The organism is Streptomyces peucetius, from assembly GCF_025854275.1.
Lineage (GTDB): Bacteria > Actinomycetota > Actinomycetes > Streptomycetales > Streptomycetaceae > Streptomyces > Streptomyces peucetius_A.
On record NZ_CP107567.1, the window covers coordinates 6,906,225 to 7,020,253 of the forward strand.

At 71.4% G+C, this 114,029-nt stretch carries 98 protein-coding genes, 1 tRNA gene, 2 pseudogenes and 1 riboswitch (2 of these 102 cut by a window edge); of the genes and pseudogenes, 60 read left to right on the top strand and 41 right to left on the bottom strand.

Annotated elements, in window-relative coordinates; genetic code table 11:
* The 10 genes from OGH68_RS31190 to OGH68_RS31235 form a co-directional block, all read left to right on the top strand.
* A protein-coding gene (locus tag OGH68_RS31190) for a hypothetical protein (RefSeq protein WP_264248701.1) crosses the window boundary here: on the top strand, positions 1 to 522 show its 3' portion. 276 nt of this gene lie to the left of the window's left edge; the window shows 522 of its 798 coding nt (coding positions 277-798); its start codon lies beyond the left edge, outside the window; the stop codon is at positions 520 to 522.
* Positions 523 to 598: 76 nt separating this feature from the next.
* The gene (locus tag OGH68_RS31195; RefSeq protein ID WP_264248702.1) at positions 599 to 1,099 is read left to right on the top strand and encodes an Lrp/AsnC family transcriptional regulator; all 501 of its coding nucleotides are present in this window, start codon (positions 599 to 601) and stop codon (positions 1,097 to 1,099) included.
* A 202-nt stretch (positions 1,100 to 1,301) separates the two neighbouring features.
* Complete coding sequence (locus OGH68_RS31200) at positions 1,302 to 1,952, top strand: maleylpyruvate isomerase N-terminal domain-containing protein (protein WP_264248703.1); 651 nt, start codon at positions 1,302 to 1,304, stop codon at positions 1,950 to 1,952.
* 203 nt (positions 1,953 to 2,155) lie between these two features.
* Positions 2,156 to 2,986, top strand: a complete 831-nt coding sequence (ddaH, locus tag OGH68_RS31205) for a dimethylargininase (RefSeq protein ID WP_264248704.1) — start codon at positions 2,156 to 2,158, stop codon at positions 2,984 to 2,986.
* Positions 2,983 to 4,206, top strand: a complete 1,224-nt coding sequence (rocD, locus tag OGH68_RS31210; protein ID WP_264248705.1) for an ornithine--oxo-acid transaminase — start codon at positions 2,983 to 2,985, stop codon at positions 4,204 to 4,206. The genes ddaH and rocD overlap by 4 nt, the downstream gene beginning before the upstream one ends.
* Positions 4,207 to 4,317: 111 nt before the next feature.
* Positions 4,318 to 5,154, top strand: coding sequence for a M55 family metallopeptidase (locus OGH68_RS31215; protein WP_264248707.1), 837 nt, complete (start codon positions 4,318 to 4,320; stop codon positions 5,152 to 5,154).
* The gene (locus OGH68_RS31220; RefSeq protein WP_264248709.1) at positions 5,147 to 6,496 is read left to right on the top strand and encodes a M20/M25/M40 family metallo-hydrolase; all 1,350 of its coding nucleotides are present in this window, start codon (positions 5,147 to 5,149) and stop codon (positions 6,494 to 6,496) included. The genes OGH68_RS31215 and OGH68_RS31220 overlap by 8 nt, the downstream gene beginning before the upstream one ends.
* A gap of 11 nt (positions 6,497 to 6,507) precedes the next feature.
* Complete coding sequence (locus OGH68_RS31225) at positions 6,508 to 8,505, top strand: prolyl oligopeptidase family serine peptidase (RefSeq protein WP_264248710.1); 1,998 nt, start codon at positions 6,508 to 6,510, stop codon at positions 8,503 to 8,505.
* A complete protein-coding gene (locus tag OGH68_RS31230) occupies positions 8,502 to 9,431 on the top strand; it encodes a S66 peptidase family protein (RefSeq protein WP_264248711.1) in 930 nt (309 codons plus the stop codon). Before OGH68_RS31225 ends, OGH68_RS31230 begins: the two co-directional genes overlap by 4 nt.
* 83 nt (positions 9,432 to 9,514) lie before the next feature.
* Positions 9,515 to 11,356 carry a CocE/NonD family hydrolase gene (locus OGH68_RS31235; RefSeq protein ID WP_413471053.1) on the top strand — a complete coding sequence of 614 codons (1,842 nt, stop codon included), beginning with the start codon at positions 9,515 to 9,517 and terminating at the stop codon, positions 11,354 to 11,356.
* Positions 11,357 to 11,363: 7 nt separating this feature from the next.
* Here the strand turns inward: OGH68_RS31235 and OGH68_RS31240 are convergent, their stop codons facing one another.
* Both OGH68_RS31240 and OGH68_RS31245 read right to left on the bottom strand, forming a co-directional pair.
* Positions 11,364 to 12,434: an adenosine deaminase gene (locus OGH68_RS31240; RefSeq protein ID WP_264248714.1), complete on the bottom strand. Its 1,071-nt coding sequence runs from the start codon at positions 12,432 to 12,434 to the stop codon at positions 11,364 to 11,366.
* A gap of 485 nt (positions 12,435 to 12,919) precedes the next feature.
* Positions 12,920 to 13,660 (bottom strand): GntR family transcriptional regulator, encoded by a 741-nt coding sequence (locus OGH68_RS31245; protein ID WP_264248715.1) that lies wholly within the window; start codon positions 13,658 to 13,660, stop codon positions 12,920 to 12,922.
* A 130-nt stretch (positions 13,661 to 13,790) separates the two neighbouring features.
* Here OGH68_RS31245 and OGH68_RS31250 point away from each other — a divergent pair, with 130 nt between their 5' ends.
* Positions 13,791 to 14,384 carry a GNAT family N-acetyltransferase gene (locus tag OGH68_RS31250; RefSeq protein WP_264248717.1) on the top strand — a complete coding sequence of 198 codons (594 nt, stop codon included), beginning with the start codon at positions 13,791 to 13,793 and terminating at the stop codon, positions 14,382 to 14,384.
* A 27-nt stretch (positions 14,385 to 14,411) separates the two neighbouring features.
* On the opposite strand, the gene OGH68_RS31255 is transcribed toward OGH68_RS31250, so the two are convergent.
* The 3 genes from OGH68_RS31255 to OGH68_RS31265 form a co-directional block, all read right to left on the bottom strand.
* Positions 14,412 to 14,768 carry a VOC family protein gene (locus OGH68_RS31255; RefSeq protein ID WP_264248718.1) on the bottom strand — a complete coding sequence of 119 codons (357 nt, stop codon included), beginning with the start codon at positions 14,766 to 14,768 and terminating at the stop codon, positions 14,412 to 14,414.
* 136 nt (positions 14,769 to 14,904) lie between these two features.
* Entirely contained in the window at positions 14,905 to 15,714 is an 810-nt protein-coding gene (locus OGH68_RS31260) for a class I SAM-dependent methyltransferase (RefSeq protein WP_264248719.1), read from the bottom strand.
* A gap of 107 nt (positions 15,715 to 15,821) precedes the next feature.
* Positions 15,822 to 17,324, bottom strand: a complete 1,503-nt coding sequence (locus tag OGH68_RS31265; protein ID WP_264248721.1) for a bifunctional phosphatase PAP2/diacylglycerol kinase family protein — start codon at positions 17,322 to 17,324, stop codon at positions 15,822 to 15,824.
* 180 nt (positions 17,325 to 17,504) lie between these two features.
* Here OGH68_RS31265 and OGH68_RS31270 point away from each other — a divergent pair, with 180 nt between their 5' ends.
* Together OGH68_RS31270 and OGH68_RS31275 are read left to right on the top strand one after the other, a co-directional pair.
* Entirely contained in the window at positions 17,505 to 18,722 is a 1,218-nt protein-coding gene (locus tag OGH68_RS31270) for an aminotransferase class I/II-fold pyridoxal phosphate-dependent enzyme (RefSeq protein WP_264248722.1), read from the top strand.
* Positions 18,723 to 18,804: 82 nt separating this feature from the next.
* On the top strand, positions 18,805 to 19,854 hold the full coding sequence (locus tag OGH68_RS31275) for an MBL fold metallo-hydrolase (protein WP_264248723.1): 1,050 nt from the start codon (positions 18,805 to 18,807) through the stop codon (positions 19,852 to 19,854).
* On the opposite strand, the gene OGH68_RS31280 is transcribed toward OGH68_RS31275, so the two are convergent.
* Positions 19,834 to 20,499: a DedA family protein gene (locus OGH68_RS31280; protein WP_413471054.1), complete on the bottom strand. Its 666-nt coding sequence runs from the start codon at positions 20,497 to 20,499 to the stop codon at positions 19,834 to 19,836. The genes OGH68_RS31275 and OGH68_RS31280 overlap by 21 nt on opposite strands.
* Entirely contained in the window at positions 20,496 to 21,278 is a 783-nt protein-coding gene (locus OGH68_RS31285) for an MBL fold metallo-hydrolase (protein WP_264248724.1), read from the bottom strand. Before OGH68_RS31285 ends, OGH68_RS31280 begins: the two co-directional genes overlap by 4 nt.
* A 114-nt stretch (positions 21,279 to 21,392) precedes the next feature.
* Between OGH68_RS31285 and OGH68_RS31290 the strand changes: the two genes are divergently transcribed.
* The 4 genes from OGH68_RS31290 (at position 21,393) to OGH68_RS31305 (ending at position 26,544) form a co-directional block, all read left to right on the top strand.
* Positions 21,393 to 23,513, top strand: coding sequence for a phage holin family protein (locus tag OGH68_RS31290; RefSeq protein WP_264248725.1), 2,121 nt, complete (start codon positions 21,393 to 21,395; stop codon positions 23,511 to 23,513).
* Between the two features lie 84 nt (positions 23,514 to 23,597).
* Positions 23,598 to 24,935, top strand: coding sequence for an amino acid permease (locus tag OGH68_RS31295; protein ID WP_264248726.1), 1,338 nt, complete (start codon positions 23,598 to 23,600; stop codon positions 24,933 to 24,935).
* An 11-nt stretch (positions 24,936 to 24,946) separates the two neighbouring features.
* Complete coding sequence (locus OGH68_RS31300; protein WP_264248727.1) at positions 24,947 to 25,987, top strand: zinc-dependent alcohol dehydrogenase family protein; 1,041 nt, start codon at positions 24,947 to 24,949, stop codon at positions 25,985 to 25,987.
* A gap of 137 nt (positions 25,988 to 26,124) precedes the next feature.
* Positions 26,125 to 26,544, top strand: coding sequence for a hypothetical protein (locus OGH68_RS31305; RefSeq protein WP_264248728.1), 420 nt, complete (start codon positions 26,125 to 26,127; stop codon positions 26,542 to 26,544).
* Here OGH68_RS31305 and OGH68_RS31310 read toward each other — a convergent pair.
* The 3 genes from OGH68_RS31310 to OGH68_RS31320 all read right to left on the bottom strand — a co-directional run bounded on the left by OGH68_RS31310 (position 26,534) and on the right by OGH68_RS31320 (position 29,367).
* Positions 26,534 to 27,346: a helix-turn-helix domain-containing protein gene (locus tag OGH68_RS31310; protein WP_264248730.1), complete on the bottom strand. Its 813-nt coding sequence runs from the start codon at positions 27,344 to 27,346 to the stop codon at positions 26,534 to 26,536. The two genes, OGH68_RS31305 and OGH68_RS31310, sit on opposite strands and share 11 nt — an antisense overlap.
* 35 nt (positions 27,347 to 27,381) lie before the next feature.
* Entirely contained in the window at positions 27,382 to 27,801 is a 420-nt protein-coding gene (locus OGH68_RS31315) for an SsgA family sporulation/cell division regulator (RefSeq protein WP_264248731.1), read from the bottom strand.
* Positions 27,802 to 28,308: 507 nt separating this feature from the next.
* A complete protein-coding gene (locus OGH68_RS31320; RefSeq protein ID WP_264248733.1) occupies positions 28,309 to 29,367 on the bottom strand; it encodes a phosphatidylinositol-specific phospholipase C domain-containing protein in 1,059 nt (352 codons plus the stop codon).
* 227 nt (positions 29,368 to 29,594) lie between these two features.
* Between OGH68_RS31320 and OGH68_RS31325 the strand changes: the two genes are divergently transcribed.
* Both OGH68_RS31325 and OGH68_RS31330 read left to right on the top strand, forming a co-directional pair.
* Positions 29,595 to 31,133, top strand: coding sequence for an ATP-dependent DNA ligase (locus OGH68_RS31325; RefSeq protein ID WP_264248734.1), 1,539 nt, complete (start codon positions 29,595 to 29,597; stop codon positions 31,131 to 31,133).
* A 93-nt stretch (positions 31,134 to 31,226) separates the two neighbouring features.
* On the top strand, positions 31,227 to 32,105 hold the full coding sequence (locus tag OGH68_RS31330; protein WP_264248735.1) for an RICIN domain-containing protein: 879 nt from the start codon (positions 31,227 to 31,229) through the stop codon (positions 32,103 to 32,105).
* Positions 32,106 to 32,389: 284 nt separating this feature from the next.
* Here OGH68_RS31330 and OGH68_RS31335 read toward each other — a convergent pair whose 3' ends face one another.
* Complete coding sequence (locus OGH68_RS31335) at positions 32,390 to 32,896, bottom strand: FBP domain-containing protein (protein WP_264248736.1); 507 nt, start codon at positions 32,894 to 32,896, stop codon at positions 32,390 to 32,392.
* Positions 32,897 to 32,999: 103 nt separating this feature from the next.
* Here OGH68_RS31335 and OGH68_RS31340 point away from each other — a divergent pair, with 103 nt between their 5' ends.
* The 5 genes from OGH68_RS31340 (at position 33,000) to OGH68_RS31360 (ending at position 36,778) form a co-directional block, all read left to right on the top strand.
* Positions 33,000 to 33,302: a 4a-hydroxytetrahydrobiopterin dehydratase gene (locus OGH68_RS31340; RefSeq protein ID WP_264248737.1), complete on the top strand. Its 303-nt coding sequence runs from the start codon at positions 33,000 to 33,002 to the stop codon at positions 33,300 to 33,302.
* 326 nt (positions 33,303 to 33,628) lie between these two features.
* Entirely contained in the window at positions 33,629 to 33,736 is a 108-nt protein-coding gene (locus OGH68_RS36230; protein WP_319020254.1) for a hypothetical protein, read from the top strand.
* Positions 33,737 to 33,958: 222 nt separating this feature from the next.
* Positions 33,959 to 34,753, top strand: a complete 795-nt coding sequence (locus OGH68_RS31350) for an SDR family oxidoreductase (protein WP_264250374.1) — start codon at positions 33,959 to 33,961, stop codon at positions 34,751 to 34,753.
* Between the two features lie 41 nt (positions 34,754 to 34,794).
* Positions 34,795 to 34,950: a hypothetical protein gene (locus tag OGH68_RS31355; RefSeq protein ID WP_264248738.1), complete on the top strand. Its 156-nt coding sequence runs from the start codon at positions 34,795 to 34,797 to the stop codon at positions 34,948 to 34,950.
* Between the two features lie 46 nt (positions 34,951 to 34,996).
* Positions 34,997 to 36,778, top strand: a complete 1,782-nt coding sequence (locus OGH68_RS31360) for a cation:proton antiporter (RefSeq protein WP_264248739.1) — start codon at positions 34,997 to 34,999, stop codon at positions 36,776 to 36,778.
* Positions 36,779 to 36,804: 26 nt separating this feature from the next.
* Here OGH68_RS31360 and OGH68_RS31365 read toward each other — a convergent pair whose 3' ends face one another.
* Together OGH68_RS31365 and OGH68_RS31370 are read right to left on the bottom strand one after the other, a co-directional pair.
* On the bottom strand, positions 36,805 to 38,658 hold the full coding sequence (locus OGH68_RS31365) for a glycoside hydrolase family 15 protein (RefSeq protein WP_264248740.1): 1,854 nt from the start codon (positions 38,656 to 38,658) through the stop codon (positions 36,805 to 36,807).
* Positions 38,659 to 38,802: 144 nt separating this feature from the next.
* On the bottom strand, positions 38,803 to 39,114 hold the full coding sequence (locus OGH68_RS31370; protein WP_264248741.1) for a hypothetical protein: 312 nt from the start codon (positions 39,112 to 39,114) through the stop codon (positions 38,803 to 38,805).
* 29 nt (positions 39,115 to 39,143) lie between these two features.
* Between OGH68_RS31370 and OGH68_RS31375 the strand changes: the two genes are divergently transcribed.
* Complete coding sequence (locus OGH68_RS31375; RefSeq protein WP_264248742.1) at positions 39,144 to 40,007, top strand: class I SAM-dependent methyltransferase; 864 nt, start codon at positions 39,144 to 39,146, stop codon at positions 40,005 to 40,007.
* Between the two features lie 107 nt (positions 40,008 to 40,114).
* On the opposite strand, the gene OGH68_RS31380 is transcribed toward OGH68_RS31375, so the two are convergent.
* From OGH68_RS31380 to OGH68_RS31405, 6 genes are all read right to left on the bottom strand, one after another.
* Positions 40,115 to 40,588, bottom strand: a complete 474-nt coding sequence (locus OGH68_RS31380) for an RICIN domain-containing protein (protein ID WP_264248743.1) — start codon at positions 40,586 to 40,588, stop codon at positions 40,115 to 40,117.
* Between the two features lie 199 nt (positions 40,589 to 40,787).
* Positions 40,788 to 41,618 carry an aldo/keto reductase gene (locus tag OGH68_RS31385; RefSeq protein WP_264248745.1) on the bottom strand — a complete coding sequence of 277 codons (831 nt, stop codon included), beginning with the start codon at positions 41,616 to 41,618 and terminating at the stop codon, positions 40,788 to 40,790.
* Between the two features lie 90 nt (positions 41,619 to 41,708).
* Positions 41,709 to 43,508: an AMP-dependent synthetase/ligase gene (locus OGH68_RS31390; protein WP_264248746.1), complete on the bottom strand. Its 1,800-nt coding sequence runs from the start codon at positions 43,506 to 43,508 to the stop codon at positions 41,709 to 41,711.
* A gap of 317 nt (positions 43,509 to 43,825) precedes the next feature.
* Positions 43,826 to 44,707, bottom strand: coding sequence for a LysR family transcriptional regulator (locus tag OGH68_RS31395; protein WP_264250375.1), 882 nt, complete (start codon positions 44,705 to 44,707; stop codon positions 43,826 to 43,828).
* Positions 44,708 to 44,835: 128 nt separating this feature from the next.
* Positions 44,836 to 45,711: an ABC transporter permease gene (locus tag OGH68_RS31400; protein ID WP_264248747.1), complete on the bottom strand. Its 876-nt coding sequence runs from the start codon at positions 45,709 to 45,711 to the stop codon at positions 44,836 to 44,838.
* Positions 45,708 to 46,619 (bottom strand): ABC transporter ATP-binding protein, encoded by a 912-nt coding sequence (locus tag OGH68_RS31405; RefSeq protein WP_264248748.1) that lies wholly within the window; start codon positions 46,617 to 46,619, stop codon positions 45,708 to 45,710. The genes OGH68_RS31400 and OGH68_RS31405 overlap by 4 nt, the downstream gene beginning before the upstream one ends.
* Before the next feature lie 131 nt (positions 46,620 to 46,750).
* On the opposite strand from OGH68_RS31405, the gene OGH68_RS31410 reads away from it, so the two are divergent.
* The 4 genes and pseudogenes from OGH68_RS31410 (at position 46,751) to OGH68_RS36525 (ending at position 50,254) form a co-directional block, all read left to right on the top strand.
* Positions 46,751 to 47,980 (top strand): sensor histidine kinase, encoded by a 1,230-nt coding sequence (locus tag OGH68_RS31410; protein WP_264248749.1) that lies wholly within the window; start codon positions 46,751 to 46,753, stop codon positions 47,978 to 47,980.
* Positions 47,977 to 48,627: pseudogene (locus OGH68_RS31415) on the top strand (response regulator); the annotation flags it as partial. The gene OGH68_RS31410 and the pseudogene OGH68_RS31415, both read left to right, overlap by 4 nt.
* Before the next feature lie 155 nt (positions 48,628 to 48,782).
* The gene (locus OGH68_RS31420; RefSeq protein WP_264248750.1) at positions 48,783 to 49,814 is read left to right on the top strand and encodes a bile acid:sodium symporter family protein; all 1,032 of its coding nucleotides are present in this window, start codon (positions 48,783 to 48,785) and stop codon (positions 49,812 to 49,814) included.
* A 68-nt stretch (positions 49,815 to 49,882) separates the two neighbouring features.
* Positions 49,883 to 50,254 carry a transposase gene (locus OGH68_RS36525; RefSeq protein WP_413471055.1) on the top strand — a complete coding sequence of 124 codons (372 nt, stop codon included), beginning with the start codon at positions 49,883 to 49,885 and terminating at the stop codon, positions 50,252 to 50,254.
* A 293-nt stretch (positions 50,255 to 50,547) separates the two neighbouring features.
* Here OGH68_RS36525 and OGH68_RS31425 read toward each other — a convergent pair whose 3' ends face one another.
* Positions 50,548 to 51,159 (bottom strand): hypothetical protein, encoded by a 612-nt coding sequence (locus tag OGH68_RS31425; protein ID WP_264248751.1) that lies wholly within the window; start codon positions 51,157 to 51,159, stop codon positions 50,548 to 50,550.
* Between the two features lie 243 nt (positions 51,160 to 51,402).
* Positions 51,403 to 52,284: an MBL fold metallo-hydrolase gene (locus OGH68_RS31430; RefSeq protein ID WP_264248752.1), complete on the bottom strand. Its 882-nt coding sequence runs from the start codon at positions 52,282 to 52,284 to the stop codon at positions 51,403 to 51,405.
* Between the two features lie 11 nt (positions 52,285 to 52,295).
* Positions 52,296 to 52,363, bottom strand: a riboswitch (guanidine-III (ykkC-III) riboswitch).
* A 256-nt stretch (positions 52,364 to 52,619) separates the two neighbouring features.
* Here OGH68_RS31430 and OGH68_RS31435 point away from each other — a divergent pair.
* The 3 genes from OGH68_RS31435 (at position 52,620) to OGH68_RS31445 (ending at position 55,686) form a co-directional block, all read left to right on the top strand.
* Positions 52,620 to 53,612, top strand: a complete 993-nt coding sequence (locus tag OGH68_RS31435; RefSeq protein ID WP_264248754.1) for a phosphotransferase family protein — start codon at positions 52,620 to 52,622, stop codon at positions 53,610 to 53,612.
* 725 nt (positions 53,613 to 54,337) lie between these two features.
* Positions 54,338 to 54,775, top strand: a complete 438-nt coding sequence (locus OGH68_RS31440; protein WP_264248756.1) for a hypothetical protein — start codon at positions 54,338 to 54,340, stop codon at positions 54,773 to 54,775.
* 227 nt (positions 54,776 to 55,002) lie between these two features.
* Entirely contained in the window at positions 55,003 to 55,686 is a 684-nt protein-coding gene (locus OGH68_RS31445; RefSeq protein WP_264248757.1) for a hypothetical protein, read from the top strand.
* Between the two features lie 846 nt (positions 55,687 to 56,532).
* Here OGH68_RS31445 and OGH68_RS31455 read toward each other — a convergent pair.
* A complete protein-coding gene (locus tag OGH68_RS31455; RefSeq protein ID WP_413471056.1) occupies positions 56,533 to 57,006 on the bottom strand; it encodes a TetR/AcrR family transcriptional regulator in 474 nt (157 codons plus the stop codon).
* Positions 57,007 to 57,404: 398 nt separating this feature from the next.
* On the opposite strand from OGH68_RS31455, the gene OGH68_RS31460 reads away from it, so the two are divergent.
* Positions 57,405 to 57,809 carry a (2Fe-2S) ferredoxin domain-containing protein gene (locus OGH68_RS31460; protein WP_264248760.1) on the top strand — a complete coding sequence of 135 codons (405 nt, stop codon included), beginning with the start codon at positions 57,405 to 57,407 and terminating at the stop codon, positions 57,807 to 57,809.
* Positions 57,810 to 57,871: 62 nt separating this feature from the next.
* On the opposite strand, the gene argG is transcribed toward OGH68_RS31460, so the two are convergent.
* From argG to OGH68_RS31490, 6 genes are all read right to left on the bottom strand, one after another.
* Positions 57,872 to 59,320, bottom strand: a complete 1,449-nt coding sequence (gene argG / locus OGH68_RS31465; protein WP_264248761.1) for an argininosuccinate synthase — start codon at positions 59,318 to 59,320, stop codon at positions 57,872 to 57,874.
* Positions 59,321 to 59,521: 201 nt separating this feature from the next.
* On the bottom strand, positions 59,522 to 60,361 hold the full coding sequence (fdhD, locus tag OGH68_RS31470) for a formate dehydrogenase accessory sulfurtransferase FdhD (protein ID WP_264248762.1): 840 nt from the start codon (positions 60,359 to 60,361) through the stop codon (positions 59,522 to 59,524).
* A gap of 4 nt (positions 60,362 to 60,365) precedes the next feature.
* Positions 60,366 to 61,226 (bottom strand): 2Fe-2S iron-sulfur cluster-binding protein, encoded by an 861-nt coding sequence (locus tag OGH68_RS31475; RefSeq protein ID WP_264248763.1) that lies wholly within the window; start codon positions 61,224 to 61,226, stop codon positions 60,366 to 60,368.
* Positions 61,223 to 63,259, bottom strand: coding sequence for an NADH-ubiquinone oxidoreductase-F iron-sulfur binding region domain-containing protein (locus tag OGH68_RS31480; protein ID WP_264248764.1), 2,037 nt, complete (start codon positions 63,257 to 63,259; stop codon positions 61,223 to 61,225). The genes OGH68_RS31475 and OGH68_RS31480 overlap by 4 nt, the downstream gene beginning before the upstream one ends.
* Positions 63,250 to 65,175, bottom strand: coding sequence for a molybdopterin oxidoreductase family protein (locus OGH68_RS31485; protein ID WP_264248766.1), 1,926 nt, complete (start codon positions 65,173 to 65,175; stop codon positions 63,250 to 63,252). The genes OGH68_RS31480 and OGH68_RS31485 overlap by 10 nt, the downstream gene beginning before the upstream one ends.
* Complete coding sequence (locus tag OGH68_RS31490) at positions 65,172 to 66,155, bottom strand: 2-dehydropantoate 2-reductase (protein ID WP_264248767.1); 984 nt, start codon at positions 66,153 to 66,155, stop codon at positions 65,172 to 65,174. Before OGH68_RS31490 ends, OGH68_RS31485 begins: the two co-directional genes overlap by 4 nt.
* 311 nt (positions 66,156 to 66,466) lie before the next feature.
* Between OGH68_RS31490 and OGH68_RS31495 the strand changes: the two genes are divergently transcribed.
* The 3 genes from OGH68_RS31495 (at position 66,467) to OGH68_RS31505 (ending at position 68,755) form a co-directional block, all read left to right on the top strand.
* Entirely contained in the window at positions 66,467 to 67,414 is a 948-nt protein-coding gene (locus OGH68_RS31495; RefSeq protein WP_264248768.1) for a beta-ketoacyl-ACP synthase III, read from the top strand.
* Between the two features lie 22 nt (positions 67,415 to 67,436).
* Positions 67,437 to 67,898: an NUDIX domain-containing protein gene (locus OGH68_RS31500; protein ID WP_264248769.1), complete on the top strand. Its 462-nt coding sequence runs from the start codon at positions 67,437 to 67,439 to the stop codon at positions 67,896 to 67,898.
* A 179-nt stretch (positions 67,899 to 68,077) separates the two neighbouring features.
* Positions 68,078 to 68,755, top strand: coding sequence for a GntR family transcriptional regulator (locus OGH68_RS31505; RefSeq protein ID WP_264248770.1), 678 nt, complete (start codon positions 68,078 to 68,080; stop codon positions 68,753 to 68,755).
* Between the two features lie 439 nt (positions 68,756 to 69,194).
* Here OGH68_RS31505 and OGH68_RS31510 read toward each other — a convergent pair whose 3' ends face one another.
* Both OGH68_RS31510 and OGH68_RS31515 read right to left on the bottom strand, forming a co-directional pair.
* Positions 69,195 to 69,686 (bottom strand): beta-class carbonic anhydrase, encoded by a 492-nt coding sequence (locus OGH68_RS31510; RefSeq protein ID WP_264248771.1) that lies wholly within the window; start codon positions 69,684 to 69,686, stop codon positions 69,195 to 69,197.
* A 177-nt stretch (positions 69,687 to 69,863) separates the two neighbouring features.
* Positions 69,864 to 71,006, bottom strand: a complete 1,143-nt coding sequence (locus tag OGH68_RS31515; RefSeq protein ID WP_413471057.1) for a hypothetical protein — start codon at positions 71,004 to 71,006, stop codon at positions 69,864 to 69,866.
* Between the two features lie 417 nt (positions 71,007 to 71,423).
* On the opposite strand from OGH68_RS31515, the gene OGH68_RS31520 reads away from it, so the two are divergent.
* A complete protein-coding gene (locus tag OGH68_RS31520) occupies positions 71,424 to 71,618 on the top strand; it encodes a hypothetical protein (protein ID WP_264248772.1) in 195 nt (64 codons plus the stop codon).
* Positions 71,619 to 71,708: 90 nt separating this feature from the next.
* On the opposite strand, the gene OGH68_RS31525 is transcribed toward OGH68_RS31520, so the two are convergent.
* On the bottom strand, positions 71,709 to 71,810 hold the full coding sequence (locus OGH68_RS31525; protein ID WP_319020281.1) for a DUF1963 domain-containing protein: 102 nt from the start codon (positions 71,808 to 71,810) through the stop codon (positions 71,709 to 71,711).
* A gap of 381 nt (positions 71,811 to 72,191) precedes the next feature.
* Here OGH68_RS31525 and OGH68_RS31530 point away from each other — a divergent pair, with 381 nt between their 5' ends.
* Entirely contained in the window at positions 72,192 to 74,510 is a 2,319-nt protein-coding gene (locus OGH68_RS31530; RefSeq protein WP_264248773.1) for an immune inhibitor A, read from the top strand.
* Between the two features lie 60 nt (positions 74,511 to 74,570).
* On the opposite strand, the gene OGH68_RS31535 is transcribed toward OGH68_RS31530, so the two are convergent.
* The gene (locus OGH68_RS31535) at positions 74,571 to 74,834 is read right to left on the bottom strand and encodes a hypothetical protein (RefSeq protein ID WP_264248774.1); all 264 of its coding nucleotides are present in this window, start codon (positions 74,832 to 74,834) and stop codon (positions 74,571 to 74,573) included.
* Positions 74,835 to 75,383: 549 nt separating this feature from the next.
* Between OGH68_RS31535 and OGH68_RS31540 the strand changes: the two genes are divergently transcribed.
* The 15 genes from OGH68_RS31540 to OGH68_RS31610 all read left to right on the top strand — a co-directional run bounded on the left by OGH68_RS31540 (position 75,384) and on the right by OGH68_RS31610 (position 95,466).
* Positions 75,384 to 76,565 (top strand): ROK family transcriptional regulator, encoded by a 1,182-nt coding sequence (locus OGH68_RS31540; RefSeq protein ID WP_264248775.1) that lies wholly within the window; start codon positions 75,384 to 75,386, stop codon positions 76,563 to 76,565.
* Between the two features lie 235 nt (positions 76,566 to 76,800).
* Positions 76,801 to 78,315, top strand: coding sequence for a sugar ABC transporter ATP-binding protein (locus OGH68_RS31545; RefSeq protein WP_264248776.1), 1,515 nt, complete (start codon positions 76,801 to 76,803; stop codon positions 78,313 to 78,315).
* Positions 78,316 to 78,321: 6 nt separating this feature from the next.
* Entirely contained in the window at positions 78,322 to 79,359 is a 1,038-nt protein-coding gene (locus OGH68_RS31550; RefSeq protein ID WP_264248778.1) for an ABC transporter permease, read from the top strand.
* Between the two features lie 81 nt (positions 79,360 to 79,440).
* Positions 79,441 to 80,478 carry a substrate-binding domain-containing protein gene (locus OGH68_RS31555; protein WP_264248779.1) on the top strand — a complete coding sequence of 346 codons (1,038 nt, stop codon included), beginning with the start codon at positions 79,441 to 79,443 and terminating at the stop codon, positions 80,476 to 80,478.
* 84 nt (positions 80,479 to 80,562) lie between these two features.
* Positions 80,563 to 81,780 carry a Gfo/Idh/MocA family protein gene (locus OGH68_RS31560; protein WP_264248780.1) on the top strand — a complete coding sequence of 406 codons (1,218 nt, stop codon included), beginning with the start codon at positions 80,563 to 80,565 and terminating at the stop codon, positions 81,778 to 81,780.
* 59 nt (positions 81,781 to 81,839) lie between these two features.
* On the top strand, positions 81,840 to 82,847 hold the full coding sequence (locus tag OGH68_RS31565) for a sugar phosphate isomerase/epimerase family protein (protein WP_264248781.1): 1,008 nt from the start codon (positions 81,840 to 81,842) through the stop codon (positions 82,845 to 82,847).
* Positions 82,848 to 83,087: 240 nt separating this feature from the next.
* Positions 83,088 to 86,783: a ThuA domain-containing protein gene (locus tag OGH68_RS31570; protein ID WP_264248782.1), complete on the top strand. Its 3,696-nt coding sequence runs from the start codon at positions 83,088 to 83,090 to the stop codon at positions 86,781 to 86,783.
* Positions 86,784 to 86,893: 110 nt separating this feature from the next.
* Positions 86,894 to 88,012 (top strand): inositol-3-phosphate synthase, encoded by a 1,119-nt coding sequence (locus OGH68_RS31575; RefSeq protein ID WP_264248783.1) that lies wholly within the window; start codon positions 86,894 to 86,896, stop codon positions 88,010 to 88,012.
* The gene (locus OGH68_RS31580) at positions 88,009 to 89,268 is read left to right on the top strand and encodes a UbiA family prenyltransferase (RefSeq protein ID WP_264248784.1); all 1,260 of its coding nucleotides are present in this window, start codon (positions 88,009 to 88,011) and stop codon (positions 89,266 to 89,268) included. The genes OGH68_RS31575 and OGH68_RS31580 overlap by 4 nt, the downstream gene beginning before the upstream one ends.
* Positions 89,265 to 90,173, top strand: coding sequence for a sugar phosphate isomerase/epimerase family protein (locus OGH68_RS31585; protein WP_264248785.1), 909 nt, complete (start codon positions 89,265 to 89,267; stop codon positions 90,171 to 90,173). Before OGH68_RS31580 ends, OGH68_RS31585 begins: the two co-directional genes overlap by 4 nt.
* Complete coding sequence (locus tag OGH68_RS31590; RefSeq protein ID WP_264248786.1) at positions 90,170 to 90,817, top strand: EboA domain-containing protein; 648 nt, start codon at positions 90,170 to 90,172, stop codon at positions 90,815 to 90,817. Before OGH68_RS31585 ends, OGH68_RS31590 begins: the two co-directional genes overlap by 4 nt.
* Entirely contained in the window at positions 90,817 to 91,665 is an 849-nt protein-coding gene (locus OGH68_RS31595) for a TatD family hydrolase (protein ID WP_264248787.1), read from the top strand. The genes OGH68_RS31590 and OGH68_RS31595 overlap by 1 nt, the downstream gene beginning before the upstream one ends.
* Before the next feature lie 12 nt (positions 91,666 to 91,677).
* Positions 91,678 to 92,847, top strand: coding sequence for a metabolite traffic protein EboE (gene eboE / locus OGH68_RS31600; RefSeq protein ID WP_264248788.1), 1,170 nt, complete (start codon positions 91,678 to 91,680; stop codon positions 92,845 to 92,847).
* A gap of 19 nt (positions 92,848 to 92,866) precedes the next feature.
* On the top strand, positions 92,867 to 94,252 hold the full coding sequence (locus tag OGH68_RS31605; protein WP_264248789.1) for a nucleotide pyrophosphatase/phosphodiesterase family protein: 1,386 nt from the start codon (positions 92,867 to 92,869) through the stop codon (positions 94,250 to 94,252).
* 50 nt (positions 94,253 to 94,302) lie between these two features.
* Positions 94,303 to 95,466 carry a sugar phosphate isomerase/epimerase family protein gene (locus OGH68_RS31610; RefSeq protein ID WP_264248790.1) on the top strand — a complete coding sequence of 388 codons (1,164 nt, stop codon included), beginning with the start codon at positions 94,303 to 94,305 and terminating at the stop codon, positions 95,464 to 95,466.
* A gap of 776 nt (positions 95,467 to 96,242) precedes the next feature.
* Here the strand turns inward: OGH68_RS31610 and OGH68_RS31615 are convergent.
* Both OGH68_RS31615 and OGH68_RS31620 read right to left on the bottom strand, forming a co-directional pair.
* Positions 96,243 to 96,365, bottom strand: a pseudogene (locus OGH68_RS31615) (IS5/IS1182 family transposase); the annotation flags it as partial.
* Positions 96,366 to 96,877: 512 nt separating this feature from the next.
* Entirely contained in the window at positions 96,878 to 97,159 is a 282-nt protein-coding gene (locus OGH68_RS31620) for a hypothetical protein (RefSeq protein WP_264248791.1), read from the bottom strand.
* A 527-nt stretch (positions 97,160 to 97,686) separates the two neighbouring features.
* On the opposite strand from OGH68_RS31620, the gene OGH68_RS31625 reads away from it, so the two are divergent.
* Positions 97,687 to 98,310: an HAD family acid phosphatase gene (locus tag OGH68_RS31625; protein ID WP_264248793.1), complete on the top strand. Its 624-nt coding sequence runs from the start codon at positions 97,687 to 97,689 to the stop codon at positions 98,308 to 98,310.
* A 39-nt stretch (positions 98,311 to 98,349) separates the two neighbouring features.
* Here OGH68_RS31625 and OGH68_RS31630 read toward each other — a convergent pair whose 3' ends face one another.
* The 4 genes from OGH68_RS31630 to OGH68_RS31645 all read right to left on the bottom strand — a co-directional run bounded on the left by OGH68_RS31630 (position 98,350) and on the right by OGH68_RS31645 (position 104,952).
* On the bottom strand, positions 98,350 to 99,738 hold the full coding sequence (locus OGH68_RS31630; protein ID WP_264248794.1) for an OFA family MFS transporter: 1,389 nt from the start codon (positions 99,736 to 99,738) through the stop codon (positions 98,350 to 98,352).
* Between the two features lie 118 nt (positions 99,739 to 99,856).
* Complete coding sequence (locus OGH68_RS31635; RefSeq protein WP_264248795.1) at positions 99,857 to 102,007, bottom strand: acetate--CoA ligase family protein; 2,151 nt, start codon at positions 102,005 to 102,007, stop codon at positions 99,857 to 99,859.
* Positions 102,007 to 103,254 (bottom strand): formyl-CoA transferase, encoded by a 1,248-nt coding sequence (gene frc / locus OGH68_RS31640; protein ID WP_264248796.1) that lies wholly within the window; start codon positions 103,252 to 103,254, stop codon positions 102,007 to 102,009. Before frc ends, OGH68_RS31635 begins: the two co-directional genes overlap by 1 nt.
* Positions 103,255 to 103,266: 12 nt before the next feature.
* A complete protein-coding gene (locus tag OGH68_RS31645) occupies positions 103,267 to 104,952 on the bottom strand; it encodes a thiamine pyrophosphate-binding protein (RefSeq protein ID WP_264248797.1) in 1,686 nt (561 codons plus the stop codon).
* 276 nt (positions 104,953 to 105,228) lie between these two features.
* On the opposite strand from OGH68_RS31645, the gene sucC reads away from it, so the two are divergent.
* The 5 genes from sucC to OGH68_RS31670 all read left to right on the top strand — a co-directional run bounded on the left by sucC (position 105,229) and on the right by OGH68_RS31670 (position 110,576).
* Positions 105,229 to 106,356, top strand: a complete 1,128-nt coding sequence (sucC, locus tag OGH68_RS31650; protein WP_264248798.1) for an ADP-forming succinate--CoA ligase subunit beta — start codon at positions 105,229 to 105,231, stop codon at positions 106,354 to 106,356.
* A gap of 69 nt (positions 106,357 to 106,425) precedes the next feature.
* Positions 106,426 to 107,328 (top strand): succinate--CoA ligase subunit alpha, encoded by a 903-nt coding sequence (sucD, locus tag OGH68_RS31655; protein WP_264248800.1) that lies wholly within the window; start codon positions 106,426 to 106,428, stop codon positions 107,326 to 107,328.
* A gap of 180 nt (positions 107,329 to 107,508) precedes the next feature.
* Positions 107,509 to 109,050 carry an aldehyde dehydrogenase family protein gene (locus tag OGH68_RS31660; RefSeq protein WP_264248801.1) on the top strand — a complete coding sequence of 514 codons (1,542 nt, stop codon included), beginning with the start codon at positions 107,509 to 107,511 and terminating at the stop codon, positions 109,048 to 109,050.
* 245 nt (positions 109,051 to 109,295) lie between these two features.
* Entirely contained in the window at positions 109,296 to 109,787 is a 492-nt protein-coding gene (locus OGH68_RS31665) for a sortase (RefSeq protein ID WP_264248802.1), read from the top strand.
* A 117-nt stretch (positions 109,788 to 109,904) separates the two neighbouring features.
* Positions 109,905 to 110,576, top strand: a complete 672-nt coding sequence (locus tag OGH68_RS31670; protein ID WP_264248803.1) for a class F sortase — start codon at positions 109,905 to 109,907, stop codon at positions 110,574 to 110,576.
* Positions 110,577 to 110,649: 73 nt separating this feature from the next.
* Here the strand turns inward: OGH68_RS31670 and OGH68_RS31675 are convergent, their stop codons facing one another.
* Positions 110,650 to 111,969 (bottom strand): DUF2254 domain-containing protein, encoded by a 1,320-nt coding sequence (locus OGH68_RS31675; protein WP_264248804.1) that lies wholly within the window; start codon positions 111,967 to 111,969, stop codon positions 110,650 to 110,652.
* Positions 111,970 to 112,133: 164 nt separating this feature from the next.
* On the opposite strand from OGH68_RS31675, the gene OGH68_RS31680 reads away from it, so the two are divergent.
* Positions 112,134 to 112,221, top strand: a tRNA-Leu gene (locus OGH68_RS31680).
* A 114-nt stretch (positions 112,222 to 112,335) separates the two neighbouring features.
* On the opposite strand, the gene OGH68_RS31685 is transcribed toward OGH68_RS31680, so the two are convergent.
* Together OGH68_RS31685 and OGH68_RS31690 are read right to left on the bottom strand one after the other, a co-directional pair.
* Positions 112,336 to 112,884, bottom strand: coding sequence for a hypothetical protein (locus OGH68_RS31685; protein WP_264248805.1), 549 nt, complete (start codon positions 112,882 to 112,884; stop codon positions 112,336 to 112,338).
* Positions 112,881 to 114,029, bottom strand: partial view of a hypothetical protein gene (locus OGH68_RS31690; RefSeq protein WP_264248806.1) — the 3' portion only. The gene runs 42 nt beyond the window's last position; the window shows 1,149 of its 1,191 coding nt (coding positions 43-1,191); its start codon lies beyond the right edge, outside the window; it ends in the stop codon at positions 112,881 to 112,883. Before OGH68_RS31690 ends, OGH68_RS31685 begins: the two co-directional genes overlap by 4 nt.

Below are 114,029 nucleotides of genomic sequence, written 5' to 3' on the forward strand. Positions count from 1 at the left end.
GAGTGGGGACGCAAGCCGGCGTCCTGGGCGAGCTATGTCGTGGAGGACGGCGACCCGGAGGAGAAGCCCCTCGTCGGCTTCTCCGCCCCGGCCGTCCTCAAGGAGAAGTGGTGCGTGTCCGACGTGGACGTCGACGGCTCGTCGGACGAGACCTGGCTCGCCGCCGCGGGCTCACGTACCGAACGCGGCGCGCGGACACCGCAGGAAGCGGCCCGCGACAACGCCTCCCTGTGGGTGTACGGCGGCTACGCCCAGCCGGATCGGGCCAAGGTGACCGAAGGCGCGGCCGAGCCGTACACCACCGCGTCGGGCATCCGGGGCAGTGTGGCCACCGCCTCCTCCGCGGGCGTGGAGCCCGAGGGCAAGTGCGACACCGACGGCACGGCGACCACCTTCGCGTTCAAGAACGACAAGGGCGACATCGTCTCCTGGACGTTCACCGGGGCCAAGGGGGTGGACGAGGAGGTACCGGACGCGACGGTGCGCAAGATCCTGAGCACCGTACGCCTGGCCGGCGGCTGACCGTGGCCCGCGTGCGGACGGGGGCCTTCTTCCGATAGGGTCCGCGCGCGACAAGGCCGTCCGAAGGAACACCGTAATGACCAGCAAATCCGCGCCGTTCGACGAACTGGACCGAAAGATCGTCGCCGCGCTGGTGGCGAACGCGCGGACGAGTTTCTCGGAGATCGGTACGGCCATCGGGCTCTCGGCCACCGCGGTCAAACGCCGCGTCGACCGGATGCGCGAGAACGACATCATCACCGGCTTCACCACGACGGTGCGCCCGGCCGCGCTGGGCTGGGCGACCGAGGCGTACGTGGAGGTGTACTGCGACAGCGCCGCCCCGCCCCGGCGCCTCGCCGAAGTCGTCCGCAACCACCCCGAGATCACCGCCGCGATGACGGTCACCGGCGGCGCCGACGCGCTGCTGCACGTACGGGCGACGGACGTCGAGCACTTCGAGGAGGTGCTCGAGCGCATCAGGGCCGAACCGTTCATCCGCAAGACGATCAGCTACATGGTCCTCTCCCACCTGCTGACCGGCAGCCCGGAGGCCGGCGCCGGCCGCGCCGCGACATCGGGCGACACCGCCGGCTGACGACGTCGGCCGGGCCGGCCCCGGCACGCGTGTTCCCGCGCGCCGAGCGGTGCGCGGCGGCGGTCAGCCGGAAGACGGCACACGCCCAACTCGATGCCACGCATGCGCAGTTGACGAGGCATCGTGCCTCCTTTCCAGGGCGGGGACGGCATCGGGGCCGGGCCTGGAGGGCGTGCTCGGCGCCCCGCGTACCCTTCCCGGCATGTCACCGAACGCCGCAGCAGAACGCGCGCCCGTCACCGCCGACGACCTCGACCTGGCGGTCCGCCTCGCCGTCACCGCCCTGCGCGAGGCGCCCCCCGCGGCCTGGGACGGCGCGGCCGGCGCCCTGGAGTGGACCTGCTGGGAGACGGCCGAACACCTCGCGGACGACCTCTTCGCCTACGCCGTTCAGCTCGGCCCCCGCACCCCGCCGCTCGACCGCGAGGTGCCCTTCGTCTACGAGAGCCGCCGGCCGGGCGGCCCCGCGAACTCCGTCCACGCCAACCGCGCCGCCGGCCCCGACGGCCTGCTCGAGGTGCTGGAGGCGAGCGGTGCGCTGCTGGTCGCCATGGTGCGCACGGCCTCGCCGGACGTCCGCTCGCACCATGTCTTCGGGGCGTCGGACCCGGAGGGCTTCGCGGCGATGGGCATCGTGGAGACGCTGGTGCACACCCATGACATCGCCGAGGGCCTCGGACTGTCCTGGGAGCCGCCCGCCGGCATCTGCTCGCGGGTGCTGGCCCGCCTGTTCCGGGACACACCCGACGGCGCCGCGCCCTGGCCCGCGCTGCTGTGGTCCACCGGCCGGGCCGACCTCCCCGGCCGGCCCCGCCCCGGCACCTGGCGGTGGTACGGAGCCCCGCTCGCGTAGCCCGAACGAGTGGTGTGCGGCGCGGGGCGACGCGAAACGCCGCCGAAGGGCCTAGGACGCAGCATTCCTGCGCGCACACGCAGCGCTTGTTCCTTGTCGCCGGAACCTCCCGATTCCTACCGTTGAGACGTCACCGGTCGTCACCGGTGGTCACCGTCGTCTCCGCCGTCCAGCGGTCACCTCAGGAATCGGGAGGAACCCGGGTGCCACCCAGCCGCATGCCGCGTCCCAGGCGTTATCTGGTCTGCGAACCCCGTTACTTCGACGTGAAGTACGCCATCAATCCGTGGATGAGCGAGAACACCGAGGTCGACCTCGACCTCGCCCGGTCCCAGTGGACCACTCTCACCGACACCTACCGTGCCCTCGGCCACACGGTCGAGTCCGTCGAGCCGCACGCCGAACTGCCCGACATGGTGTTCGCCGCGAACTCGGCGCTCGTCCTCGACGGCCTGGTCTTCGGCTCGCGCTTCCACGCACCGGAGCGCCGGCCGGAGGAGGAGGAGTACGCGGCCTGGTTCAAGGTCGCCGGATTCGACGTCCACCGGCCCGGGGCGGTCGTCGAGGGCGAGGGCGACCTCGTCCCCGTCGGCGGATACGTCCTGGCCGGCACCGGCTTCCGTACCACCGTCGAGGCTCACCGCGAGGTGCAGGAGTTCTTCGGCGTGCCGGTGATCGGCCTCCAGCTGGTCGACCCGTACTTCTACCACCTCGACACCGCACTCTTCGTGCTCGAGGACGGGCACGACGGACGCGCCGCGAACATCGCCTACTACCCGGAGGCGTTCTCGCCGGGCAGCCTCGCGGTGCTGCGCCGCCTCTTCCCCGACGCCCTGGTCGCGACCCGGGAGGACGCCATGGCGTTCGGCCTCAACTCCGTCTCCGACGGCCGGAACGTGCTCGTCGCCCCGCAGGCGCACGCCCTCGTCGAACAGCTCGCCGAGCACGGCTACGAACCCGTCCCCGTCGACATGTCCGAGTTCCACAAGGCCGGCGGCGGCATCAAGTGCTGCACTCAGGAGATCCGCGCATGACGCTCACCCCCGTACGCACCCGGCGCTCCTCCGAGGAGCTCATCCGGGCCGAGGAGACCACCCTCGCGCACAACTACCATCCGCTGCCCGTCGTCGTCGCCCGTGCCGAGGGCGTCTGGGTCGAGGACGTCGAGGGCCGCCGCTACCTGGACATGCTGGCCGGCTACTCGGCGCTCAACTTCGGCCACCGCCACCCCGGTCTGATCGCCGCCGCACACCGCCAGCTCGACGAGGTCACCCTCACCTCCCGCGCGTTCCACAACGACAGGCTCGCCGGCTTCGCCGAGGGCCTCGCCGAGCTCACCGGCCTCGAGATGACGCTGCCGATGAACACCGGCGCCGAGGCCGTCGAGAGCGCGATCAAGGTCGCCCGCAAATGGGCGTACGAGGTCAAGGGCGTCGCCCCCGACCGGGCCACGATCGTCGTGGCCGACGGCAACTTCCACGGCCGCACCACCACCATCGTCAGCTTCTCCACCGACGAGAGCGCACGCGCCGGCTTCGGCCCCTTCACCCCCGGCTTCCGCGTCGTCCCCTACAACGACCTCGCCGCCATCGAGAACGCCATCGACGAGACCACGGCCGCCGTGCTCATCGAGCCCATCCAGGGCGAGGCCGGCGTCCTCATCCCCGACGACGGCTACCTCGCCGGTGTGCGCGAGCTGACCCTCAAGGCCGGCTGCCTGTTCATCGCCGACGAGATCCAGTCCGGCCTCGGCCGCACCGGTACCACCCTCGCCGTCGACCACGAGTCCGTCGTCCCCGACATGCTGCTGCTCGGCAAGGCGCTCGGCGGCGGCATCGTCCCGGTCTCCGCGGTCGTCGCCCGCCGCGACGTCCTCGGTGTGCTGCGTCCGGGCGAGCACGGCTCCACGTTCGGCGGCAACCCGCTGTCCGCAGCGGTCGGTTCGGCCGTCGTCGACCTGCTCGCCACCGGCGAGTTCCAGCGCCGGGCGGCCGACCTGGGCGAGGTGCTGCGCGAAGGCCTCACCGGGCTCACCGGCAAGGGCGTCGTCGGCTTCCGCGCCCGGGGCCTGTGGGCGGGCGTCGACGTCGACCCGGCCGTCGGCACCGGTCGGGAGATCAGCGAACGTCTCATGGCGGAGGGCATCCTCGTCAAGGACACCCACGGCTCCACGATCCGCCTCGCACCGCCGCTGACGATCACCCGCGAGGAACTCGAGTCGGCCCTCGCCTCCTTGGAGAAGGTCCTGGGCTGACCCGGGCCGTCCCGGAAGCCCGGGACGCGGATGACCAGCCCTCCGCCATCCGGCCACGCTGTCGTAAGGTGCACTCCTGGCAGCGTGGCCGAGGCGGAACGGAGACAGCGCGTGAAGATCCTCATCAGCGCCGACATGGAGGGCGCCACGGGGGTGACATGGCCGGCCGACGTACTGCCGGGCACACCCCAGTGGGAACGCTGCCGGTCCCTGTTCACCTCCGACGTGAACGCCGCCGTCCTCGGCTTCTTCGACGGCGGGGCCGACGAGGTGCTGATCAACGAGGCGCACTGGACCATGCGCAACCTGCTCCTCGAGGAACTCGACGAGCGGGCCCAGATGCTCACCGGGCGCCACAAGTCCCTCTCCATGGTCGAGGGCGTCCAGCACGGTGACGTCGACGGCATCGCCTTCGTCGGCTATCACACCGGCGCCGGCACCGAAGGCGTCCTCGCCCACACCTACCTCGCCAACTCCATCACCGGCGTCTGGCTGAACGGCGTCCGCGCGAGCGAGGGCCACCTCAACGCCCATGTCGTCGCAGAGCACGGTGTCCCGGTCGTCCTCGTCACCGGCGACGACCTGACGTGCGAGGACGCCCTCGGCTACGCCCCCGGAGCGCTCAAGGTCGCGGTCAAGGACCACGTCTCGCGCTACGCCGCCGTCTGCCGCACCCCGGCCCGTACCGCGGCCGACATCCGTGCGGCGGCGAAGGAGGCCGCCGCACTCGCCGTACGCCACGAGCCGGTCGACGGCGGGCCGTTCACCGTGGAGATCGAGTTCGACGCCGAGCACCTCGCGGCGGCGGCCACCGTCGTCCCCGGCGTGGCCAGGGCGCGCGGCGAGCGGCGGGTGGTGTACACCAGCGGGACGATGTACGAGGGCATCCGGACATTCAAGGCGGTCACGACGATCGTCTCGGCCGCAGTGGAGGAGCAGTATGGCTGACGTGAACGACACCCCCATCGACGTCCGTGCCCTCGACGAAGTGGTGACGTTCACCTCCGAACTCATCCGCATCGACACCACCAACCGCGGCGGTGGCGACTGCCGGGAGCGGCCCGCGGCCGAATACGTCGCCGAACGCCTGGTGGGCGCCGGGCTCGATCCCGTACTGCTGGAGCGCACCCCCGGCCGCACCAATGTGGTGGCCCGCTACGAGGGCTGGGACCCGGGCGCGGACGCCCTCCTCGTCCACGGGCACCTGGACGTCGTCCCCGCGGAGCCCGCCGACTGGACCGTGCACCACCCCTTCTCCGGCGAGGTCCGCGACGGGGTGGTCTGGGGCCGCGGCGCCGTCGACATGAAGAACATGGACGCGATGGTCCTCGCGGTCGTACGGGCGTGGGCACGGCACGGCATCCGTCCCCGCCGCGACATCGTCATCGCCTACACCGCCGACGAGGAGGCCAGCGCGGCGGACGGCTCCGCCTTCCTGGCCGAGGAGCACGCCGGCCTCTTCGACGGCTGCACCGAAGGGATCAGCGAGTCCGGCGCCTACACCTTCCACGCCGGGCCGGGTCTCGCGCTCTACCCCGTCGCCGCCGGGGAGCGCGGCACGGCCTGGATGAGGCTCACCGCCGAGGGCAGGGCCGGACACGGCTCCAAGGTCAACCGGGAGAACGCCGTGACGCGGCTCGCCGCCGCCGTCGCCCGGATCGGCGAGCACCGCTGGCCGGTGCGGCTCACCCCGACCGTGAAGGCGGCGCTCGTCGAACTGGCCGCGCTGCACGGCATCTCGCTGACCGCGGCCGACCTGGAGGCCACCGGCTTCGACGTGGACGAACTGCTCGCCAAGCTCGGGCCGGCCGCCAAGCTCGTCGAGGCCACCGTGCGCAACAGCGCCAACCCGACCCTGCTGGAAGCCGGCTACAAGGTGAACGTCATCCCGGGGAACGCGACGGCCCTCGTCGACGGCCGCATCCTGCCCGGCACCGACGCCGAGTTCCACGCCACCATGGACGCGCTGACCGGCCCGGACGTCGCCTGGGAGTTCCACCACAACGAGATCGCCCTCCAGGCGCCCGTCGACTCCCCGACCTTCGCCAAACTGCGCGCCGCCATCGAGGCGTTCGACCCCGACGCCCATGTCGTCCCCTTCTGCATGTCGGGCGGCACCGACGCCAAGCAGTTCTCCCGGCTCGGCATCACCGGCTACGGCTTCTCGCCGCTGAAACTGCCACCGGGCTTCGACTACCAGGCCCTCTTCCACGGCGTCGACGAACGCGTCCCCGTGGACGCCCTCCACTTCGGCGTCCGGGTCCTCGACCACTACCTGCAGACGGCTTAGGGGGAACGGACATGGTGCCCACCGGGGCGTACGGAACCTGGCCGTCACCGATCGACGCGGCGCTGGCCGCCTCGCACGACGGCCGGCCCGAGTATCTCGGCGTCGTCGGCGACGAGGTGTGGTGGACCGAGCCGCGCCCCGCGGAGGGCGGCAGACGCGCCCTGGTGCGCCGGCGCGCCGACGGCACACAGGAGTCGGTCCTTGCCGCCCCGTGGAACGTGCGCAGCCGGGTCATCGAGTACGGCGGCATGCCGTGGGCCGGGACCGCGCGGGACGAGGACGGCCCGCTCGTCGTCTTCGTGCACTTCGCCGACCAGCGGCTGTACGCCTACGAGCCGGACCGGCCCGGCGCCGAGCCACGGCCGCTCACCCCGGTGTCCGCCGTCGGCGGCGGGCTGCGCTGGGTGGACCCGCGGCTGCGGCCGGAGCGCGGCGAAGTGTGGTGCGTCCTCGAGGAGTTCACCGGCCCTTCACCCACCGACGTACGCCGGGTGATCGCCGCCGTACCGCTGGACGGCTCGGCGGCCGGCGACCGGTCCGCGGTACGGGAACTCACCGACGACCGGTACCGCTTCGTCACCGGGCCGCGGCTGTCACCGGACGGCGGGCAGGTGGCCTGGATCGCCTGGGACCATCCGCGGATGCCCTGGGACGGCACGGTCGTGATGCTCGGCGAGGTGACGGACGACGGCCCGTTCGACTCGGTCCGGCCCGTGGCCGGCGCGGCCGACGAGTCGGTCGCCCAGGTCGAGTGGGCGCCGGACGGCTCCCTGCTGTTCACCGGCGACCGCGGCGGCTGGTGGGAACTGCAGCGCATCCGGCCCCGGGCCGTGGAGAGCGCGCCGCGCACCCCGTTGTGCCCGGGCCGGGGCGAGGAGTTCGGCGGCCCGCTGTGGAAGATCGGCTCCCAGTGGTTCCAACCGCTGGAGAGCGGGCTGATCGCCGTCATCCACGGCAAGGGCGCCACCGCGCTCGGAATACTGGACCCGGAGACCGGCGAACTCGTCGACGCCCCGGGCCCGTGGAGCGAATGGGCACCGACGCTCGCCGTGCACGGAGACCGCGTGTTCGGCGTCGCGGCCAGCCCGCGCAGCGCCTACGAGGTGGTGGAACTCGACACCTGTACCGGCCGCACCCGTGTCGTCGGCAGCCCGCACGACGACCCGGTGGACCCGGCGTACTACCCCGAGCCGCAGATCCGCACCTTCACCGGCCCCGACAGCCGTGACATCCACGCCCACATCTACCCGCCGCAGAGCCCCGACCGGGTAGCGCCCGACGGCGAACTGCCGCCGTACGTGGTGTGGGCGCACGGCGGCCCGACCGGGCGCGCCGGACTCGTACTCGACCTGGAGATCGCGTACTTCACCTCACGCGGCATCGGCGTGGCGGAGGTCAACTACGGCGGCTCCACCGGCTACGGCCGCGAGTACCGCGAGCGGCTGCGCGAGCAGTGGGGCGTGGTCGACGTCGAGGACTGCGCCGCCGTCGCCCAGGCGCTCGCCGACGAGGGCACCGCGGACCCCACCCGGCTCGCGATCCGCGGCGGCAGCGCGGGCGGCTGGACCGCGGCCGCCTCCCTCGCCACCACCGACGTGTACTCCTGCGGAACGGTCATCTACCCGATCCTGGACCTGCGTTCCTGGGCCACCGGCGAGACACACGACTTCGAGTCCCGGTACCTGGAGTCGCTGGTCGGACCGCTCGCCGAAGTGCCCGGGCGCTACGACGAACGCTCACCGGCAACGCACGTGGACCGCATCACCGCACCCTTCCTGCTGCTCCAGGGGCTGGACGACGTGATCTGCCCGCCCGTGCAGTGCGAGCGCTTCCTGGAGCAGATGGCCGGGCGTCAGGTCCCGCACGCGTACATCGCCTTCGAGGGCGAGGGCCACGGATTCCGCAGGGCCGAGACGCTGATCCGCGCCCTGGAGGCGGAACTGTCCCTGTACGCCCAGACGTTCGGGGTCGCCCGGACGGACGTTCCGCTGCTGGAGCTGAGGAAATGACCCCGCTGATCCGCCCGCCGCGCCTCCGACCGGGTGACCGGGTCGCCCTCGTCGCACCCAGCGGTCCCGTACCCGACGAGCGGCTGGACGCGGGTCTGGACATCCTGCGCGGCTGGGACCTCGACCCCGTCGTCATGCCCCACACCCGCGGGACCCACCCGGAGCTCGGCTATCTCTCGGGCACGGACGAGGCCCGCGCCCGCGACCTCACCGAGGCCTGGTGCGACCCGTCCGTCTCCGCCGTGATCTGTGCACGCGGCGGCTACGGCGTCCAGCGCATGGTCGATCTGACCGACTGGACCGCGATGCGCGCCGCCGGCCCCAAGATCTTTGTCGGCTACAGCGACATCACCGCCCTGCACGAGGCGTTCGCGGTACGGCTGGGAATCGCCACCCTGCACGGCCCGATGACCGGGGCCGTGACCTTCCTGAAGGACGCCCCCACCCAGGAGTCGCTGCGGGCCACGCTCTTCGAGCCGGAGTCGGTGCAGACCCTGCACGCCCTGGACGGCGCCCGGACGATGGTCCCGGGCCGGGCCCGCGGCACCACCCTCGGCGGCTGCCTCGCCCTGCTCGCCGCCGACCTGGGCACCCCGCACGCCCGTCCGTCGGCGCGGGGCGGGCTGCTGCTGATCGAGGACGTGGGGGAGGAGGACTACCGCCTGGACCGGATCCTCACCCAACTGCTGCGCGCCGAGTGGCTCGACGGCGTCGAGGGCGTGGTCCTCGGCTCCTGGGCGGAGTGCGGCCCCGGCGAGCAGGTCCGTGCCGTACTGGCCGACCGCCTCGGCGGGCTGGGGGTCCCGGTCGTCGAGGAGTTCGGCTTCGGACACGGTCCCACGAACCTGACGGTGCCGCTCGGTGTGCCGGCCGTACTGGACGCGGACGCCCGCACGCTGACGCTGGACGTCCCGGCGCTGGTCTGACCCGCCGGCCCGAACCCTCCGCTGAATTCGTGTCAAGAACGTCGTGTCCGGAGCGTTGACGTGCTTCTGACACGTGCCACACGATGGGCGCCGTCACCTACTTACTGGTCGGTACGGCGCCCTTGCCGTGGAGGTCCCCCGTGTCCCGTGCCCTGCCCGGAAGCCGCACGTCACTCGCCCTGGCCGCCGGCGCGGCGCTGCTCGCCCCGCTCGTGGCCGCCTCCCCGGCCGCGGCCGGCGAGGAGCCCGGCGAATACTCCGTGTCCGCGCTGCAGTTCACCGTCGAGGCGGGCGGGAGGACGTGCGTGGTCGACGCTGACCTCTACCGGCCGGCCGGGGTGGACGCGGCCCGGCCCGCACCCGCCGTGCTCACCACCAACGGTTTCGGCGGCAGCAAGGCCGACGGCTCGACGGACGCCACGGCGAAGGCGTTCGCCGCCCGTGGCTATGTCGCCCTGGCCTACTCCGGCCTCGGCTTCGGGAAGTCGGGCTGCCTCGTCTCCCTCGACGACCCGCGGATCGACGGCCGCGCGGCCTCCCGGCTGATCGACTTCCTGGCCGGCACGCGCGCCGCCGACGACGGCACCGTTGCCGACTACGTGACCCGGGACGGCGCCGGCGACCCGCGCGTCGGCATGATCGGCGGCTCGTACGGCGGCGCCGTCCAGATGGCCACCGCCGCCGTGGACCAGCGGGTCGACGCGCTCGTTCCGCTGATCACCTGGCACGACCTCAACCATTCGCTCGACCCGAACAACGCGGTGGGAACGACCGTCCCCGGCGCGTTCAAATGGCAGTGGACGAACGGCTTCTTCCTGATCGGAGAGGGCCAGCCGCTGATCAACCCCGGCCTCGACCCGTCCCGTCTCGGCTCGCCGGCCTGCCTGCACTTCGTCGCCCAGGCCTGCGAGACCCAGCGCCTGCTCGTCTCCGGCCGCTACCCGGCCGACGGCACCGAGGCGATGCGGCGCTTCGCGAGCAGCGTCTCCCCCGTCTCCTACCTGCCCCAGGTCAAGGCGCCGACCCTGCTCGTCCAGGGCCAGGCCGACAGCCTCTTCACCCTCAACGAGGCGCAGGACACCTACGAGACGCTCAAGGCCCAGGGCACCCGCACCAAGATGATCTGGCAGTCCTGGGGACACAGCGGCGGCCTGACCGACCCCGCCTCCGGTGAGCTCAACCTCGGCGAGGGAAACCTCGAGACCAGCTATGTCGGCAGGCGCATCCTCGCCTGGTTCGACCGGTACCTGCACAAGAACGCGAGCGCCGACACCGGCCCGGACTTCGCCTACTACCGCGACTGGCAGGCCGGTTACGGCGAGGCGGGCGCCGTTCCGTCCCTGTCCCGGAAGATGTACCTCTCCGGCGACGGCAGCCTCGTCGGCAGCCGAGCCGAGGTGGCCTCCGGCAGCCGGACGTACACCAACTGGCTCGTGCCGACGAGCCACTCCGAGTCGTCGCTGTCCGGACTGCTCGGCATCCCCGACCCCGAGCCGTACGACACACCGGGCACCTACCTGGGCTGGCGCAGCGAGCCGCTGACCGCGCCCCTCGACGTCGTCGGCGCCCCCGGGGCCCGGCTGAAGGTCGTCTCACCCGGCACGGAACGCGTCCAGGACTCCGGCGACGCGGCGGACAGACTGGTGCTCTTCGCCAAGCTGTACGACGTGGCGCCCGACGGCACCAAGACCCTGGTGAACCGCCTGGTCGCACCGGTGCGCGTGCCCGACGTGACGGAGCCGTTCACGGTGGAGCTGCCGGGCATCGTGCACCGCTACGAGACCGGGCACCGGCTCGAGTTCGTCATCGCGGCGAGCGACACCGCGTACTACGGCAACCGGGGCGTCAAGCGGGTGACCGTCGTCAGCGCCCCGCAGGACACCGGCGTCCTCGAACTCCCCGTGGTGCGCGGCTCCGTCTCCTGACCGGCCGCTACTCGGCGCCGAGCGCCGCGTAGCCCGGACGGATCACCGTCTCGATCAGCCGCTGCCGCTCCGGGAGCGACAGGAAGGCGGACTCGGCGGCGGCGACGGTGAACTCCTCGAACACCTCGGCGCCGTAGCCGAAGGCGTCCGCCACGTGCTGGAACTCCTGGCTCATGGTGGTGCCCGAGACCAGGCGGTTGTCGGTGTTGAGGGTAACGCGGAAGCCGAGGCGGCGCAGCAGGTCGAGCGGGTGCGTGTCGTACGACTTCGCCGCGCCGGTCTGGAGGTTGGACGTCGGGCAGACCTCGAGGGCGATGCGGTTGTCGCGTACGTACGACGCGAGGTGGCCGAGGGCGGCCGTGCCGTCGTCATGGACCTGGATGTCGTCGGTGATCCGTACGCCGTGGCCGATCCGCTCGGCGCCGCAGACCTGCACGGCCTCGTGGATCGACTCGGCGCCGACGGCCTCGCCCGCGTGGATCGTGAAGTGGCAGTTGTGCCGCTTCAGGTGCTGGAAGGCCGGGAGGTGGCGGGCGGGCGGGTTCCCGATCTCGCCGCCGGCGATGTCGAAGCCCGCGACGCCGCGGTCGCGGTGCGCGACCGTGAGCTCGGCGATCTCCAGCGACCGGTCGGTGTGGCGCATGCCCGTGAGCAGCGCGCGCACCGTTATCCGCCCGCCGGCGCGGCGCTCGCCCTCGCGCAGGCCCGCGTTGACCGCGTCCACGACCGCGTCGAGGCTCAGCCCGCGCTCCTGGTGCTGCTCGGGCGCGTACCGCACCTCCGCGTAGACGACCCCGTCCGCCGCGAGGTCCTCGGCGCACTCGGCCGCGATGCGCTCCAGGGCCTCGCGGGTCTGCATCACCGCGCACGTGTGCGCGAAGGTCTCCAGGTAACGCTCCAGGGAACCCGAGTCCGCGGCTTCACGGAACCACACGGCGAGCTCGGCGGCGTCCTGCGTGGGCAGACCCTGATAGCCGACCTCGCGCGCGAGCTCGATGATCGTGGCGGGGCGGAGGCCGCCGTCGAGGTGGTCGTGGAGGACGACCTTGGGGGCGCGGATGATGTCAGACAAGTGCATCCGGGGAGTGTACGGCACACCGCCCCGCGGCTGCGCGCGCCTTTCCCGGGGGCTCCTCGCATCAATCTCCCCGACGGCCTGGCGGCCGTGGGAGGTACCCCCAAGCGGGGCTGGGTGCGGCCGGTCTCGTCGGGTCTCCGCTCCGAAGCCTGCGCCTCAATCTCCCCGACGGCCTGGCGGCCGTGGGAGGTACCCCCAAGCGGGGCTGGATGCGGCGGGTTTGTCGGGGCTCCGCCCCTTGTGCCCCAGCGCCGCAAACTTGCCCTACGGCCTGGCGGGCGTGGGTGGTGCCCGGCGGGCTGGATGCCGCGCAGCGGGATTTCAGCCCGGCCGGCGATTGAGGCCACCGCGCGAAGCGCGGTACCGGGGCCGGGGCGGAGCCCCGCGCACCGCCCGGGGGCCCGGGCCGGGGTCCGGGGCTTGCCCCGGTTTCGGGAAGGGGCGGGGAGGGGACAGGCCCGCCGCAGGCGTTCCCGCCACCCCCGTCAGTGCGACAGCACCGGCAACCCCGGCGCCCCCGTCGGCAGCATGTGCTTCGCCGCCAGCACCGGCGTGCCGCCGGCCAGCACCACCTGCGTGACCAGCACCGCCGGCGTGTCCGCCGCCCGGCCCAGTTGTTCGCCGCGCCGGCGCCCCAGCAGCGTCGCGCTCATGCTGCTGCGCGCGGTCAGCGCGAGCCCGCGGGAGGCGGCCGTGAGCACGGAGAGCATGGACACGCCCGGCCCGGCGCCCCGCAGGCCCGCGGCGAAGGCCGGGTGCGCCGCGGCCAGCGTCTCCTCCGGCGCGGCCCATTCATGGCTGAGCGCCGCCGCCTGACCGTCCCCGGCCACCACCGACTCCCAGAACCGCAGCTCCGCGCCGGCGGGTGCGAGCAGATGCTGGGTGGTGAAGTCCGTCGGCTCCTCGACCGTCCGCACCAGGGGCCGCACGGCCAGCGGCGCCCCCTGGGACAGCACCTCCTCGAGCGGCTGGATGCGCTCGTAACCGCGTTTGCGCACCTGGTCGTTGACCGTCCGTCCGACGCCGCGCCGCACCGACAGCAGGCCGTCCTCCTGGAGCAGCAGCAGGGCCTCGCGCAGCGCGGGCCTGCTGACCCCGAGCTCGGTGGCGAGCCGCGGCTCGGACGGCAGGGTGGAGCCCGGCGGGTAGACGCCCTCGCGGATGGCGTCCGCGATCCGCTCGTACAGGACGACGACCGGTCTGCGCTGCTGCCGGCTGGCTGCCACGTGCCCTCCTCGGATCACCTGTCGGCAAGCTATGCGAGGGCGCACACCGCTGGCAAAAGACCCCTCGCCCGCGATCTTGTCTGACAAGCCCCACAGGGTCGGCCGTCGGTCCGTGTCGTAATCTGACGTCATGTCCGAGACAGCGCCTGCCGACGGCGCCGGCCGTTCCTATCCGGTCGCCGGTGAACGCGTCGGCCTGCGCCGTTGCACCTACGAGGACGCCGCCGAGTTCACGGCGTACGCCCGGCGGAGCACCGCGCACCACCGGCCCTGGCTCTTCCCGCCGCTCACCGAGGACGACTACGCGGCCTACGCGGAGCGCCTCATCGAGGACCCGGCGCGCGCCGGTTTCCTCGTCTGTGAGCGGCCCACCGGCAGGATCGCCGGGTACATCAACGTCAACAACATCGTCCACGGGGCGTTTCTCAGCGGTGCCGTCGGCTACGGGGCCTTCGCACACGCACTCGGCCGCGGCCTGATGGGCGAGGGCCTGCGGCTGCTGGTCGCCCATGCCTTCTCCGGCGGCGGCCTCGGCCTGCACCGGCTGGAGGCCAACATCCAGCCGGGCAACACGGCCTCGCTCGGGCTCGTGCGGTCCGTCGGGTTCCGTCTGGAGGGCTACTCGCCCGACTTCCTGTACATCGACGGCGCCTGGCGCGACCACGAGCGCTGGGCGATCACCCGGGAGATGACGGACCGCGCCCGACGGCGGCGGCCTGTGTAGTCGGCGTCCCTGGCCCGGGGGTACCGCTCAGGCCGCGGCGGGCTTGCGGTCGACGTACTCGAAGACCGACCCGTCGGGGTGGACGGCGATCAGATTCCGGCCGACAGGCGTCTCCAAGGGGCCCGCGAGCACCCGGGCGCCGACCTCGTTGAGTGTGGCGTACGCGTCGTCCACGTCCTTGACGGCGATCGTCGCCGACACCTTCCGCAGGATCTCCAGTTCGGACTCCGGCCCGCTCATCAGCAGGAAGCAGCCGACGGCCGCGACGGAGACCCCGCCGCGCTCGAAGCGCAGCGGCGGGGCGCCGGTGAGGCGTTCGTAGAAGGCCGCGGAGGCTTCCAGGTCGTCGACGCAGATGCGGAGTGTGGTTCCGAGGATCTCCATACGGACGAGGGTAGTTGGCGCCCCGGCCCGACGGCAGCGGGAGTGCGGGACCCGCCCCGCCGGCCGTCGGAGCGGCATGCCGTGAGGGTCCCGCGCGTCCGGCCGCCGGAGCAGCGCGCCGTGCGCGACCCGCCCGTCACACCCGGCAGAGCAGTTCGCCGTGCGGCACCGTGAACCAGGCGTCGGGCTGTTCGCCCCAGGCGCGCCAGCCCGCCGCGATCGCCTCGAGCTGTTCCCTGGACGCATGGCCGCCCTCCACGGCGATCCGCGCGTACCCCGACGCGGCCGTCCGGTCCGCCCACAGGCCGCTCCACCACGCGCGGTCGGCGGGTGCGGCGAAGCACCATGCCGCCGCGCCGGGGGTGATGTCGGTGAAGCCCGCGGCACGGGCCCAGGACAGCAGCCGGCGGCCGGCGTCGGGTTCGCCGCCGTTGGCGCGGGCGACGCGCCGGTAGAGCTCCAGCCACTCGTCCAGTACCGGAGGCTCGGGGTACCAGCTGAACGCCGCGTAGTCGCTGTCGCGTACGGCGACCACTCCGCCGGGCCGGCACACCCGACGCATCTCGCGCAGCGCCCGCACCGGGTCCCCGACGTGCTGGAGCACCTGGTGGGCGTGGACGACGTCGAAGGAGTCGTCGGCGAAGTCCAGGTCGTGGACATCCGCGACCGCGACGCGGACGTTGTCCAGGCCGCGCCGCTCCGCGTACTCCCGGGCCTGCCCGAGCACGCCCTGCGCGGCGTCGACGGCCGTGACCCGCCCCGGTGCGACCAGTTCCGCGAGGTCGGCGGTGATGGTGCCGGGGCCGCAGCCCACGTCCAGCACGTCGAGGCCGGGCCGGAGTTCGCCGATCAGGTACGCCGCGGAGTTGGCGGCGGTGCGCCAGGTGTGGGAGCGCAGCACGGACTCGTGGTGCCCGTGGGTGTAGACGGCGGTCTCCTGCGGCATGACGTCTCCTTCTGCTGAGGCGAGTACAGCCGTAAACTACGCCTCCGTCCCGCATTGCGAGACCCATGTCTTGCCATGTGGACAGTGATTGCTGTGGGCGCAGGCCGCTAGAGCAGAGACTGCGGGCGGTATACCGTCAGCGCCTCCGTGATCTTGTCCACCACCAACTCCCTCGGGGCATCCGCCACTTCACCGTCGTAGGCGAGCAGCGTGCCCGGCGCCAGGCCGCCGATCCGCAGATGGCGCAGCCGCTGCGCCGCATGGACGGGGGAGCGGTTCAGCCTGCCCGCCAGGGCCGCCCCGAGCAGCCGCCAGCCGGGGGCCCGGCCGGCGTGCACCACGCGGACGTCCAGCAGGCCGTCCACGAGGTTCTGCCGGTGGCCCGGTGTGGGATCGATGCCCTTGTAGACGCCGTTGCCCGCGAACAGCAGCCACAGCGGGCGCCGCCGCCCCTGCACCTCGGCCTCGAGCGGACGCCGCCCGCGCAGCACCAGTGACGCCGCCAGCACACCGGCGGGCCAGCTGCCGATCCGGGGTGACCAGTGCTCCCTGATGCGCACGAGATCCGGGTACACGCCGAGGCTGAAGGTGTTCAGGAAGTGGCCCGGCTCCGCGCTGCCGCCCGGGCCCGGTGTGAACCGCCCCAGGTCCACCCGCACCGCGTCCCCGGCGGCGAGCGCGCGGCAGGTGTCGTGGAGCGACTCGATGCCCAGGTCGTACGCGAAGTGGTTGAGCGTGCCCCCGGGGAAGACGGCCAGCGGTACGCCGTGCTCCGCCGCGACCGCCGCGGCCCGGTTGACCGTCCCGTCCCCGCCGACGATGCCCAGCGCACGGCCGCGCCCCGCCGCCTTCTCCAGTTCGGCGCGCAGCTCGTCGGGTGCGCACTCCACCACCTCGGCGAGCGGCAGCGCCTCCCGCACCAGCGGTGCCATGTCCGCCGAGCCGGACTCACGGTTGACGATCACGACCAGGCCCTCGCCGCCGGCCAGCGACGGCGCCTCGGCGTGCGGGGTGCCGGGCGCGGGCAGCTGCGACCTCGTCGGAACCGCGCCCCGCACCGCGAAGGCGGCTCCCACACCGAGCGCCGCGCCGGCGAGCACGTCGCTCGGATAGTGCACGCCCGTGTAGATCCGCGAGAACGCGACGGACACCGCCACGGGCGCGACGACCGCGCCCCACGCCTTGGACTCCAGCGCGACCCCGGTCGCGAACGCCGCCGCCGACGCGGCGTGCCCGGACGGGAAGGACGTGGTGAACGGCTGCCGCTTCAGCTGCCGTATCACCGGAACCGCGTCGAGCAGCGGCCGTGCCCTGCGCACGGACCGCTTCCCGACGGTGTTGATGACGGCTGAGGCGACGGCGAGGGAGGCGACACCGCGCACCGCCGCCCGCCGCGAACGGGTGCCGCGCCCCAGTGCGGCGATACCCGCGGCGGTGCCGAACCAGAGCAGCCCGTGGTTGGCGCTGCGGCTCAGCCTCGGCAGCACCGGCTCGGCGGCCGGCCACTCCCGTGCCGCCACGGCGTGCAGCAGCCGCCGGTCCCAGCCGCTGAGCAGGGCCGGGGCCCGGCGGCGCAGCGGTTGTACTCCTTGTACGTGAGCGTCGGACATGTTCGGCGGATACCCCGAGCCCCGTCCCGTTACGCCGGTCGGCATTCCACGGGCCGAGGGCCGGCGGCCCGCAGGGCAGGCCCGGAACGTTCGCGGGGCGGGGGCGGCCGATCCTTCGTATAAAGGGCTCGTGGGCCGGGCAGACGTTCCGGGGTGCGAGGCACGGCGGAGGTGGGTGCGATGACGGGCACGGATGCGGAAGGCCGCGGACCCGTCCGTTACGGACCGCCCGCTCCCGGGGCGGGACTGCCCGTGCTGCCCGGCCTGAGCGCCGTGCTCGCGGCGGCCGCCGGGGCGGCGGAGGGCGAGCCGCCCGGTGGCGGGCCGACGCTGCGCGAGGCGGCCTGCGGGTACTGGTGGCGGCGCGGGCTGCGCACCCGTCCGGGTGAGGTGGTCGCGGCGTCCGGCGCCCAGTCCCTGCTCTTCGCGCTGCTCGGCGCGTACGAAGGCGACGTACTGATGCCCCGTCCGTGCCCCGCCTGGTGGACGCCGCAGGTGAGGCTGCTGGGACGGCCCGCCTACCACGTGCCGGTCCCCGCGGAGTGCGGCGGCGTCCCGGACCCGTTCGCGCTGCTGGAGACGGTGCGCCGGGTACGGGCGGAGGGCGGCCGGCCCCGGCTGCTGCTGCTGTCCGTCGCCGACGACCCGACCGCCACCGTCGCGCCGCCGGAGACCGTGCGCGAGGCGTGCGAGGCGGCGCTCGGCGAGGGCCTGCACATCGTCAGCGACGAGACCTGGCGCGACACGGTGCACGAGCCGCACGAGACGGTGCTGGTCAGTCCTGCCGAGATGTATCCCGAGGACGTGACGGTCATCAGCGACCTCGCGGGCGCGCTCACCCCGTCGTCCTGGCCGGTCGCCGTCGCCCGCTTCCCGAGGGGGGAGCGCGGCGCGGCCCGGCGCGCCAGGACCCTGGACGTCCTCACGGCGCTCGGGGCCGTGGTCCCCGCGCCGGTGGCGGCGGCAGCGGCGCACGCGCTCGACGAGCCCGGGGAGATCACCGACCGCGCGGCACAGGCGGCCGCGCTCCACGCGCGCGTCGCGGCCGCGGCCCACCACCTGGTGCTGACGGCCGGCGCCGTCTCCCGGCCCCCGCAGGCGGGCCGTCATCTCTACGCCGACCTGGGCCCGTTGCGCGCCGGTCTCGCGGCGCGCGGCGTCAGCGACTCCATGGAGCTCGAGGACCATCTGAGCGAGCGCCTCGACATGCCGGTGCCCGGCGGACACCGGTTCGGCGACGAACTGGGCGCCCTGCACGTACGGCTGGACACGGCGCCCTTCCTGGGCGCCACCGACGAGCAGCGGCTGGAATCGCTCGCCTCACCGGCCCCGCTGGAACTGCCGCACGTCGCGGCGGCGCTGGAGCGGCTGGGAGCGGCTTTCGAGCATCTGCGTTGAGCGATCCGCGTCGCGCCCGCAGGGCGACGGACGCGGCAGGACGAGCGCTGAAGGACCGGACCCGCGTTGATCGGAGACCCCGATGGCGAAACAGAAGGAGCGAGGGGCGGAGCATCCCGCGCCGACGGCCGCACGCCACCCGCTGCCGCGATCCCGCACCCGCCCCCTGTACGAGCAGCGCACCTGGCCCGCGTCCTTCGCCGACCGGCTGACCGCCCCGCTCCCCGGCGTGCGTGCCATGGCGCGGCTCGCCAGGGAGGGCGCGGTACGGCCCGGCCGGGACGGGCTGAGGGACATCCCGGCGCTGCCGTTCGAGCCGGGGCCGCTGCCAGACGCGGACGAGCGGACCCTCGCCGTCACCTGGGCCGGACACGCCAGCTGGGTGCTGCGGATCGGCGGGCTCACCGTCCTGACCGATCCCGTCTGGTCCCGCCGGATCTTCGGCACGCCCGTACGGATCACTCCCGTCGGCGTCCCCTGGGAAGACCTGCCGCCCGTCGACGCGGTGGTCATCAGCCACAACCACTTCGACCATCTGGACGCCCCGACCCTGCGGCGGCTGCCCCGCCGGACGCCGCTCTTCGTCCCGGCGGGCCTGGGGCGCTGGTTCCGCCGCCGCCGGTTCACACACGTCACCGAACTCGACTGGTGGGAGGGGGCGGAACTCGGCGGCGTACGGTTCGACTTCGTACCGGCGCACCACTGGTCCAAGCGCACGCTGTTCGACACCTGCCGCACTCTGTGGGGCGGCTGGGTGCTCACCGGCATCGACCCCAGGACTGCCACCAACGGCCCGTCGGTGTACTTCGCGGGCGACACCGGCTACGGCCACTGGTTCGGCGAGATCGGCCGCCGCCACCCCGGAATCGACCTCGCGCTGCTCCCCATCGGCGCGTACGCACCCCGCTGGTGGCTCAGCGACGTGCACACCGACCCGGAGGAGGCCGTACGCGCCTTCACCGACCTCGGGGCGAAGAACATGGCGCCGATGCACTGGGCGACGTTCGTGCTCTCGGCGGAGCCGGTGCTGGAACCGCTGCGGCGGCTCCGCGCCGCCTGGGAGCGCACCGGCCGGCCGCGCCACGAGCTGTGGGACCTGCCGGTCGGCGGGTCACGGGTGCTGACCGTCTGAGCCGCGCGCCGGGCGGACCCTGCGCCACAGCGCCGGACCGCCGCTGACGGCCACCGTCAGCGCGACCGCCGCGACGACGCCCTGCCACGGTTCGGCGAACAGCGCCCCGCCCAGGATGCCGATCAGCCCGTACGTCGCGGCCCACGCCAGGCACGCGGGGACGTCTCCCTTGACGAAGCGGCGCAGCGGCATCCTGGCCAGCAGGCACGCCAGCATGACCGGCACCCGCCCGGCGGGCACGAGCCGGGAGAGCACCAGCACCGTCACCCCGTGCTCGTCGAGCCCCCGCTGCGCCTGGGCGAGCCGGTCCGGCGCGGCGCGCCGGCGCAGCGCGGCGAGCCAGCGCGAGCCGTTCCTGGAGCGGACTCCGCGCCGCCCCAGCCAGTAGAGGCTCACATCGCCGGCGAACGCGGCCGCCGACGCGACGACGAAGACGAACAGCAGGGAGAACGGGGTCGTCTGGTGGAGGGCCACCACGGCCGCGGAACTGACCACCGCGCCGGTGGGCACCACCGGCACCAGCGCGCCGAGGGCCACCAGCAGGAACAGCGACGGATAGCCGACGGCCTGCTGGGTGGACTCCGGGGGAAGCTGGCGCACCGTCTGCGAGAGCTGGCCGAGCACGTCGGCGAGCTGTGCGCTCACCGGGTCCACTCCGGTCCCACCCGTTCGCAGTGCCCGAGCCGGTGCACCGTCACCTTCGGCGCCAGCTGTGCCGCCTTGCGGGCGAACTCGTCGCCGGGCGCGTAGAACTCGTGCGGCCGGATGCCGTCCATCCCGATCGGCCAGTACGTGCCGTAGTGCACCGGCACCGCCGCCCGCGGCGCGAGCCGGGCCACCGCCTGCGCCGCGCGGCCCGCGTCCAGATGGCCGTGGCCCAGGTACGGACCCCAGCCGCCGACCGGCAGCAGCGCCATGTCGACCGGGCCGACCTCGTCGGCCATCTCGTCGAACAGGCCGGTGTCGCCCGCGAAATACGTGTGCGACTCGCCGCTGACGACGAAGCCGAGGGCCGGCGAGCGGTGCGGTCCCAGCGGCAGCCGGCGCCCGTCGTGCCGCGCGGGCACGGCCCGTACGAGCAGCTCGCGCACGCGTACCTCGTCGCCCGGCGCGACCTCGGTGAGATGCAGCCCGGCCGTGCGCGCCAGCCGGCCGAGCCCCGGCACCGAACGCGTGGCGCCGCGCGGCACGACGAGCCGGGTGCCGGCCGCGAGCTTCGCGAGCGACGCCAGGTGCAGATGGTCGGAGTGCAGATGGGAGACGAGCACGGCATCGGCGACGGCGGCCTGCGGCGGCGGCAGTTCACCGCGGCGCCGGCGCAGATGGGCGAGGCGCCGTACGAACAGCGGGTCGGTCAGCACCCGTACCCCGGCGTCCTCGATCGTGCAGGTGGCATGACCCCACCAGGTGACCTCCACCGGCACGCGACGCCTCCTCGCTGTGGACCCCCGTACCGTACGAGCGTAGCCGGGCGGGAGCCGGACGGGCCGCCCGCTGTGCCACGCTGGAGACCGGCTCGGAGGTGAGGTGAACGAGGCGTGGTCGAAGGGCGATGGCGCCGGGCCGGCAGCGCGCTGGTGCGCGTGGCCGTCGTGTGGGGGGTCTCCACGCTGACGATGCTCGCGCTCGCGGGACTGCTGCCGGACTTCCGGCTCCAGTCGGACGACGGCGACAGCGTCACCAGGACCGCGGTCACCGCGGCCTGGGGTGCGGGGGCGTTCGGTCTGCTCACGGGCCTGGTCTGGCCCGTCGTCGTACGGGCGCTGCTGCTCGTACCGGCCCTGGTGCTGGGCCTGCTGGTGTTCTTCCTCAACGGCTCGCTGCTGCTGATCGCCCTGTGGCTCATCCCCGACGGCCGCGGCACCGCGAACCCGGAGACCGCGGTCGTGGTCGCCGCCGTGATGTCGGCGGTCGCCTCCGCCACCTCCACGGCGCTGGCCGTCCGCGACGACAACGCCTACCGCAGAAGACTCTCCCGGCTCGCCCACCGCCGCGGCCGCGGGAGGGCCGCCCGCGACCGTTCCGGGTCGCCGGGCACGGTCTTCCTGCAACTCGACGGCGTCGGCTACGAGGTGCTGCGCGAGGCCGCGGACAGCGGGGTGATGCCGACCGTCGCCGGCTGGCTCGGCGCCACGCACCGGCTCACGCCCTGGCGCACCGACTGGTCCAGCCAGACCGGCGCGAGCCAGCTCGGCATCCTGCACGGCACCAACCACGATGTGCCCGCCTTCCGCTGGTACGAGAAGGACACCCGCCGGATCATGGTCAGCAACCGCCCGGCGAGCGCAGCCGAACTGCAGCGGCGGGCCGTCACCCGCACCGGTGACGGCGGCCTGCTGACGGTGGACGGCGCGAGCCGGGGCAACCTCTTCAGCGGCGGCGCCGACCAGCTGGCCCTGGTGCTGTCGATCGCGGCCCGGCGCGGCAGGGGCAACCGCTCCCGGGCCGGCTACTTCGCCTACTTCTCCGATCCGGCCAACGCCGTCCGTACCGCGCTGTCCTTCGTCGCGGAGGTCGGCAGGGAGGTCGCGCAGTCGACCCGCGCCAGGCTGCGCGGGGACACGCCACGGGTCGCCCGCGGCGGTCTCTACCCGTTCATCCGGGCGTTCGCGACGGTCGTCGAGCGTGATGTGGTGGTCGCCGCGGTGATGGGGGACATGCTCGCCGGACGCCGGGCCGTCTACGCCGACCTGGTCGCCTACGACGAGGTGGCGCACCACTCTGGGCCGCACAGCGCGGACGCGCAGGCGGTGCTGGAGCGGCTGGACCGTTCGATCGCGCTGATCGCCAAGGTCGCCGAGCACGCGCCCCGCCCCTACCGGATCGTGCTGCTCTCCGACCACGGGCAGAGCCCGGGGGAGACGTTCGAGGGGGCGTACGGCCTCACCCTGAAGGATCTGGTGCGGGCCGGGTGCGGGCTGCCGGTGTCGCGGCGGGCGGAGCGCTCCAAGAGCGGCGCCGAGGCCAGGGACGCGGCCCGCGACGCCCTGCGGACCGCGCTGCACCGGCAGCCGGCCGCCGACGGCGAGGAGGAACGGCCGGCGTCGGGCTCCGAGCCGATCGTGCTGGCCTCGGGGAACCTGGCCCTGATCTCGTTCCCGGACGTGCCGTACCGCATGAGCTGCGAGGAGATCCGGCGCCGCCATCCGGCGCTGCTCGGCACGCTGGCGAACCACCCCGGCGTCGGCTTCCTGCTGGTGCGCAGCGAGGAGCACGGCTCGGTGGTGCTCGGCGCCGGCGTGGAGGTGCCCGTCGACGCGCTGAAGGACGACGACGGGCCGCTCGCCGGTTTCGGTCCCGGCGCCGCCGACGCCGTGCGCCGGACCGATTCGTTCCCGCACGTCGCCGACATCATGGTCAATTCCATGTACGACCCGAGGACCGGTGTGGTCCACGCCTTCGAGGAGCAGATCGGCTCGCACGGCGGGCTCGGCGGCGAGCAGTCGCAAGCCTTTGTGCTGTCGCCGTTCCTGCTCTCGCCGCCCGCCGCCGTGGGCGACGAGCTGATCGGTGCGGAGGAGGTGCACCGGGTGCTGCGGCGCTGGCTGCGCGAGGGCGAAGGGCCCGAGGTGCCGGTCGGACCTCCGGAGGTTTCCCGGCGGAACAGTAGAACGGAAGAAGAAGTTCCGGTTGATGGTGGTGCCGTCCCGGAGAAATAGATGTGATTTTGTCCAGCTTCTGCCGTGCCGGAGCATGTCCCGGTCCACCGCATCCCCGCGCACGCGAAAGAGGCTGTCCGACCCATGACCATGCAACAGGAACAGAGCAGGCACGCCCGCAGGTTCGGGCTGCCGATCGCGACAGCTCTGGTCATGGGCAACATCATCGGCGGCGGCATCTTCCTGCTCCCCGCGTCCGTCGCCCCGTTCGGCACCATCAGCCTCGTCGCGTTCGTGGTCCTCACCGCCGGGGCGATCGCGCTGGCGCTGGTCTTCGGCCGGCTCGCCGAGAAGCACCCCGCGACCGGCGGTCCGTACGTCTACGCGCGTGAGGCGTTCGGCGACTTCGCCGGATTCCTCGCCGCCTGGTCGTACTGGATCACCACCTGGGTCTCCAACGCGGCGCTCGCCGTCGCCGCCGTCGGCTACCTCGACGTACTGATACCGGTCCACGGCTCCCTGGCGGCCACCGTCACCGCCGCGCTGGTGCTGCAGTGGCTGCCCGCGCTCGCCAACCTCGCCGGCACCCGCTACGTGGGCGCCGTGCAGCTCGTCGCCACCGTCCTCAAGTTCGTGCCGCTGCTGCTCGTCGCCGTCGGCGGGCTGTTCTTCTTCGACACCGACAACCTCGGGCCGTTCCACGCGGGCGACCAGAGCATGGCGGGCGCGGTGTCCGCCTCGGCCGCGATCCTGCTCTTCAGCTACCTCGGCGTCGAGTCCGCCGCGGTGAGCGCCGGCGAGGTCCGCGACCCGGCGCGCAACGTCGGCCGTGCGACGATCCTGGGCACCACCGCGGCCGCCGGCGTCTACCTCCTGTGCACCCTCGCGATCTTCGGCACCGTCGCCCACGACGAACTGGTCGGCTCCACGGCCCCCTTCACCGACGCCGTCGACGCCATGTTCGGCGGCACCTGGGGCGGCGCGGCCGTCGCCTGCGCGGCCCTGGTCTCCATGGTCGGCGCGCTCAACGGCTGGACGCTCCTCAGCGCACAGACGCCGTACGCGGCGGCGAAGGACGGACTGTTCCCCCGGGTGTTCGCCACCAAGCGGCGCGGAGTGCCGACCGTCGGCGTCCTCGTCACCGTCGTCCTCGCGTCACTGCTGACCGTCTACAACTACGTCGCGGGCTCCCAGGGGGTCTTCGAGATCCTGGTCCTCGTCACGACCTTCACCGCCACCGTGCCCTACCTGCTGGCGACCGCCGCCCAGATCTTCTATCTGCTCTCCGGGCAGTCGCACCGGGTGGACCGGGGCCGCCTCGTGCGCGACGCGGTCCTCGCCGGCGCCGCCTTCGCGTTCTCCCTGTGGCTGGTCGCCGGCTCCGGCTACGCCGCCGTCTACCAGGGCGTGCTCTTCCTTTTCACCGGTGTCCTGGTGTACGCCTGGATGGCGGCCCGCAAGATCAAGGCGGCGCGGAACTAGGAGAGTGGCACATGCGCGCGGTGGTGTTCGAGGACTTCGGAAAGCAGCCCGGCATACGTGAGGTCCCCGACCCCAGGCCGGCGCGCGACGGCGTCGTCGTCAAGGTCGAGGCGACCGGGCTGTGCCGCAGCGACTGGCACGGCTGGATGGGCCACGACTCCGGCATCACCACACCGCACGTCCCAGGCCACGAACTTGCGGGCACCGTCCACTCGGTGGGCGCCGATGTGACCCGCTGGAGCCCCGGCGACCGGGTCACCGTGCCGTTCATCTGCGCCTGCGGCCGGTGCGCCGCCTGTGTCCGCGGCGCCCAGCAGGTCTGCGAGCGCCAGGAGCAGCCGGGCTTCACCCACTGGGGCTCCTTCGCCGAGTACGTCGCCCTGCGCCACGCCGACACCAATCTCGTCGCGCTCCCGGACGCCATGCCGTTCACCACCGCCGCCGGTCTGGGCTGCCGCTTCGCCACGGCCTTCCGCGCCGTCGCCGGCCAGGGGCGGGTGCGGCCCGGGGAGTGGGCCGCCGTGCACGGCTGCGGCGGGGTGGGGCTCTCCGCGGTCATGATCGCCGCCGCCTCCGGGGCCCGGGTCGTCGCCGTGGACGTCTCGCCGGGCGCGCTGGAACTGGCCCGGACCTTCGGCGCGGAGGTCTGCGTCGACGCCTCCGGCCTCGGTGAGGGCGAGGTCGCGGCTGCCGTGCGCGATGCGGCCGACGGCGGCGCACATCTGTCGCTGGACGCCCTGGGATCGCCGGTGACCTGCGTGAACTCGGTGCGGAGCCTGCGTCGGCAGGGCCGCCATGTGCAGGTCGGACTGCTCCCGGACGAGGCCCACGTGCCGATGGACCGGGTCGTCGCCCTCGAACTGGAGATCCTCGGCAGCCACGGCATGGCCGCCCACGCCTACCCGGAGATGATGGCCATGGTCGCCTCCGGGGCGCTGCGGCCGGACCTGCTGGTGACGAGGGAGATCGGCCTGGGCGACGTACCCGATGCCCTGATGGCGCTCGGCACCGCCCCCGGCCCCGGGGTCACCGTGATCACCCCCGGCGTCTGACGGCCATTACCCGCGGCGTAATCGACGGCCTCGAGGAGCGCGCGGCAGTCTGTGGGTACCGGGCCCCGGGCGGCGCACTCCGTCCGGGTTCCGGGCCTGACGACCGGCCCGTACACCTCGACGGAGGCTGATCCGCCATGTCCACGACCCTGCTCACCGGAATCTCCCGCACCACCGAGCCGCGGACCATGCTGCGCCGGTTCCTTGCCGCAGACGCCGTCGTCACCGGCGCCAACGGCGTCGCGTACGCCGCTGCTTCGGGGCCGCTCGGGCGGCTGCTCGGCGTCGACAGCACGCTGCTGGCCGGCCTCGGCGTCTTCCTCGTGGCCTACGGACTGGGCGTCGGCCTCCTCACCGCCCGTCCCCGGCCGCCGCGGGCCGGCGTCACGCTCGTCGTCGACGCCAACATCCTGTGGTCCCTCCTCAGCGTCGCCGCGCTCGTACTGTGGCTCGACCCCACCGCCGCGGGCGCGGTCTGGACGGTGCTCCAGGCACTGGCCGTCGCAGGGTTCGCCGTCCTCCAGTGGTCGGCCCTGCGCGCCGCCGCTACGGCGTGAGGGACCGCAGATACTTCACCGTCGCCGGGTCGGCCGGGAGGAACGTCTCGATGGCCAGCTCGGCGACGGTCACGTCCAGGGGCGTGTTGAACGTGGAGATCGACGAGACGAAGGAGAGCGTCCGGCCCTCGTGCTCGATCAGCAGCGGCAGCGCGAAGTACGGATACGGTGCCCCGCCCGCCGCGACGCTCCGCCCGTCACCGGCGCCCGCGGGCAGCGGATAGGCGGCGACCTCGTCGTACAGCCTGCGCAGCGCGTCGGAGCGGGCGAGCGCGATCTGCCGTTCCATCTGCTCCAGCAGATGGCCGCGCCACTCGGGCAGATTGCGGATCCTGGGCGCGAGGCCCTCGGGGTGCAGGGTGATCCGCATGGCGTTCAGCGGCGGGGCGAGCACGTGCTCCGGCAGACCGTCGAGCAGCATCGCGATGCCCCGGTTGGCGGCGAGCACGTGGTACGTGCCGTCGACGACCAGCGCGGGGTACGGCTCGTAGCCCTGCAGCAGTCGCTCCATGCCCTCGCGCAGCGCCTCCATCGCCGGGTCGCCCAGCGGCGTCTCGGCGTAACGCGGCGCGTAACCGGCGGCCAGCAGCAGCGAGTTGCGCTCCCGCACGGGCACGTCGAGATGCTCGGCGAGCCGCAGGACCATCTCCTCGCTGGGGCGCGAGCGGCCCGTCTCGACGAAGCTGATGTGGCGGGCCGAGGAACCGGCGCGCAGGGCCAGTTCGAGCTGGCTGATCCGGCGCTCCTCCCGCCAGTGGCGCAGCAGCGGCCCTACCCCGGTACCGGACACGGCAGTTGTCATAGCCAGACCGTATTACGACACGGTCCGGCGGTGCCTCAGCCCCGTGCGTTGCCCAGCAGTGCGGCGAGCGCCCGGTCGAGGTCCAGGGCGGCCGCCTCGCTGCCCGCCGGCACGGTCGCGTACGAGCGGACCAGGAACCGGCGCAGGCTCGCCGTGTCGGCCTGAAGGAGCGCGACGCCCTCCGGCGAGCGCAGCTCGATCATGGTCTGCACCCGCCCGCAGGGCCAGATGTGCACGTCGCCGTCCCCGGACGGGGCGCGCAGTCCGGCGTCGAGGAGGCTTCGGGCGAAGGTCCAGGTCACGCCGGTGTCGTTCAGGCAGGCCTCCGAGGGGAAGACCATGTGGACGGCGTACGGGTCGGTGTCGCTGTAGCGCAGGACCACGGGGACGGCCAGGGAGTGCGGCGCATCGCTGATGAGGCGGGTCCGGACGGATTGCTCGATGGTCGATGACATCGCTCGCTCCTCTGCTGCTGTGCGGTTCCGCTCCCGTGCACGTACGTCGGCACCGGCAGGCTGAGGCCTGTGCAGCGACGCCAGTGGCGCGTGTGACCTGCATCACCAAGACTGAAACGATTGCGCCAGGATGGCTAGGGTTTTGCGCCAAGACATATCCCCGTAAAGGGGATACCTGGCTGGTTACGCGCGGGTATCGGCCGACGTCGGGCGGCCGTACTTCCGGTGGGAGAGGCCCCGGCCGGACGGGGGTTTCCGGCCGGGGCGGTCACAGGGCGTGGATGCGAACGGCGGTCGCCTCTCGGCGGCGCTCCGCAGGGCTTCGGTCGAACGCTCTTCCCTGTGGGCAAAGGAGAGGCCCGGGGGCACTGTCCCGGCCACATCCACGCGTAGATGAACGATAAACCACTCAGTAGGGTTCCGGGAAACCTCCGGTGGCCGCTGTGATGAGCGTTACCCCCAGTTACCGACTGGGGGGCGATTTCCGGACACAGGCCGCCTGCGGGGCTACGCCCCGCCGCGCACGACCACCGCGCCCAGCACCGACGGCAGCGGGTACCAGTCGGCCGACACCACGCTCGCGTGCCGCCCCGCCAGCAGCGACAGGCGGTCCCGGGCCTGCTGCTCGGTCGGATTCGTGCCGTCGATCGCCGGCGCCACCCGGTGCGCGTCGGTCATGACGACGAGGTAGTGGTTCCGGTCGTACCACGCGGTGTCGACCGACCCGCCCGCGTACACCGCCGCGTCCCCGTCGAAGACGACGAACCACGGACGGATCGAGGCGTCCGCGTACCGGCTGCGCGGGTCCCCCGCCGCAGCGTGATGGACCGCAGGGAACGCGCCCGCCTCGCCGAGGCGGCCCGCCGCGTCGAGATCGCGCAGATGCGTCGCGTACTCGCGGTCCGTCCACAGGGAGTCGAACGGGTTGTCCTCCTCGAGCGTGCCCGGTATCAGCTCGACCAGGAACCTCCCCGCCAGCTCCGAGCGTGCCGGCCAGCCGTCCGCCCGCACGGCCGTGTCGAGGTCCCGGTGCCCCCGGACCAGATCCGCCGGACGGTACAGGGCGTCACCGAGCCGCGCGGTCAGCAGCGCGTCCAGCGCCGCGGGCCCGCGGCCCTGCGTCCCCTGGAAACCGTCCTTGAGCTCCATCTTGATCAGGATCGGCCGGTGGCCAGGGTTCGCGTCGTGCCAGGCCCGCATGTCGGCCAGGCAGCCGCCGAGATCCTGGTTCCGCGCCCTGGCGCGCAGCTCGGCTGCCGTCGACGCGTTCACACAGTTGTTGTCGTTCCCCACCGGGTTGCTGTGCGAGACCCGCCACGACCGTCCGAAGGCGTTGGTCCACACGTCGATCTCGAGCATGCCCGCGCCCGAGTCGAGCGCGTCCGCGAAATAGGGGTACTTCGACTTCTCGTAGGCGTTGTGGACGCCGACGCCGGTGGTCGAGGAGTACGGGAGCTGCCCCGTGTCCGCCGGGCCGGCGGTGGACGCCTGCACCGGGGCGAGAGCGAGGACGAGCATTCCGGCCGCGACGGTCGTCGTTACAGCGGCGCGCGAGAACGTGCCCATGGGGGACCCTGCCTTTGCGTCGGGGGGTGGGCCCGGCGCATCAGCGCCGGGCCGGGCCAAGTCGACGGAAGGCTAGGGGAGTTGGGTGAACCGTGGGGAGACTGTACCCGGCCACTGCGAACGCCCCCGATGTGCCGGACGCACACCGCGTCACGCGCCGCCCGGGCCCGGTCCCACGGGCGCCGTGCCGGGGTGCGTACGCCGTCCCGCCGGGGCACGATGGCCGCATGCTGCTCGCCCGCGTCGCCGAAGTCTCCCGCGAGGTCGCCGCCACCTCGGCCCGCTCGCGCAAGATCGCCGCGCTGGCGGACCTGTTCGCCGAGGCATGGCCCGAGGACGTCGCGCTCGTCATCTCCTACCTCGCCGGGCGGGTGCCGCAGGGCCGCATCGGCATCGGCTGGAGCGTGCTGAAGGAGCCCGTGCCCCCGGCGTCCGTACCGGCCCTCACCGTCGGCGAGACCGATGCCGCGCTCTCCGCCCTGGCCCAGGTCTCCGGCCCCGGTGCCCAGGCCGAACGCCGCAGCCGGATCCACCGGCTGATGTCCGCGGCCACCGCGCAGGAGCAGCAGTTCCTGCTGCGGCTCCTCACCGGAGAGGTGCGCCAGGGAGCGCTCGACGCCGTCGCGCTCGAGGCGGTCGCGAAGGCCGCGGGCGCGCCCGCGGCCGATGTGCGCCGCGCCGTCATGCTGGAGGGCTCACTGCCCCGCGTGGCCGCGGCGGTGCTCGCCGAGGGGCCGGCGGCCCTCGAACGGTTCCGGCTGCGGGTCGGCAGTCCCGTGCAGCCGATGCTCGCGCACACCGCGAAGTCCGTGACCGAGGCGGTGTCGGCGATCGGCGCCGCCTGTGTCGTCGAGGAGAAGCTCGACGGCATCCGCGTCCAGGTGCACCGCTCCGGAACCGATGTCCGGATCTGCACCAGGTCCCTCGACGACATCACCGACCGGCTGCCCGAAGTGGCGCAGCAGGCCCGGGAGATGGCCGGCGACCGGTTCATCCTCGACGGCGAGGTCATCGCGATGGCGGCCGGCGGGCGGCCCGTACCGTTCCAGGACATCGCCTCGCGCGTGGGCTCACGCCTCGACGTCGAAGCGGCGCGCGCCGCGCTCCCGCTGTACCCGGTGTACTTCGACGTCCTCGCCGCCGACGGGGAGCCGGTGCTGGACCTGCCCGGCCACGAGCGGCACGCGATCCTCGCCCGCCTCGTCCCCGAGCCGACGCGGGTGCGGCGCCTCGTCGTCGACGACCCGTCCGACCCCGAACAGGTCGCCGCCGCGGAGGAGTTCTTCACCGCGACCCTGGACCGAGGCCACGAGGGCGTCCTGGTCAAGGCCCTCGACGCGCCGTACAGCGCCGGCCGCCGAGGGCGTTCCTGGCTCAAGGTCAAACCCGTCCACACCCTGGACCTCGTAGTCCTGGCCGTCGAATGGGGTCACGGCCGGCGCACCGGCCTGCTGTCCAACCTCCACCTCGGCGCCCGCGCGGCGGACGGCGGCTTCGTGATGCTCGGCAAGACCTTCAAGGGGCTCACCGACGAGATGCTGCGCCGGCAGACGGAGATGCTGCGCGAACTCGCCGTCGACGACGACGGTTTCACCGTGCGGGTACGGCCGGAGCTCGTCGTGGAGGTCGCTTATGACGGCCTTCAGCGCTCCAGCCGCTACCCGGCCGGCGTCGCCCTGCGTTTCGCCCGCGTGCTCCGCCACCGTCCGGACAAGCCGGCGACGGAGGCCGACACGATCGACCAGGTCCTCTCCGCCGCCCCCTGAAGGCACTCCCTGAAGGCGCCTCCTGAAGGCGACAGGAGGGTCCGCCCGGGGTTGTCGGCGAGGTGAACGAGGGCGCACTGTACCGTCGCACGGGTGAACCAACCGCACAGCTTTGACGCGTACGGCGCTCACGGCGCACACGGCGCACACGGTGTGGACCCGGACGACGCCACCCAGGTCCTCCCGCCGCTGGAGCCGACGCAGACCCTGCCGCGTGTCGAAGACCGGCCCGCGCGCCGGGCCGCGCCCCACGGTGGCGGGCGGGCCGGGGCCAGGTCCGGGGCCAGGTCCTCGTCCGGGGCACGGTCCGGGGTGCCGTTCCGGTCCCGGGGCGTCCTGGTCGCGGCGGTCATCGTCGTGTGCGCCGCCGCCGGGCTCGGTATCGGCGCGGTCCTCGGCGGCACCGGAGACGACGAGGAAGAGGCGCGCACCTCGTCCGACGCCTCGGTGGCGGCACAGGCTCAGACCTCGGCGGCGCCCGGCCCGGCCCCCACACCGGAGGCCGAGCCCGAGCCCACCCAGGCGGCGGAGTCCGCAACCGGCGAACCCCCCGTCCCCGACGGGCTGTACCTCCTCGTCGACGGGCGCACCGGCCGGGCCGCCGACGTGGAGGGCGGCTCCTCCGACGACGGCGTGCCCGTCATCGTGTGGGACTTCCACGGCGGACCCAACCAGCAGTGGGCCGTGACCGGCCTGGACGGCGGCCAGGTCCAGATCAGGGCCGTCCACTCGGGCAAGTGCCTCCAGGCCGCCGACCCGGCGGGGCCCGGCGCCGCCGTCGTCCAGCAGCCCTGCACCGGCGCCGGGGGCCAGCGCTGGGCGCTCACCTCCGACGCCGGTGGCCTCACCCTTTCCCTGCACGGCACGGGACTCGTCCTCACCGCCGACGGCCACGACGCCGGCGCGCCCCTGCGCCTCCAGGCACCGAATCCGGCCGCACCCTGGCCGTGGACGCTCCAGCCGGTGGCGTAGATATGCCGCGTCGATCCGGGCGGGGTCCGTGCGACTGTCAGGGGCCCCGGCCGATCGCCATGGGCACTATGTTTTCCTCACCCGGCCCTGGAGGCGGGCGCACCCCGGATCACCGTCTGACCGACTCAGGGTCCCTCAACGGGATCTGCCGGCCCCGCCCGGGGACGCTCCAACGCCGCCCGGCGTAGCCGCGGCGGCCCCGCTCGCGGGTCGCCCGGCGCAACACCCCGCCGGCGGGCGGCGCCGCCCCCGCGCGCAGGCCGCCCGCCCAGCGGCGGCGGAGGTCAGCGCAGGCCCAGGACCTTGTCGGCGAATGCCGACAGGTTGCCCATGGTCCGGGCGATCTGCTCCTCGAGCGTCAGGTTCTCCTCGTACCGGCCGTGGCGCAGCTTCGGCTGCCGCTTGCCGCGCACATACAGCGAGCAGGCGAGGTCGGCGCAGAGATACGTGCCCACCGTGTTGCCCTCCCGCCCGGCGGTACCCGCCAGTGGCGCCGCGAACAGTGTCACGCCCGAGGCGGCGTGTCCGGTGAGACACGCCTGGCACATGCTCGACTTCACGGCGCTGGTCCGTCCGGCGGAGGGGACGCGCAGGGTGATGCCGGTCGGCCCGTCCTCCCGTGGCAGTACCAGATGCGCCTTCAGCGGGGCGCCCGGATCGACCCAGCCGAGGAAGTCGAGTTCCTCCCAGGGGAGTTCGGCGAAATCGGCGGGCAGCCGCATACGGGTGGCCTCGCCCTTCGTGCAGTTCACGAAGGACGTACGGATCTGTTTGTCGGTCAGTGGTTCCACTCGGTCGAACGTACACAGCGTGGCCGGGTGCGGGCATCAGATTTATCGGGCATCGGATCTATGGTGTCCCCGTCCCGACGCCCCTCACGGAAGGAGCCTGGCCATGCCCACCGAGCCGCTGTCGCAGAAGGAGATCGAGGACCGGCTCCGGGAGCTCCCCGGCTGGTCGCTGGAGGGGGACAGGATCGCCCGCTCCTACCGCCTCGCCTCGCACTTCGCGGCAACCGCCATGGTCGTGCACATCGCGCAGATCCAGGAGGAGCTGAACCACCACTCGGATCTCACCCTCGGCTACAACACCGTCGCCCTCACCGTTCAGTCCCACGACCTGAACACCCTCACGGAACGCGACTTCAAGCTGGCCGAGCGGGTCGAACGGATCGCGGAGAGCCACGGCGCGAACTAGCGGCGACCGGTGCCCTGACCGGCGCGAGGACCTGCCCAGCCGGGCAACCGAGTCACCCTGGGCGATGACGGCACCATCCGTCTCGCGCTCGACGAGAAGAACAACGTCGCCGGTCTCACCGACGCTGCGGTACAAGCTCCAGCAGAGCGCGGCGGACCGGGCATGCGCCACGAGCACGGGCGGCTGTCGCTCGCGCAGTCTCCATCTCCACAAGGGCATGCCCATCGGTGCCACCGCCCACCAGGCCGGTACCGTCCGCTTCGGCGACGACTCGGCCACCTCCGTGCTGGACGTCAACGAAGGGCCACGACCTGGACAACCTCTGCGTGGCGGACGTGAGCTTCTTCCCCGGCGCCGGCGCGGTCAACCCGTCCCCGACGGCCGTCGCCAACGCGCTGCGGGCGGGGGACCACATCCTCGACCGGCTCGGCTGACGGACACGGCACCGTCCTCGCCGGCCGCCGGCGTGCAGCGGTGGCTGCTCCGGACGGGCGAACACCGTCCGCCGAGCGGGCCAACCCCCGTCGGCAGTCCGCCTCTCCTCGACCGCGCAGTGCTTCTGTGGACCCCCGGACCGGCCGGTGGGCCGGGCGACGAGGAGGCAGGCATTCGTGAATTCCACCGCGGGCGTATCCCGGGGCGCGATCCCGGCCGACCTGCTCAAGGGTCAGAAGGCACTGGTCACCGGAGCCAACTCGGGCATCGGCAGGGCGACGGCCGTCGGTCTCGGCCGGGCCGGCGCGGACGTGGTCGTGAACTATGTGGCAGGTCCTGAGGAAGCCGAGGAAGTGGTCGAGGAGATCACCTCGCTGGGAGTGCGCGCGGCGGCGTACGAAGCGGACGTGTCCCAGGAGGACCAGGTCGTCGCCATGATGGACCGGATGGTCCAGGAGTTCGGCACGATCGACATCCTGGTCGCCAACGCCGGGCTGCAGCGCGACGCCCGCTTCGCCGAGATGACCCTGGCCCAATGGCAGAAGGTGCTGGACGTCAACCTGACGGGGCAGTTCCTGTGTGCCCGGGAGGCGACGAAGGAGTTCCTGCGCCGCGGGGTCGTCCCGGAGGTGTCACGAGCGGCCGGAAAGATCATCTGCATGAGCTCGGTGCACCAGTTGATCCCCTGGGCGGGCCATGTGAACTACGCATCCTCCAAGGGCGGCGTGCACATGATGATGCAGACCCTGGCCCAGGAGCTCGCCCCGCAGAAGATCCGCGTCAACGCGGTCGCGCCGGGAGCCATCAAGACGCCCATCAACCGCGCCGCCTGGGAGACGCCCGAGGCCCGGAAGGATCTGCTGCAGCTGATCCCGTACGACCGCATCGGGGAGCCGGAGGACATCGCCCAGGCAGTCGTCGGCCTCGCCTCCGACCTCATGGACTACGTCGTGGGCACCACGCTCTACGTGGACGGCGGGATGACGCTGTTCCCCGGGTTCGCCACCGGCGGATGACCTTCGTCCCCACCCGTCGTCCCAGACAGCAAAGGGCACCCATGCGCAGCACGCTCGCCCTCCTGGCGGACGCCCCGGCACAGCTGCTTCCCGCCAGGTCGCCGATGGCGTTCACCCTCACCTGGCTCGACATCCACGGGGAACCAGAAGCCCTCACCGACACCGACCTGCGCGGCGGCACGAACGACGAGGCGTGACCGCCTGTGGCCGTGGGCGCGTGGATCCCCGAAGGATGAGCCCGCAGTGACCGAGCACGACATTCTGCTGGGCCTCGGCCTGACCGTGGCTCTCGCCGTGGGTTCCCAGATCCTGGCGAGCAGGCTGCGCGTGCCGGCCCTCATCGTGCTGCTTCCCGTCGGCTTCACCGCCGGAGCCCTGACCGACGTCGTCCAGCCCGACAAGCTGGTGGGGCCCGACTTCTCCGCCCTGGTCTCGCTGGCGGTGGCGGTGATCCTCTACGACGCCGGCCTGGCCCTGGACCTGCGCCGTCTCAAGGGCAGCACCCGCCGTGTCGTGGTGCGGCTGATCGCGCTGGGCGTACTGATCACCTGGGGGGCCTGTCTCGGTCTGGCCCTGGTGCTGTTCGACATCCCGCTCGCGGTGGCCGCGATGCTGGGCGTGATCCTCGTGGTGTCCGGTCCGACCGTGGTGGGGCCACTGCTCGAGTACGTCAGGCCGGCAGATCAGGTACGGCGGATCCTCATCTGGGAGGGGTCGCTCATCGACCCGGTCGGTGCCGTCCTGGGTGCCCTCGTCTTCCAGTCCATTGTCGCGGGCGGATTCGGCGGCGGAGGCGCGTACCGCTTCGGAGGCTTCCTCCTCAGCCTGACGGTCGGCCTGGTAGGCGGCGTGGTCGCCGTGGCGCTCCTGTGGTTCACGCTCCGTACGCTTCGGCTCGGCGAGACCCTGGGCACGCTCGCCCAACTCGCCGTCGTCATCCTGGTGTCCGCAGGCTGCGACGTGGTGCGCGACGACACCGGGCTCGTCGCCGCGATCGTGGCCGGGCTGGCGGTCGCGAACCTGCCCGGCTTCGACATGCCCGCCCGCCGACCGTTCTTCGAAACGCTCGTCCAGTTGGTCATCGGCCTGCTGTTCGTCTCCATCTCCGCCACGGTGCCGCCGTCGTCCGTGACACCCGTGTTGCTGCCGTGCCTCGTCCTTGTCGCCGTGCTCGTCCTGGTGGTGAGACCCCTCGTCGCCTATCTGGCCACCGGCCGGACGGACCTCAGCCCCGGAGCACGGGCCTTCATCGGATGGATGGCGCCGCGCGGCATCGTCGCCGCCTCGACCGCAGCGACCTTCTCGGCGACCCTCGTCGACCTGGGGCTGGACGGTGCCGGCAAGATCCTCCCGATCACCTTCCTGGTGATCACCGGAACCGTCGTGTGCTACGCCCTCACGGCCGGCCCGGTGGCCACCGGGCTCGGGGTTGTCGTCTCCCCTCGTACCCGTCCGCTGCTCGTCGGCGGCGATCCTTGGGTGATCGCGCTCGGACAGGCGCTGCGGTCCGCCGGACTCGACGTGTTGATGTGGGCCGGGCCCGAACGGCAACGGGACCGGATCAGACAGGCGGGACTGGCCCTGGCCTCCGGCGAACTGCTGGCTGCCGCTGCCGACGAGGCTCAACTGGAGGGCGTCACCGCGATGTTCCTGCTGACCGGTGATGACGACTTCAACGCGCTCGCCTCCATCGTGATGCGGGTCGGCGTCGACGGCCCGGTGTACCGGATCGGCCCCCCGGACGACAGGGAGGGTGCTGTCGCCCCGTACACCGGCGGAGCCATCCTTTTCGGCAGGACGCTCACGCGGCGCGCCCTGGCGACCCGTCACGCGCAGGGATCCCGCTTCACGGTGCTGCCCACCGCCCGGCCTCTGCAGCCGCAGCACGACACGCTGTTCGTCCTGCGGGCCGACGGCCGGCTCGAACCGGTCACGGACCAGGCGGCGGTCACCCCACGGGACGGTGACTCGGTCGTCGTGCTGGTGCCTACGCTGCCGGGGGAACGGAGCCCGTCGTCCGGCTGAGGCCGGGCGTGATTCACAGGAGAGACCTAACCACCACTGCCCTGTTCCCGGATACGGTTCAGGGTCGCGTCCAGGGTGATGGCCGCGTCGATGAGCGCCAGATGCGTGAACGCCTGGGGAAAGTTGCCCAGTTGCCGGCCGGTCAGGGCGATCTCCTCGGAGAACAGCCCCAGATGGTTGGCATACGTCATCATCTTCTCCAGGACCAGCCTGGCCTGATCGGTCCGCCCGGCCCGCGCCAGCGCGTCGACGTACATGAAGGTACACAGGGAGAACGTCCCTTCGGAGCCGCGCAGCCCGTCGGGCGAAGCAGCGGGGTCGTACCGGTAGACGAGACTGTCGGTGACCAGCTCCTGGTCCATGGCGTCCAGGGTGGACTTCCACATCGGGTCGTCGGGCGTGATGAAGCCGACCGTCGGCATGCGCAGCAGGGACGAGTCGAGGACATCAGTGCCGTAGTGCTGGACGAAGGCCCTCCGGTGCTGGTCCCAGCCCTTGGCCAGGACCTGCTGGTAGATCCTGTCGCGTTCGCTGCTCCACCGCGTGGTGGCGGCGGGCCTACCGCTGGCGCGCGCGAGCCGCAGCGCGCGGTCGAAGGCGACCCAGGACATCACCCGCCCGTAGGTGAAGTGCTTGCGGCCGCCGCGGGTCTCCCAGAGGCCCTCCCCGGCCTGGTCCCAGTGGTCGACGAGCCAGTCGAGCAGCGTGTGCAGCGAGGCCCAGCCGTGGGTGTCCAGTTGGATCCCGCGCTGGTGGGCGAAGTAGATGCTGTCCATCGCCTCCCCGTAGATGTCCAGTTGCAGCTGGGTCGCGGCGCCGTTGCCGATGCGTACCGGGGAAGACCGTTCGTAGCCCTCCCAGTGGTCCAGAGTTTCCTCGACGAGATCGGAGGAGCCGTCGACCCGGTACATGATGTTCAGCGGACCCGTGTCGCCCTCGCTGCCGGCCCGCTCCTTCACCCGGTCGCCCAGCCAGCCGATGAACGCGGTCGCCTCCTCCTTGAACCCCAGACCCAGCAGGGCGTACACGGAGAACGAGGCGTCGCGGATCCAGGTGAAGCGGTAGTCCCAGTTGCGCTCGCCGCCCATTTGCTCCGGCAGCCCCGCCGTCGGGGCCGCCACCAGCGCGCCACTGGGTGCGTACGTCATGAGCTTCAGCGTCACCGCCGAGCGTTCGACGGCTTCGCGCCACCGTCCCGTGTAGCGGGACTGGCCGAGCCACGACCGCCAGTACCGGACGGTGCTGTCGAACAGCTCCTCGAACTCGGCGAGCCGGATCTCGCGCGGGGGCCCGTCGGCCGACGACTCCAGGACCAGACCCCGCTGCTGACCGGCCCGCAGGGTCAGGGAGAACCGCAGATCCTGGTCGCTCGTGAGCGAGTTGACGAGCCGCTCGTCCCCCGGTTCGCGGACCGGGTGCACGGTCAGCTCGACATCGTCCGACACGAACACCAGCCCCTGGCCGGCGATGTGCAGCTTGTGCGGTTTGCGGCCGTAGTCGAACCGCGGGGCGATGTCGACCTCGAAGGTCATGCTGCCGCGTACGCAGCGGAGCATGCGGACCAGACGATGGCGCTCGGTGGCCGCAGGCCCGGTGACCGGCATGAAGTCGACCACTTCGCCGGCGCCGGCCTCGGTCATGAAACGGGTCACCAGAATCGCGGTGTCAGGGAGGTACAGCTGCTTGGTCGCGTACGTCTCGTGGGAGGGCCGGACCGTGCAGTGACCGCCCTTCCCTGCATCCAGCAACGCGCCGAACACGCTGGGCGAGTCGAAACGCGGACAGCAGAACCAGTCGATGGCTCCGTCCGTGGTCACCAGCGCCGCGGTCTGCAGATCACCGATCAGCCCGTGGTTCTCGATCAGGGCGTATTCGTTCATCGCTGAGCCCCTTTCGGTGCTGCCCGATCAGCATAGGCACGACGGCTCCGACGGGCCTCCCGGGCCGGCCCGGGGAGTGCACCTGCCTGCGGTGCTGCCTCTGCGCGCGCCGTGCGCCGGTTCCGTCGACCCCACGACAGCCGTTCAGGTCTCAACCACATCGAGGCTTTTCTGCACACGATCGGCCGTACGGCACTCCACGGCCGCTTCGTGCTCGCCGACAACCACGGGCGCCCGCGCCTTCTGGTCCCCTCCAGGGTGTGGGAGGACTACCTCCGGGTCGGCGTCACAGAGATCCGTGAGTAAGGGGCGACATCCCTGCAGGTTTGCAGACGGCTCCGCGCGCTGCTGGAGGGCCTTCGCGGTACCGTGCGCGCCGAGCACCTGGCGGTGGTCGACGAGGAGCTCGACACCGAACGGGTGGTGCTTTGCCGGAACGGCAAGAAAGTTCGCCATAACGGGACCGTCCGCGCCACCCTGACGCCATGAGCCATCACCACGACTCCACCCACATCGACTGGAACGAGCAGGCGCAGCTCCTGGAGCACGGCGCGGAGGTGCAGAGCCCGCTGTACCGGCAGGCGGCCGACTGGCTGCGCGAGCTGGTTCCCCCGGGCGGCGTCCGCCGCATCCTCGACATCGGCAGCGGGCCGGGCGTCATCAGCGGGGTACTCGCGGAGGCCTTCCCGTACGCCGAGGTCGTCGCCGTCGACGCCACCGCGCCGCTCCTGGAACGGGCCCTGACCCGCGCGGCCCGCAACGGCCAGGCCGACCGCATCAGCATCCGCCACGCCGAACTGCCCGAGGGGATCGAGGAGCTCGGCGAGGCGGACCTCATCTGGGCGTCCGGGGCCGTGCACCACCTCGGCGACCAGCGCGCCGCGACCGCCGCCCTGGCCCGGCTGCTGCGGCCGGGTGGGCTGCTCGCCCTCGTCGAGGGCGGGCTGCCCACCCGGCACCTGCCGCGTGACATCGGCATCGGCAGGCCGGGCCTGGAGAGCAGGATCGGCGCCGCCGTCGACGACTGGTTCAGCCGGATGCGGGCAGAGCTGCCGGGCGCGAAGGACGAGGTCGAGGACTGGCGCGCGCTGCTGGCAGCCTCGGGGCTCACCCCGAGCGGCACGCGCTCCTTCCTCCTCGACATCCCGGCACCCGCGCCGATGGCGGTGCGCGAGCAGCTGGTGTCGGGCTTCGCCTGGCAGCGGCGGATGGTGGAGGGTCTGCTGCCGGACGAGGACCTCGCGGTCATCGACCGGCTGCTGGACCCCGAGGACCCGGAGGGACTGCTGCGGCGCCCCGACGCCTACTTCCTGGGCGCGCGCACCCTGTTCACGGCCCGCAAGGACTGAGCCGGCGCGGCCGGCTGACGGCCCGGGTACGGCTGACGGGCCGGGCGGGTGTCCGGCGGCCGGGACGGGCCGGGCGGGTCCGGCCGTCGGCCGTACCGTCCGTCCCGTCAGCCGGCCGCCGTGTCCGGTGCCACCGGCTCCAACTGCCACCACTGGTTGGGGGAGTCGGTGTCCTCCCACTGCTGCACGTTCGCCCCGTCGTCCGCGGAGGAGCCGGCCACCTCCAGCAGCAGGCCGCTGATGAAGCTGACGACCGTCACCGTGCCCGGCGAGTCGAGATGGCGCTCGACGATCCATTCCTGGGCGCCGAAGTTGTTCGGCTTCCACTGCTGGACGTTGGCACCGTTGTCCGTCGAGGCGTTCGCCACGTCGAGTCGTTTGCCGCTCGCCGCGTTGACGAAGTGGTACAGCCCGTTGCCGTTCGGCACCGGGGCGATGTGCCACCGCTGGGCCAAGGCGCCCGTCTCCTTGCCCTGCTGGACGTTGACCCCGCCGCCCTTGCCCCCGCCGTACACCTCGAGCAGCAGTCCGCTGCCGACGTTCCGCACCAGGTAGAGCCCTGGCTCGAGTGGCCCGTTCACTTCGCCCCCGCTTTGTTCCCGTGCCCCGTCCGGCCCCTCCGGACGACCGACGCACTCATCGTCGCACCCGCCACCGACAACGACGCCCTTCCCCCGGGACGGCCCGCCGGCTGACACGAAACGGTGCAGCCGCGCGTCCGCGACTGCGCCGTACGGGCCCACTGGGCCGGCCTCGAGGCGGCCAGGGGGCGACGTCCGTTCAGGAGTTGACGTTCGCCGGCTCCGGGCCGAGGCGCTTGCCCTCGTCCAGGGCCGCGAAGGCGGCCATGTCGTCGGCGTCCAGCTCGAAGTCGAACACGTCGATGTTCTCCCGGATCCGCGACGGGGTCACGGACTTGGGGATCACCACGTTGCCCATCTGGAGGTGCCAGCGCAGCACCACCTGGGCCGGGGTGCGGTCGTGCTTGCGGGCCACGGCCACGACCGTGGGGGCCTGGAGCAGGTCCTTGCCCTGGCCGAGCGGGGACCATGCCTCCGTGGCGATGCCGTGCTTCGCGTGGAAGTCCCGGAGCGCGGACTGCTGGAGCTGCGGGTGCAGCTCGATCTGGTTGACCGCGGGGACGACCGACGTCTCGTCGATGAGACGCTGGAGGTGCTCGGGCTGGAAGTTCGACACGCCGATCGCCTTCGCGCGGCCGTCGGCGTGGATCTTCTCCAGGGCCCGGTAGGTGTCCACGTAGGTGTCCCTGGCCGGCATCGGCCAGTGGATCAGGTACAGGTCGACCTGGTCGAGGCCCAGCTTCCCGAGGGAGGCGTCGAATGCGCGCAGCGTCGCGTCGTACCCCTGGTCGGAGTTCCACACCTTGGTGGTGACGAAGAGTTCGTCGCGGGCGATCCCGGAGCCGGTGACGGCCTTGCCGGTGCCCGTCTCGTTCCCGTAGATGGCCGCGGTGTCGATGCTGCGGTAGCCGGCCTCCAGGGCCGTGGTGACCGTCTGCTCCGCCTCGTCGTCGGGCACCTGCCAGACACCGAAGCCGAGCTGCGGCATCGCGACGCCGTTGTGGAGGGTGATGAAGGGGACCTTGCTCACGAGCGGTCGATCCTTACGTCGTCGGTTGGGTACTTCTCAGGTTGAACGATCATTGCCGCCGGTGCATTCCCCGCGCGGGCGCGTCGCAGCTCAGCGGTACAGGGCTTCGACCTCGGCCGCGTAGGCGTTCTCGATCGCCTTGCGTTTCAGCTTCAGCGACGGCGTGAGCAGCCCGTGCTCCTCGCTGAAGGGATGCGCGAGTATCCGGAACGTACGGATCGACTCGGACTTGGAGACCAGGGTGTTCGCGGCGACCACGGCGCGGCGGATCTCCGTCTCCAGGTCCGGGTCGCGCACCATCTCCGCGGGCGGCAGCGGCGGTCTGCCCTGGATGGCCAGCCAGTGCTCCACCGCTTCCGGGTCGAGGGTGACGAGTGCCGCGATGTACGGCCGGTCGTTGCCGACGACGATGCACTGGGCCACCAGCGGGTGCGCCCGCACCCGCTCCTCCAGGCCGGCGGGCGAGACGCTCTTGCCGCCCGAGGTCACCAAGATCTCCTTCTTGCGCCCGGTGATCGTCAGATAGCCGTCGTCGTCGAGCGAGCCCAGGTCGCCGGTGGCCAGCCAGCCGTCGTGCAGCACGGCGTCGGTGGCGTTCGGATCACCCAGGTACCCCTGGAAGATGTTGGCGCCGTGCAGCCACACCTCGCCGTCCTCCGCGATGTGCACGGTGGTGCCGGGGATGGGCAGACCGACGGTGCCGTAGCGGGTGCGCTCCGGCGGGTTCGCGGTGGCCGCGGCCGTCGATTCGGTGAGCCCGTAGCCCTCGTAGATGGTGACTCCGGCGCCTTCGAAGAACAGCCCGAGCCGCCGGTCCATGCCGGAGCCGCCGGACATCGCGTGCCGCACCCGGCCGCCCATCGCCTCGCGGACCTTCGCGTACACCAGCTTCTCGAACAGCTGGTGCTGCACGCGCAGTCCGGCGGACGGACCCGGGCCGAGGCCGAAGGCCCGGTGCTCCAGGGCCTCCGCGTACCGCACCGCGACGTCGGCCGCCTTGTCGAAGGCGCCCAGCTTTCCGGTGGTCTCGGCCTTGCGGCGGGCGGCGTTGAAGACCTTCTCGAAGATGTATGGCACGGCCAGGATGAACGTCGGCCGGAACGCGGCCAGGTCGGGCAGCAGGGCGCTCGCCTGAAGGACCGGCTGGTGGCCCATCTTGACCCGGCCGCGGATCGCCGCGACCTCGACCATCCGGCCGAAGACGTGCGACAGCGGCAGGAACAGCAGGGTCGACGGCTCGTCCCCCGGCTTGGAGCGGAACACCGACTCCCAGCGGCCGACCATCGTGTCCGCCTCGAACATGAAGTTCGCATGGGTGATGACGCAGCCCTTGGGGCGGCCGGTGGTGCCCGATGTGTAGATGATCGTGGCCACCGAGTCCGGAGTGACCGCCCGCCGGTGCCGGTGGACCACCTCGTCGTCGATGTGCGCGCCCGCCTCGAACAGCTGCTCCACAGCGCCGGCGTCCAGTTGCCACAGCCGTTTCATCTGCGGCAGCCGGTCGATCACGGAACCGATGGTCATGGCGTGGTCCTCGTGCTCCACCATGCACGCCGAGACCTCGGAGTCGTGCAGCATCCAGAAGACCTGCTCGACGGACGAGGTCGGGTACAGCGGCACGGACTGGGCCCCGACGGTCCACAGCGCGAAGTCGAACAGCGTCCACTCGTAGCGCGTACGGCACATCAGGCCGACCCGGTCGCCGAACCGCACCCCGTGCGCCAGCAGCCCCTTGGCCAGTGCCAGTACCTCGTCACGGAACTGCCCGGACGTCACGTCCTGCCACTGGCCCGCGCTGTCCTTGCGTCCGAGCGCGACGCGGTCCGGGTCGTCGAGGGCATGGTCGAAGACCGCGTCCGCAAGCCCGCCGACCTGGGGCGCCGCGGCCATGGGTGGGACAGTGAACTCGCGCAATGGCTGCTCCTTGTGGCGCTCCGCACAGCGCCGCGACCGTACCCCACGATCTCGTCCGGTGGGAGGGTCTACGTCAACCGTGGATGAATGGCGTAGACACAGGTCAGCGGCGGTGAGCAGGTCGTGCGGACGGCCTGGGTGCCCGATGTCTGACCGGTGAGTAAGCAGCCCGGTGCGCAATCTCCACCGAATCTGTACGGCCTGGTCACCGCCGCTCCATCTGCGCGATCGTGGTCCGTACCGGGGCCGGACCGGGGCGCGGACGCGGGGACGGCCGGCCGGACCGGCCGCGGTCATCCCGGCACCGGCGTGTGCAGCCGGTCGCCCGCCGCGAGCAGCGCGGCGGCCAACGCTTCCGCGGCCTCCTGGGCCGCGTCCCTGCGGCGGCCCTGCAGCAGGACGAAGTCCACCGTGCCGAGCTCCGGCAGACCCACCCGGTCCGGCACCGTGACCAACCCGGGAGGGATCAGCCCACGGGTGTGCGCCATGACACCCAGACCGGCACGGGCGGCGGCCACCAGCCCGCTGAGGCTGCCGCTGGTGCACGCCATCCGCCAGGACCGGCCCGCCTGCTCCAGCACCTCAAGGGCCCGGGCCCGGGTCAGGGCCGGCGGCGGGAACAGGATCAGGGGGAGCGGTCGGTCCGGGTCGACCCGCAGGCCCTCCGCCGAGATCCACACCATCCGGTCCCGCCACACCAGCTCGCCGTGCGTCGCGCCGGGCCCCCGCTTGGCGAGCACCAGGTCCAGCCGGCCCGCCTCCAGCCACTTGTGCAGGGTGCCCGACAGCTCCACGGTCAGCTCCAGGTCCACCTCCGGGTGATCACGCCGGAACGCCTCGAGGATCTCCGGCAGCCGCGTCAGCACGAAGTCCTCCGAGGCGCCGAACCGCAGCCGCCCGCGCAACCGCGTGCCGGTGAAATAGGCCGCGGCGCGCTCGTGCGCCTGGAGGATCGTGCGGGCGAAGCCGAGCATCGCCTCGCCGTCCTCCGTCAGCTCCACGCTGTGCGTGTCGCGGCTGAACAGCGGCCGGCCGATGGCGTCCTCGAGCCGGCGCACATGCTGGCTGACCGTCGACTGACGCAGCCCGAGCCGGCGCGCGGCCTGCGTGAAGTTCAGCGTCTGCGCCACGGCCAGGAACGTACGCAACTGGGTGGGGTCGTACACACCGCCGATCCTAGATACGCAGCGCGGGTACGGCGGTCCCCGCGGCGACCGCGATGCGCCGGACCGGGTACGGTGCCCGTCCGCGATGCGCACGGCCCGGCGCGGTGTCGCCCGCACACACGGCGGGTGGCGCCCTCTCACACGTCGCGGCGGCGCACCGCGACCACCGTGACGGCCACCGCCGCCACCGCCCACGCGCCGTACACGGTCCATGCCTCGCTGATCGTCAGCGGGTACCTGCCCAGGCCGATCGTCCGCTCCGGGTTCGTCACCAGCCGGTCCCAGGCGCTGAGCGGCATGGCGTTGCCGATCTCCTTGACCCAGCGGTGGCGCTCGCCCTGGAAGAGCGCCGGCACCAGCAACAGCAGGGCGACGATCGCGACGACCGAGCCTGCGGCGTGCCGGACGACCGCACCCACCGCCATGCCGACCAGCGCGCACAGCGGTGCCAGCAGGGCGGACGCGGCGACGGCGCGCAGTGCGCCCGCGTCGCCCAGCGACAGGCCGCCGTACTCCCGGAGCAGCATCTGGGTGACGCCGAAGGAGGCGCCGGAGACGAGCGTGCCGAGCGCGAGCATGACCGCCGACACCACCGTCACCTTCGCGGTGACCACCGCCCGCCGGTCGGGGACGGCGGCGAAGGTCGTACGGATCAGGCCGCTGGTGTACTCGCCGAAGACGGCGAGCGCCCCCACCGTCGCAGCGATGATCATGAACAGTTGCCAGGCGGGATCGACGAACGCCGTGTGCAGCGGATCGAACAACACCTCAGGGCGGGGCGGCACACCCGGCGGCGGCTCCGGCGGCAGCAGCGGCTGGTGCGCCAGCCGGTCGGCGTTGGACGCGGCGGAGTTCACATTGATGCCGGTCACGGTCAGCGCGCCGGCGCCCAGCACCCAGTGGGTGGAGCGCAGTGACCAGAGCTTGATCCACTCGGCGGCGAGGAGATGACGGAAGCGGGCCGGCACCCCGGCCGCGATGCGGGCGGGAGCCTCGGCCGTCACGCGGCTCATCGGGTGCCTCCCGCGGCGTACTCGACGCTCTCCGCCGTGAGTTCCATGAACGCCTCCTCCAGAGAGGCCGAGTGCGGGCTGAGCTCGTGCAGCCGCACCCCGTGCGCGTGGGCGAGGTCGCCCACCCGGTCCGCGGACAGACCCGTCACCGAGTACGACCCGTCCGGCTCCGCCCGTACCGTCGCGCCCTCGTCCGCCAGCAGCACGGAGAGGGCCGCCGCGTCGGGGGTACGGACGCGCACCCGCCCTTGTGTGCTGCGGGCGGCGAAGTCCCGCAGGCTCTCCGCCGCGATCAGCCGGCCGCGGCCGATGACGATCAGGTCCTCGGCGGTCTGCTCCATCTCTCCCATCAGATGGCTGGAGACCAGCACGGTGCGGCCCTCGTCCGCCAGCCGCCGGAACAGGCCCCGCACCCAGCGCACACCCTCCGGGTCGAGGCCGTTGAGCGGCTCGTCGAAGAGCAGCACCGGCGGATCACCGAGCAGGGCGGCCGCGATACCGAGCCGCTGCTTCATCCCCAGGGAGAACCCACCGATCCTGCGACCGGCCGCGTCCGCGATGCCCACCTCCGCGAGTACCTCCGCGACCCGCCGGCGCGCCAGCCCGTTGCTGACCGCCAGCGACGTCAGATGGGCGCGGGCGGTGCGGCCGCCGTGCACGTCGTGGGCGTCGAGCAGGGCGCCGACGTGCCGCAGGCCGCGGGGCCGGTCGCCGAACGGCTGCCCGTCGACGGTCACGGTGCCGCCGCTGGGCCTGTTCAGCCCGAGGGCCATCCGCAGCGTGGTGGTCTTCCCGGCGCCGTTCGGACCCAGGAAGCCGGTGACCACACCGGGGCGCACGGTGAAGGACAGTCGGTCGACGGCGGTGGTCCCGCCGTACTGTTTGGTGAGTTCGGTTGCTTCGATCACGGGGCCACGCTGTCGCGGCCGACCCCGCCGGGGCATCGGCCCGCCGGCCGTGATCGGGCCGTCCCGGGTGGCCCAAGGGAGTACGCCCGTGGGCCAATGCCCGGTGCGGGCCGCATCCTTATGATCGGCGCATGGAAGCCCCACAGGACGCAGCGGCGAGAGCGCCGGACCGCACAACGCGGTCGCGCCTCGCCGAGACCCTGGCCTGGTGCTCAGGTCTCGCCTACGCCGTCCTGTTGTACGTCGTGGTGCTGAACACCGACCGCGAACTGACCGGCATGCGGCTGCTGCTCGCCGCGCTGCCCGCCGTCCTGCTGCTGCCCCTGGTGTTGCGCCGGCCGCTGCCCGCCCTGGTGCTGCTGCTCACCGTCTCCTTCGCCGCGACCGTGCGGGCGGACTCGATGATGGCCGTAGTACCGGGACCGGCCGGCATCGTGGCGCCCGCGGAGACGCAGGCGTGGCAGATCGCATATCTGCAGGCGGTGTTGACCGGTCTCCTCGTGGGGCGGATCGCCGCCACCCGGTCGCGGCCGGCGGCGGCCGTCGCGGCGCTGGTGGCCCTCGGCACGCAGATGGGGAGCGCCGCCTACTACCGGGACGGCGTCGGGTCGTTCCTCGCCGCGTCGGCCTTCCTGGCGCTGATGACGGTCACCGCCTGGACGCTCGGCCACTCGGCGCGCGAACGACGCGAGCACACGGCCGCGTTGCAGGTGCGGGCCGCCGAGCAGGCCGTCACCGAGGAGCGGCTGCGCATCGCCCGGGAGCTGCACGACATGGTGGCGCACAGCATCGGCGTCATCGCCATCCAGGCCGGGGTGGGCCGGCGCGTCATCGACACCCAGCCGTCGGAGGCCCGCAACGCCCTCGCCGCCATCGAGGACACCAGCCGCGACACCCTCGCGGGCCTGCGCCGGATGCTCGGCGCGCTGCGCCAGGCGGAGCCGGGTGAAGGCGCACCGCGCGGCCCGGCGCCGGTGCTCGCCGATCTCGACCGGCTCGTCGAGCGGACCCGGGACGCGGGCGTGCGGGTGGACCTCGAGTGGCGAGGGGAGCGGCGGCCGCTGCCGGCGGAGATCGAACTGTCCGCGTACCGCATCGTCCAGGAGGCGATCACCAACGTGGTCCGGCACTCGGGCGCCGACGCCTGCCGGGTGACCGTCGACTGCGGGGAGGACGACCTGTCCGTCGAGATCACGGACGAAGGCCGCGGCCTGTCCGGTCTGCCCGGCGCCGCCGGCTACGGTCTGACGGGCATGCGGGAGCGCGCGGTGCTCCTGCACGGGGAGTTCACCGCCGGGCCGCACCCGGGGGGCGGCTTCCGCGTGGCGGCGCGGCTGCCGATGCCGGCGGCGGTCGGATGACCCGGGTGCTGCTCACCGACGACCAGCCGCTGGTCCGGCACGGGCTGCGGGTGCTGATCGCCGACCGCCCCGGGCTGGAGGTGGCGGGCGAGGCGGCGAACGGCGAGGAGGCGGTACGGCTCGCGGACCGGCTGGTCCCGGACGTGGTGGTGATGGACATCCGGATGCCCGGCATGGACGGCATCGAGGCCACCCGGCGGATCACCACGGCCTCCGGCACACCACCGAAGGTCCTCATGCTGACCACGTTCGACGACGACGAGTACGTCTACGGCGCGTTGCGCGCAGGGGCGAGCGGCTTCCTCGTCAAGGACATGGACATGGACCAGATCCTCGGCGCGATCGAGGTGGTCGCCGCCGGTGACGCCCTCATCGCACCGAGCGTGACACGCCGCCTGATCGCGGAGTTCGCGGCCCGCCCCGAGGCCGGCCCGCCGCCTCCGCGTCCGGTGGAGGGCATCACCGCCCGCGAACGGGAGGTGCTCGTGCTGGTCGGCAGCGGCCTGTCCAACGGGGAGATCGCGTCGCGGCTGCACATCAGCACGGCCACGGCGAAGGCCCATGTGGGCAGGCTGCTGACGAAGCTGGGCGCGCGGGACCGGGTACAGCTGGTCATCCTGGCGTACGAATCGGGTCTGGTGACGCCGCCGCGTGGCCAGGGATACCGAACACGTGCCGGAAGCGCCGGGCAGGCGTCATCGCGAAACGTGATGGCAGTCAGTACGGCGTACGGGATTCCCGATCGGCGGCCGGGGGAGGAGCATGGAGAGGGCACGTCCTGAACCGAGAGCAAGTGGAGCACATGAGCCGCCCCCGCACCCCGCGCCTGCCGTCCTGGCTGCCGATCGACCCGTACATCCTGGCGCTCCTCGGGACCGTGGGCCTCGCGGCACTCCTGCCCGCGTCAGGAGCGGCGGCCGACGTCGCGGGCGGGGCCTCGACCGGAGCGGTGGCGCTGCTGTTCTTCCTCTACGGAGCGCGGCTCTCCACACGGGAGACCCTCGACGGGCTGCGGCACTGGCGACTGCACCTGACCGTGCTCACGGCGACCTTCGTGACCTTCCCGCTGCTGGGGCTCGCGGGGCGGTTCCTCGAACCGGCCGTGCTGACGCCCGAGCTCTACAGCGGACTGCTCTTCCTGTGCCTGGTGCCCTCGACCATCCAGTCCTCGATCGCCTTCACCTCCATGGCCCGCGGCAATGTGCCCGCCGCGATCTGCGCCGGCTCCTTCTCCAGCCTCGCCGGCATCCTGCTCACCCCGCTGCTGGCGGCCCTGTTGATCGGCGGCGCGGCGGGCGGGCTCTCCGCCGACTCGCTGCTGCGGATCGTGCTCCAGCTGCTCGTGCCGTTCCTCGCGGGCCAGCTGCTGCGCCGCTGGGTCGCCGGCTTCCTGGCCCGGCACCGGCAGCTGCTGGGGTACGTGGACCGGGGCTCGATCCTGCTCGTGGTCTACACGGCATTCAGCGAAGGCATGAACGCCGGAGTCTGGCACCAGGTCACCCCGGTTCGGCTCGGCGCGCTGCTCGCCGTCGAGGCGGTGCTGCTCGGGGCCATGCTGACGCTCACCTGGTACGGAGCCAAGCGCCTCGGTTTCGGCCGGGCCGACCGGATCGTGATCCAGTTCGCCGGCTCGAAGAAGAGCCTGGCGGCAGGCCTGCCCATGGCGACGGTGCTGTTCGGCGCGCACGCGAGCCTGGCGGTGCTGCCGCTGATGCTCTTCCACCAGATGCAGCTGATGGTCTGCGCGGTGCTCGCGCGGCGCCGCGCCCGCGACACGGACCCCGCCGTGCCCGTGGAACGAACCGCGCCGCCCACCGCGCTGCGCACCCGATGAACGAGGCCCACTGGTTCGCGCGGACGGTGAGGTGCGCCCGGGTCCGGACCTTGGAGTCCCGTACGCGCATGTCCCCGTCCGTCGACCTCCGGTACGCCGAACTCTCCTGGGCCGATGCAGCAGCGTCGCGGCGTCGATGTCTAGGGTCCGTCTTCAACACCAGATGGTGGAGCACGGTTGGGTGGTACGTCGCCGTGATCATCGATCACGAGAGGGAGTTACTCACTCCGCTGATACTGCGGGCCTCTACCGGGCGACCATGTGTCGAGGACCGACAGGTCGTCAACGGGATGGTCCACAGGGTCCGGACCGGGGTCTCCTGGCGTTCCCTGGCCGCCCGTTACGGGCTGTGGAAGACGGTGTCCCTGCCGCCCGGCCCTGGACGGCGTGTTCACCCGAGCCCTGGAGCAGGTCCAGGCGCGGGCCGACGCGGCCGGTGACATCGACTGGCTGGTGCTGATCGATTCCACCATCGTCCGTGCCGCCAGCACGCCGCCGCCACCGGCCGCAAAGGGGGAGGCGCCGACAGGACGAACTGGACTATCACGCCCTCGGCCGTCCCGAGGAGGCCCTGACCACGAAGCCGGTCAGCTTCCCAGAGCCTGTTGGGCTCGGCGTTCCGGGACGGGGCCCGGTACCGCCGGGATCTTTCCTCGACGCAGGCTCGGTTACAGCCGACTACGGTGGCCAACCCGCCGAGTGCCCGCTCCCAGGCCCCACTCATGTGACTTCGTCAGCACCGCGTCCCGTGATTGCCGAGCCCGTGGAAGCCGGCGTGCATCAGGGCCGGGCCCGCAGACCGGGCCCGCTGCCACATCCCGTACGCCTGCTGGTCGGCACGCTGCTGTTCGCCGTGGAGGGCGTTGAGGATCACCAGGCCGCCGGTCAGAGCCGGGACCGCCCACTGCAGGCGTCCCAGCTGCTGCTGGGCCTTGTCGATGTCGACGGGGTGGCTGGAGGCCTTCTCGGTGTCTTTGGGATCATCGGACGAGGCCAGTTCGATTTTCTTGCCCAGGACGCGGCTGTAGGCGGTGGCGGCCAGCGCCGCACCGGTCAGCACGGTCTTGGCCAGTGTGGAAGCCGCCACCCCCTGCTGACCCGCTACCCGGGGAGCGTTCACGGCGAGCAGCCCGCTGCCGCCAACCAGGTGGGCACCAATCGCCAGGGCGTTCACCGGCACCCACTTCGCCCAGCCCGCACTGGCGAACCGCGCGCCCTCCCGCCCCTGACCGCCCTCCGCCGAGGCCGCCCCGTTCAATCCGACCGCTCCCATCAGCGAGCCGCCGAACCACGCAGCCAGCCCCAGATCGTGCAGACTGCGGACGACAGTATTGCGTTGCGACATCACGTGACTCCCTCACAAGCACCGAGCACCGGCGGTCGACCGGCGCTCGCACCACAGTGACCGCCCACCGCAGCACGCGCACTCCGGCGGATACGAATGGACCAATCACACAGCGAAAGCAGTGGTGCAAAGACGCCTGCTGTCAGGCGCGAGGTTTTCCCCGGCGCGCGCCATGGCCGGGCCGGTCCTGCCGGTTGTGCGTCACCGACATCGCGGACAGGAACGCGAGAGGTCCGAGACCGCTCAGCCGCCCTCGCGGCAGATGACGAAGCCGGCGAAGGGATGCCGTCCGGGCCGGTCGCCGACCTCGTCGATCGCCGCACGGATGTCGCGCAGGTGGCCGACGGTCATCTCCAGGGGCGGCTCGTCCGGCTGGTAGGTGGTCCGGATCGGGTAGTCCACGCCGGGCTGGTCGGTCATCTCGATGTGACAGCCGAGGACGTGGGTGACCGTTCGGATGCCGGCGAACGCGATCAAGCGATCGACCGTCCGGCCGAAGGCGGCCCAGTCCTCCACGTACAACCGCCCGGGATACACCGTGTCGCCGGTGAGCAGGAATCCGGTATGCGGGTCGTAGTACGTGACGGCGGCCTTGTCGTGGCCTGGGGTAGCCAGGCATTCCAGTACCCTGCCGCCGAGATCGACGCGGGCGACCCGGTCGGGGTCCTCGGTGAAGCCGAAGTACGTCCAGGCACTGTCCAGATCCGCCCCCACCACCGTGGTGCGGGGGCGCTCGGCGAACTGTGCGTCGCCCGCGACATGGTCGTGGTGAGAGTGGGTGTGCAGGACCAGCAGGGCGTAGTCGTTCCGCGGATGCCCGGCCAGCCAGCGGCCGACCAGTTCGTCAACCACGCGTCTGAGCGGGAAGAACTCGGCCGACTCGGTGGCTCCGGTGTCGATGAGCACGGCGCGCGCGTTGCCGAAGATCAGGAAGAGAAACGGCGCCTCGTAGTTGATCGCCTTGTTCTGCCGCAGGATGAACGTGTGCTCGTCGTACGCGTGGACCTGGATGTCGGGATCGGTGTTGTGCTTCGCCGACGGCGATCCGTGGATCCAGTCGACGTCCAGGGCGCGGGGCTCGGGTGCCTCGGACACGAAGTCGATCCACTGCCCGTGTACGCCCATGACGCCTCCTGAGAGCGTCGTCTTGTCGGGCCGGGTACGGCGCACATCTCGTCCGGGGCAGGCACTCGTGCACCTCCGCGCGGAATGTACTACGCCTGGACCAGGCTGCTCAACGAACAGCATGTCCGGCGGGCGAGCGTGGCGGTGAGGCGACCGCGGGACCTGCCCGCCCGAGGCGGTGACCTGCTCCCTCGTCGCGCTGGCCGATGCGCTGAAATCTGGGCTCCCGCCGGCGGCACAGGCTGGATGAATGAGGCCGGTGTTCTCAGTGGTTACATTATGGGAGCGCTCCCACCATCTCTCCGCTGTCCGACCATCCGAAAGCGTGCCCCTCCATGCAGAGCCAGACCAAGCGCCGCCTGTCCCCCAGCGAACTCGACGCCCTGCTGCGCGCCTCCAGCGGCATCGGCTGCCGTCTGGAATCCGAGCTGACCGACGGCTGGTTCAACACCGCCTACCGCGTCGTTCTCGACGACGGCCGACCCGCTGTCGTCAAACTCGCCCCGCCAGCCGATGTCGCCGTCCTGCGTTACGAACTCGGCATCATGGCCACGGAGGTCATGGTCTACCGGCGCATCGAGGGTCTCCCCGGAGATCGGGTGCCGACGCCGGCGCTGCTGTACGCGGGCGAGGAGTTCCTGGCCCTGTCCGTCCTGGAGGGCGCCCCGTGGGACAAAGCGGCCGATCGCCTGTCGCCCGCCGCCCAGGCGGTGCTGCGCCGTGAACTCGGTGCGATCACAGCCCGGCTGCACACCCTGGCCCCGGAGGACGGCCGGTTCGGCTATCCGGCAGCCGAGTCCGCGCTGTCCGCTTCCGGCTGGCGCACGGCCTTCACCGACATGGTGGACGCGCTCCTCGACGACGCCGGGCGCTGGCAGTCCCCGCTCGAGGTACCGCCCGCCGAGATACGGAAGCTGGTGGCCGAGGGCGGCTACGCCCTCGACGAGGTGACCGAGCCCCGGCTGGTCCACTTCGACCTGTGGCCCGGCAACATCTTCATCGACGTCCCCAACGACGGGGCGCAGCCCAGGATCGCCGGACTCATCGACCACGAGCGGGCGTTCTGGGGCGATCCGGCCGCCGAGCTGGTCTCCCTGGCCTTCGGCGGCGACACCGGCCCGGACAGCGACCTCGTCGCCGGCTACACCCAGGCGGGCGGCAGCCTCGACTTCACGCCCGCATTCCGGCACCGGCTGGCCCTCTACCGCCTCTACCTGAGCCTGCTGCTCGTCGTCGAATGCGGCCCTCGCGGATACGGTCCCGACCACCTCGCGTCCTGCAGCCACACCCTCGCCGGCACCATCACCCGACTCCGGGCGCTGGAGTAGGCCCAAGGAAGAGTCAAACAAGTCGTCGGCCAGGGCGTCGCCTTCACCAGAAAGTGAAATTGCACTGGAGTATTAGCCGCGCAGGAGTTGCCGTGCCTGAGCTGGATGCACGCCGATCCAGGAGTCGACGCCGGCCGGGCAGGCCTCGAGGGCAGGTGGGCAAGCCAGGCCGTGGAGGCCGGTTCGCCGATTCTTCATCTGCGCTGCCCACGGGATGTCGATCCCGAGCTGTACCGCTGCTCGGCTGGTGGCGGATGTGACGCCAGTGGTGCAGGCCTTGCCGCCGTCCGCTGCCATGGCGGACGTCTCCGGCAGGGTGCGGTTCTTCGATCGCGACCCAACAGGAAGAAGTATCAAGGGGGCCGTTGCAACACTGCTGGTCAAGGGTTGTGTCAGTAGCTCAGCGAGGTGTCCGCGACGGTTTTCGCGTTGCGGGCCACCCTGTAGAACCCTTTGGCGACGGAGGAGAAGTGCCAGTGTGGTTGTCGTTGAGGACCTTGACGCTGCATAGCCGGCTCCCAAGCGTCGGCCAGCCCGGTCCTGCGACGACCCGACGGGCCGGACCTGCTGTTCAGACCGCTCAGGCTTCGGCGTTCGGGGCGTTCACCCCAATCAGTGTATTTACGCCATAAAAGGTGGCGCGAACCGCAAGTGAGGGAATCCATAGGCCGGTCTGTCCGACCGGCAGGCACCCACGGCGTTCCTCGTCACGAAAGGTTCACAGCATGTCACTCATTGGCCGTAAAGCCTTCAAGGCCTCAGTCGTCCCCGTCGCCGCTCTCGTCCTCACACTGGGCGTGTCCGCAACCGCCACGTCCGCGGCCATCGCGTCGCCTGCCGCCGCTTCGGCCGAGCAGCGGGTCGTCACATCACTCGAAGCGGCCATCGCGGCTGACGTGGAGGCCGTTCTCGAGAAGAACCTCGACGTGGACGTCACAGTCGCCGCCGTCGCGCGGGCCGGCCTGGGCGGCAGCGTCGACATCCGGCTCACCGTCGTCACCAACGCGAAAGTAGAGGCCGATGCCGCGCTCGAGGCTGCCATCGCTGCTGAGATCGAATCCAGGGTCGAAGCCACCCTCAAAAAGCGCCTGGTCCTCGCTGCGGACCTCGACGTCGCCGTCCGTGTCGACGGCGACATCAGCGTAGACATCACCACCCTCTGACGCCTCTGCGGTCATGACGTTCGTTCGCCTTGGTCAGAGCCCGTTGCTCGTCGACGGAAGTCGAACGCGGCGGCCCGAGTGCGCATCGGCTGTCCCTTGATGGGCGCGAAACCGCTCGGGCCTGCACGCGGCAGCGGACGCAGTCGGTTCCTCCCGATCCGCCCCGGCTGCAACAGCACTGCGGACTCCGCCACATCGAGCGCGATCCGGTCGAGTAGTGGCAGAACATGGGTCTGGACATCACCGGAACCCCTGCCGTGGCGCAGAACGCAAACGGCCGGCTTGAGGTGTTCGCCCGCAGAGCCGGCGACAAGACGCTGTCGCACATCGTGCAGATCGAGCCCAACCACGTGGAGGCATGGCAGAAACTGAAGAGCCTGGGCGGCACGGTGAACGGCGTCCCCGCGGTTGTTACCAACAGCGACGGACGCCTGGAGGTGCTCGTGTCCCACGAGGATGGAACCGTGCATCACAGGGCTCAGAACACGCCAGGTGCGACCGGCGACGGCAGCTCCAGTCCGTTGAACGGGCGCATCGAGGTCTCCGACACCAGCGGCCATTCGAGCACTTGGGGCGGCTCCTACACCGTGTCCGGCTCGATCGGCATGAGTGAGGGCTTGTTGAGCGGAGAAATCGGCTTCGCGCTAGAAGCCCACCATGAAGAGGCCTGGTTCGATGAGGACTCGGTCTTCATCGGCATCCCCAGCGTCAGGCTCCAGCCAGGAGAGTACGCCTGGCTGGAAAAGAGTCTGGTCACCAAGAAGGCCATCGGTAAATGGGTTTTCACCGGCGCCAACAAGTGGGAAGAGACCGGTCAATCCGCTATCCACGCCTCCGAAACCCCTGTTGACGGACTGCAGCAAGGCACGACCGTCCTTCGGCGTTCGAAAACCCCGCCCGCCCACTGCTGAATTCCGCGCCGGTACTCCAGCAGGACTTTGGTTTCTGACCTGGGGCGATGCGGGTGGCTGGAGTGTAGCGGGGCGATAGCTGGTCGAGGGGCGGTCTCGAAGAGACCGCCCCTCGACCGTGCGACTGCGTCGCTGATAGCGCCGGCGCCGGGGCAGCCTCCTCACGTGATCATCGAGCATGCCGTCGAGCGGTGGCACCTTGAACTGGACGACCTCTTCGTGACCATCGGCCATCGCTTCGGCAGAGTCGATCCCCGTCGTCGCATGCGCGACTGTGTGCGCGGTCTGCTGGCTCCGATAGCCCGAAAGAACAGCTGGCAGCTGGCCGAACGGGCGGGCCACCTGTCAAACCCGGCGAGAACGACGGAGTCCTCATCGTCGACGGCACCGGGTTCATCAAGAAGGGCGTCACCTCCGCCGGGGCCCAGCGCCAGCACTCAGGAACCGCCGTGGCTGTCCCCGCATCGGGGGCCTGTTCGCACAGGCCCCGGACGAAGCGTGGGAGAAGATTTCATGCGGCAACGGTGCGAAGGGACCGCGGTCTACCACTGGGCGGCGGTCCGGCTGCCGGCTTCGCGCACGCCTTCCTGGCGCCCACGGCACACCAGCCCCGGGAAAAGGGGACGGAACCGGTGAGACAGCCGAGACCGTCGAGCTCTCAGTGGCCGAGATTCGGCGACTCCTGGCAGCTTGTCACCCCCAGTCCGCGCACCTGCGCGGACACCGAGGACGACACCGCGCAGTGAGTTGGTCCTGGCACTTCGCCGCCGGAGAACTCCGCGGCGAAGAACGACACCCGGCGCTGGAGGGCTCCGCGCCGTCGAACGACATCCTGACGCTGGAGAACTAGGCCTTCAGCACACGGAGCGTGGCTGTGCGGAGGTGGGCCGCCGCCTCCGTGACGCTCATGCGGCCGGCTCCGACTTCGTTGCCGGCGGCGTGCCCCAGGGAGATCACCGCCGCGACCAGCCAGGCTGCGGGCGGTTCGGGGTCGAACTCGCCCGCGGCCTGCCCCTTCGCGATCAGCCGGGTCAGCCGGTCCGTGACGGGCTCGTGCCGCGCCCGGTCGGCTTCGGCATGTGCAGGGGCGGCGCCGAGCTGGAGCAACGCGGGATGCCGCTCGAACAGCCGCCAGCCGATGTCCTGCAGTCGCATGAGAGCGTCGAGGGCAGGCCCGTCCTCGACTTCCGCCACGTCCATCGCCGCCATGGCTTCTTGCGTGACGCGGTCGGCGACGGCTTCCAGCAGTGCGTCGCGGGTGCCGAAGTGGGCGTAGACGGTCTGGCGGGTGACGCCGGCTGCTGCGGCGACGGCGGCCATGCCCGCATCGGGCCGCTCGGAGAGCAGTTTGACCGCGGCCCCGAGTACGGCCTCTCGACTCCGTTCGGCGTCGGCTCGAAGGCGATGCCGAACGGTCGGGCTGCTGTCTGGGGCACCTGCTGGAGACGGCAACTCTTACACCCTTGTTCCATCCGGTCGACGCGCATGTCTTACGGCGATGTAAGTGATCGTAGCGGGGCCGCGTGGACGGAGCGTCGGGCACTCACGCGCCGGACGGCCGTCATGACGACGACGCCGGCCGGGAGAGATCCGCTGCCGCACAGGGTGCCCCGCTGCCGGGCGGCGGGTGCTCGTCATCAGGCCGGCAGTCCGGCTTACGGCGGCGCGAGCCCGAACCCGTTCGCGTGGGCGGCGCGGCCGGGTGCGAAGATCGCTCGGTGACGACGTATCCGATACGCGCCTTCGGCGCCCGCCGCCCCTGCAGCCTCGTCGTCTGTCGCGGCTGCTGCTGCGGCGACGCGCGCAAGAACCCCGGTACCGACCACGCGGGACAACTGGCCAGGCTGCGGGACGCGGCGGCCGCGTCCGGCGGGCGGTTCACGGTGCGCACCAGTGACTGCCTGGGGCCCTGCGGGCAGGCCAATGTGATCGTCGTGCAGCCGTCGACCGAGGCGCGCCGGCGCGGCGCACGGGCCGCGTGGATCGGCTGGGCGCTCGACGACGACGCCACCGACGACGTACTGGCGTGGGTCGCGGCCGGCGGCCCCGGTGTCGCCGAGCCCCCGGCCACGCTCACGCTCCAGATGATCCCGCCGCCGTCCGGCGCCGTCGGCGCCCGGTAGGGAACGCGGCGGACGAGCGGCGAACCGCCCGCCGCGAGCCCCGGGCCGCGTCCGCCGCCCGGTCAGTCGGTGCCGAACTCCATCGCCGCGCGGTCGAGCATCTCGTCGTCGCCCTCGGCCTTGCCGCGGGAGGCGATGATCTCGGCGCCGCCCTGCGGCATCGCGCCGATCAGCCCCGTCGAGGCGGCCTGGGCCGCACCGATGAGCGTCTCGTGCGTGTTGCCGACGATGCCGAGACCGGCGTACTGCTCCAGCTTGGCGCGGGAGTCGGCGATGTCGAGGTTGCGCATGGTGAGCTGGCCGATCCGGTCCACCGGGCCGAACGCCGAGTCCTCGGTGCGCTCCATCGACAGCTTGTCCGGGTGGTAGCTGAACGCCGGGCCGGAGGTGTCCATGACCGAGTAGTCCTCGCCGCGCCGCAGCCGCAGCGTCACCTCTCCGGTGACCGCCGTGCCCACCCAGCGCTGCAGCGACTCGCGGATCATCAGCGCCTGCGGGTCGAGCCAGCGGCCCTCGTACATCAGGCGGCCGAGGCGCCGGCCCTCGTTGTAGTACTGCGCGAGGGTGTCCTCGTTGTGGATCGCGTTGACCAGGCGCTCGTACACGGTGTGCAGCAGCGCCATGCCCGGGGCCTCGTAGATGCCGCGGCTCTTGGCCTCGATGACCCGGTTCTCGATCTGGTCGGACATGCCCATGCCGTGGCGGCCGCCGATGGCGTTGGCCTCCATCACCAGCTCGACCGCGCTGGCGAACTCCTTGCCGTTGATCGTCACCGGGCGGCCCTGGTCGAAGCCGATCGTGACGTCCTCGGCGGCGATCTCGACCGACGGGTCCCAGAACCGCACGCCCATGATCGGGTCGACGGTCTCGACGCCGGTGTCGAGGTGCTCCAGGGTCTTGGCCTCGTGGGTGGCGCCCCAGATGTTGGCGTCGGTGGAGTACGCCTTCTCGGTGCTGTCGCGGTAGGGGAGGCCGTGGGCGATCAGCCACTCCGACATCTCCTTGCGGCCGCCGAGCTCGGAGACGAAGTCCGCGTCGAGCCACGGCTTGTAGATGCGCAGATGCGGGTTGGCGAGCAGACCGTAGCGGTAGAACCGCTCGATGTCGTTGCCCTTGAACGTCGAGCCGTCGCCCCAGATCTGTACGTCGTCCTCGAGCATCGCCCTGACCAGCAGGGTGCCCGTGACGGCGCGGCCGAGCGGCGTCGTGTTGAAGTAGGCGCGCCCGCCGGAGCGGATGTGGAACGCGCCGCACGTGAGCGCGGCCAGCCCTTCCTCGACCAGCGCCGCGCGGCAGTCGACCAGGCGCGCGATCTCGGCGCCGTACGCCGACGCACGGCCGGGCACCGACGCGATGTCGGGCTCGTCGTACTGGCCGATGTCGGCGGTGTAGGTGCACGGGACGGCGCCCTTGTCGCGCATCCACGCGACCGCGACGGAGGTGTCGAGTCCGCCGGAGAAGGCGATGCCGACGCGCTCGCCGGTGGGCAGGGAGGTGAGAACCTTGGACATGAGGAAGAGTATGCGGCAATTTGCATGATCATGCAATCACCGGGTCGGGTATGCAGTCAGTGGCCGGAGTCCGGCCGGAGCCGCTTGATGCCTGCCCCCAGGGCCCTGGCCGCCGCCACCGCGGCGCCCGCACGGAAGGACCCGGCCGGCGCAGGGGGCGCTCCCCGCCGGCCGGGTCCGCATCCCGTGCAGCGGGGCGCGTCACACCCCAGTGCCGAGGGCGATCCGCTCGTCGCCCGCATACACGTTCATGTTGGGACCCCGCAGAAAGCCGACCAGCGTGAGACCGGTCTCCGCGGCCAGGTCCACCGCCAGGGAGGAGGGCGCGGAGACGGCCGCCAGCACGGGGATGCCCGCCATCACCGCCTTCTGCGCCAGCTCGAACGACGCCCGGCCGGAGACCAGGAGGATCGACCGGGACAGCGGCAGCCGGCCGTCCTGGAGCGCCCGGCCGACGAGTTTGTCGACCGCGTTGTGCCGGCCGACGTCCTCGCGGACGTCGAGCAGCTCCCCTTCGGGCGAGAACAGCGCGGCCGCGTGCAGGCCCCCGGTCCGGTCGAAGACCCGCTGTGCCGCCCGTAGCCGGTCGGGGAGGCCGGCGAGCAGAGCGGGCTCGACGCGGACCGGGGGAGCATCGGCGATCGGATAGTGCGCGGTGGTGCGCACGGCGTCGAGGCTGGCCTTGCCGCACAGCCCGCACGACGACGTCGTGTAGACGTTGCGCTCCAGGGTGATGTCCGGCACCGGGACGCCGGCCGCGAGTGCCACGTCCACCACGTTGTACGTGTTCGAGCCGTCGTCCTTGGCACCCGCGCAGTACACGATCGACCGCACCTGCTCCCCGGAGTGGATCACGCCCTCGCTGACGAGGAACCCGGCGGCCAACGCGAAGTCGTCGCCCGGGGTGCGCATGGTGATGGCCAGCGGCTTGCCGTTCAGCCGGATCTCCAGCGGCTCCTCGGCCACCAGGGTGTCGGGACGGGTCGACACCGCCCCGTCCCGGATGCGGATGGTGCGGCGGCGCTCGGTGACCCGTCCCATGAGATCAGACCCGATTCTGTACGTGTTGGTAGCCGAAACGGCCCTTGATGCAGAGATTGCCGTGGGTCACCGGGTTGTCGTGCGGCGAGGTGACCTTGACGATCTCATTCTCCTGCACATGCAGGGTGAGGTTGCAGCCGACGCCGCAGTACGCGCACACCGTCGTCGTCTCGGTCTGCGCCGACTCGTCCCAGGTGCCGGCCGCCCGCATGTCGAACTCCGACTTGAAGGACAGCGCCCCGGTGGGGCACACCTCGATGCAGTTGCCGCAGTACACGCACGCCGAATCCGTGAGGGGCGCGTCGTGCTCCGTGGAGATACGGGAGTCGAAACCGCGGCCCGCGACGGCGATGGCGAACGTGTTCTGCCACTGCTCGCCGCACGCGTCGACGCACTTGTAGCAGAGGATGCACTTGTCGTAGTCGCGGACGTACAGGTCGTTGTCGATCTTCGGTTCCTCGTTCATCCGGGCCGCGTCCGCGCCGAACCGGTCCGGCTTCGCCTCGTACTCCTTGATCCACTCGGCGGCCCGTGGCGTCGTGGACAGATCGGTCGACGAGGCCAGCAGCTCCAGCACCACCTTTCGGCTGTGCCGGGCGCGCTCCGTGTCCGTCCGTACGGTCATGCCCGGCTCCGCGCGCCGGGAACAGGCGGGCGCGAGGGTCCGTGCCCCCTCGACCTCGACCACGCACACCCGGCAGGCGTTCTTGGGGGTGAGCGTGTCGCCCTGGCAGAGCGTCGGGATGTCCTTGCCCGCGGCACGGCACGCGTCGAGGATCGTGTCCCCCTCCGGGACCCGCACCTCCTGTCCGTCGAGGGTGAACTCGACGAGCCTGCGCGGCATGCGGAGTTCGATGGCGGTCATTCGTAGGCTCCCAGCCGGTCGATGGCGGATTCGACGGCGTTCCAGGCGGTCTGCCCGAGGCCGCAGATCGAGGCGTCCCGCATGGCCCGGCCGACCTCGCGCAGCAGCGCGATGTCGCCGGCGGCGTCGGCGCCGGTACGGTCCTTGATCCGGTGCAGCGCCTCCTCCTGGCGGACCGTGCCCACCCGGCAGGGCACGCACTGACCGCACGACTCGTCACGGAAGAACTCCGCGATGCGCAACAGGACACGGGGCAGTTCGACGGTCTCGTCGAGGACGAGGACCACACCCGACCCGAGGGTGGTGCCCGCCTCGCGGGTGCCCTCGAAGGTGAGGGGGATGTCCAGCTCGTCGGGGCGTACGAAGCTGCCGGCGGCGCCGCCGAGGAGGACCGTGCGGATGGTCCGCGGCGGTCCGGCCAGGTCGATCAGCTCGCGCAGAGTCACCCCGAACGGCAGCTCGTAGACACCGGGGCGGTCGACGTTGCCGGAGACACAGAACAGCTTCGTCTCCTCGGCGGCGGTCCTGCCGGTGAGGATGGGCAGGACGTTGACGAGCGTCTCGACGTTGTTCACCGCCGTCGGCTTGCCGAAGAGGCCCTTCTCCACGGGAAACGGCGGCTTGGTGCGGGGCTCGCCGCGGTAGCCCTCGATCGAGTTGAAGATCGCGGTCTCCTCGCCGCAGATGTAGGCGCCGGCGCCGCGCCGGATCTCGATGTCGAAGGCGTAGCCCTGGCCGAGGACGTCGTCACCGAGGAGCCCGCGGGCACGGGCCGAGTCGATGGCGTTCTGGAGGAGGGCCAGGGCACGCGGGTACTCGCCGCGGAGGTAGAGGAAGCCCTTGTGGGCGCCGATGGCATAGCCCGCGACGGTCATCGCCTCGATGAGCGCGTACGGGTCGCCCTCCATCAGGACCCGGTCCTTGAAGGTCCCGGGCTCGCTCTCGTCGGCGTTGCAGACGAGGTAGTGGGGGTGGTCGGGCTGCGACGCGGTCGCCTGCCACTTGCGTCCGGTGGGGAACGCGGCGCCGCCGCGGCCGACGAGGTTCGCCTCGGTGACCTCCCGGATGACTCCGGCGGGCCCGAGGGCGAAGGCACGGCGGAGGGCGGCGTAGCCGCCGATCGCCCGGTAGTCGTCGAGGGACGTCGGGTCGGTGACACCGACGCGCCGGAGCAGCGTCAGGCTCTCGGACCCGGCCTGGGGAACGGCGGCGGCGGCCTGGGGCTCCGGGGGCGCGGATTCCGGGGCGGTGGTGGCGGTGGCGAGTGCGGCGGGGGTGGCGGGGGCGACGACTGCGGTGGCGTACGCGGGGACGCCGCCCCCGGCCGCCGGCGCCGCCGGATCGGCATTTTCAGCCCGGCTGGGGGCACCACCCACGGCCGCCGGGCCGTAGGGGGAGATTGAGGACACCGCCGAAGGCGGTACGGGGTCCGGGGCGGAGCCCCGGTTTCGGGATGGGGGTACCTCCCACGCCGCCAGACGTAGGGGGAGGGCGGGGTGGGGAACGGCCCCGCGCAGCGGCCCCGCCCCCGCCCCCGCCGCCCCCGCCCCCGCCGCCCCCGCCCGGACCAGCAGCGCCGCCGGCGCCCGCTCGCACAGCCCCAGGCAGGGGCTCGGCTGCACCGCCACGTCCGCGCCGAGGCCGTCCGCCACCGCCAGGGAACCGCCGCGCGCCGCGCACGCCAGGTCCGTGCAGACGTGCAGCACCTTCGCCGGCCGGGGCCGCACCGAGAACATGGAGTAGAAGGTCGCCACCCCGTACGCCTCCGCCGGAGGCACGGACAGCCGCCGGCAGATGTAGTCGAGCGCCCCCTCGCTCAGCCACCCCACCCGGTCGTTGACCGCGTGCAGCGCCGGCAGCAGCAGGTCACGGCGGTCCCGGGCCGCTGCCGCCCCGCCCCGCGCCCAGCGCAGTTCGTCCGAGGCGCGCTCGTTGCCGCCCTCCCAGCCGGTCTCGGGCGGGCCGAGCAGCGCGTCGACCGCCTCCCGTTCCTCGTCCGTCGCCTTCGCCGCGTCCGTGAACTTCAGGTCCATGCGGGCACCAGCTTCTCGATCCGTACCGCGGACGCCTTGAACTCCGCCGTTCCCGCGATCGGGCAGTTCGCCTCGATCGTCAGGGCGTTGGTGTCGACCTCGTCGGGGAAGTGCATCGTCATGAAGGCGAGTCCCGGCCGCAGCCCGGGGTCGACCCACACCGGCGCCGTGACCGAGCCGCGCCGCGAGGAGACGCGTACCTCCTCGCCGACCCGCACCCCGTACGCCTCCGCGTCCTCCGGGCAGAGCTCGATGTACTCGCCGCGCCGCAGCGGAGAGGCGAAACCGCCGCTCTGCACACCGGTGTTGTACGAGTCGAGCCGCCGCCCGGTCGTCAGCCGCAGCGGGTACGCCTCGTCGGTGAGGTCCACCGGCGGGTCGTGCCGTACGAGTCCGAACGCGGCCGGCATGCCCCGCCTGGCCGGGTCCTTCTCCCACAGCCTGCCGTGCAGGAAACTCGACGGCAGTTCCTCGGTGTCGGGACAGGGCCACTGCAGGCCCTGGTGCTCGTCCAGCCGCTCGTACGTCATGCCGAAGTGGTCGGGGGACAGAGAGCGCAGCTCGTTCCAGACGGCCTCCGAATCGGCGAACTTCCAGTCGTGGCCGAGCCGTTCCGCGAGGTCGCAGATGATGGTGATGTCCTCGCGCGCCTCGCCGGGCGGGACGAGCGCGGCCCGTACCCGCTGCACGCGGCGCTCGCTGTTGGTGGTCGTGCCGTCCGTCTCCGCCCAGCCGGCCGTGGCGGGCAGGACGACATCGGCGAGTTCCGCGGTCCTGGTCAGGAAGATGTCCTGCACCACCAGGTGGTCGAGGGATTCGAGCCGCCGCACGGCCTGGCCGGTGTCGGCCTCCGACTGGGCGGGATTTTCGCCGATGCAGTACACGGCGCGCAGTTCGCCGCTCTCCATCGCCTCGAACATCTCGGTCAGGGTCTTGCCGTAGCGGGGCTGGATGGCGGCGCTCCAGGCGCGTTCGAACTTCTCGCGGGTCGCGGGGTGGAGGATGTCCTGGAAGCCGGGGAGCCGGTTGGGGATGGCGCCCATGTCGCCGCCGCCCTGCACGTTGTTCTGGCCGCGCAGCGGCTGGACCCCTGCGCCGTAGCGGCCGACGTGGCCGGTGAGCAGGGCGAGGTTGATGAGCGCCCGGACGTTGTCGGTGCCGTTGTGGTGCTCGGTGATGCCGAGCGTCCAGCACAACTGGGCGCGTTCGGCGGTCGCGTAGGCGTGGGCGAGCTCGCGGATCGCCGCGGCCGGCACGCCGGTCACCTTCTGCGCGGCGCTCAGCGTCCACGGCTCGACGAGCCGCGCGTACTCCTCGAAGCCGGTCGTCGCCCGCTCCACGAAGGCGCGGTTGACCAGACCCGCGTGGATGATCTCGCGTCCGACGGCGTGGGCGAGCGGGATGTCGGTGCCGACGTTGAGGCCGAGCCAGCTCTCCGCCCACTCGGCGGTCGACGTGCGGCGCGGGTCGACGGCGTACATCGTCGCCCCGTTCCGTATGCCCTTCAGCACGTGCTGGAAGAAGATCGGGTGCGCGAAACGCGCGTTGGAGCCCCACATCACGATCAGGTCGGTGTGGTCGACCTCCTCGTACGAGGAGGTGCCGCCGCCGGATCCGAACACGGCGGAGAGGCCCGCCACGCTGGGCGCGTGGCAGGTGCGGTTGCACGAGTCGACGTTGTTGGTGCCCATCACGACCCGGGTGAACTTCTGCGCCACGTAGTTCATCTCGTTCGTCGCCCGGGCGCAGGACAGCATCGCGAACGCGTCGGGGCCGTACGTCTCGCGGGTGCGGCGGAAACCGCTCGCGGCCCGCTCCAGCGCCTCGTCCCAACTCCCCCTGCGCAGTCGCCCGTCGGCGTCGCGGACCAGTGGATGGGTGAGCCTCGGGTACTGCTTCTGCGGCTTCTTCTTCATGCGGCACTTCCTGATGCGGCGGTAGTGGCGAGGAGGTCGGCCAGTGCGTGCACGGCGCACAGCTTCGGTACGGGGGTCTTCGTCAGCGCGGCCAGTTCGACGACGGCCGCGAGGAGGACGTCCAGTTCGAGCGGCTTGCCCTTCTCCAGGTCCTGGAGGGTCGACGTCTTGTGGTCGCCGACGCGCTCGGCGCCGGCGAGCCGCCGCTCGACGGAGATCTTGGGGTGGCAGCCGACGGCGGCCGCGACCTCCAGCGTCTCGTACATCATCGTCTCGACCAGCGCCTTGGTGTCCCGGTGGCGGCAGATCTGCGCCATGGTGGCCCGGGAGAGGGCGCTGATCGGGTTGAAGGAGATGTTGCCGAGCAGCTTGATCCAGATGTCGTTGCGCAGATCCGGTTCGACGGGGCACTTGAGCCCGCCGGCGGTCATCGCGTCGCTGAACTCGACGCACCGCCGCGACACGGTCCGGTCCGGCTCGCCGATCGAGAACCTGGTGCCCTCCAGGTGCCGTACGACGCCCGGCGCCTCGAGCTCCGTCGCGGCGTAGACGACGCAGCCGATGGCGCGCTCGGGCGGCAGGGTGGCGCTGACCGTGCCGCCCGGGTCGACGCTCTCGATGCGGCGGCCGCTGTACGGGCCGGGCAGGCCGTGGAAGTACCACCAGGGGATGCCGTTCTGCGCGGCGATCACGGAGGTGCTCCCGTGCAGCAGCGGGTGCACCAACGGGCCCGACGCGGCGTACGAGTTGGCCTTGAGGCCGAGGAAGACATGGTCGACGGGTCCGACCGAGGCCGGATCGTCGGTGGCGTGGGGCCGTGCGGTGAAGTCACCGCGGGGGCTGAGCACGCGGACGCCGTCGCGGCGCATGGCCGCGAGGTGTGCGCCGCGGGCGATGAGATGGACCTCGGCGCCGGCGCGGTGGAGCGCGGCCCCGACATATGCGCCGATGGCTCCGGCGCCGACAACTGCGACTTTCACGGGGCTCTCCGTTCGGATGACGACCGAGCGAGGGCGGAAGTGATGAGGGTGAGTCGACAGAATATTGTCTACAGTATGCTTTCACGTTGGGTCAAGAGTCGTGCCTGACCGTGCCTGCCTCGGTGCCGGCGCCGGTCGGGCGCGGTCCGGCCGCGGTCGCGTCGTGGTCCAGCCGCGGTCGCGTCGCGGTGGGGATCCTTCGGGAAGCTCCAAAGTCCGGGCCCGGAAGCTGTGGGATCACTTGCCGTCGTACCGGTCGGTAGCAGCCAAGACTGGGTGACTCCTGACTTCTGATCGAGGAGAAGCCATCCATGACCGGCACACGTGTCGTCGCGCTCGGGCACTACCAGCCCGCCAAAGTGCTCACCAACGACGACCTGGCGGCCATGGTCGACACCAGTGACGAGTGGATCCGCAGCCGGGTCGGGATCAGGACCCGCCATGTGGCGGGCCCCGACGAGCCGGTGGACGAACTCGCCGCCCACGCCGCCGCCAAGGCGCTGGCCGCTGCCGGACTCACCCCCGCCGACATCGACCTGGTCCTCGTCGCGACGTCCACCGCCGTCGACCGGTCGCCCAACACCGCCGCGCGGGTCGCGGCACGCCTCGGCATGGGCTCGCCCGCGGTAATGGACCTCAACGTCGTCTGCGCCGGCTTCACCCACGCGCTCGCCACCGCCGACCACACCCTGCGGGCGGGAGCCGCGACCCGGGCCCTGGTCGTCGGGGCCGACAAGATGGCCGACATCGTCGACTGGACCGACCGCTCGACGTGCGTACTCGTCGGCGACGGCGCGGGCGCGGCGGTGGTCGAGGCCGTCCCGGCCGGTCAGGAGGCGGGAATCGGCCCGGTGCTGTGGGGATCGGTCCCCGAGATGGGGAACGCCGTACGGATCGAGGGCACGCCGGCGCGCTTCGCGCAGGAGGGCCAGTCCGTCTACCGGTGGGCGACCACGCAGCTGCCGCCGATCGCCCGTAAGGTCTGCGAACGGGCGGGCGTCACCCCGGAGGGCCTGGCGGCGGTCGTCCTGCACCAGGCCAATCTGCGGATCATCGAGCCGCTCGCGCACAAGATCGGCGCGGTCAACGCGGTCGTCGCCCGTGACGTCGTCAACTCCGGCAACACCTCGGCCGCGTCGATCCCGATGGCGCTGTCCAAACTGGTCGAGCGCGGCGAGATCGAGTCGGGCGACCCGGTCCTGCTCTTCGGCTTCGGCGGAAACCTGTCGTACGCGGGCCAGGTGATCCGCTGCCCCTGAGTTTCACGGGCAGACTGGCGGGATGGTGACGAAGCGAAGCGCCGGGCTGCTGCTGTGGCGGCGGCGTCCGGATGGTGTCGAGGTGCTCATCGCCCACATGGGCGGCCCGTTCTGGCAGTCGCGCGACGAGGCGGCCTGGTCGATCCCGAAGGGCGAGTACGAACCGGACGAGGAGCCGATGGCCGCCGCGCGGCGGGAGTTCGAGGAGGAGCTCGGGCTCCAGGCGCCGTCCGGGGACTGGCATCCGCTCGGCGAGGCCCGGCAGTCGAGCGGCAAGCTCGTGACCGTGTGGGCGATGGAGGGCGACCTCGACACGTCCCTCGTCGTGCCGGGCACCTTCACCATGGAGTGGCCGAGGGGCTCCGGCGAGATGCGCGAGTTTCCCGAGATCGACCGGGCGGAGTGGTGCGGCGTGGAGGCGGCGAGGCCGAAACTGGTGAGCGGCCAGCGGGTCTTCCTGGAGCGACTCGCTCCGCTCCTGTGACGGCGGGGGTGGCGGGCTCCGCTCCCCTGACCGGCGCCGCCCGCTCGGCGGCTACGCTGTGCGACGTGACGGGCGTCTCGTGTCACAGCACGATCGTGATCGGTAGACTGTAGACGATAGTCAATTCCAGGATCATTGCCCGCAGCTCGTCCGCCCCGTCGCCCGGAAGGGGACCGCCGATGTTGTCCGCAGGACTGCCGCAGGGAACCGTGCCCAAGTTGGAACGGCCCGGCCCACTGCGCGAGCGTGTGTACGAGGCACTGCTGGAGCTGATCACCACCCGCGCGCTCCGGCCCGGCCAGCATCTGGTCGAGAGCGAGCTCGCCGGTCACCTGGGCGTCTCGCGCCAGCCCGTCCGCGAGGCGCTGCAACGTCTCAACACCGAGGGGTGGGTCGATCTCCGCCCCGCCCAGGGCGCGTTCGTCCACGAGCCCACCGAGTCGGAGGCCGACCAGCTGCTGTCCGTCCGCACGCTGCTGGAGGCCGAGGCCGCCAGACTCGCCGCCGCGAACTCGGGCAAGGCCGGCATCGAGGCCCTGGAGACGCTGTGCGCCAAGGGCGAGCAGGCCGTCGCGGACGACGACGTCGACCTGGCCGTGGCGACCAACGCGGAGTTCCACGCCAAGGTCATGGAGCTCGCCGGCAACCTCGTCCTGGCGGAGCTCGCCGGGCAGGTCGACCGCCGCGTCCGCTGGTACTACACCCCGGTCGCCCGGCAGCGTGGACGCCAGTCGTGGATCGAGCACCGCGAGTTGATCGCGGCGATCTCCGCCCGCGACGAGAAGCGCGCGACGGAGATCATGCGCGCCCACACGGAGCACACGCGCACGACCTACCACCAGCGCGAACAGCCCTGATGGGGTAGCACTCCGCTGGAGTGCGAGTACCTGGTGGCGTGACGTGGGCGGTGGATGGGCCCAGGTGTCAGGGATGCCAGAGCCGGAGGTTCACTGCCTCTGGCTTCGACGGAGAGCTGCCGTGGGGCGAGAGATCGGGACCCGTACGCCGGTCAGCGAAACCGGGCAGTCTGTGGACCTGCCCTGAACTCGAGGGCACCACTGACCCGGCCACGCTCGTCCCGGTCGAGACGATGGGGCGGCTCGCTGCCCGCATCGTGCGTTCATCCTGCACACCGTCGACTACGCCACCTGCGAGCAGGTCGCCGTACGGTTCATCCCACCGCCGGGCGGCCGGCCCCGCGAATGGAGCAGCGTGACGAACATCGCGTGGGACACCTACTCGAAGCCGCTCGTGTCCGCCGATGCCGCGTGTCGACAGTCCGGGGCGACGAAGCTGTCACCCGACCTCGCGCAACCTGCCGGTGCGGACTTCGTAGACAAAGCCGCGGATGGCGTCCTCGTGGATGAGGAACGGGCTTTCCCGGACGCGGGCCACGGAGCGGCGCACTTGTTCCTCCAGGTCGCTGAAGGCGTGGAAGTCGAACGGCACCTCAGCCCCTGTCTCGCTCTCCACCTGCCGTTTCAGGTCGTCATCCTGGAAGGTGAGCATCCCGCACTCGGTGTTGTGGACAAGCATGATCTCTCGTGTTCCGCCGACGCGTTGAGAAATGACGAGCGACCGGATGGTGTCTTCCGTGACCACGCCACCGGCGTTCCGGATGACGTGCGCGTCCCCCTCTTCAAGGCCGAGCATCTTGTGGATGTCAAGCCGAGAATCCATGCAGGCGATGACGGCCAGGCGCATTCTCGGCGGCCGCGGAGGATCGAGGTCCTTGTACGCTGCCGCGAACGCAGCGTTCATTTCGAGCACGTCGTCGATGGCACTCATCGTGCTTCCTCCAGGCGTACGCCTCGTCACGGCCGGGCCGGGCGCAGCCCAGGAGCTGATCGTCGCCGCTGCCCCGGCAGGCACCATGAGAGACGGTGAGGGACATTGCATGTCATCTCCTTCGTACATGCCGTCCCCACTGGCCAACCAGCACCATGCCCGGCCGCGCCGCCGGGATCACGCGGGCGGTGCAGCGACCGCGGTGAACGGCGTCGGCTCGGTGCCCGTCCAGCGGTGCAGTACGGCCTGGCCCGTCTGCCGGGTGACACGGCCGTCGTGGTCCTTGGCCGCCTCGCCCACGTAGAACTGGCCGTCGTCGAGCGCGACCAGCCCGAACTGCCCCGGCGAGTCCCAGCCGTAGGTGTCCGACCGCGCATGGTGGACTCCCTGTGGAAGCAGGTCCAGCAGCTGCCCTTGCTCCGGCTCCGGCTGACCCCGAAGCGGCCCGGGCTCCGGAACGCGGTCGCCGTCGACCACGAAGAGGGACGAGTCGGGGAAGGTGGTCTTGGTTCCCTTGTACGTGGCCATCAGCCACCGGCGGCTGTGCGCGTCGTACTCGAGGTTCTGCACACCGTAGGTCGTGTTCCCCGTGTACACGAAGTACTTGCCGTCGGGCTCGGAGGGCCCGCTGCGGTGCGGCTGTGACTCCGTCAGAGGCCGCTGGAGCGCGCTCCAGTCGCGGATGTCGTACTGGAGCAGGACCTGATGGTCATTGTCCGTGCGGCCGGTGTGGGGGTACACCCCGTAGGCGACGGTCAGCTTCTGCTGCCCGCCCTTCTTCCCGAACGCCGGGCCGAACGCCAGCCCGTCGATGCCGCTGCACCCGTAGCGGTGGTCCGCCGTGCGCGCGGTGTTGCCGTCGAAGGCGCCGTCGCCGTCCATGTCGGCCGTGTAGTCGTCCACCACCTCCTGGAGGTGAACGGTGGACACGACCCCGCTGGTGGCGGCGTCCATGTCCATCCGGTTGATCCGGTCGCCGTCCAGGATCGCGATGTAGAAGGCCTTCTCCTCCTTGTACTCCAGCGAGCCGTAGACCCGCCGGTCGTCCGTGTTGAAGTCGAGATCACCCAGATGCCCGGCGAAACCGGTGACCGAGCCGACCGGACGTCCCTCCAGGTCTGTCTTGACCAGGAGGTTGGTGAACGAGAAGTACATGAATCCCTTGCGGTCCAGGGCCATGCCCTGCAGGTGCCCGGACTGCCAGCTACCGCCGTCGATCCTGAGCGGTCGTCCGGGTGCGTTGCCCGGTGGTTCACCGCCCCCCGCGACGGCCAGGGTGCCGGCGATCGCGGCCGTCGAGCAGGCAGCGACGGACAGCAAGCCGTAGAAGCGCGACTTCTTTTTGACGGTCCCTCCCCGTGTTCCGGGAGCCCGGACCACGCCCGCCAGGGGGCGTCCACGCATCCCACGTGTCGCCACACACAGGAGGAAGCCCAAGCTCTACAGCGGGCTCCCGGCCACCCAACAGTCGTGCGACAGGCGGCAGACCGTTTTCGCGTCCGATTCTATCCGGCTTCCCGACCGCCGCGACCCTCCTCACCCGGTGGTCCGGCGACCCGCCGTCCGCACCCCCGCGGTCGTGTGGAGCCCCCGAACGCGTCGACGGCGTGCGGGCACGCTTCCGGGCAGGTGCTTCATGACCGTCCTCGGTGTCCGATGCCGGACGACGGGCGCGTGGCCCGGGCCGATTACATTGGATCAGTCCCGCGGGCTGAGGCTGTCGTTCATGATGTCCGTGTGGCTCACCGCATCAGTGCTCTGATCTCGTTCTTCGGCGTTCTTGCCTGCATGGTGCTGCTTGTGGGCGCCGTCCGTCAGTACGGCTCCGGGGCATCGGCTCTCTGGATCGTGGCCGGAGCTTTGCTCGTCCTCAGCGCCTTGTACGTGTTTGTGCGGGATGTGCTGCGACTTCGCACGGGGCAGAGGAGCTGATGAGGTTGCCGTTCCGATCGTGTTTGTCTGCGCTGCCGTAGACGCGTTCCGCGGACCGGACACCCCAGGCACGCGGTGCGGCGGCGGCCGTCAACCGCACTGCCACGTGAACATCGCCCGGTCAAAGCACCGCTCGGTCAGATCCTGCGAACGATCAGCCCAGTAAAGAGCTCCAGCGTCGCCCCGCATCATGTCAGCGGCGTCCTCGCTGTCGAATTGGGCGAGGAGCAGCCAACTGGCCGCTTCGTCGGACACCCCGCGGGTCGTCCCAGGGCACCGCCCCGTCCAGGGCCGCCTCAGCGACCTCGTCGAGGAAGTTTTGCGAACAGAGGGAGGTGGCCGCCGGTAGGCCGCCGAGTCGGCCGGCCGGCGGGTCGACGGGCGCGACGTCTTCGCGCCGTGCCCGGGTATGCCGATGAGGAATTACGGGTTCTCCCTCTCCTCGTGACGCCGTCCTGCGTGTCAGACTCTGCGGCGATCGCTCCCCAGGCGATCCTTCCCTCCGGCCCGGCGGGCCGGGGGAGACCCAAGCGACACACGGAATCACGCGAACCATGTGAAAGGGATCGCAACGTGAAGAGATCTGTCGTGAGCATGACCCTCGGGTCGGTGCTCACCGCCCTCCTCGCCGCCGGGCCACAGCCCGCCGCCGCGCAGGACGCCAGGGACGCCTCGCCGGAAGCCGCCGGAGCCACCGCTGCCGCGCACCGCTCCGACAACCGTCCCGGACCGCTCACGAAGCAGCGCACCGAGCTGCGCAAGCAGGCGATAGACAGGATCGCCGAGGGGAAGGCCAAGGCCGACGCCCGCGGCGTCGTCGAGGTCGCGCCCGGCAAGTTCGTGGAGACCGAGACCACGACAGCCGTCCGCCAGGAGAAGATCCTCACCATCCTCTCCGAGTTCGGCGACCAGAGCGCCGGCAAGTACGGCACCGTCCCCGGCCCGCTGCACAACGAGATCGCCCGGCCCGACCGCAGTGTGGACAACTCCAACGCCTGGACCGCCGACTTCAACAAGACGTACTACGAGAACCTCTTCAACGGCTCCGGCGAGTCCATGAAGACGTACTACGAGAAGCTGTCGAACGGCCGCTACTCGGTGACCAACACCGTCGAGGACTGGGTCAAGGTCCCCTACAACGCCTCCTGGTACGGGGACAACGCCGTCGAGGACAGCGGCGGTGCGTGGGCCTTCGTCGAGGACACCGGCAACGCCTGGTGGGACGCCCAGATCGCGGCCGGCAAGACTCCCGCCGAGATCGACGCCCATCTCGCCCAGTTCGACGTCTGGGACCGCAACGACTGGGACCACGACGGCAACTTCGACGAGGCCGACGGCTACATCGACCACTTCCAGGCCGTCCACGCCGGCATGGGCGAGGACGCCGGCGGCGGTGCACAGGGCGAGGACGCCATCTGGTCCCACCGCTGGTACGTCAACGGCGACGACTACGGCCTGACCGGCCCGGACGTGTCCGGCACCCAGAACAAGGCAGGCGGCGCGCGTATCGGCCAGTCCAAGTACTGGCTCGGCGACTACACCACCGAGGGCGAGAACGGCGGGCTCGGCGTCTTCTGCCACGAGTTCGGCCACGACCTCGGCCTGCCGGACTACTACGACACGGGCGGCGGCGAGAACTCCACCGCCTTCTGGACCCTGATGAGCTCCGGCTCCTGGCTGGGCCACGGCGCAGCGGCGAACGCCGGCATCGGCACCCACCCGGGACTGATGGGTGCCGAGGAGAAGATGTTCCTGGGCTGGCTGGACTACGCGGACGCCCCGCTCGGCACATCGGGAAGCTTCACCCTCAACCCGGCCCAGCTCCAGGTCACCGGCAAGGAGCAGGCCGTCCGCGTCGCGCTCCCCGACAAGACCACCAGCACCTACTACGCCACCCCCACCTCGGGCAGCCACGCCTGGTGGACCGGCTCGGCCGACGGGCTCAACCAGTCCATCACCCGGTCCGTCCCGGCCACCTCGCGTGTCACCGTCAAGGCCGGCGCCTGGTACGAGATCGAGGCCGACTACGACTACCTCTTCGCCGAGTACTCCCTCGACGGCGGAGCGAACTGGCAGCGTGCGGGCGCGGCCGTGGACGGCTCCTCCGGCGGCAAGTGGACGACGCTGCGCTACTCCTACGACTCCCAGGGCAAGCCGTCGCTGTTCCGCTTCCGCTACCAGACCGACGGCGGTGTGCACTTCGCCGGCGCGTTCCTCGACGACATCACGTTCTCGTCCGGCGGCACCACCCTGCTGACCGACGACGTCGAGCAGGGCACGGGCGGCTGGACCGCCGACGGCCGCTGGAAGATCTCGACCGGCACGGAGACGGCCACCCACCCGCGCTACTACCTCATCGAGAACCGCGAGTACGTCGGCAGCGACGCGCTGCTCGCCGAAGGCCCCTACCAGTTCAGCAAGGGCATCACGGCACCGAACTGGGTCGAGTTCTTCAAGTACCAGAACGGCATGCTGGTCTGGTACGTCGACCGGTCGTACGACGACAACAACGTCAGCGCGCACCCCGGCGGCGGCTCGGCCATGGCCGTCGACGCCCGCCCGGCGCCGTTCCGCTACGACGACGGCACCGCGCCGAGCAACCGTCGTCAGCCCTTCGACGCCACCTTCGGCCTGGAGGCCACCGACGCGACCTGTCTCCACAAGGAGGTCCTGTCGGGCAACGGACCGAACCAGACCGTGGTGACGAAGGCGGCCTGCGCGCCGTCGGTCCCGGGTATCCCGGTCTTCGACGACACCGACCCGAACGCGTACTACGACACCTCGGCCCCGCAGGCCAGCGTCAAGGTCGCGGGCCACGGCGTGAAGGTCACGGTGACCGGCGACGCGGGTGACGACCTGACGGTCAGCGTGGTCAACCCGGCCGCGCACTGACGCCCGGCCGGCACGGTGCCGGGTGGGTCGCCCCCGATCGGGGGCGACCCACCCGGCGTGTCAGGACTCGTGCCCTCGTGGCTTCCTCCGGTCCGGCCACGCCTCCCACGCGAGCTTCGCGGTGAGCCCCGAAGGGCCCAGGATCAGTGCGAGGCCGATGAGGATGCCCAGAACGGCGAAGACCCGGTGCGCGTCGGGGGACGAGACGATCGGGCTCCCGAGATCGGCAGGGCCGTAGCGGACCCGGACGTCACTGCCCACGGGGTCGTCACCCGTGACCCGGGTCCGGTACCGCGTACCGTCGACCGTGTACTCGACGGTCATCTTCTCGACGTCGCCGGTTCCCGGCCCGCCCCCCGGACACGGAACTCCGTGCCACGACCGACCCGGCGGCGGTGGCGGAGACGGCGGAGGCGTCGCGCAGCATGTCCGTCCCCTCGAGGACGGCGGCGCTGCCCGTCAGGACGAAGAGCGGCAGGATCGCCGCGAGGGCCGACACTCCTATGGCCTTCCCCGACTTGCGTGCCCATGCCGGCACCTGCCGTCTCGCCCTCATGACCGGCCCCCGTGCTCGACGTCGTGAGCAACCCCTGCTCGGTGCAGGTATGCCCGGTCCCTGGGGGAGGCATGTCCTCCGCCCCGCCGACACCCCTGGCCGCGGCCGGGGTTACGCACTCTGCAAGGCCGGTGGCACACCTCGACCGGTCGCGTCGCCGGGCTTTGTCTTGAGTGTGGAGAAAGTTGGGTCGGATCTGTGCGCAAGTTCTTCCCAGTTCGGTAAAGCGCTGCTACGTTCCCCTCGAAAGCCCGACGGAACCAGCCGACCGGGGTCCCCAGCCGAAGGCCAGGGGAGGGGAGGGGCACGTGAGACGGATGACCGCTCGACCTGCGAACGCGCATCAGGCGCGACTGCTGCGCCTGCTGCGTGACGGTGGGCCCAACTCCCGTGCGCAGCTGGGCGATCAGGTGGACTTGTCGCGTTCCAAGCTCGCCGTCGAGGTGGACCGGCTGCTGGAGACCGGGCTCGTCGTCGCCGACGGGCTCGCCGCCTCCAGGGGTGGCCGTCGCTCGCACAACATCCGGCTCGCGCCCGCGCTCCGATTCCTCGGCGTCGACATCGGCGCCACCTCGATCGACGTCGCCGTCACCAACGCGGAGCTGGAGGTCCTGGGACATCTCAACCACCCCATGGACGTGCGCGAAGGGCCCGTCGCCATCTTCGAGCAGGTGCTGTCGATGGCCGCGAAGCTCAAGGCGTCCGGTCTCGCGGAGGGATTCGACGGCGCCGGCATCGGGGTCCCCGGCCCGGTCCGCTACCCGGAGGGCGTGCCCGTCGCGCCCCCGATCATGCCCGGTTGGGACGGCTTCCCCGTACGGGAGGCGCTCAGCCAGGACCTCGGCTGCCCCGTCATGGTCGACAACGACGTGAACCTGATGGCGATGGGGGAGCAGCACGCGGGCGTCGCACGCTCGGTGGGCGACTTCCTCTGCATCAAGATCGGAACCGGCATCGGCTGCGGGATCGTGGTCGGCGGCGGCGTCTACCGGGGTACGACCGGCAGCGCCGGCGACATCGGCCACATCCAGGTCGAGCCGGACGGCCGGGCCTGCGCCTGCGGCAACCGGGGTTGTCTGGAGGCCCACTTCAGTGGCGCCGCCCTGGCCCGCGATGCCGAGGACGCGGCACGTGCCGGACGCTCGGTGGAGCTCGCCGCACGGCTGGAGGCGGCCGGGCAGCTCACGGCCGCGGACGTGTCGGCCGCGGCGGCGGCCGGTGACCCCACCGCCCTGGACCTCATCCGGGAGGGAGGCAACCGCCTCGGCCAGGTCATCGCCGGGCTCGTCAGCTTCTTCAACCCCGGTCTCGTCGTCATCGGCGGCGGTGTGACCGGTCTCGGCCACACACTGCTGGCCAGCGTACGCACCCAGGTCTACCGGCAGTCACTGCCGCTGGCCACCGGCAACCTTCCCATCGTGCTGGGCGAGTTGGGGCCGACCGCCGGGGTCATCGGCGCGGCCCGGCTCATCAGCGACCACCTGTTCTCGCCGGCCTGACCGGGCCGGACGACACGTAAGGCACCACCCGCAGCACCGCACCACCGCAGCAGCGCAGCACCCGCACTGGTCGCGTGACGCCCACGCCACGCCCGCTCCACCCGTACGCCCCGGCATGTCACACGCCAGGGGCGTCCGAGAGCCGCCCACAACCGCTCCGCAGTCATCCGCACCCGCATCCGTATCCCGACCCGCCCTGCCCGGTCACCGGCCGTACCCGCCGAGGGGATTCGTCATGGCACCAGAACCACCCCTGCTCACCATGTCCGGCATCACCAAGTCGTTCCCCGGCGTCCGCGCCCTGGACGGCGTGGACCTCGAGGTCATGGCCGGCGAAGTCCACTGCCTCCTCGGCCAGAACGGCGCCGGCAAGTCCACCCTGATCAAGGTCCTCGCCGGGGCCCACCAGCCGGACGGCGGTGAGATCACCTGGCGGGGCGAGCCCGTGTCCCTCAGGTCGCCGATCGCCGCCATGCGGCTCGGCATCGCCACCATCTACCAGGAACTCGACCTGGTCGAAGGGCTGTCCGTCGCGGAGAACGTCTTCCTCGGGCACGAGCCGACGTCCGCCGGCTTCGTCGTCCGCGGCTCCGCCGCCCGGAGCGCCACCGCCGCACTGCTGAAACGCCTCGGCCATGCGGAGATCGACCCGACCCGTCTCGTCGGCGACCTGTCCGCCGCCCAGCAGCAGATCGTCTCCATGGCCCGCGCCCTCTCCCACGACGTGCGCCTGATCGTGATGGACGAGCCGTCGGCCGCGCTCGACCCGGACGAGGTCGACAACCTCTTCAGGATCGTGGGCGACCTTACGGCCGACGGCGTCGCCGTCGTCTACATCTCCCACCGCCTGGAGGAGATCCGCCGCATCGGCGACCGGGTCACCGTCCTCAAGGACGGCCGGGCCGTCGCCGTGGGGCTGCCGGCCGAGTCCACCCCGACCCGTGACGTCGTCGCGCTGATGACCGGGCGCAATGTCGAGTACGTCTTCCCCGAGCGGCCGGACAGCGCTGTCGCGGCGGCGAAGGAGCCGGTGCTGCGGGTCGAAGGACTCACCCGCCGCGGCGAGTTCGCGCCCGTCGACCTGGAGCTGCGCCCCGGCGAGATCGTCGGCCTCGCCGGCCTCGTCGGCTCCGGCCGCAGCGAGATCCTGGAGACGATCTACGGTGCGCGCAGGGCGGACGGCGGTCGCGTCCTCGTGGACGGGGCCGTGCTGCGGCCCGGCAGCGTGCGGGCCGCGGTCCGCGCCGGCATCGGGCTCGCCCCCGAGGAGCGCAAGGCGCAGGGGCTGCTGATGCTCGAGTCCGTCACCCGCAACGTGTCCGTCTCGACCCTCTCGCGCTTCTCCCGCGCCGGCTGGCTCGACCGCCGCGCCGAGCGCGCCGCCGCCCAGCGGGCGACCAGGGAGCTCTCCCTGCGCCCCGACGACCCTGACGCCCGCATCCGCACCCTGTCCGGCGGCAACCAGCAGAAGGCGGTGCTCGCGCGCTGGCTGCTGCGCGGCTGCAAGGTGCTGCTGCTCGACGAGCCGACCCGGGGCGTCGACGTCGGCGCCAGGGCAGAGCTCTACGCCGTGATCCGCCAACTGGCCGACGAGGGCCTCGCCGTACTTCTCGTATCCAGCGAAGTGCCCGAAGTCCTGGGCCTCGCCGACCGGGTGCTGGTGCTCCGTGAAGGCAGCGTCGTACACACGGCGGACGCCCGGGAGCTCGACGAGCACCGCGTACTCGATCTTGTGATGGAAGGGAGCTGAGACGGCATGACGCAGCCGGCCACCCCGGCGCAGCAGGACGCGCCGATGCCCGCCGCCAAGTCCGCACCGGACAAGGGAGGTCCAGGCCGTCCGCTGGGACTGCGCCTCGACGTCCGCAACCTGTCGCTGCTCGGTGTTCTCGCCGTGCTCGTCGCGGTGGGCGGAATCACCAAGCCCGACGAGTTCCTCGCCACGAGCAATCTGCAGCTCGTCCTCACCCAGGCGTCCGTCATCGGTGTCGTCACCGTCGGCATGACCTTCGTCATCACCAGCGGCGGCATCGACCTGTCCGTCGGCGCGATCGTGGCCCTGGCCTCCGTATGGGCGACGACGGTGGCCACGCAGGAGTTCGGCTTCGCGGGCATCCTGTTCACCGCCCTCATCGTCGGTGTGGGCTGCGGACTCGTGAACGGGCTGCTCATCGCGTACGGGCGGATGGTGCCCTTCATCGCCACCCTCGCGATGCTCGCCTCCGCCCGGGGCCTCGCTCTGCAGATCACGGACGGCAGGACCCAGATCGTCACCGTCGACTCGGTGCTCGACCTCGGCATCCGGGACGCCTACATCCTCGGCATCCCGCCCCTGGTCCTCGTCTTCGCCGCCGTCACCGTCGTCGGGTGGCTCCTGCTCAACCGCACCACCTTCGGACGCCGCACCATCGCCGTCGGCGGCAACGCGGAGGCCGCGCGGCTCGCCGGCATCGACGTCCGGCGCCAGCGGCTCTACCTCTACCTGCTGTCCGGCCTGTGCTGCGGCATCGCCGCATTCATGCTGATCGTCCTCGCCGGCTCCGGCCAGAACACCAACGGCAACCTGTACGAACTCGACGCCATCGCCGCCGCCATCATCGGCGGCACGCTGCTCAGCGGCGGCCGCGGCACGATCATCGGCTCCGTCCTCGGTGTCCTCGTGTTCACCACGATCACCAACATCTTCGCCCTCAACAACCTCGAGAGCGCCGTCCAGCAGATCGCCAAGGGCGCCATCATCGTTGCCGCCGTACTCGTCCAGCACCGCACGCTGCGAGGCTCCGGCGACGCCTGACGCCTGGACCCCGCCCCCTCCCACTGACCTCCTCACGCCCGTCGCACCGCCCAGCTGAAGGGTTGATCCGCCATGCCAGAAATGCCAGCCACCAGCCGCAGAGGACTGCTGTTCGGCACCGCCGCGGTCTCCGCCGGCGCGCTGCTCACCGCCTGCACCAGCAACGAGCCCAAGACGGAGAAGCAGGCCACCGACAACGCCCCCGTCGCCGACGACAAGCCCGGCAAGCCCGTCACCATCGGCTTCGCCGGTCCGCAGGCCGACCACGGCTGGCTGAACGCCATCAACCAGAACGCCAAGAGCCGCGCCGAGAGGTACTCCGACGTCACCCTGGAGATCACCGAGGGCTCCAACGACACGGCGGCCCAGATCGGCCAGGTGCAGACCCTCATCAACAAGAAGGTCGACGTCCTGGTGATCCTGCCGGCCGACGGCAAGGCGCTCACCCAGGTCGGGCTCCAGGCGATGAGGGCGGGTATCCCCGTCGTCAACCTCGACCGGATCTTCGCCTCCCCGCAGGCGTACCGCTGCTGGATCGGCGGCGACAACTACGGCATGGGCCTCAACGCCGGCAACTACATCGGCGAGCAGCTGAGGGACAAGCCGAACGCCAAGGTCATCGAGCTCGCCGGGCTCGACAACCTGGAACTCACCAAGCAGCGCACCCAGGGCTTCGACGACGCCCTGAAGAACTATCCCAACATCAAGAAGGTGGCCCGCCAGGCGGCCGACTTCACCGTCGAGTCCGGCCAGGCCAAGATGGCGCAGCTGCTCCAGGCCCAGTCGCAGTTCGACGCCCTGTGGAACCACGACGACGACCAGGGCGTCGGCGCGCTGCGCGCCATCGCCCAGGCGGGCCGCAAGGACTTCCTGATGGTCGGCGGCGCCGGTGCCAAGTCCGCGATGGACGCCATCAAGGCCGACGACAGCGTGCTGAAGGCCACCGTCCTCTACCCGCCGACCATGGCCGCCTCCGCCATCGACCTGGCGCGCGCGCTCGGGCAGGGCAAGGGCGTCAGCGGCATGGCCGAGCTGGAGATCCCGGCCTCGCTGACCCTCTACTCGGCCGTGGTCACCAAGGACAACGTCGACCAGTACCTGCCCACCGGTTTCAACTGACCGGCGGCGTCAGGGGGCCCTGGCCGGGCCCCGCCCCCACCGAGCACACCGACGAGTCCGTGACTCCGACAAGGAGGAATCCGTATGGAACTGAGGGACAGTGAGGCCGCACCGCCGACACTCGGCGTCGGCATGGTCGGCTACGCGTTCATGGGTGCAGCCCACTCCCAAGGGTGGCGCACCGCAGGGCGCGTGTTCGACCTGCCGCTGCGGCCGGTCCTCGCCGCGATCGGCGGCCGTGACGCGGCCGCCGTGCGTGCGGCGGCCGACAAACACGGCTGGGCCGCGGCGGAGACCGACTGGCGCGCCCTCGTGGCCCGCGACGACGTGCAGCTCGTCGACGTCTGCACACCGGGTGACAGCCATGCGGAGATCGCGATCGCGGCCCTGGAGGCGGGCAAGCACGTCCTGTGCGAGAAGCCGCTGGCCAATTCGGTCGCCGAGGCGGAGGCCATGGTCGCGGCCGCCGAACGGGCCAGGGCGAACGGTCAGCTGGCGATGGTCGGCTTCAACTACCGCCGGGTTCCGGCGCTCTCCTTCGCCCGCCGGCTCATCGCGGAGGGCCGGCTCGGCACCCTGCGCCATGTACGGGTGACGTATCTGCAGGACTGGCTGGTCGACCCGGACTTCCCGCTGACCTGGCGGCTCGAGCGCGAGCACGCGGGGTCCGGGGCGCTGGGCGACCTCGGCGCCCATGTCGTCGACCTCGCCCAGTACCTGACGGGTGAGGTGCTGGTCGGGGTGTCCGCGCAGCTGGAGACCTTCGTCAGGGAACGGCCCCGGCTCGAGGGCGCCTCCGCGGGCCTGACCGCCTCCGGCGGTGCGGCGCGCGGGCCCGTCACCGTCGACGACGCGGCCGTCTTCACCGGCCGGCTGGCGTCCGGGGCGCTCGCCACCTTCGAGGCGACCCGGATGGCGACCGGCCGCAAGAACGCCCTGCGGCTGGAGATCAACGGCGAGCACGGTTCGCTCGCCTTCGACCTGGAGCGGCTCAACGAGCTGTCCTTCCACGACCATCACGAGCCGGCGGCGACGGCCGGGTTCCGCCGGATCCTCGTCACCGAGGCGGAGCACCCGTACCTGGAGGCGTGGTGGCCGCCGGGCCACGCGCTCGGCTACGAGCACACCTTCGCCCACCAGGCCCGTGACCTGGTGGAGGCCATCGCGTCCGGCACCGACCCGGTGCCGTCGTTCGCCGACGGGCTCCAGGTCCAGCGGGTGCTCGCGGCCGTCGAGGAGAGCGCGCAGAAGAACGCCGTCTACACCCCCGTCCAGGCGGTACAGGCTCAGGTCCGGCAGTAGTCCGCAGCGATCCGGCAGTAAACCGTAGCGATCCGGCAGGAAACCGGTTTGGAGGCACCATGCCACGCCCGTTCACACTGTTCACCGGCCAGTGGGCCGATCTGCCGCTCGAGGAGGTCTGCTCGCTCGCGCGGGACTTCGGCTACGACGGTCTGGAACTCGCCTGCTGGGGAGACCACTTCGAGGTCGACAAGGCCCTCGCCGATCCGTCCTACCTGGACGGGCGGCACGCGCTGCTGGAGAAGTACGGCCTCAAGTGTTGGGCGATCTCCAACCATCTGGTCGGCCAGGCCGTCTGCGACAACCCGATCGACGAGCGTCATCAGGGCATCCTGCCCGCCCGGATCTGGGGCGACGGCGAGCCCGAGGGCGTCCGGCAGCGGGCGGCGGCCGAGCTGAAGGACACCGCGCGCGCCGCGGCGGCCTTCGGCGTCGACACCGTGATCGGCTTCACCGGATCGTCCATCTGGCATCTCGTCGCGATGTTCCCGCCCGTGCCGGAGCGCATGATCGAGCGCGGCTACGAGGACTTCGCCGAACGCTGGAACCCGATCCTCGACGTCTTCGACACCGAGGGCGTCCGCTTCGCCCACGAGGTCCATCCCAGCGAGATCGCCTACGACTACTGGACCACCAAACGAGCCCTGGAGGCGGTGGACAACCGGCCGGCCTTCGGTCTCAACTTCGACCCGAGCCACTTCGTCTGGCAGGACCTGGACCCGGTGGGCTTCCTGTACGACTTCCGCGACCGGATCTACCACGTGGACTGCAAGGAGGCCCGCAAGCGTCTGGACGGGCGCAACGGGCGGCTCGGCTCCCATCTGCCGTGGGGAGACCCGCGGCGCGGCTGGGACTTCGTCTCCGCCGGGCACGGTGACGTGCCCTGGGAGGACGTATTCCGGATGCTGCGTTCGATCGGTTACGACGGCCCCATCTCGGTGGAGTGGGAGGACGCCGGGATGGACCGTCTCATGGGCGCGCCACAAGCGCTTGCCGATCTGAAGCGGTACGACTTCGAGCCGCCGACCGCATCCTTCGACGCCGCCTTCGGGGGCGGCGAGAACTAGAACAGGCCAGGTCCGGGCCCGGTGGGGGCAGTTGCCGCCGGGCCGGTCCGGGCTGCCCGGGTCCGCCTTTGTCCTGTGCTGGGAAAAAGTTCAACTTCTCCGCTGCACAAAGGCTTTCCGTCCAGGACGAACCCGGCTACGGTCCCATCTCGTGTACACGACATAGGTGGTTCGGGAGTGACGGCGCACTCCGGTTCCACGGCACACCGCCCGTTCGACCGGCATTACCGGAGGACATCCGTGCACAGAACAAGGCCCAGAGGCCGCAAGGCACTCGCACTGCTCACCGGCGGCCTTCTCGCCGCCACCTCGCTGGCCCTCACCGCGCCGACCACCGCGTCCGCCGCCGACCCCGAAGCGGCCGTCTCCGCGGCTGCCGACGAATTCCAGCAGGTCACCCTCGCCAAGGGCGGGGAGGAGACCGGCGAGCCCATGTCGCTGGCCGTGCTGCCCGACCGCAGCGTGCTCCACACCTCGCGCAGCGGCGAGCTGCGGATGACGGACGCGGCCGGCAACACCCGCGTCGTCGGCACCGTCCCCGTCTACTCGCACGACGAAGAGGGCCTCCAAGGCGTCGGCCTGGACCCGAACTTCGAGCAGAACCGTTTCATTTACCTCTACTACGCGCCGCCCATGGACACCCCCACGGGAGACGCCCCCAATGAGGGCACCGCGGCGGACTTCGCGAAGTTCGACGGCGTCAACCGGCTCTCCCGGTTCGTCCTGGGCGAGGACGGCACGCTGGACAACGCCAGCGAGAAGAAGATCATCGACATCCCGGCGACCCGCGGCATCTGCTGCCACGTCGGCGGCGACATCGACTTCGACGCCGAGGGCAACCTCTATCTGTCGACCGGCGACGACTCCAACCCCTTCGCCTCCGACGGCTACACGCCCATCGACGACCGTCCCGGCCGCAACCCCGCCTACGACGCCCGCCGCACCTCCGGCAACACCAACGACCTGCGCGGCAAGATCCTGCGCATCAAGGTCAACGACGACGGCTCGTACTCCATCCCCGAGGGCAACCTCTTCGCCCCCGGCACGGAGAAGACCCGTCCCGAGATCTACGCCATGGGCTTCCGCAACCCGTTCCGCTTCAGCGTCGACAAGAAGACCGGCATCCTCTACGTCGGCGACTACGGTCCCGACGCCGGCACCGCCGACCCGAAGCGCGGCCCGGCCGGCCAGGTCGAGTTCGCCCGCGTCACCGGCCCCGGCAACTTCGGCTGGCCCTTCTGCACCGGCGACAACGACCCCTACGTCGACTACGACTTCGCCACCAAGACCTCCGGCGCCACCTTCGACTGCGCCAACCTGAAGAACACCTCGCCGCACAACACCGGCCTCGTCGACCTGCCGCCCGCGCAGCCGGCCTGGATCCCGTACGACGGCGGCTCCGTCCCCGAGTTCGGCAGCGGCTCCGAGTCCCCGATGGGCGGACCGGTCTACCACTACGACGCCGGCCTCGACTCCCCGGTGAAGTTCCCCGAGGAGTACGACGGCGACTTCTTCGCCGGTGAGTTCGGCCGGCGCTGGATCAAGCGCATCGAGACGGCGGAGGACGGCACCGTCCAGTCGATCAACCCCGTCCCGTGGACCGGCACCCAGGTCATGGACATGGCCTTCGGCCCGGACGGCGCGCTGTACGTCCTCGACTACGGCACCGCCTGGTTCGGCGGCGACGAGAACGCCGGCCTCTACCGCATCGAGAACGCCACCGGCGGACGCTCACCCATCGCCGAGGCATCCGCGGACAAGACGTCCGGCCAGGCGCCGCTGCGCGTCACCTTCTCCGCCGCCGGGACCACCGACGCGGACGGAGACTCCCTCGCCTACAGCTGGGACTTCGGCGACGGGAACACCTCCACCGAGGCGAACCCCGTCCACACGTACGCCGAGAACGGCACCTACACCGCCACCGTCACCGCCAAGGACCCGACGGGCCGCACCGGCTCCGCCAGCGTCCACGTCGTCGTCGGCAACACCGCACCCGAGGTCAAGCTCGAACTGCCCGCCGACGGCGCGCTGTTCGACTTCGGTGACGACATCCCGTTCAAGGTGACCGTCACCGATCCCGAGGACGGCACCGTCGACTGCGCCAAGGTCACGGTCAACTACATCCTCGGCCACGACAGCCACGGCCACCCCATCACCTCGGCCAAGGGCTGCGAAGGCGTCATCAAGACCTCCGCGGACGGCGGCCACGACCCGAACGCCAACATCTTCGGCGTCCTCGACGCCGAGTACACCGACGGCGGAGGCGGTGGCCAGGCCGCGCTGACCAGCCACGACCAGGCGAAGCTGCAGCCCCGCCACCGGCAGGCCGAGCACTTCGACGACCAGTCGGGCATCAACACCTTCGACAAGGCCGCGGCCCACGGCGGGAAGACCGTCGGCGACATCCACAACGGCGACTGGATCTCCTTCGACACGTACAACCTGGCCGGCTCCAAGAAGCTCACCGCCCGGGTCTCCTCCGGCGGCTCCGGCGGCATCCTCGAGGTGCGCTCCGGTTCCGTCGACGGCAAGCTCCTCGGCTCCGCGGCGGTCCCCGTCACCGGCAGCTGGGAGACCTTCCAGGACATCGACGTACCCCTGCGGGGCGCCACCGGGAGGACCACGAAGCTCTTCCTGGTCTTCAAGGGCGGCGCGGGAGCTTTGTACGACGTGGACGACTTCAAGCTCTCCGACACCCCGGTCGACCGCACCGCCAACCGCGTCCTGGTCTTCTCCAAGACCTCCGGATTCCGCCACGACTCCATCCCGGCCGGCGTCGCCGCACTGAAGGAACTCGGCGCGAGCGGCGACATCACCGTCGACGCCACCGAGGCGGCGGGCCAGTTCACCGCCACCAACCTCGCCCGCTACGACGCCGTCGTCTTCCTCTCCACCACCGGTGACGTCCTGAACGCCGACCAGCAGAAGGCGTTCGAGGACTACGTCGCCGCCGGCGGCGGCTACATGGGCGTCCACGCGGCCGCCGACACCGAGTACGAGTGGGAGTTCTACGGCGGCCTCGTCGGCGCCTACTTCGACTCCCACCCGCAGATCCAGCCCGCGACCGTCCGCGTCGAGGACCACGACCACCCGGCCACCGCCCACATCGACGGCCCCTGGGAGCGCACCGACGAGTGGTACAACTACCGCACCAACCCGCGTGAGCAGGCCCGCGTGCTCGCCACCCTCGACGAGACCACCTACGAGGGCGGCACCATGAAGGGCGACCACCCGATCGCCTGGTGCCAGGCGTACGAGGGCGGCCGCGCCTTCTACACCGGCGGCGGCCACACCAAGGAGTCGTACGCCGAGCCGGCCTTCCGCAAGCACCTCCTCGGCGGCCTGCGGTACGCGACCGGACAGGTGAAGGCCGACTGCAAGCCCCGCACCGGCTACCGCGCCATCTTCAACGGCGAGACGCTGGACGGCTGGAAGCAGGCCGGACCGGGCAGCTTCGACGTCGTCGACGGTGAACTGCACACCAAGGGCGGCATGGGCATGCTCTGGTACCAGGCCAAGGAGCTCGGCTCGTACTCGCTGAAGCTCGACTGGAAGATGGCAGGCGACGACAACTCGGGTGTCTTCGTCGGCTTCCCCGCCTCCGACGACCCGTGGTCCGCGGTGAACAACGGCTACGAGATCCAGATCGACGCCACCGACGCCGCCGACCGCACCACCGGCGCGGTCTACGGCTTCCAGTCGGCGAACATCGAGGCCCGCGACGCGGCCCTGAAGCCGCCCGGCCAGTGGAACAGCTACGAGATCCGGGTCCAGGGCGAGCGTCTGCAGGTCTTCCTCAACGGAGAGAAGATCAACGACTTCACCAACACCGACCCGGCCCGCAGCCTCAAGGACGGCTACATCGGCATCCAGAACCACGGGGCCGACGACCAGGTGTCCTTCCGGAACATCCAGCTGAAGAAACTGCCCTCGTAGGCCCCTGGGCCAGGGCCGCCCCAAGAGCCGGCGGCGGGCGGGGAGGCGCCGTACCCCCCGCCCGCCGTCCTCCACCCCATCGCAACAACCACCTGGCAGGGAGGCAGCCCGTGACAGACGGGAACGCACGCACCGGAGTCTGGTTCGTCGGAGCACGCGGTTCAGTGGCCACCACGGCGGTCGCCGGATGCGCGGCGGTCACCGCCGGACTGCACCCGCCCACCGGCATGGTCACGGAAACCCCGGCCTTCACCGGTACCGGGCTGCCCGCCCTGCACTCACTCGTCTTCGGCGGACACGACACCGCCCACTGCCCGCTGCCCAAGCGCGCCGAACACCTCACCGACGCGGGCGTCCTGCCGCACGGGCTCGCCTCCGCGGTCCGGGCCGATCTGGAGGCCGCCGACCGTGAGATACGTCCCGGCGGGCCCGGCGCCGGCGACACCCGCACCGACGAGGAACTGATCGCCGCGTTCGCGGACGACATGACGTCCTTCAAGGAGCGTCTCGGGCTCGCCCGGGTCGTCGTCGTGGGCGTCTCCTCCACCGAACCCCTCCCTGAGGCGGGCGCGCTGCGGCTGCCGCCCAGCTCGCTCTACGCGGCCGCCGCCGTGCGGGCCGGCTGCCCCTACGTCAACTTCACCCCCTCCACCGGGCTCCGCACCGAAGCCCTCACCGACACCGTCGCGGCCAGTGGACTTCCCCACGCCGGCCGCGACGGCAAGACCGGCCAGACGCTGCTGCGGTCGGTGCTCGCGCCGATGTTCCTGCAACGCGCCCTTTCCGTCAGGGCGTGGTCGGGCACGAACCTGCTGGGCGGCGGCGACGGTGCGGCGCTCGCCGACCCGGCCGCGGCCGCGGCGAAGAACGCCGGCAAGGAACGCGTCCTCGCGGACACCCTCGGCCATACACCGGAGGGCGAGGTCCACATCGACGACGTCCCCGCGCTCGGCGACTGGAAGACCGCCTGGGACCACATCGCCTTCGACGGCTTCCTCGGCTCCCGGATGATCCTCCAGACCATCTGGCAGGGATGCGACTCCGCTCTCGCGGCCCCCCTGGTCCTCGACCTGGCCCGTCTGCTGGCCCGCGCCCACGAGGCGGGCCTGGCCGGGCCGCTGCCCGAACTCGGCTTCTACTTCAAGGACCCGGACGGCGGCCCGGCGGGCCTGTCCGAACAGTTCACGGCCCTGCTGTCCTTCGCGGACCGCCTGCGGGAGGCGCGGTGATCCGCTTCCTGCTCTCCCGGGCACGCTTGCGGGACTGGGCCGAACTGCTGCGGGTGTCGGCGCTGTTCACGGTGCCGGGCGACGCCCTCGCGGGCGCGGCCGCGGCCGGGCTGCGCCCCAACCGGGGCACGGCGTACGCGGTGGGCGCGTCGCTCTGCCTGTACGAGGCGGGCATGGCGCTCAACGACTGGTCCGACCGCGAGGAGGACGCCGTCGACCGGCCGCACCGCCCGATCCCCTCGGGCCGCATCACCCCGCGCGCGGCCCTGACCGCGGCCGGTGCCCTGACCGCGACGGGCCTAACCCTCGCCGCCCGCGCCGGCCGCCCCGCGTTCGCCGTGGCCACGGCCCTGTCCGCCACGGTCTGGGCCTACGACCTGCACCTGAAGCACACCCGCGCCGCCCCGGCCACGATGGCCGCGGCCCGCGGCCTGGACGTCCTTCTGGGCGCGACAGCAACGCACTCCGCCGCGCTTGCGACGGGCGCGTCGACCGGTGCGGCACGGCGCGCAGCCGCCGCAGGGCGCCCGGGGGCAGAGCCCCTCGCCCCGCTCGCGACGGGCATGCCGCCCCGTGCGGCGCCGCGCGCAGCTGCCGCGGGGGGCCTGGGGGCGGAGCCCCCGAGGTCCCGTCAGGGTTTCGGGAAGGGGTGGGGTGGGGGACTTTCCACCTCGGCCGGCGCCGTCCGCGCCGCCGGCTCGCCCCGGCCGGGTGCGTCCGGGCCCGCGGCTGGCGCCCCGCTCGCGGGCATGCCGCCCCGCGTGGCACGGCGCGCGGCTGCCGCGGGGGGTTCGGGGGCGGAACCCCCCGGGTCCCGTCAGGGTTTCGGGAAGGGGCGGGGTGGGGGACTCTCCACGCCGGCCCGGGCCGCCCGCGTCGCCGCCGCGCTCGCCGCGCACACCTACGCCGTCACCTCCGTGTCCCGCCACGAAACGCAGGGCGGCTCGACGACCACACCCCTTGCCGCACTCACCGCCACCGCCGCCCTGGGCGCCGCACTGGCCCGGCCACCCGCCGGGCCCGCCCCCGTCCTGTTCGCCGCCGCGTACCTCCGTACCGCCGTCACGCCGTACCTCCGCGCCGCCCTCAACCCCTCCCCTCCCCTCACCCAACGCGCCGTCGGCGGCGGGATCCGCGCCATGATCCCGCTCCAGGCCGCTCTCGCCGCACGGTCCGGCGCGGGCGGCACCGGGCTCGCCGTGATGGCGCTCGTACCGATCGCCCGCAAGCTCGCGCGGAAGGTGAGCGTCACATGAGCACGAGTACGAGTACGAGTACGAGCACGAGCACAGAGACGACCGCAGAACCACTCCGCCTCGGCTACGGCACCAACGGCCTCACCGACCTCCGTCTCGACGACGCCCTCGGCCTCCTCGCAGACCTCGGCTACGACGGCGTCGGCCTCACCCTCGACCACATGCACCTCGACCCGCTCGCCCCCGACCTCGCCGCGCGCACCAGCCGCGTCGCCCGCCGGCTCGGCGAGCTGGGCCTGACCACCACCGTCGAGACCGGCGCCCGCTACGTCCTCGACCCGCGCCGCAAGCACGGCCCGTCCCTGCTCGACCCCGACCCGGACGGCCGGGCGGCCCGCACCCGGCTGCTGGTGACCGCCGTGCAGGTCGCCGCCGACCTCGGCGCGCACGCCGTGCACTGCTTCAGCGGCATCACCCCGCCCGGCACCGACGACGACACCGCGTGGAAGCGTCTGGAGGAGGCGATCCTGCCCGTGCTCGACGCGGCCGCCTTCGCCGGTGTGCCGATCGCGATCGAGCCCGAACCGGGCCACCTCCTCGAGAGCATCGCCGACTTCCACCACCTGCGCACGTCGCTCGGCAATCCCGCGCCCCTCGGTCTGACCCTGGACATCGGCCACTGCCGGTGCCTGGAGCCGGACTCGCCCGAGGAATGTGTCCGCGCGGCCGCGCCGTGGCTGCGGCATGTGCAGATCGAGGACATGCGCCGCGGGGTGCACGAACATCTGCCGTTCGGTGAAGGGGAGATCGACTTCCCGCCCGTGCTGGCGGCGCTCGCCGCCACCGGCTACCAGGGCCTCACGGTCGTCGAGCTGCCCCGCCACTCCCACGCGGGCCCCGAACTGGCCCGCCGGTCCATCGAGTTCCTCCGCACCGCAGTCACGAAGGGAGCACCGGCACCGTGACGCAGACCGCACCCTGGACCCGCGCGGACGTCGGCGCCCGGCTGGCCGACGACGCCGCCCGCGCCTGGCTCGACGAGGCGCTGGCCGACGCCGCCCGGGCGGCGCAGGCGCCCCCCGTCGAGTCGTCCCCGTACACCTCGCACAGCTGGGAGCTGAGCTTCGCCGCCGCCGGGCGGCACTGCGGCCAGGACAACGCGGACGCCGTCCGTACGCTCCTGCTCGTCGAGGCCCGCGCGGGCGTCGAGACCCTGACGCGGCTCTACCGGCAGGGCAGCGCCGCAGAACGCCGCGCCGTGCTCCTGGCGCTGCCGGCCCTGGTCGACGGCCCGTGCGCCGTGCACCTCGTCGACGACGCGCTGCGCACCAACGACACCCGCCTCGTCTCGGCCGCCGTCGGCCCGTACGCCGCCGCTCATCTCGACCCGCACGCCTGGCGGCACGCCGTCCTCAAGTGCCTGTTCACCGGCGTGCCCCTGGACGCGGTCGCGGACCTGGCCGTACGGGCGGCCGGTGACGCCGAACTCGCCCGCATGCTCACCGACTACGCCGCCGAGCGCAGCGCCGCCGGCCGCGACATCCCCCACGATCTCGAGCGCGCGCTCACCCTGACCGGTGAGCAGCCCCAGCGGCCCCAGGAGCTGTGATGCGTATCTTCGACCCCCACATCCACATGACCTCCCGCACCACCGACGACTACGAGGCGATGTACACGGCCGGGGTGCGCGCCCTCGTCGAACCGTCCTTCTGGCTCGGCCAGCCCCGGACCTCCCCGGCCAGCTTCTTCGACTACTTCGACGCCCTGCTCGGCTGGGAGCCGTACCGCGCCGCCCAGTACGGCATAGCCCACCACTGCACGGTCGCGCTCAATCCCAAGGAGGCCAACGACCCCCGCTGCACGCCCGTTCTGGACGCGCTGCCCCGCTATCTCGTCAAGGACTCGGTCGTCGCCGTCGGCGAGATCGGCTACGACTCCATGACGCCCGCGGAGGACACGGCGCTCGCGGCGCAGCTGCAGCTCGCCGCCGACCACGGCCTGCCCGCGCTCGTCCACACGCCGCACCGCGACAAACTGGCCGGTCTGCACCGCACCGTCGACGTCGTCCGTGAGTCGTGCCTGCCCATGGACCGGGTCCTGCTGGACCACCTCAACGAGACGACCGTGAAGCCCGCCCGTGACAGCGGCTGCTGGCTCGGCTTCTCCATCTACCCGGACACCAAGATGGACGAGGACCGGATGGTCACCGTCCTGCGGACGTACGGGACGGAGAAGGTCCTGATCAACTCGGCCGCCGACTGGGGGAGAAGCGACCCGCTCAAGACCCGCAAGGTCGGCGACGCCATGCTCGCCGCCGGTTTCACCGAGGACGACGTCGACCAGGTCCTGTGGCGCAACCCGGTCGCGTTCTACGGGCTCAGCGGCCGGCTCCAGCTCGACGTCCCGAAGCCGGAGGCCCTGCACGAGGGCAACTCCGTCCTGCGCGGCGGGGAATGAGAGGAGCCACGGATGCGCTTCCGTCACCCCGACGGCTCCACCGTCCACCTCTCCTACTGCACCAACGTCCACTCCGCCGAAACCCTCGACGGCGTCCTCGCCCAGCTGCGCGACCACTGCGAGCCGGTACGCAGACGCCTGGGCCGTGACCGTCTCGGCATCGGCCTGTGGCTCGCCAAGGACGCCGCCCGCTCGCTGATCACGGACCCGGCCGCGCTGCGGGGACTGCGCGCGGAACTGGAACGGCGCGGCCTCGAGGTGGTCACGCTCAACGGCTTCCCCTACGAGGGTTTCGGCGCGGAAGAGGTCAAGTACCGCGTCTACAAACCCGACTGGGCGGACGCCGAACGCCTCGCCCACACCACGGACCTGGCCCGTCTCCTCGCCGCCCTGCTGCCCGACGACGTCACCGAGGGCACCGTCTCCACCCTGCCCCTCGCTTGGCGGACCGACTTCGACGAGCGCGCGGCCGCCACCGCCGGTGCCGCGCTGACCACCCTCGCCGAGCGGCTCGACGCACTCGAGGAACTCACCGGCAAGTCGATCCGGATCGCCCTCGAACCGGAGCCGGGCTGCACGGTGGAGACCACCGCCGACGCGATCGGACCTCTGTCCGCACTGCCCGGCAGCCGTATCGGCGTGTGCGTCGACACCTGCCATCTCGCCACCTCCTTCGAAGACCCGGAGACCGCCCTCGCCGCTCTTGCCGCGGCGGGCGTGTCCGTCCCCAAGGCGCAACTGTCCGCCGCCCTGCACGCCGAGGAGCCTCATCTGCCCGAGGTGCGCGACGCGCTGGCCGCCTTCGCGGAGCCCCGCTTCCTGCACCAGACCCGGACCCTCACGGCCGCCGGACTGCGCGGCACCGACGACCTCGGCCAGGCCGTGGCCGGTGACACGCTCCCCGACGGCGGGCCCTGGCGCGCCCACTTCCACGTCCCCCTGCACGCCCCGCCCGCCGCACCGCTCACCTCCACCCTTCCCGTGCTCCAGGACACCCTGACCCGGCTCGTGGGCGTCCCCGAACCCCGCACCCGCCATCTCGAGGTCGAGACCTACACCTGGCAGGCCCTCCCGGCCGAGCTGCGCCCCCGCACCCGCACCCAGCTCGCCGACGGGATCGCCGCGGAACTCACCCTCGCCCGCGACCTGCTCACCGACCTCGGCCTCAAAGAGCTGCCGTGAAGGACGTGAAGGAACTGCCATGAGCGACCAGCGCCCCACCCCCCTTCTGGTCCTGGACGTCGTCGGCCTCACCCCCCGGCTCCTCGACCACATGCCCCGCCTCAAGGCGTTCGCCGCGGCCGGCTCGCAGGCGAACCTGACCACCGTGCTGCCGGCCGTCACCTGCGCGGCGCAGTCCACCTTCCTCACCGGTACCCTCCCCGCCGAGCACGGCATCGTCGCCAACGGCTGGTACTTCCGCGAACTCGGCGACGTACTGCTGTGGCGCCAGCACAACGGCCTGGTGTCCGGCGACAAGATCTGGGACGCGGCCCGACGCGCCCACCCCGGCTACACGGTCGCCAACATCTGCTGGTGGTACGCGATGGGTGCCGACACCGACATCACCGTCACTCCCCGGCCCGTCTACTACGCCGACGGCCGCAAGGAACCCGACTGCTACACCCGTCCGCCGGCCCTGCACGACGAGCTGACCGAGAAGTTCGGCACCTTCCCCCTGTTCCGCTTCTGGGGCCCCGGCGCCGACATCGTCTCCAGCCGGTGGATCGCCGACGCGACCCGCCACATCATGCGCACCCGGCGGCCCGATCTGACCCTGTGCTACCTGCCGCACCTGGACTACGACCTCCAGCGCTACGGCCCCGACGACCCGCGTTCCCACCGCGCCGCCGCCGACCTCGACGCGGTCATCGGCCCACTGCTCGACGACGCCCGGCAGGAGGGCCGGACCGTGGTCGCGCTGTCCGAGTACGGCATCACCCGGGTGAGCCGCCCGGTCGACATCAACCGGGCGCTGCGCCGGGCCGGACTGCTGGAGGTGCACACCCAGGACGGCATGGAGTACCTCGACCCGATGGCCTCCCGTGCCTTCGCCGTCGCCGACCACCAGCTGGCCCACGTCTATGTGCGCCGGCCCGAGGACCTCGACGCCACCCGCGAGGCCCTGGCGGACCTGCCCGGCGTCGACGAACTCCTCGGCGACGAGGGCAAGAAGGCTTACGGGCTCGACCACCCCCGCTCCGGCGAGCTCGTCGCCGTCGCCGAACCCGATGCCTGGTTCACGTACTACTACTGGCTCGACGACGCCCGCGCCCCCGACTTCGCGCAGCTCGTCGAGATCCACCGCAAGCCCGGCTACGACCCCGTCGAGCTGTTCATGGACCCGCACGACCCGTATGTGCGGCTGAAAGCCGCGGGGGCCGTGGCCCGCAAGAAGCTCGGCATGCGCTACCGCCTCGCGGTCGTGCCGCTGGATCCGTCACCGATCCGCGGCAGCCATGGCCGCCTCCCCGCGAGCGACGAAGAAGGTCCGCTCGTCCTGTGCTCCACCCCCCGCGCCGTGTCGGGCCGCGTCGAGGCCACCGAAGTGAAGTCCCTGCTGCTCCGGCTGGCCGGCCTCCACTGAGGCGGCGACCGTCACACCTCCGCACCCCCGTGAAGGAAAGAGAGATCATCGTGACCGCGTTCAACGACGAATCCGCCACCGGTGAAAGCCTGCGCCGCACCCTCGGCGTCAGCCGCCGCCGTTTCCTCAGCACCTGCACCGCCGCCGCTGCCGCGGCGGTCGCCGCCCCCGTCTTCGGCGCCTCGCCCGCCCTGGCGGCGGACACGGCGGACGACAGAGCCGCGGACCACGGACGCTCGGCGCTGGTTCCGCCGCACAAGCGCGGCATCATCCTCTACACGGTCCGCGACGCGACGGGCCGCGATCCGCTGTCGACCGATCTGCCGTCCGGTTTCCGTGAGGTCTTCAAGGAGCTGTCCCGCCACGGCTACCAGCAGGTGGAGTTCGCCGGCTACCGCCAGCACGCCAACGCCCCCGATGGCGCGAACCTGGAGACCGTCGAGGGCGCAAAGCTCCTGCGGTCGTGGCTGGACGAGTACGGGCTGCGGGCGCAGGGCAACCACGGCTTCATTCCGGGCTCCTGGCCGCTGACCCCCTCCGACCTGGACCGGTTCAAGCAGTCCCTGGAGATCGCCAACATCCTCGGCATGGGCCACATGGGCACCGGCGGCGACCCCACCGGCAGCTCGTACCGGGCCGACTGGGACGTCGCCGCCGACAAGTGGAACGCCCTCGGTGCCATCGCCCGCAGTGAGGGCGTCAAGCTCTACACCCACAACCACGACTCGGCGTACGGCTTCCTGCTCGACGGCGGACCGCTCGACGACCAGGGCCGGCCGACCCGCAGTTCGGGCATCCGCAAGCTGGAGTACTTCCTCCAGGTCACCGACCCGCACGTCGTCTGGCTGGAGATGGACATCTACTGGGCGCACGTGGCCCAGTACAAGTTCCACACCTACACCGCCCACGACGGCTCACAGCGGGAGCAGGTCTTCGACCCGGCGGGTCTGGTGGCCCGGCACAATGTGCGCTATCCGCTGTTCCACGCCAAGGACGGCACGGTCAACACCCAGAACGGCCAGGGCTACGACATGGTGACGTTCGGCGAGGGCGACATCGACTACCGCACGTTCTTCCGGCGGGTGGGGGCGAAAAACTACCACAACCCGATGATCGAGCACGACGGCGCACCGAGCGCCACGGTCCCTGGGCAGTCCCTCGAGGTCGCCCGGAAGAGCTACCTCAACCTCGCGGCGCTGCGCGCCCGCCGCTGACCCGGCGGCGGCCCACCCGGTGGCCTGGGGTCCACCGGGCGGGCCGCCGTCCAGCCGTTCTGCCCGGTTCGGCGCCCCGGCCTCGATCCTCCGGGCGGCCTCGACCGCCTCGGCGGCCAGCGTCAGGTCCACCTCCGGGTCCCGGCTGCGGTAGCTCATCGAGAGGAGCACGTCGACCAGCTTCGGCAAATACGCCTTCGGGTACACCTCCGCCAGAACCCGGTAGGCGTGGACCTGTTCGAGCATGCTCAGTCGACCGGAACCCAGCAGCAGCACGCGGGCCCGCAGCACCGCGTCGTGATCGATCTTCTCCATGTTCCCCCTGTCTCCGGGCTATTCGAGAAAGGGATTCTGGGAGTCGGGGAGTGGCTCGGACAAGGCTCACGAACTGTGCGTTCCGTCCTACGAAAAGCGCCGCTGACCTGTCATGATGGACATGCTCCCGTAGTAGTCCACCGGATGCGTGGGCGGCAGGGCCGGAACCCGCTCACCAGCACGTCGTCTCATTCCATGAGGACGGCCGGCAGCCACCGGGCTTCATGGCCTCCCAGCCTGTGATCCCGCATCGAGGAGTACTCCTTGTGACGATGAGGCGGGAGAACACGGCGAGGCCCTGCACGACCTCGAGCGGGAAGCTCGGGTCGATGCGGATGACGGACCGCACGCCGCCCCAGTAGTCGTATGCCACGGCCTTGCGACCGCCGACCACGATGCCGATGGGCTCGGTGCGTCATGGTGCTCTCTCATCCCTGCGCCTGATGTGACGAACCGCTTGCGGGCTGGAGGGCGAGCATCGGCCCAAGGTGATCGATGGTGGGGTCCGCCACCGAATTGGACACCCCGCAGGGCGGCGCGAACTGCCGCGTCGTCAAGTCCATGCACCGGTACGCCGCCACCAGCTTCCAGAGGGCCCGCAGGCGCAGCCCGGTGAACGGGCTGTCCAGACACTTCAGGCGCGCAGGAAGTCAATTCGTTGCGCTGACTCCGTGTGTAGCCTGTCGATCTGTTCGAACGGATGAGGGGAGTTGAGGGTGGACGCGGAACGCCGGCGCGTGGGCATCCGTCTCCCCGAGGGGTCTTGGTGGGACTGGGACGTTATTGCCTGGGACGCCGCTGAGCTTCGGCTGGCGGCCGCGCATGATCTCACCTACTACCACGGCTTGGAGTTGGTCTTCGGGGACCCGACTCTTGTCAGCTGCCCGGCAAAATTCCTCGACCCGGTGTTCCGCGCGCCGACGAGCGAGGAGTTCGCGAGAGTCGCCCGCCAGATCGGTGAAGAACCGCCTGTCCTTGTCGCCTTCGAGGCGGATGCGGGTGGGCCGGAGCCGGTCTCGTGTCTCATCGCGGCGGAACGGATCGAGGTCGTGCAGGAAATCGTTTTGCGGTACTGGCGCGACGACGTAACTCCTGGTCAGCGCTTCGCACCGTGGGTGGTCCAGCCCCCGACGCCGCAGGCGGGCCAACCGGCGACCACCAGGACAGACGCAGGTGGGAGGGCAACGTCCTCGTCGAAGCGGCGGCCGTGCCGGAGGCATTGGTAGAGCTGCCCGATCATGCGGTTTTCAAAAGGGTTCCGCTGGCCGGCTGCGTGCCAGCCGCCCAGCAGGTTTAGCAGGTCGGTCAGCCGGTCGCGAAGGGAGTCGAGATCGGTGAGGGCGGCGACCACGGCCGTGGGCAGCGTCGAGTTTTCCATTGCGAGCTCCATATGGCTTCGTGAACGAATCCGTATGGAGGGAGATCAAGTCGGCCTCAGCATGCACTTCCTGGAAGCCTGCTGAACGGGATGAAGCCGAGGAACGCGCGTGCCTCGAGGTTGTGCTGCGTCAGCCCTGTGTCATCGCGCATCGTTGGACCTCCGGCAGACGCCAGGATCCGGTGCGGAAAACTCGGGGCAAGAGCGGGCGTCACCGTTGTTCGATGTATCCCGATCTTGTGGCAGTCGAAACAGAACGTCGCTTTGAACGAGGCCCGGTCGAGGAAGCTCGCGTACGCGCGGATTCCCTGGCCACGCGGCGTCGTGTGAACCGCGCTGTGGATCGCGGCCGTCGGGCCGATGGTGACCCGGTCCGGATCCGCGCAAGTCGGGAGACAAAAGACGCTACCGACCGGTAGTAAGAACGTCGCCTGCCGTCCATCATTAAGCGCGAGCATGTCAACTCGTTCGGTCGACCCGGGCCGGACGGGCTACCTGAGCTGCCTCCACACCCAGGAGAACCCCCCATGCGTGCACGCATCTGGACGGTCCGCACCACCGCGACCGCCGCCGCCCTGACGTTCGTCGCGGCCCTCCCCGTCGGCTCCGCCCACGCCGAGACCACACAGGCCGCAACGGCCGCGCAGACGCAGAGCGTCGACTACGGCACCTGGCTGCGCGATGTCGCCGCCGTCGTCGACGAGGCCCGGCCCTACATCGAACAGCGCACCGCCGACGCCGACGGCGAGAAGCAGGCGATCGTCCTCGACATCGACAACACCTCGCTGGAGACGCACTTCCACCCCTTCTGGGAGCTGCCCACGCCGGCCATCGAGCGGATGCGCGAACTCGCCCGCTACGCCGACTCCCGCGGCGTCGCCGTCTTCTTCGTCACCGCGCGCCCCGGCATCATCCACTCCCTCACGGACTGGAACCTGAAGCGGGTCGGCTACCCGGTCGACGGCCTCTACGTCCGCGATCTGCCCGACCTGTTCAACGAGGTCAGCGCCTACAAGACCGAGAAGCGCGCCGAGATCGAGGCCAAGGGCTACACGATCATCGCCAACATCGGCAACAACACCACCGACCTGGTCGGCGGCCACGCCGAGCGGACCTTCAAGCTCCCCGACTACGACGGCCAGTTGTCGTAGCCGCCCCCGCCCCACCCGTGACAGGCCCTGAACGGCGCCTCAGCCCACATCCCGGCTGATCGGCTGCGGATTGGCCGTGATCCGGCCCTTCCGCGGCCGTCCCGGCTGATACAGGAACGTCGCCACGAAGCCGGCGAACAACGAGATCGACCCGGCCAGCACGAACGCTCCGCCGTAGCCCCAGGCGCCGACCACCACGGCGCCCATGCCCGAGCCCAGCAGACCCGAGACCAGCTTCGAGCTGTAGACGAGCCCGTAGTTGGAGGCGTTGTTGTTCTCACCGAAGTAGTCCGCGGTCATCGCGGCGAACATCGGGAAGATCGCGCCGCCGCCGAACCCGGAGATGCTGGAGAAGAGCAGGAACAGCGGCAGGTTGTGGATGTTGCCCGACCAGAGAATGCCGTACTGCGAGAGGCCGAGCACGATACAGACGAAGATCAGGCACTCCTTGCGGCCGTAACGGTCGGAGAGCCAGCCGATCACACCGCGGCCCGTACCGTTCACGATCGCCTTGAGCGACATCGCCGTCGCGACGATCCCGCCCGCGAACCCTGCCTCGTCACCGAACGGTACCTGGAAGGCGATGCCGAAGATGTTCACGCCTGACGTGCACAGCAGACAGAACCACATCAGCCCCACACGGCCCGTCTGCCATGCCTCCTTCGGCGTGTACTGCTTCACCGCCGGAGGGTTCTTCTCCAGCGCGCGCCGCGCCCGCGGGTCGTCGGGCTTGCGCAGCGGGTCGACCTCCGCCGGCCACCAGTTCTTCGGCGGGTCCTGGAAGAAGAAGCCCGCCACGGCCACCGTGGCGGCCAGGAACAGGCCGACACAGACCAGCACCCAGCGGAAGTTCGTCAGATCCATGTAGCCGGTGAAGATGAACACGAACGGCACAGAACCGTAGGCGAAACCACCGTTGACGAAACCGGTCTTGCCGCCCTTGCGCTCCGGATACCACTTGCCGACCATGTTGACGCAGGTCGCGTAGACCATGCCCGCGCCCATGCCGCTGAACATGCCGAAGCCGATGTAGGCGACCACCACGTGCGGCGCGTACGCCAGTGACAGATAGCCCAGCAGGGTGCCCACCGCGCCGAGCATCATCGCCCACCGGGCCGGCAACTTGCCGCTCTCCCGCAGCTTTCCGGCCGGGAAGGCCACGGCGGCCTGGAAGAAGACCCAGACGCCCAGCATCCAGAAGATGTGCGCGCTGCTCCAGCTGTGCGCGGTGTGCAGGGTGTCCTCGGCGGACGCGAACGCGTACTCCGCCGAGCTGATGCCCATCATGCCGATCCACGGCAGGATGACCATCCACTTGCGCTTGCGGCCCATGATGTCGATATCGGACTCGCCGATCCGGTACACGCGCCCGCCTGCGTCCGTCACCTCCCTGTAGGGGACGGATGTGGAGATGTCGGTTGTCGTCATGGTGATCGAACCCCTCGCGTGGAAGAAGTCTGGCCAGCGCCCCCTGTCCGTTTCTCTTCGCACCGGGGTCCGCGGCGAGCGGTCACCGCAGACCCCGTGGTTCGAGCCGTCGCTCAGCTCATCGACCGCCCCCCAACAAGCCGGCCGCCCTGGCCCATCGGTACTTCGCACCGAGGACCGCGACCGGCTTCTCCGTGGTGTACGGATACGCCACCACACCGCGCTCGAAGAGGTACTGGCACGCCTCCTCGACCTCCACGTCACCGGCGAGCGACGCCACCACCGGCTTCTCGACGCCGCGCTCCCGGAACTCCGCGACCACGCGCGCCGCCAGCTCGGCGAACACCATCGGCGGTGTGACGATCGTGTGCCAGTAGCCCAGCACCAGCGCATGGATACGGGGATCCTCCATGCCCAGCCGGATCGTCGCCTCGTACGTGGAGGGCGGCTCGCCACCCGTGATGTCGATCGGGTTGCCCGCGGCGCCGAACGGTGGGATGAACGCCTTGAACGAGGCGTCCAGGTCCGGCGGGATCTCCATCAGCGACAGACCGTTGTCGACGATCGCGTCCGACAGCAGCACCCCCGAACCGCCGGCGCCCGTGATGATCACGACGTTGTCGCCCTGCGGCGCCGGGAGCACCGGCAGTGCCCGCGCGTACTCCAGCATCTCGCTCAGGCCCGGCGCGCGGATCACGCCCGCCTGCCGCAGCACGTCGTCGTACACCGCGTCGTCACCGGCCAGCGCGCCCGTGTGCGACCCGGCCGCCCTGGCGCCCGCCGCCGTACGGCCGGCCTTGAGCACCACCACCGGCTTCTTCGGCACGGTCGCGCGCGCCGCCTCGACGAAGGCCCGTCCGTCCTTCAGGTCCTCCAGATGCATGGCGATGCAGTCGGTGTTGGGGTCCTCGCCGAACCAGGTGAGCAGGTCGTCCTCGTCCAGGTCCGACTTGTTGCCCAGGCCCACGATCGCGGAGACTCCCGTGCGCGTGGTCCGCGCGAACCCGAGGATCGCCATGCCGATGCCGCCCGACTGGGAGGTGAGCGCCACACCGCCCTTGACGTCGTAGGGCGTGCAGAAGGTCGCGCACAGGTCCTGCCAGGTGGAGTAGTAGCCGTAGATGTTCGGCCCGAGCAGCCGCACCCCGTACCGCTCGGCGATCGCCACGATCTCGGCCTGCAGCTCGTGTTCCCCGGTCTCCGCGAAGCCGGACGGGATCAGCACCGCGTTGGGAATGCCCTTGCGGCCGATTTCCTCGAGCGCGGCGGCGACGAACTTCGCGGGGATGGCGAAGACCGCCACATCGGGCTCGCCCGGGACATCCATCACGCTCTTGTACGCCTTACGGCCGAGTATGTCATCGGCCTTGGGGTTCACCGGATGGATCTCCCCGGGGAAACCGCCGTCGATCAGGTTGCGCATGACCGAATTGCCGATCTTGCCCTGTTCGTTGGAGGCTCCGATCACCGTCACCGAACGCGGCTGCATCAGCCGCCGCATCGAGGCGAGCATCTCCTCGCGGGAGTACCGGCGGCGCTCGGCCGGGACCTCCGTGCTCAGCAGGATCCGTACGTCGGCGGCCATCGCCCCGTCCGCGGAGGAGAACACCGGGTTGAGGTCGACCTCCGCGATCTCGGGGAAGTCGGCGGCCAGTTCCGAGACCCGGACCACCACATCGGCGAGCGCATCCCGGTCGACACCCGTGCCGCCGCGCACGCCGCGCAGGATCTCCGCCGCCCGGATGCCGTCCAGCATCGACAGCGCGTCGTCCCGCGAGGCGGGCGCGAGACGGAAGGTGACGTCCTTCAGCACCTCCACCAGGACACCGCCGAGGCCGAACGCCACCACCTTCCCGAACGTCGGGTCGGTGACCGTGCCGACCAGTACCTCCGTCCCGGCCGGCACCATCTGCTGCACCTGCACCCCGAGGACCCGCGCGTCCGGCGCGTACGCCTTCGCGTTCGACACGATCGCCGTGAACGCGCCGCGCACCTCGGCGCACGACGTCAGTCCGACCCGCACCCCGCCCGCGTCCGTCTTGTGCAGGATGTCGGGGGAGACGATCTTCATGGCGACCGGGAAGCCGATCCGGTCCGCGAGGGCCACCGCCGCGTCGGCCGTGTCCGCCAGGCCCTCGGCCGGTGTCGGGATGCCGTAGGCGTCGGTGACCGCCTTGCCCTCCGGGGCCGTCAGGGCGGTCCTGCCCTCGGCGAGCGCGCCCGCCAGGACGGCGCGTACCGCTGCCTGCCGTTCTTCGTGCTGTGTCACTAGACGACTCCGTTCGACTTGAGCAGGCGGAGCTCGTCGTCGCCGAGCCCCAGCTCACCGACGTACACCTCTTCGTTGTGCTGGCCGAGCAGCGGTGAGGTGACCACGTCGACGGGGGAGTCGGACAGCTTCAGCGGGCTGCCGACGGTGGTGAAGGTGCCGCGCTCGGGGTGCTCGACCTCGACGACCATCTCGTTGGCGGCCAGCGACGGGTCCTCGATGATCTCCTTGGTGGACAGGATCGGGCCGCAGGGGATGTTGCGGGCGTTGAGCTTCTCCAGCACCTCCCACTTGGGGAGTGTCGACGTCCACTCCTCGATCAGCTGGAACATCTTGCCGAGCTTCGGCAGCCGTGCCTCCGGTGTCGCCCACTCCGGGTCGCCCGCGAGCTCCGGCCGGCCGATCAGCTCCGAGATCGGCTGCCAGCCGACCGGCTGGACGATGACGTACACATAGTCGTTCGGGCCGCCGGGCGCGCACTTGACCGCCCAGCCGGGCTGCCCGCCGCCGGACGCGTTGCCCGAGCGCGGGACCTCGTCGCCGAAGTCCTCGTTGGGGTACTCGGCGAGCGGGCCGTGGGCGAGCCGCTGCTGGTCGCGCAGCTTGACCCGGCAGAGGTTGAGCACGGCGTGCTGCATGGCGACGTTGACGCGCTGGCCGCGCCCGGTGCTCTCCCGCTGGAACAGTGCGGCGAGAATCCCGGCGACGGCGTGGATGCCGGTGCCCGAGTCCCCTATCTGGGCGCCGGTCGCGAGCGGCGGCCCGTCCTCGAAGCCGGTGGTCGACATGGAGCCGCCCATCGCCTGCGCCACCACTTCGTACGCCTTGAAGTTGGTGTACGGACCGTCCCCGAAGCCCTTGATGGAGGCGTAGACGATCCGGGGGTTGATTTCCTGGATGCGTTCCCAGGTGAAGCCCATCCGGTCCACGGCACCAGGGCCGAAGTTCTCGACCATCACGTCGCTGCGGCGGATCAGCTCGGTCAGGATCTCCTTGCCGCGCTCCGACTTGGTGTTGAGGGTGATGCTCCGCTTGTTGCAGTTGAGCATCGTGAAGTACAGCGAGTCGACGTCCGGGAGGTCGCGCAGCTGCTTGCGGGTGATGTCGCCGCTCGGGGCCTCCAGTTTCACCACGTCCGCGCCGAGCCAGCCGAGCAGCTGGGTGGCGGAGGGGCCGGACTGGACATGCGTCATGTCGAGGACGCGGATGCCCTCAAGGGCCTTGGTCCTGGTCGTGGTCGGGGTCATGGCCGGCGCTCCTCACTTGTACATGGTCTGGTTCATGGTTCCGGGGGCGTACGCGTCGGGGTCCACCCAGACGTTGATCAGCGACGGCAGCCCGGACTCGCGGGCACGGCGCAGCGCCGGGCCGATGTCGGCCGGGTCGCGCACCTCCTCGCCGTAACCGCCCAGCATCTGGGCGAACTTGTCGTAGTGGACGTCGCCGAGGGTGTTGCCGACCCGCTCGCGCTCCAGGCCGTACTTCTGGGCCTGGCCGTAACGGATCTGGTTCATGGAGGAGTTGTTGCCGACGATGCCGACGAACGGCAGGTTGTAGCGGACCAGCGTCTCGAAGTCCCAGCCGGTCAGGGAGAACGCACCGTCGCCGAAGAGCGCCACGACCTCCTTGTCCGGGCGGGCCTGCTTGGCCGCCAGCACGAAGGGGACGCCGACGCCGAGGGTGCCGAGCGGACCGGGGTCCATCCAGTGGCCGGGGGACTTGGGCTGCACGACCTGGCCGGAGAAGGTGACGATGTCGCCGCCGTCCCCGATGTAGATCGAGTCCTCGGTGAGGAAGTCGTTGATCTCGCTGACCAGCCGGTACGGGTGGATCGGGGAGGCGTCGGAGCGCAGCTGGGGCAGCCGCTTGTCGAGCGCGGTCTGCTCGGCGGCGCGCAGTTCCTCCAGCCAGGCCTTGCGCCTGACCGCGCCGCCGTTCAGCCGGCCCGACACGGCCTCCGCCACGGACTTGAGGATCAGGCCGGCGTCACCGACGATCCCGAGGTCGATGTCCCGGTTCTTGCCCACGGTCCGGTAGTCGAGGTCGATCTGGACGACGGTCGCGTCCGGCGAGAGCCGCTTGCCGTAGCCCATGCGGAAGTCGAAGGGCGTACCGACGATGACGATGACGTCGGCGTTCGAGAAGGCGTAGCGGCGCGACAGCTGGAAGTGGTTCGGGTCGCCGGGCGGCAGGGTGCCGCGCCCCGCGCCGTTCATGTACGCGGGCATGTTCAGGGTGCGTACCAGCTCGACGGCGGAGTCGGTGCCGCGGGTCGTCCACACCTGGCTGCCGAGCAGGATCGCCGGCTTCTCCGCGTGGACCAGCAGGTCGGCGAGCTTCTCCACGGCCTCGGGGTCACCGGCGCTGCGGGTGGAGGCCCGGTAGTGGCCGGCCTTCGGGACCCGCGCCTTCTCCACGGGGACCTTGGCGTCGAGCACGTCGCGCGGGATCTCCAGGAAGGAGGGGCCGGGCGCGCCGTGGTAGCACTCGCGGAACGCCATGGAGACCATGTCGGCGGCGCGTGCCGTGTCCGGCACGGTGGCGGCGAACTTGGTGATCGGCGTCATCATGTCCACGTGCGGCAGGTCCTGCAGCGAGCCCATCTTGTGCTGGGTGTGGGCCCCCTGACCGCCTATCAGCAGCATGGGCGACTCGGCGCGGAAGGCGTTGGCGACGCCGGTCACGGCGTCCGTGGTGCCGGGCCCGGCGGTGACGACCGCGCAGCCCGGCTTGCCGGTGATGCGGGCGTAGCCGTCGGCGGCGTGGGCGGCGACCTGCTCGTGGCGGACGTCGACGACTTCGATGCCCTCGTCCACGCAGCCGTCGTAGATGTCGATGATGTGGCCGCCGCAGAGGGTGTAGACGACCTCCACGCCCTCGGCCTTGAGTGCCTTGGCGACCAGGTGTCCACCCGAGATGAGTTGCTGGCTGTTGTCGTCGGGCATGGCGAAGTCCTGTCCCTTCTTTTGTGGCTCGGTTCGCCTCCGGGGCGCTCGAGCGTGTGCCGACGGTCGATCGTGCTCGGTCCCTCGTTCCTCGGGACCTCCGCGCGTTCTCCCTTTCGGCACCCGCGCGCCCCTTCGGCTCACTCGCCCATGGGAGTGCAGATTGCATACAGTCGACGAATACTGTATGAAGCTTGTTATCCCGCATCCGGTGGGTGGTGTCCAGGGGGCGTGCGGCACTTTCATTCGTTTCGGACGAAGCACTGGGAGCCCGGCATGGATCTGTACGAGCACCAAGCAAGGGAACTCTTCGAGGAGTACGGCATCCCCGTACCGGAGGCGGAGACCGCCGACACCGCCACCGAGGCCCGCGCGGCCGCCGAGCGGCTCGGCGGCCGGGTCGTCGTCAAGGCGCAGGTGAAGACCGGCGGCCGGGGCAAGGCCGGCGGGGTGAAGCTCGCCGCCGACGCCGCGGCCGCCGAGGTGACCGCCCGGCAGATCCTCGGCATGGACATCAAGGGCCACACCGTGCGCAGGGTCATGCTCGCGCGGCCCGTCGGCATCGACGCCGAGTACTACATCTCCTACGTCCTCGACCGCGCCGCAGGCACCTTCCTCGCCATCGCCTCCGCGGAAGGCGGCATGGACATCGAGGAGGTAGCGGCCACCCGCCCCGAAGCGGTGGTCCGCATCCCCGTCCCGCTCGCGGAGGGCGTCACCGACGCGAAGGCCGCCGAGATCGCGGCTGCCGCCGGGCTGCCGGCCCGGGCCGCACCGGTACTGCGCTCGCTCTGGCAGGTTCTGGTCCGCGAGGACGCCCTCCTGGTCGAGGTCAACCCGCTGGTGCGCACCACGGCCGGCGACATCCTCGCCCTCGACGGCAAGGTCACCCTCGACGACAACGCCCGCTTCCGGCACTCGCGCTGGGGCGGCGACGACAGCACCCTGCACGACGATCCGCTGGAGGCGCTGGCCGCCGCCAAGGGCCTCAACTACGTCAAGCTCGACGGCACCGTCGGCATCATCGGCAACGGAGCCGGACTGGTCATGTCCACCCTCGACGTCGTCGCCGGCTGCGGTGCCAGGCCCGCGAACTTCCTCGACATCGGCGGCGGTGCCTCGGCGGCGGTAATGGCGGACGGGCTGTCCGTCATCCTCTCCGACCGTGACGTCAACAGCGTGCTCGTGAACGTCTTCGGCGGCATCACGGCCTGCGACGCCGTCGCCGAAGGCATCGTCAAGGCCCTCGACTCCGTACGCCTCACCAAACCCCTCGTCGTACGGCTCGACGGCAACAACGCCGCCCGCGGCCGCGCCGTCCTCGACGAGCGCGCCCACCCCCTGGTCCAGCAGGCCACCACGATGGACGGCGCAGCCCGCCGCGCCGCCGACCTCGCCATCTGACCACCCCGGTGGGGGTCCCCCCGGCCGAAGCCAGGGGGAGAACCGATCCAGAAGAAAGGACCGGGAACCATGGCCGTCTTCCTCACCAAGGAGAGCAAGATCCTCGTCCAGGGCATGACCGGGGCCGAGGGCATGAAGCACACCCGCCGGATGCTGGCGTCCGGGACCGACGTCGTCGCCGGCGTCAACCCCCGCAAGGCGGGCCGGGTCGTGGACTTCGACGAGCGTGCCGTCCCCGTCTTCGGCACCGTCGCCGAGGCCATGACGGCCACCGGCGCGGACGTCACCGTCGTCTTCGTACCGCCGCCGTTCGCCAAGGCCGCCGTCATCGAGGCGGCGGACGCCGGCATCGGGCTCGCCGTCGTCATCACCGAGGGCATCCCCGTCCACGACGCCGTCGCCTTCCAGGCGTACGCCGCCGAGCGCGGCACCCGGATCATCGGGCCCAACTGCCCCGGCCTGATCAGCCCCGGCCAGTCGAACGCCGGCATCATCCCCGCGGACATCGCCGCGGAGCCCGGCCGTATCGGACTCGTCTCCAAGTCCGGCACACTGACCTACCAACTCATGTACGAGCTCCGCGACATCGGCTTCTCCTCGGCGGTGGGCATCGGCGGCGACCCGGTCGTCGGCACCACCCACATCGACTGCCTCGCCGCCTTCGAACAGGACCCGGACACCGACCTCATCGTGCTCATCGGCGAGATCGGCGGCGACGCGGAGGAACGCGCCGCCGCCTACATCGCCGAGCACGTCACCAAGCCCGTCGTCGGCTACATCGCGGGCTTCACCGCGCCGGAGGGCCGGACCATGGGCCACGCCGGAGCGATCGTCTCCGGCTCCAGCGGCACCGCCCGGGCCAAGAAGGAGGCACTGGAAGCGGCCGGCGTACGGGTCGGCTCCACGCCCACCGAGACCTCCCGGCTGGTGCTCGCCCGCCTCGCGGAGCTCACCCGGCAGACCGAGGGCTGAGACCACCTCCGCCCGTCGGCGGGTGTGCCGACGGGGCGGACCCGGGGGCGGCCGGCGGGTGCGCGCCGGCCGCCCCCGCCGCCCACACCCCGGCCCCGCACGACCCCGCCCCGCCCCGTACGACCCCGCCCCGTACGACCCGGCACCGACCGGTACGACTCACGAGCGGAGTTCACCCTGATGGCACCCACCCTCACCCTCAAGCCGGGCACCGCCTGGACCGACGCCTGGCAGCGCTGCCTCGCCGCCGCCCCCGAGGCCTTCCAGGGCGACCGCGTCCTCAACCTCTGGGCCGGGCGGTGGCACGCCGACGGCCGAGCCCTCCCCGCCACCAGCCCCGTCGACCAGAGCCCCGTAGCCGGCCCGCCCCGGCTCGACGCGGCCACCGCCCGGCAGGCCGTCCGCGCCTCGCTCGACCAGCACCGCGCCTGGCGGCACATACCGCTGCCGGAACGCCGCGCCCGCGTCGGCGCCACGCTCGACGCGCTGACCGAGCACCGGGAACTGCTCGCCCTGCTGCTGGTGTGGGAGATCGGCAAGCCCTGGCGGCTCGCCCAGGCCGACGTCGACCGCGCGATCGACGGCGTGCGCTGGTACGTCGAGGGCATCGAACCCATGCTGGAAGGCCGTTCACCGCTCCCGGGCCCGGTGTCCGACATCGCCAGCTGGAACTACCCGATGTCCGTCCTCGTCCATGCCATGCTCGTCCAGGCGCTGGCCGGCAACGCGGTGATCGCCAAGGCCCCGACCGACGGCGGCGTCGCCTGCCTCACCCTCGCCTGCGCGCTCGCCGCCCGCGAAGGCGTACCGCTCACCCTGGTCAGCGGCAGCGGCGGCGAGCTCTCCGAGGCACTGGTCCGCTCCCCGGAGATCGGCTGCGTCTCCTTCGTCGGCGGCCGCGACACCGGCGCGCGGATCGCCACCGCCGTCGCCGACCTCGGCAAGCGCCACATCCTCGAACAGGAAGGCCTCAACACCTGGGGCGTCTGGAACTACACCGACTGGCCCGCGCTCACCGCCGCCGTCCCGAAACTCTTCGACTACGGCAAGCAGCGCTGCACGGCCTACCCCCGGTTCGTCGTCCAGCGCGAGGCGTTCGCCGACTTCCTCGCCGCCTACCTGCCCGCCGTACGCTCGATCCGCACCGGCCACCCCCTCGCCGTCGAACACCCCGACGACCCGCTGCCCGCCCTCGACTTCGGGCCGCTCATCAACGCGGCCAAGGCCAAGGAACTGGCCGACCAGGTCGCGGAGGCGATCGACCGCGGAGCCGTCCCCCTGCACCGGGGCTCCCTCGCCGGCGGCCACTTCCTCCCCGGCCAGGACACCTCCGCCTACCTCCCCCCGGTCACCCTGCTGAACCCGCCCCCGTCCTCACCGCTGCACCACGCCGAACCCTTCGGCCCGGTCGACACGATCGTCCTCGTCGACACGGAGGCGGAACTCCTCGCCGCGATGAACGCCTCGGGCGGTGCGCTCGTCGCCACCCTCTCCACCGACGACCCGGCGGCCTTCCAGCGCCTCGCCCCGCAGATCCGCGCCTTCAAGACCGGCCACAACGAGCCCCGTTCGCGCGGCGACCGCGACGAGCTCTTCGGCGGCTTCGGCGCGTCGTGGCGCGGCGCGTTCGTCGGCGGCGAACTGCTGGTGCGGGCGGTGACCGAGGGCCCGGCGGGGGAGCGGCTGCCGGGCAACTTCCCCGAGTACCAGCTCAACGCCTGACCACCGGCCGGACCCGCAGCGGCCTTGGGCCGTTTGCCCACACCGTTGTCGTGTCCGCCGCCGTGCGCTGCATGCGGCGACCTGCGACAACGGTGCGGAAGGAGTCGGCCCCGCGCTCCTACCGGGTGACGGCCAGGTGTCGGTCTGTCCCGTTGTGGTGATCACTAACTGTCGGCTGCCTCGTGCGAGCAGCACCGCACAGGCACCGCGCAGACAGGCCGGACACAGCACCACTGGAGGAATTCATGCGTATCGCACGTGCCGGTCTCCCGGCCGCCCTGGTCCTCGGCGCTCTCGTCCTGTCCTTCCCGGCAGCCGCGGCCGCCGCAGAGGACGACGGGAGCATCAGCATCAGCGAGCAGCGGGTGGCGCCGGGGGCCACGGTCACCGTCACCACCACCGCCTGCGGCGACGAGACCTACGGCAAGGGAGAGTCGGAGGCCGGCGGGCCGTTCCACCTGCTGGAGGGCGACCGGAAGGGTGTACTGGTGGGCGAGTTCCGGGTCCCTGACGACGCCGAGTCCGGCAGCGACACCGTCACCCTGAAGTGCCCTCCGAGGACCAAGGTCACCGGCACATACCAGATCTCCGGCCGCCCCAGCGGCGCGGTCGAAGCGGGCTTCGGCGACGCGACGGGCCGGACGGCCCAGTTCGCGCTGGGCGGTGTGCTGCTCACCGGAGCGGTCGCCGGCGCGGTGGCCCGGACGCGGCGGCGTACGGGCGGCGTCGCCGCCTGAACCTCGTCCCCCTCCCGCGGCCCCCGGCCCCCTGCCACCGATGCGGTGGCCGGGGGCCGCGGGGGCGCCCCGTCCCCTGCCGCCCCCGTCCCCTCCGCCGAACAAAGGCCCGCCACGATGGAGAACGGTCCCCGGCCGAGGACCACCGGAGAACCGGCGTCCTGGCTTCCCTCGTTCAAGGCGCTCGCCTGCGCGGCGATCGCGGGCATCCTGCTCCTGGCCGTCGCAGTGCGGGAGGACCACCCGCCGCAGCCCTCGTCCGCCCAGGCCCGGTCCTCCTCCGCCCTGCCCGCGCCGCACGCCGCGCCGGTGCGCACCGTGGTCCGGCCGCTGCCCGAGTCGGATCCCGTCCGGCTGATGATCCCCGCGATCGGGGTGAACGCCCCCATGACGCGACTGGAACTGGACGACACCGGTGCGCTGCTCCCACCGCCCGCCGACGAACCCGGCCTGGCCGGCTGGTACGGCGCCGGTACGGCACCCGGCGCGGTGGGGACGGCCGTTGCCGCCGGGCACGTGGACACCCCCATGGGGCCCGGTGTCTTCTACCGGCTCGGGGCGCTCACCAAGGGGGACACCGTCGAGGTCGTGAGGGAGGACGGACGAACGGCGGTCTTCTCGGTCGACGCCGTGGAGGTCCACGACAAGAGCGACTTCCCCGACGACCAGGTCTACGGGGATTCGGACCGGCCCGAACTGCGGGTGATCACCTGCGGCGGCGACTACTCCAGCAGCACCGGCTACCAGGGCAACGTCGTCGTCTACGCCACCCTGAGCGCGGTCCGGTAACCGGCCCCGGCCGCCCGGGCGCCGCCGACGACGCGAGCCGGCGGCTCACCCGGGCCCCCGGTGATCGTGTCGCTCATCCGATGCCCTGGCGGTCGGGCCGCAGCGCGAACGCACGCTCGGCCGACTCGGGCACCGTCCCCTCCACCGCCTGCACCAGCAGGGCCCGGTGCCGGGCGACGGGTTCGCGCCGCTCGGCCGGCACGAGCCGCAGCAGGTCGTCGAACGCGGCCATCAGCCGCCGCGACACCTGCGGGTCGCGGACGGCCTGACCGCGGATCTCCGCGAAGCCGAGATCGACCAGATCGGCCCACCCGGGGCCCTCCTGCACCAGCCGCACCACGCCGTCACGGTCGCGGTGGTGCACGGCCCCCAGCGGCCGGCGCGCGGCTGCCGCCAGGAACTGCACGATCCGGTCGACGCACTGCACGGCGGTGGTCGGATCGTTGACGGCCGACGACAGCGCCCGCAGCGCGATGTCGGACAACTGCCGCAGACCGAATCCGAGATCCTGATGGAACGTCCGCTCCATGCCGACGGACACCGAGGACTGCAGCACCTGACCCGCCGGCAGATCCTTCTGCCGTCCCCGGTCGCTGTGCACGGCGATGACCGGGGTCCCCGGCACCACGAAGTCCCCGATCCGGGGAACGAGCCGCAGCACCACGTCCTTGCGGCGGGCGACCCGTACGAGCCGGGACACATGCACGTCCCGCAGCGTTCCCGACCTCCCGCGGTGCAAGGCGGTCGCGACCTCCTCGGGCAGCGGCGCCCCGTCGGTGCCGTGCGCCGGCATCCGCTCCAGCACCCGGAACGACTCCCTCGTCACCCGGTCCACGACGGGCCCGACCCTCATCAGCTGGAGCGTCTGCGTCACATAGGCGATGAACAGCAGCAGACTCAGCCCCACCATCAGCAGTGTCAGCGCGCTCTGCAGCAGCGGCACCGAGACGACCAGCTCGGGGTCCTTCTCGCTGTCGTAGGAGGTCAGCACCAGCAGCGACAGCAGGAACGTCGCCAGGAACACGGAGAACGTGGCCTTGCTGATCCGGCTCCGGATGAAGATCCGTACGACGCGGGGACTGAAGTTCCCCGCCGCCATCTGCACGGCGACCAGCGAGATGCTGAACACGACACCGATGAAGGTCATCATGGCCGAAGCGATCGTGGTCACGATCGTCCTGGCGTCCTCCGCCCATGTGATCAACGTGTGCACGGCGTCGAAGTCGCGGTCCCGGCGGAGCGACTCCAGCAGCGCCGCGTCGACAGCGTCGGCCAGCAGCCACAGCACGAAGACGAGCACGAGCGCCGCGGTCGGGGCGAACCAGAAGGTGTCCCGCAGATGCTCGCGCAGCGGGGACATCGGCCGCGGCTGCCGGTGGGTACGAAGGCTCACGCCCCGACCGTAGTCTCACGCGGCGCATCCGTACGGATACACGCTGTGCAGGGCCCGTTTACCGGCTCGCCGGCGTGCCTGACCACGCAATATGCGGGTGAGAGGCACCTCGAAGCCCTGGTATTGTTGTCCATGTCGCCGCGGGAAACCGGGGCCGACCACCGGTCCGGGTGGCGGAATGGCAGACGCGCTAGCTTGAGGTGCTAGTGCCCTTTATCGGGCGTGGGGGTTCAAGTCCCCCCTCGGACACCAGCAGGACCCCAGCCGAGCTGGGGTCTTTTTTGCTTTTCGACGGCACGGAGCGGATCGTCCCACCGCGCGCTCACGGCCGACTCGCGTGGGAGCCGGCCGTGGGGCGCGTCCCGGTCAGACGGTGCAGCCCAGCTGCTTCTTCACCTTCGGCACGAAGTCCACGATGAAGGATTCGATCTGCTTGCGGCGTTCGTCGACGTCACCCCCGGCTTGGCCGTCGACGGTCACGAGCACGCTGATGTGGTCCGCCTTCGGACCGCCGCAGCCGGTGTTGACCATGGCGCTGGCGTCGCCCAGCGCCCCCAACCCGGCGAAAGGGAGATCGTTCAGCTTCTCGCGGTTGCGGAACCGGAAATCCTCGGAGGGATCCATCGGGTCGTAGAGTCTGTCCACTTTGCTGACCCGGATCCAGATCACCTTCTTGCCGTCCACCCGGATCTCGCAGTGGCCGCGTGTGTCCTCTCCCGTCTCGATCAGGGACTCACCGGTGACCTTGAGTTTCTTGCCGTCGAAGAGGAAGGGGTCGAGCTTCGTCTCGTCGAGCGTGACCCCGCAGGCCTCTTCTGGGACGGTGTACTCCCGGCCGCCCCCACACGCCGCGAGGGAGAGTGCGAGGCACGCGGTGATTGCGAGAGCCGCCGATCGGCGGCGTGCTTTCGTCATTGGATGCCTGCCACTCCTTCGGCCTTCTTGTTGCCGTCGTTGGCAGAGCCCTCGATCTGGGAGTAGGCGCCCTGGTCTTTGGAGTAGCCCTCGTGTGTCGGGTCCTCCGCCCAGTCCTTGTTCTGCTGGTACCAGACGTCAGCGAGTGACTGCAGCTCCCGGCGGCGGTTGGCGTATGTCTCGGTGTGATCGGCGGTAGCCTGGTTGTTGATCCTGTTCTGCTCGTCCTCGAGCATCTTCGCGGTGATCAGGTCCACACCTCGCTGCACGGCGTCGCCGGCCGGGTGCCACGGCGTGAGGAGACCGCCCACGATGTGGTACCTCCACGACTTCTCCCACGAGGCGTCGGCGAGGGCCTCTCCCTTGTCGGTGTTGGTCGCCTGGTAGCGGGCCTCCTCCAGGAAGCCGACCGTGCGGCCGGCACGGTCGAGGCTGTCCTCGGGGTGGGCCTTCTCGGTGAGGATGTCGGCCACCATCGACTGGTGCATGACCTGGGTGAGGGTCTGGTAATCGTCCCGGTTCCGCGAGATCTGCTTGCTGACCTCCATCAGCTGCCCCGAGTCCAGCTCATGCTCGACGAGGGGGCTGCTCATCGCCTTGTGCACCCAGTCACCGTGGTTGCCCATGGCGTACGCCATGCTGTCGCGCATCTCCGGCGGGAAGTCGTTGCCGGTGCTCGCCAGGATGGCCAGGGAGCGCTTCATGGCCTCCCGCTGCTCGGTGGTGTGCTCCGCGAACTTCGCACCGGATTCCGGGTCGGTGCCCCCCGACACCGCCGCGAACATGGCCTTGCCCGCGGCGTCCTTCGCCTCGTTCGGCCCGTCGTCCAGCGGTGAGTCGTCGAAGTACGGCCGGTCCTTGAGCACCCACTGCGCGTTGTCCTGTGGCTCCTTCGCGTTGAAGAAGTCCGTCGAGGCGTCCGGGCTGTTGGCCAGAACTGTGAGGAAGCCGTTCATCGGGTCGCGGCCGAACTCGGAGTCGCCGATGAAGTTCAGCTTGGGCATCGGCAACGCATTCCAGAATTTGTCCGGCAGCTTGAACTCCTTTTCCTTGGCGACCAGGTCGTTGCCGTACCGGGTGAGGAACTGGTCGTCGTAGTCGCCGGTGCGCATGAGGTTGCTCATGACCTGGTAGCCCGAGACGGT

What these genes read in the sequence shown, in the direction of transcription:
- OGH68_RS31425 (WP_264248751.1), bottom strand. Translation starts at nt 51,159, where the DNA reads ATGTCGCAACGCAATACTGTCGTCCGCAGTCTGCACGATCTGGGGCTG.
- argG (WP_264248761.1), bottom strand. Translation starts at nt 59,320, where the DNA reads ATGTCCAAGGTTCTCACCTCCCTGCCCACCGGCGAGCGCGTCGGCATC.
- OGH68_RS31480 (WP_264248764.1), bottom strand. Translation starts at nt 63,259, where the DNA reads ATGGACCTGAAGTTCACGGACGCGGCGAAGGCGACGGACGAGGAACGG.
- OGH68_RS31355 (WP_264248738.1), top strand. Translation starts at nt 34,795, where the DNA reads ATGCGCAGCACGCTCGCCCTCCTGGCGGACGCCCCGGCACAGCTGCTT.
- OGH68_RS31235 (WP_413471053.1), top strand. Translation starts at nt 9,515, where the DNA reads ATGGGCGCCGTCACCTACTTACTGGTCGGTACGGCGCCCTTGCCGTGG.
- OGH68_RS31535 (WP_264248774.1), bottom strand. Translation starts at nt 74,834, where the DNA reads ATGACCGTCGAGTACACGGTCGACGGTACGCGGTACCGGACCCGGGTC.
- OGH68_RS31260 (WP_264248719.1), bottom strand. Translation starts at nt 15,714, where the DNA reads ATGCCGCAGGAGACCGCCGTCTACACCCACGGGCACCACGAGTCCGTG.
- OGH68_RS31665 (WP_264248802.1), top strand. Translation starts at nt 109,296, where the DNA reads ATGCGTATCGCACGTGCCGGTCTCCCGGCCGCCCTGGTCCTCGGCGCT.
- OGH68_RS31605 (WP_264248789.1), top strand. Translation starts at nt 92,867, where the DNA reads ATGAGCGACCAGCGCCCCACCCCCCTTCTGGTCCTGGACGTCGTCGGC.
- OGH68_RS31475 (WP_264248763.1), bottom strand. Translation starts at nt 61,226, where the DNA reads ATGACCGCCATCGAACTCCGCATGCCGCGCAGGCTCGTCGAGTTCACC.
- OGH68_RS31595 (WP_264248787.1), top strand. Translation starts at nt 90,817, where the DNA reads ATGCGTATCTTCGACCCCCACATCCACATGACCTCCCGCACCACCGAC.
- OGH68_RS31270 (WP_264248722.1), top strand. Translation starts at nt 17,505, where the DNA reads ATGACGGGCACGGATGCGGAAGGCCGCGGACCCGTCCGTTACGGACCG.
- OGH68_RS31430 (WP_264248752.1), bottom strand. Translation starts at nt 52,284, where the DNA reads ATGGGCGTACACGGGCAGTGGATCGACTTCGTGTCCGAGGCACCCGAG.
- OGH68_RS31670 (WP_264248803.1), top strand. Translation starts at nt 109,905, where the DNA reads ATGGAGAACGGTCCCCGGCCGAGGACCACCGGAGAACCGGCGTCCTGG.
- OGH68_RS31240 (WP_264248714.1), bottom strand. Translation starts at nt 12,434, where the DNA reads ATGCACTTGTCTGACATCATCCGCGCCCCCAAGGTCGTCCTCCACGAC.
- OGH68_RS31420 (WP_264248750.1), top strand. Translation starts at nt 48,783, where the DNA reads ATGAGCCGCCCCCGCACCCCGCGCCTGCCGTCCTGGCTGCCGATCGAC.
- OGH68_RS31435 (WP_264248754.1), top strand. Translation starts at nt 52,620, where the DNA reads ATGCAGAGCCAGACCAAGCGCCGCCTGTCCCCCAGCGAACTCGACGCC.
- OGH68_RS31255 (WP_264248718.1), bottom strand. Translation starts at nt 14,768, where the DNA reads ATGGAGATCCTCGGAACCACACTCCGCATCTGCGTCGACGACCTGGAA.
- OGH68_RS31540 (WP_264248775.1), top strand. Translation starts at nt 75,384, where the DNA reads ATGACCGCTCGACCTGCGAACGCGCATCAGGCGCGACTGCTGCGCCTG.
- OGH68_RS31305 (WP_264248728.1), top strand. Translation starts at nt 26,125, where the DNA reads ATGTCCACGACCCTGCTCACCGGAATCTCCCGCACCACCGAGCCGCGG.
- OGH68_RS31495 (WP_264248768.1), top strand. Translation starts at nt 66,467, where the DNA reads ATGACCGGCACACGTGTCGTCGCGCTCGGGCACTACCAGCCCGCCAAA.
- OGH68_RS31275 (WP_264248723.1), top strand. Translation starts at nt 18,805, where the DNA reads ATGGCGAAACAGAAGGAGCGAGGGGCGGAGCATCCCGCGCCGACGGCC.
- OGH68_RS31200 (WP_264248703.1), top strand. Translation starts at nt 1,302, where the DNA reads ATGTCACCGAACGCCGCAGCAGAACGCGCGCCCGTCACCGCCGACGAC.
- fdhD (WP_264248762.1), bottom strand. Translation starts at nt 60,361, where the DNA reads ATGGGACGGGTCACCGAGCGCCGCCGCACCATCCGCATCCGGGACGGG.
- OGH68_RS31370 (WP_264248741.1), bottom strand. Translation starts at nt 39,114, where the DNA reads ATGGCGAACTTTCTTGCCGTTCCGGCAAAGCACCACCCGTTCGGTGTC.
- OGH68_RS31230 (WP_264248711.1), top strand. Translation starts at nt 8,502, where the DNA reads ATGACCCCGCTGATCCGCCCGCCGCGCCTCCGACCGGGTGACCGGGTC.
- OGH68_RS31505 (WP_264248770.1), top strand. Translation starts at nt 68,078, where the DNA reads ATGTTGTCCGCAGGACTGCCGCAGGGAACCGTGCCCAAGTTGGAACGG.
- OGH68_RS31265 (WP_264248721.1), bottom strand. Translation starts at nt 17,324, where the DNA reads ATGTCCGACGCTCACGTACAAGGAGTACAACCGCTGCGCCGCCGGGCC.
- OGH68_RS31310 (WP_264248730.1), bottom strand. Translation starts at nt 27,346, where the DNA reads ATGACAACTGCCGTGTCCGGTACCGGGGTAGGGCCGCTGCTGCGCCAC.
- OGH68_RS31445 (WP_264248757.1), top strand. Translation starts at nt 55,003, where the DNA reads ATGGGTCTGGACATCACCGGAACCCCTGCCGTGGCGCAGAACGCAAAC.
- OGH68_RS36525 (WP_413471055.1), top strand. Translation starts at nt 49,883, where the DNA reads ATGTCCCCGTCCGTCGACCTCCGGTACGCCGAACTCTCCTGGGCCGAT.
- rocD (WP_264248705.1), top strand. Translation starts at nt 2,983, where the DNA reads ATGACGCTCACCCCCGTACGCACCCGGCGCTCCTCCGAGGAGCTCATC.
- frc (WP_264248796.1), bottom strand. Translation starts at nt 103,254, where the DNA reads ATGACCCCGACCACGACCAGGACCAAGGCCCTTGAGGGCATCCGCGTC.
- OGH68_RS31620 (WP_264248791.1), bottom strand. Translation starts at nt 97,159, where the DNA reads ATGGAAAACTCGACGCTGCCCACGGCCGTGGTCGCCGCCCTCACCGAT.
- OGH68_RS31365 (WP_264248740.1), bottom strand. Translation starts at nt 38,658, where the DNA reads ATGAACGAATACGCCCTGATCGAGAACCACGGGCTGATCGGTGATCTG.
- OGH68_RS31315 (WP_264248731.1), bottom strand. Translation starts at nt 27,801, where the DNA reads ATGTCATCGACCATCGAGCAATCCGTCCGGACCCGCCTCATCAGCGAT.
- OGH68_RS31300 (WP_264248727.1), top strand. Translation starts at nt 24,947, where the DNA reads ATGCGCGCGGTGGTGTTCGAGGACTTCGGAAAGCAGCCCGGCATACGT.
- OGH68_RS31565 (WP_264248781.1), top strand. Translation starts at nt 81,840, where the DNA reads ATGCCACGCCCGTTCACACTGTTCACCGGCCAGTGGGCCGATCTGCCG.
- OGH68_RS31630 (WP_264248794.1), bottom strand. Translation starts at nt 99,738, where the DNA reads ATGACGACAACCGACATCTCCACATCCGTCCCCTACAGGGAGGTGACG.
- OGH68_RS31525 (WP_319020281.1), bottom strand. Translation starts at nt 71,810, where the DNA reads ATGATGCGGGGCGACGCTGGAGCTCTTTACTGGGCTGATCGTTCGCAG.
- OGH68_RS31325 (WP_264248734.1), top strand. Translation starts at nt 29,595, where the DNA reads ATGCTGCTCGCCCGCGTCGCCGAAGTCTCCCGCGAGGTCGCCGCCACC.
- OGH68_RS31225 (WP_264248710.1), top strand. Translation starts at nt 6,508, where the DNA reads ATGGTGCCCACCGGGGCGTACGGAACCTGGCCGTCACCGATCGACGCG.
- OGH68_RS31195 (WP_264248702.1), top strand. Translation starts at nt 599, where the DNA reads ATGACCAGCAAATCCGCGCCGTTCGACGAACTGGACCGAAAGATCGTC.
- OGH68_RS31560 (WP_264248780.1), top strand. Translation starts at nt 80,563, where the DNA reads ATGGAACTGAGGGACAGTGAGGCCGCACCGCCGACACTCGGCGTCGGC.
- eboE (WP_264248788.1), top strand. Translation starts at nt 91,678, where the DNA reads ATGCGCTTCCGTCACCCCGACGGCTCCACCGTCCACCTCTCCTACTGC.
- OGH68_RS31440 (WP_264248756.1), top strand. Translation starts at nt 54,338, where the DNA reads ATGTCACTCATTGGCCGTAAAGCCTTCAAGGCCTCAGTCGTCCCCGTC.
- OGH68_RS31550 (WP_264248778.1), top strand. Translation starts at nt 78,322, where the DNA reads ATGACGCAGCCGGCCACCCCGGCGCAGCAGGACGCGCCGATGCCCGCC.
- sucC (WP_264248798.1), top strand. Translation starts at nt 105,229, where the DNA reads ATGGATCTGTACGAGCACCAAGCAAGGGAACTCTTCGAGGAGTACGGC.
- OGH68_RS31685 (WP_264248805.1), bottom strand. Translation starts at nt 112,884, where the DNA reads ATGACGAAAGCACGCCGCCGATCGGCGGCTCTCGCAATCACCGCGTGC.
- OGH68_RS31390 (WP_264248746.1), bottom strand. Translation starts at nt 43,508, where the DNA reads ATGGCCGCGGCGCCCCAGGTCGGCGGGCTTGCGGACGCGGTCTTCGAC.
- OGH68_RS31660 (WP_264248801.1), top strand. Translation starts at nt 107,509, where the DNA reads ATGGCACCCACCCTCACCCTCAAGCCGGGCACCGCCTGGACCGACGCC.
- OGH68_RS31485 (WP_264248766.1), bottom strand. Translation starts at nt 65,175, where the DNA reads ATGAAGAAGAAGCCGCAGAAGCAGTACCCGAGGCTCACCCATCCACTG.
- sucD (WP_264248800.1), top strand. Translation starts at nt 106,426, where the DNA reads ATGGCCGTCTTCCTCACCAAGGAGAGCAAGATCCTCGTCCAGGGCATG.
- OGH68_RS31545 (WP_264248776.1), top strand. Translation starts at nt 76,801, where the DNA reads ATGGCACCAGAACCACCCCTGCTCACCATGTCCGGCATCACCAAGTCG.
- OGH68_RS31510 (WP_264248771.1), bottom strand. Translation starts at nt 69,686, where the DNA reads ATGAGTGCCATCGACGACGTGCTCGAAATGAACGCTGCGTTCGCGGCA.
- OGH68_RS31645 (WP_264248797.1), bottom strand. Translation starts at nt 104,952, where the DNA reads ATGCCCGACGACAACAGCCAGCAACTCATCTCGGGTGGACACCTGGTC.
- OGH68_RS31585 (WP_264248785.1), top strand. Translation starts at nt 89,265, where the DNA reads ATGAGCACGAGTACGAGTACGAGTACGAGCACGAGCACAGAGACGACC.
- OGH68_RS31320 (WP_264248733.1), bottom strand. Translation starts at nt 29,367, where the DNA reads ATGGGCACGTTCTCGCGCGCCGCTGTAACGACGACCGTCGCGGCCGGA.
- OGH68_RS31340 (WP_264248737.1), top strand. Translation starts at nt 33,000, where the DNA reads ATGCCCACCGAGCCGCTGTCGCAGAAGGAGATCGAGGACCGGCTCCGG.
- OGH68_RS31375 (WP_264248742.1), top strand. Translation starts at nt 39,144, where the DNA reads ATGAGCCATCACCACGACTCCACCCACATCGACTGGAACGAGCAGGCG.
- OGH68_RS31220 (WP_264248709.1), top strand. Translation starts at nt 5,147, where the DNA reads ATGGCTGACGTGAACGACACCCCCATCGACGTCCGTGCCCTCGACGAA.
- OGH68_RS31295 (WP_264248726.1), top strand. Translation starts at nt 23,598, where the DNA reads ATGACCATGCAACAGGAACAGAGCAGGCACGCCCGCAGGTTCGGGCTG.
- OGH68_RS31500 (WP_264248769.1), top strand. Translation starts at nt 67,437, where the DNA reads ATGGTGACGAAGCGAAGCGCCGGGCTGCTGCTGTGGCGGCGGCGTCCG.
- OGH68_RS31455 (WP_413471056.1), bottom strand. Translation starts at nt 57,006, where the DNA reads ATGGCCGCCGTCGCCGCAGCAGCCGGCGTCACCCGCCAGACCGTCTAC.
- OGH68_RS31250 (WP_264248717.1), top strand. Translation starts at nt 13,791, where the DNA reads ATGTCCGAGACAGCGCCTGCCGACGGCGCCGGCCGTTCCTATCCGGTC.
- OGH68_RS31400 (WP_264248747.1), bottom strand. Translation starts at nt 45,711, where the DNA reads ATGAGCCGCGTGACGGCCGAGGCTCCCGCCCGCATCGCGGCCGGGGTG.
- OGH68_RS31555 (WP_264248779.1), top strand. Translation starts at nt 79,441, where the DNA reads ATGCCAGCCACCAGCCGCAGAGGACTGCTGTTCGGCACCGCCGCGGTC.
- OGH68_RS31625 (WP_264248793.1), top strand. Translation starts at nt 97,687, where the DNA reads ATGCGTGCACGCATCTGGACGGTCCGCACCACCGCGACCGCCGCCGCC.
- OGH68_RS31410 (WP_264248749.1), top strand. Translation starts at nt 46,751, where the DNA reads ATGGAAGCCCCACAGGACGCAGCGGCGAGAGCGCCGGACCGCACAACG.